General features: G+C 39.6%; 80 protein-coding genes (1 of these 80 only partly in view). 27 read left to right on the top strand and 53 right to left on the bottom strand.

Going from position 1 to position 89245, the window contains the following annotated elements; genetic code table 11:
- Positions 1-78 precede the first annotated feature (78 nt).
- Both ACH30E_RS05135 and rsmA read right to left on the bottom strand, forming a co-directional pair.
- The gene (locus ACH30E_RS05135) at positions 79-1017 is read right to left on the bottom strand and encodes an NAD(P)-dependent oxidoreductase (protein ID WP_490823931.1); all 939 of its coding nucleotides are present in this window, start codon (positions 1015-1017) and stop codon (positions 79-81) included.
- A gap of 79 nt (positions 1018-1096) precedes the next feature.
- Complete coding sequence (gene rsmA / locus ACH30E_RS05130) at positions 1097-1852, bottom strand: 16S rRNA (adenine(1518)-N(6)/adenine(1519)-N(6))-dimethyltransferase RsmA (protein ID WP_490823930.1); 756 nt, start codon at positions 1850-1852, stop codon at positions 1097-1099.
- Between the two features lie 127 nt (positions 1853-1979).
- Between rsmA and pdxA the strand changes: the two genes are divergently transcribed.
- Both pdxA and ACH30E_RS05120 read left to right on the top strand, forming a co-directional pair.
- The gene (pdxA, locus tag ACH30E_RS05125; protein WP_490823929.1) at positions 1980-3131 is read left to right on the top strand and encodes a 4-hydroxythreonine-4-phosphate dehydrogenase PdxA; all 1152 of its coding nucleotides are present in this window, start codon (positions 1980-1982) and stop codon (positions 3129-3131) included.
- Positions 3106-4011: an aldose 1-epimerase family protein gene (locus tag ACH30E_RS05120; protein WP_490838979.1), complete on the top strand. Its 906-nt coding sequence runs from the start codon at positions 3106-3108 to the stop codon at positions 4009-4011. Before pdxA ends, ACH30E_RS05120 begins: the two co-directional genes overlap by 26 nt.
- On the opposite strand, the gene ACH30E_RS05115 is transcribed toward ACH30E_RS05120, so the two are convergent.
- The 10 genes from ACH30E_RS05115 to ACH30E_RS05070 form a co-directional block, all read right to left on the bottom strand.
- Complete coding sequence (locus tag ACH30E_RS05115) at positions 4012-4707, bottom strand: hypothetical protein (RefSeq protein ID WP_294991313.1); 696 nt, start codon at positions 4705-4707, stop codon at positions 4012-4014. It abuts the gene before it with no gap.
- Positions 4708-4717: 10 nt separating this feature from the next.
- On the bottom strand, positions 4718-5593 hold the full coding sequence (locus ACH30E_RS05110; RefSeq protein WP_294991310.1) for an ABC transporter permease: 876 nt from the start codon (positions 5591-5593) through the stop codon (positions 4718-4720).
- On the bottom strand, positions 5577-6503 hold the full coding sequence (locus ACH30E_RS05105; protein WP_490823927.1) for an ABC transporter ATP-binding protein: 927 nt from the start codon (positions 6501-6503) through the stop codon (positions 5577-5579). Before ACH30E_RS05105 ends, ACH30E_RS05110 begins: the two co-directional genes overlap by 17 nt.
- A gap of 185 nt (positions 6504-6688) precedes the next feature.
- Positions 6689-6976: a winged helix-turn-helix domain-containing protein gene (locus ACH30E_RS05100; RefSeq protein WP_133474627.1), complete on the bottom strand. Its 288-nt coding sequence runs from the start codon at positions 6974-6976 to the stop codon at positions 6689-6691.
- A complete protein-coding gene (locus ACH30E_RS05095; RefSeq protein ID WP_294991302.1) occupies positions 6969-7655 on the bottom strand; it encodes a hypothetical protein in 687 nt (228 codons plus the stop codon). Before ACH30E_RS05095 ends, ACH30E_RS05100 begins: the two co-directional genes overlap by 8 nt.
- Positions 7656-7662: 7 nt before the next feature.
- Positions 7663-8271: a hypothetical protein gene (locus ACH30E_RS05090; protein ID WP_294991300.1), complete on the bottom strand. Its 609-nt coding sequence runs from the start codon at positions 8269-8271 to the stop codon at positions 7663-7665.
- Between the two features lie 5 nt (positions 8272-8276).
- Positions 8277-8939 carry a hypothetical protein gene (locus tag ACH30E_RS05085; protein WP_490823926.1) on the bottom strand — a complete coding sequence of 221 codons (663 nt, stop codon included), beginning with the start codon at positions 8937-8939 and terminating at the stop codon, positions 8277-8279.
- 51 nt (positions 8940-8990) lie between these two features.
- Positions 8991-9617, bottom strand: a complete 627-nt coding sequence (locus tag ACH30E_RS05080; protein ID WP_490823925.1) for a hypothetical protein — start codon at positions 9615-9617, stop codon at positions 8991-8993.
- A gap of 76 nt (positions 9618-9693) precedes the next feature.
- Positions 9694-9960, bottom strand: coding sequence for a 2TM domain-containing protein (locus ACH30E_RS05075; RefSeq protein ID WP_490823924.1), 267 nt, complete (start codon positions 9958-9960; stop codon positions 9694-9696).
- A 41-nt stretch (positions 9961-10001) separates the two neighbouring features.
- Positions 10002-12206: a TonB-dependent receptor gene (locus ACH30E_RS05070; protein ID WP_294991289.1), complete on the bottom strand. Its 2205-nt coding sequence runs from the start codon at positions 12204-12206 to the stop codon at positions 10002-10004.
- Positions 12207-12467: 261 nt separating this feature from the next.
- Between ACH30E_RS05070 and ACH30E_RS05065 the strand changes: the two genes are divergently transcribed.
- On the top strand, positions 12468-13130 hold the full coding sequence (locus ACH30E_RS05065; RefSeq protein WP_490823923.1) for an imm11 family protein: 663 nt from the start codon (positions 12468-12470) through the stop codon (positions 13128-13130).
- Between the two features lie 5 nt (positions 13131-13135).
- Positions 13136-13627 carry a hypothetical protein gene (locus ACH30E_RS05060; protein WP_490823922.1) on the top strand — a complete coding sequence of 164 codons (492 nt, stop codon included), beginning with the start codon at positions 13136-13138 and terminating at the stop codon, positions 13625-13627.
- Positions 13628-13685: 58 nt separating this feature from the next.
- Here the strand turns inward: ACH30E_RS05060 and ACH30E_RS05055 are convergent, their stop codons facing one another.
- From ACH30E_RS05055 to ACH30E_RS05045, 3 genes are all read right to left on the bottom strand, one after another.
- The gene (locus ACH30E_RS05055) at positions 13686-14057 is read right to left on the bottom strand and encodes a DoxX family protein (RefSeq protein WP_490823921.1); all 372 of its coding nucleotides are present in this window, start codon (positions 14055-14057) and stop codon (positions 13686-13688) included.
- A 16-nt stretch (positions 14058-14073) separates the two neighbouring features.
- Positions 14074-14421 carry a YciI family protein gene (locus ACH30E_RS05050; RefSeq protein WP_490823920.1) on the bottom strand — a complete coding sequence of 116 codons (348 nt, stop codon included), beginning with the start codon at positions 14419-14421 and terminating at the stop codon, positions 14074-14076.
- A gap of 84 nt (positions 14422-14505) precedes the next feature.
- Positions 14506-15075, bottom strand: coding sequence for a Crp/Fnr family transcriptional regulator (locus ACH30E_RS05045; protein WP_490823919.1), 570 nt, complete (start codon positions 15073-15075; stop codon positions 14506-14508).
- A 298-nt stretch (positions 15076-15373) separates the two neighbouring features.
- On the opposite strand from ACH30E_RS05045, the gene ACH30E_RS05040 reads away from it, so the two are divergent.
- Together ACH30E_RS05040 and ACH30E_RS05035 are read left to right on the top strand one after the other, a co-directional pair.
- A complete protein-coding gene (locus tag ACH30E_RS05040; RefSeq protein WP_490823918.1) occupies positions 15374-17566 on the top strand; it encodes an ATP-binding protein in 2193 nt (730 codons plus the stop codon).
- A gap of 49 nt (positions 17567-17615) precedes the next feature.
- The gene (locus ACH30E_RS05035) at positions 17616-18269 is read left to right on the top strand and encodes a response regulator (protein WP_490823917.1); all 654 of its coding nucleotides are present in this window, start codon (positions 17616-17618) and stop codon (positions 18267-18269) included.
- 109 nt (positions 18270-18378) lie between these two features.
- On the opposite strand, the gene ACH30E_RS05030 is transcribed toward ACH30E_RS05035, so the two are convergent.
- From ACH30E_RS05030 to ACH30E_RS04980, 11 genes are all read right to left on the bottom strand, one after another.
- The gene (locus ACH30E_RS05030) at positions 18379-20028 is read right to left on the bottom strand and encodes a tetratricopeptide repeat protein (RefSeq protein ID WP_490823916.1); all 1650 of its coding nucleotides are present in this window, start codon (positions 20026-20028) and stop codon (positions 18379-18381) included.
- Between the two features lie 6 nt (positions 20029-20034).
- A complete protein-coding gene (locus ACH30E_RS05025) occupies positions 20035-21099 on the bottom strand; it encodes a hypothetical protein (protein ID WP_490823915.1) in 1065 nt (354 codons plus the stop codon).
- A 172-nt stretch (positions 21100-21271) separates the two neighbouring features.
- Positions 21272-22606, bottom strand: a complete 1335-nt coding sequence (locus ACH30E_RS05020; protein ID WP_490823914.1) for a hypothetical protein — start codon at positions 22604-22606, stop codon at positions 21272-21274.
- 196 nt (positions 22607-22802) lie between these two features.
- Complete coding sequence (gene atpA, locus ACH30E_RS05015) at positions 22803-24380, bottom strand: F0F1 ATP synthase subunit alpha (protein ID WP_490823913.1); 1578 nt, start codon at positions 24378-24380, stop codon at positions 22803-22805.
- A 35-nt stretch (positions 24381-24415) separates the two neighbouring features.
- A complete protein-coding gene (gene atpH / locus ACH30E_RS05010) occupies positions 24416-24979 on the bottom strand; it encodes an ATP synthase F1 subunit delta (RefSeq protein WP_490823912.1) in 564 nt (187 codons plus the stop codon).
- Between the two features lie 106 nt (positions 24980-25085).
- Positions 25086-25595: a F0F1 ATP synthase subunit B gene (atpF, locus tag ACH30E_RS05005; protein ID WP_294991280.1), complete on the bottom strand. Its 510-nt coding sequence runs from the start codon at positions 25593-25595 to the stop codon at positions 25086-25088.
- Positions 25596-25687: 92 nt separating this feature from the next.
- Entirely contained in the window at positions 25688-25900 is a 213-nt protein-coding gene (gene atpE, locus ACH30E_RS05000) for an ATP synthase F0 subunit C (RefSeq protein ID WP_026768996.1), read from the bottom strand.
- A gap of 40 nt (positions 25901-25940) precedes the next feature.
- Entirely contained in the window at positions 25941-27047 is a 1107-nt protein-coding gene (gene atpB / locus ACH30E_RS04995; RefSeq protein WP_490847328.1) for a F0F1 ATP synthase subunit A, read from the bottom strand.
- Between the two features lie 263 nt (positions 27048-27310).
- Positions 27311-27634, bottom strand: a complete 324-nt coding sequence (locus ACH30E_RS04990) for a hypothetical protein (RefSeq protein ID WP_490823910.1) — start codon at positions 27632-27634, stop codon at positions 27311-27313.
- A 2-nt stretch (positions 27635-27636) separates the two neighbouring features.
- The gene (locus ACH30E_RS04985) at positions 27637-27864 is read right to left on the bottom strand and encodes a hypothetical protein (protein ID WP_490823909.1); all 228 of its coding nucleotides are present in this window, start codon (positions 27862-27864) and stop codon (positions 27637-27639) included.
- A 3-nt stretch (positions 27865-27867) separates the two neighbouring features.
- The gene (locus tag ACH30E_RS04980) at positions 27868-29691 is read right to left on the bottom strand and encodes an ABC transporter ATP-binding protein (protein ID WP_490823908.1); all 1824 of its coding nucleotides are present in this window, start codon (positions 29689-29691) and stop codon (positions 27868-27870) included.
- A 173-nt stretch (positions 29692-29864) separates the two neighbouring features.
- Here ACH30E_RS04980 and ACH30E_RS04975 point away from each other — a divergent pair, with 173 nt between their 5' ends.
- The 4 genes from ACH30E_RS04975 (at position 29865) to ACH30E_RS04960 (ending at position 35414) form a co-directional block, all read left to right on the top strand.
- Positions 29865-32126, top strand: a complete 2262-nt coding sequence (locus ACH30E_RS04975; protein ID WP_294991265.1) for a RelA/SpoT family protein — start codon at positions 29865-29867, stop codon at positions 32124-32126.
- Positions 32127-32304: 178 nt separating this feature from the next.
- Entirely contained in the window at positions 32305-33567 is a 1263-nt protein-coding gene (locus tag ACH30E_RS04970) for an adenylosuccinate synthase (RefSeq protein ID WP_490823907.1), read from the top strand.
- A gap of 86 nt (positions 33568-33653) precedes the next feature.
- Positions 33654-34109 (top strand): hypothetical protein, encoded by a 456-nt coding sequence (locus ACH30E_RS04965; RefSeq protein WP_490823906.1) that lies wholly within the window; start codon positions 33654-33656, stop codon positions 34107-34109.
- Positions 34110-34178: 69 nt separating this feature from the next.
- Positions 34179-35414, top strand: a complete 1236-nt coding sequence (locus ACH30E_RS04960; RefSeq protein WP_490823905.1) for an anthranilate synthase component I family protein — start codon at positions 34179-34181, stop codon at positions 35412-35414.
- A 50-nt stretch (positions 35415-35464) separates the two neighbouring features.
- On the opposite strand, the gene ACH30E_RS04955 is transcribed toward ACH30E_RS04960, so the two are convergent.
- The 9 genes from ACH30E_RS04955 to pheT all read right to left on the bottom strand — a co-directional run bounded on the left by ACH30E_RS04955 (position 35465) and on the right by pheT (position 44252).
- The gene (locus ACH30E_RS04955; protein ID WP_294991253.1) at positions 35465-36526 is read right to left on the bottom strand and encodes a lytic transglycosylase domain-containing protein; all 1062 of its coding nucleotides are present in this window, start codon (positions 36524-36526) and stop codon (positions 35465-35467) included.
- A gap of 54 nt (positions 36527-36580) precedes the next feature.
- Positions 36581-38014 (bottom strand): Asp-tRNA(Asn)/Glu-tRNA(Gln) amidotransferase subunit GatA, encoded by a 1434-nt coding sequence (gene gatA, locus ACH30E_RS04950; protein ID WP_490823904.1) that lies wholly within the window; start codon positions 38012-38014, stop codon positions 36581-36583.
- Positions 38015-38040: 26 nt separating this feature from the next.
- Positions 38041-38250, bottom strand: coding sequence for a Sec-independent protein translocase subunit TatA/TatB (locus ACH30E_RS04945; RefSeq protein WP_294991247.1), 210 nt, complete (start codon positions 38248-38250; stop codon positions 38041-38043).
- 131 nt (positions 38251-38381) lie between these two features.
- Positions 38382-38732, bottom strand: coding sequence for a 50S ribosomal protein L19 (gene rplS, locus ACH30E_RS04940; RefSeq protein ID WP_294991244.1), 351 nt, complete (start codon positions 38730-38732; stop codon positions 38382-38384).
- A 96-nt stretch (positions 38733-38828) separates the two neighbouring features.
- Positions 38829-39191, bottom strand: coding sequence for a four helix bundle protein (locus ACH30E_RS04935; RefSeq protein WP_490823903.1), 363 nt, complete (start codon positions 39189-39191; stop codon positions 38829-38831).
- 138 nt (positions 39192-39329) lie between these two features.
- Positions 39330-40892, bottom strand: a complete 1563-nt coding sequence (gene rny, locus ACH30E_RS04930) for a ribonuclease Y (RefSeq protein WP_294991238.1) — start codon at positions 40890-40892, stop codon at positions 39330-39332.
- 185 nt (positions 40893-41077) lie between these two features.
- Positions 41078-41380: a cell division protein ZapA gene (locus ACH30E_RS04925; RefSeq protein WP_294991235.1), complete on the bottom strand. Its 303-nt coding sequence runs from the start codon at positions 41378-41380 to the stop codon at positions 41078-41080.
- Between the two features lie 4 nt (positions 41381-41384).
- Positions 41385-41672, bottom strand: a complete 288-nt coding sequence (locus ACH30E_RS04920; protein ID WP_294991233.1) for a hypothetical protein — start codon at positions 41670-41672, stop codon at positions 41385-41387.
- A gap of 162 nt (positions 41673-41834) precedes the next feature.
- Positions 41835-44252: a phenylalanine--tRNA ligase subunit beta gene (gene pheT / locus ACH30E_RS04915; RefSeq protein WP_490823902.1), complete on the bottom strand. Its 2418-nt coding sequence runs from the start codon at positions 44250-44252 to the stop codon at positions 41835-41837.
- Between the two features lie 593 nt (positions 44253-44845).
- Between pheT and dnaB the strand changes: the two genes are divergently transcribed.
- The 6 genes from dnaB (at position 44846) to ACH30E_RS04885 (ending at position 52789) form a co-directional block, all read left to right on the top strand.
- Complete coding sequence (gene dnaB / locus ACH30E_RS04910; RefSeq protein WP_294991227.1) at positions 44846-46423, top strand: replicative DNA helicase; 1578 nt, start codon at positions 44846-44848, stop codon at positions 46421-46423.
- A gap of 72 nt (positions 46424-46495) precedes the next feature.
- Positions 46496-47197 carry an RsmE family RNA methyltransferase gene (locus ACH30E_RS04905; protein ID WP_490823901.1) on the top strand — a complete coding sequence of 234 codons (702 nt, stop codon included), beginning with the start codon at positions 46496-46498 and terminating at the stop codon, positions 47195-47197.
- A gap of 78 nt (positions 47198-47275) precedes the next feature.
- Positions 47276-48868 carry a L,D-transpeptidase family protein gene (locus ACH30E_RS04900; protein ID WP_490823900.1) on the top strand — a complete coding sequence of 531 codons (1593 nt, stop codon included), beginning with the start codon at positions 47276-47278 and terminating at the stop codon, positions 48866-48868.
- 122 nt (positions 48869-48990) lie between these two features.
- A complete protein-coding gene (locus ACH30E_RS04895) occupies positions 48991-50163 on the top strand; it encodes a hypothetical protein (protein WP_294991218.1) in 1173 nt (390 codons plus the stop codon).
- Positions 50164-50446: 283 nt separating this feature from the next.
- Complete coding sequence (locus ACH30E_RS04890) at positions 50447-52234, top strand: DNA polymerase III subunit gamma/tau (RefSeq protein WP_490823899.1); 1788 nt, start codon at positions 50447-50449, stop codon at positions 52232-52234.
- 105 nt (positions 52235-52339) lie between these two features.
- Positions 52340-52789: a (4Fe-4S)-binding protein gene (locus ACH30E_RS04885; protein ID WP_294991212.1), complete on the top strand. Its 450-nt coding sequence runs from the start codon at positions 52340-52342 to the stop codon at positions 52787-52789.
- 203 nt (positions 52790-52992) lie between these two features.
- On the opposite strand, the gene ACH30E_RS04880 is transcribed toward ACH30E_RS04885, so the two are convergent.
- The 4 genes from ACH30E_RS04880 to ACH30E_RS04865 form a co-directional block, all read right to left on the bottom strand.
- Positions 52993-53334: a translation initiation factor gene (locus ACH30E_RS04880; RefSeq protein ID WP_490823898.1), complete on the bottom strand. Its 342-nt coding sequence runs from the start codon at positions 53332-53334 to the stop codon at positions 52993-52995.
- A gap of 1 nt (position 53335) precedes the next feature.
- Complete coding sequence (locus ACH30E_RS04875; RefSeq protein WP_490823897.1) at positions 53336-55219, bottom strand: tetratricopeptide repeat-containing sensor histidine kinase; 1884 nt, start codon at positions 55217-55219, stop codon at positions 53336-53338.
- Between the two features lie 73 nt (positions 55220-55292).
- On the bottom strand, positions 55293-56156 hold the full coding sequence (gene nadC / locus ACH30E_RS04870) for a carboxylating nicotinate-nucleotide diphosphorylase (RefSeq protein ID WP_490823896.1): 864 nt from the start codon (positions 56154-56156) through the stop codon (positions 55293-55295).
- Positions 56157-56272: 116 nt separating this feature from the next.
- Positions 56273-56653, bottom strand: coding sequence for a DUF4783 domain-containing protein (locus tag ACH30E_RS04865; RefSeq protein ID WP_490823895.1), 381 nt, complete (start codon positions 56651-56653; stop codon positions 56273-56275).
- 205 nt (positions 56654-56858) lie between these two features.
- Between ACH30E_RS04865 and gpmI the strand changes: the two genes are divergently transcribed.
- The 5 genes from gpmI (at position 56859) to yihA (ending at position 62647) form a co-directional block, all read left to right on the top strand.
- A complete protein-coding gene (gene gpmI, locus ACH30E_RS04860) occupies positions 56859-58379 on the top strand; it encodes a 2,3-bisphosphoglycerate-independent phosphoglycerate mutase (RefSeq protein WP_490823894.1) in 1521 nt (506 codons plus the stop codon).
- Positions 58380-58401: 22 nt separating this feature from the next.
- Positions 58402-58893, top strand: coding sequence for a heme-binding domain-containing protein (locus tag ACH30E_RS04855; RefSeq protein ID WP_294991196.1), 492 nt, complete (start codon positions 58402-58404; stop codon positions 58891-58893).
- Position 58894: 1 nt separating this feature from the next.
- Positions 58895-59389 carry a hypothetical protein gene (locus tag ACH30E_RS04850; RefSeq protein ID WP_490823893.1) on the top strand — a complete coding sequence of 165 codons (495 nt, stop codon included), beginning with the start codon at positions 58895-58897 and terminating at the stop codon, positions 59387-59389.
- Between the two features lie 45 nt (positions 59390-59434).
- Positions 59435-61660 (top strand): TonB-dependent receptor plug domain-containing protein, encoded by a 2226-nt coding sequence (locus ACH30E_RS04845; protein WP_490823892.1) that lies wholly within the window; start codon positions 59435-59437, stop codon positions 61658-61660.
- 357 nt (positions 61661-62017) lie between these two features.
- Entirely contained in the window at positions 62018-62647 is a 630-nt protein-coding gene (gene yihA, locus ACH30E_RS04840; protein WP_490823891.1) for a ribosome biogenesis GTP-binding protein YihA/YsxC, read from the top strand.
- A 175-nt stretch (positions 62648-62822) separates the two neighbouring features.
- Here yihA and ACH30E_RS04835 read toward each other — a convergent pair whose 3' ends face one another.
- Positions 62823-63383, bottom strand: coding sequence for an ORF6N domain-containing protein (locus tag ACH30E_RS04835; protein WP_294991189.1), 561 nt, complete (start codon positions 63381-63383; stop codon positions 62823-62825).
- Between the two features lie 722 nt (positions 63384-64105).
- Complete coding sequence (locus ACH30E_RS04830) at positions 64106-64579, bottom strand: ribonuclease H-like YkuK family protein (RefSeq protein ID WP_294991187.1); 474 nt, start codon at positions 64577-64579, stop codon at positions 64106-64108.
- Between the two features lie 255 nt (positions 64580-64834).
- Between ACH30E_RS04830 and ACH30E_RS04825 the strand changes: the two genes are divergently transcribed.
- On the top strand, positions 64835-66610 hold the full coding sequence (locus ACH30E_RS04825; protein WP_294991185.1) for an ABC transporter ATP-binding protein: 1776 nt from the start codon (positions 64835-64837) through the stop codon (positions 66608-66610).
- 124 nt (positions 66611-66734) lie between these two features.
- On the opposite strand, the gene ACH30E_RS04820 is transcribed toward ACH30E_RS04825, so the two are convergent.
- From ACH30E_RS04820 to ACH30E_RS04805, 4 genes are all read right to left on the bottom strand, one after another.
- Positions 66735-67178 (bottom strand): DUF2721 domain-containing protein, encoded by a 444-nt coding sequence (locus ACH30E_RS04820; RefSeq protein ID WP_294991184.1) that lies wholly within the window; start codon positions 67176-67178, stop codon positions 66735-66737.
- Between the two features lie 150 nt (positions 67179-67328).
- Complete coding sequence (locus ACH30E_RS04815; protein WP_294991182.1) at positions 67329-69737, bottom strand: TonB-dependent receptor; 2409 nt, start codon at positions 69735-69737, stop codon at positions 67329-67331.
- A gap of 84 nt (positions 69738-69821) precedes the next feature.
- Positions 69822-71393 carry a DUF1501 domain-containing protein gene (locus tag ACH30E_RS04810; protein ID WP_490823890.1) on the bottom strand — a complete coding sequence of 524 codons (1572 nt, stop codon included), beginning with the start codon at positions 71391-71393 and terminating at the stop codon, positions 69822-69824.
- An 11-nt stretch (positions 71394-71404) separates the two neighbouring features.
- Positions 71405-73063, bottom strand: a complete 1659-nt coding sequence (locus tag ACH30E_RS04805; RefSeq protein WP_490823889.1) for a DUF1800 domain-containing protein — start codon at positions 73061-73063, stop codon at positions 71405-71407.
- A gap of 304 nt (positions 73064-73367) precedes the next feature.
- Here ACH30E_RS04805 and ACH30E_RS04800 point away from each other — a divergent pair, with 304 nt between their 5' ends.
- From ACH30E_RS04800 to uvrC, 4 genes are all read left to right on the top strand, one after another.
- On the top strand, positions 73368-73949 hold the full coding sequence (locus ACH30E_RS04800; RefSeq protein ID WP_294991176.1) for an RNA polymerase sigma factor: 582 nt from the start codon (positions 73368-73370) through the stop codon (positions 73947-73949).
- A gap of 12 nt (positions 73950-73961) precedes the next feature.
- Entirely contained in the window at positions 73962-75401 is a 1440-nt protein-coding gene (locus ACH30E_RS04795; RefSeq protein WP_294991174.1) for an outer membrane beta-barrel protein, read from the top strand.
- Between the two features lie 80 nt (positions 75402-75481).
- Complete coding sequence (locus ACH30E_RS04790; RefSeq protein WP_490823888.1) at positions 75482-76057, top strand: hypothetical protein; 576 nt, start codon at positions 75482-75484, stop codon at positions 76055-76057.
- Between the two features lie 10 nt (positions 76058-76067).
- Entirely contained in the window at positions 76068-77888 is a 1821-nt protein-coding gene (uvrC, locus tag ACH30E_RS04785; protein WP_490823887.1) for an excinuclease ABC subunit UvrC, read from the top strand.
- 193 nt (positions 77889-78081) lie between these two features.
- Here uvrC and porN read toward each other — a convergent pair whose 3' ends face one another.
- From porN to ACH30E_RS04750, 7 genes are all read right to left on the bottom strand, one after another.
- Positions 78082-79122, bottom strand: a complete 1041-nt coding sequence (porN, locus tag ACH30E_RS04780; RefSeq protein WP_490823886.1) for a type IX secretion system ring subunit PorN/GldN — start codon at positions 79120-79122, stop codon at positions 78082-78084.
- Positions 79123-79132: 10 nt separating this feature from the next.
- Entirely contained in the window at positions 79133-80710 is a 1578-nt protein-coding gene (porM, locus tag ACH30E_RS04775; protein WP_490823885.1) for a type IX secretion system motor protein PorM/GldM, read from the bottom strand.
- A gap of 55 nt (positions 80711-80765) precedes the next feature.
- Complete coding sequence (gene porL, locus ACH30E_RS04770; RefSeq protein ID WP_294991164.1) at positions 80766-81515, bottom strand: type IX secretion system motor protein PorL/GldL; 750 nt, start codon at positions 81513-81515, stop codon at positions 80766-80768.
- Between the two features lie 56 nt (positions 81516-81571).
- Positions 81572-82855, bottom strand: a complete 1284-nt coding sequence (gene porK, locus ACH30E_RS04765; protein ID WP_294991162.1) for a T9SS ring complex lipoprotein PorK/GldK — start codon at positions 82853-82855, stop codon at positions 81572-81574.
- A gap of 186 nt (positions 82856-83041) precedes the next feature.
- Positions 83042-85096: a thioredoxin domain-containing protein gene (locus ACH30E_RS04760; protein WP_490823884.1), complete on the bottom strand. Its 2055-nt coding sequence runs from the start codon at positions 85094-85096 to the stop codon at positions 83042-83044.
- Positions 85097-85172: 76 nt separating this feature from the next.
- Positions 85173-85970, bottom strand: a complete 798-nt coding sequence (locus tag ACH30E_RS04755; RefSeq protein ID WP_294991157.1) for a uroporphyrinogen-III synthase — start codon at positions 85968-85970, stop codon at positions 85173-85175.
- Positions 85971-85999: 29 nt separating this feature from the next.
- Positions 86000-86977, bottom strand: coding sequence for a DUF4271 domain-containing protein (locus tag ACH30E_RS04750; RefSeq protein WP_490823883.1), 978 nt, complete (start codon positions 86975-86977; stop codon positions 86000-86002).
- Between the two features lie 71 nt (positions 86978-87048).
- Between ACH30E_RS04750 and hemW the strand changes: the two genes are divergently transcribed.
- Positions 87049-88170, top strand: coding sequence for a radical SAM family heme chaperone HemW (gene hemW / locus ACH30E_RS04745; RefSeq protein WP_490823882.1), 1122 nt, complete (start codon positions 87049-87051; stop codon positions 88168-88170).
- Between the two features lie 195 nt (positions 88171-88365).
- On the opposite strand, the gene ACH30E_RS04740 is transcribed toward hemW, so the two are convergent.
- A protein-coding gene (locus ACH30E_RS04740) for an NAD(P)H-dependent glycerol-3-phosphate dehydrogenase (RefSeq protein ID WP_294991149.1) crosses the window boundary here: on the bottom strand, positions 88366-89245 show its 3' portion. Its footprint extends 128 nt past the window's final position; 880 of the gene's 1008 nt are visible here — the last part of the coding sequence; its start codon lies beyond the right edge, outside the window; its stop codon occupies positions 88366-88368.

Raw genomic sequence — 89245 nt, 5'->3', positions numbered from 1 at the left:
CTATTTTCAACTTACGTCAAGATGATTGCTGCAGAAGCATTTCAGAGATAGATGCTTTTTTTTACCGGACAGCAATGATTACAAACCACCAATTCCCAATTTATCCAAAACGATTTTTGCCATCAGATAATACGATTCATTACTGTAACCGGCAATATGTGGTGTAATGATCACATTCGGTTGATCTAGTAGCCAATCAAGTTCTGCTCTTTCAGCTTCTGTATAAGTTTCCAGTTTTTCATTTTCAAGCACATCCAGTGCTGCAGCTTTTATTTTTCCATCTTTAAGGGCTTGTATCAGTGCTTTAGTATGGGTAACTTTCCCACGGCAGGTGCTCAAAAAATAAGGCTGCTTTTCGAGTGCATTAAAAAAGGCATCGTTTGCATAGTGGTAGGTGGTTTCATTCAATGGAAGATGCAGGCTAACTACATCAGCATAACGCTGTATTTGTTCAACGCCGGCTTCTCTCACTAACCCATTTGCAAAATCAGTTTTGTGCGCATCATTGGCAAGTATGGTGACATTAAATGAGCTTAATTTTTGGGCAAATGCCGCACCTGTATTTCCGTAGCCAATAACACCGACTGTTTTTCCCGTAAGTTCATCGCCACGGTTAGCATCTCTGATCCATTTACCTGCTTTCACTTCCTGATAACTACTGTTTATGCGGTTCATCATACTAAGCAACATTCCCAATGCCTGTTCTGCAACGGCATTTCTATTGCCTTCCGGACTGCTCTCACATTGCACCCCCTTTTGTCTTGCATAGTTTACATCTATCTTTTCCATGCCACTGCCTAAGCGGCCGATCCATTTTAGTGTGTTTGCTTTATCTAATAAGGCAGCATCTATTTGAATCCTGGTAGTTACAATTACTCCTGTACAGTCAGCAATCTGTTCAGACAGTGCTTCATAGTCAATTGAGGCATCATATACGCACTGATACCCTGCCTTCTCTAATCTTTCAATCAGATAAGGATGAACTTTCGCTGTAATAATCACCTTACCAACTCCCATACAATTCTCCCTAATTTATTATTCGTTATTTCTTTTATTTCTTATTTCTTATTCCTTATTTCTTATTCCTTATTTCATTTTACTTCATCCTAAAAGTCAGCGCTGCAAAATCCTCCACGCTCAACTGTTCGGCTCTTTTAGTAAACAATTCTTCTTGCAAAACAGTTGCATCAAACATCCCTTTTAACGGGTTTCTTAACATTTTTCTCCTCTGATTAAATGCTGCTTTCACCAATACAAAAAATGCCCTTTCACTTTTCATGTCACAAACAGTTGCCTTTCTTGTAAGTTTGATAACCCCACTCATAACTTTAGGGGGTGGATTGAAGGCATTTTGTGGAACATCAAATAAATATTCCACTTCATAAAATGCCTGAACAAGCACACTCAGTATTCCGTATTCTTTATTTCCGGATTTAGAAGCAACTCTCTCTGCCACTTCTTTCTGAAACATCCCTATCATAACAGGCACTTGTTGCTTCCATTCTAAAATGCGAAACAATATTTGGGATGAAATATTATAGGGGAAATTACCTACCACCGTAAACTGGTCCGCGAATGGTACCGCTACATCAAGTATACTTTCATGTATAATTTTTCCTTTGATAGCAGGATAAGTATGTTCGAGATAGGCTACTTTCTCATCATCCAGTTCCACCGCTTTAAAATCAATTCCCGGCAATTGTAACAGGTATTTTGTGAGTGCACCACCTCCCGGGCCAACTTCTACCAACCGGGCAAATGTATCCTGCTGCAATGCATCTACTATTTGTTTGCAGATTTGTTCATCTTTCAAAAAATGCTGGCCAAGTGATTTTTTAAGGGTGTATTCCATTAGCACAAAAGTACGGGTATATGGCAGATGGCAGAGGATGATTTCTGATCGCTGATCGCTGATGTCGGATTTGAGAGAACAGCGCTTATAATGAGGAATATACTATGGACCATGGACTATGGACCATATGCAATACGTCATTAGCTACCTGCTCGAATTATCCGTATTTTTACCTCCTAAAGCTTTCCCGATGAATGAAATGCAAAAACCTGTAATTGGTTTCTCCTGTGGCGACCTGAATGGCATTGGATTGGAATTGATCCTGAAAACCCTGGGCGACCATCGTCTACTGGATATCTGCACCCCCGTGGTATTTGCTAGCAATAAAAGCATCAACTTTTACAAGAAAAGTCTGCCAGATATCAATTTCAACTATACAAGCGGAAAAGACTTCAATAGACTTAATCCCAAACAAGTGAATATTTATCCTTGCTGGGAGGAGGAAATTGCTATTACACCCGGGCAACTCAACGAAACCGGAGGGAAATACGCATTGATTTCTTTGAAAGAAGCGGCACAGGCCCTGAAGGCGGGCCAGATTCATGGTTTGGTAACAGCACCCATCCATAAAAAAAATATACAGTCTGCTGAATTTAATTACAGCGGCCATACCCCTTACCTGAAAGATCTTTTCGGCGTAAGTGATGTATTGATGTTTATGGTTGCAGAAAATATTCGGGTTGGCCTGGTTACCGAACATGTAACCGTTTCAGATGTGGCGAAACATATTACGAAGGATGGCATTCTCAGCAAACTGAAAATTATGCATAATAGTTTGCAGAAAGATTTTGGCATTGATAAACCAAAAATTGCTGTACTAGGACTAAACCCCCATGCAGGTGATGAAGGATTGATAGGAAGTGAAGAAGAAACCATCATTAAGCCAGCCATCAAGGAAGCCAAACACACTATGCTTGTTTTTGGACCTTATAGCGCCGATGCATTTTTTGCCCGTGGACAACATGAAAAATTTGATGGGGTACTCGCGATGTACCACGATCAGGGGTTGATTCCTTTTAAATCCCTCGCTATAGGTGAAGGAGTTAATTATACAGCAGGGTTAAATGCGGTTCGTACGAGTCCCGACCATGGAACAGCTTTCGATATTGCCGGAAAAGGAAAGGCAGACCATGCTTCATTCCTTGCAGCAACATTTGAATGTATTGAGATCATCCGTATGAGACTTGGTTATGCTGAGATGCGCCAAAATCCGCTTCGCAAAATGAGTGCAAGAATGCTTGCCAATGCGGTGGATGAAAAAATTGAAGAAACAGAATAAGCGCATGGAACTGTACCATTTTTCCAATGATATATTATCGGTAAGCGTCAGCAATTTGGGAGCTGAACTTCAAAGTATTCAGCATAAGGGAACAGGATTGGAATATATGTGGTCAGGTAATCCCGATTACTGGGGTAAAAAGAGTCCGGTATTATTTCCAATTGTAGGAGGTTTAAAAAACAACACTTATCACTATAAGGAAAGTGCGTATAAACTAAACCGACATGGCTTTGCCCGGGAACGCACATTTAAACTAACACACCAAACTGCAGATACGTTACAATTTAATTTGCAGGATGATCCGGCAACATTATCGGTATACCCTTTTCGGTTTTCCTTCACCATAACTTATCGGCTGGAAGGAAATAAAATCCATGTTATTTATGAGGTGATTAATATTGGTGATGAAACAATGTATTTTTCTGTTGGGGCTCATCCGGCATTTGCAGTTCCCCTTGTATCAGGAACGAGTTTCGAAGATTATTACTTACAGTTTAATCAGAAAGAAGATACTGGCATTTGGCCATTAACCAAAGATGGTTTGATACAGGAAGCCGCTAATCCCTTTTTTAATGACAATGATCAAATCGCATTACATAAACCTTTGTTTCATGGGGATGCTTTGGTATTTAAGTCGTTAAAAAGTACCGCTATTGCTATTCTTTCTGACAAGCATTCACACGGATTATCACTCGAATACCACGGATTTCCTTATATGGGAATCTGGAGTGCGAAAGATGCTGATTTTGTTTGTATAGAACCTTGGTGTGGTATTGCAGACCATGTAAATGCTTCTGGGAACATTGAGACAAAGGAAGGCATTAATAAATTAAACCCCGGTGGACTTTTTCAACGTAGCTGGTCTGTTTCCCTGTTTTAATTATTTGAAAACCGCATCTGCAATACCTTTATTTATTGCATATCCGGTATAGGTTATTTCCACCCTACCTTTTCTGTTTTTCAATTTTTGCTCTTCTGAAACAGGCTTTTCATTGTCTTCGAATTCAAGGGTTAATCCTTTGGGAAGTTTGTAATTCTTTGTGTTAAAGCTAAATATTACCTTATCCGGCAAGCCATAAGTAGCAAATTTGCCATAGTTCATTTCTACCTCATAAGTGCCGTTTTCTTTAGTAGTGGTAATTGCTTTTTTAATCAGCAGATTGGCTTCATCAATATACATGGTTGTAAGCACTATTTCACTGTTGTCGTTTGTTGGCAGCATTTTTACAATGGTTGTTTTAACACCGCCCACAACTGCTTCCCCTGCTGGCAATGCAACAAACTCGTCGGTTGTAACCAATGAATTCATATTAACAGAAACGCCACCTTTTGGCAATAAGGATATACCACCATCTTTTTTCAGTTTGAATTTATTCGGCTTCTTATAAAATATTTTTACTTTGCCAATAGGGGCCTTAATAAAAGCCACATTAGTTTTCATTTTACCATCAGCTTCATAATCGTTCACAAGGTCTAACTTGGCTTTCACTTTCATAATCAATGCAGTTGCATCCTGAGCATTCGCGGTGAATAGTGAATAGTGAATGGTGAATAATACTGTAATGAATTTTAGCATGATCCTTGTTTTAACTTAATACATCTTTTCTTCTAAATATTAGTATTGCTGCTGCTACAAAACCGATGATATGTAAAATCAGCACAATTGCAGAGTTAATGATGCGGTCTTTATTTTGTATACTTCCTAAAATAGCTTCATTAGACTCGTTTACCTGAATATCGAAAAATTCTTTCCAACTAATCATGTGTGTGGTAAACAGGTAGGGTTTAACTGCATTAAACAATGGTATATTGAGGGTACTCAATATGGTCAGAAAAACGATAACACTCATGGTGGCTACTATTGGACCGATTGAGTTCTCTGCAAATACAGAAAGAAAAAAACCAAGCGCGGCTACGGTAGTCATGGCAAGTGCCGCAAAAAGAAAAGCTCCGATATATCGCCAGAACACATCGTTTTCTTTCAGTAAAACCACATAACTGCTTTTCATTAAAAACATATCATCTGTTCCAAATACCCACATACTTACAAACAATGCAAGGAATGCCAGCCAGATAAGCAGCAATAAAGTATAAATGGTTGAAGCAATAAATTTTGCCAACATGAATGATGTGCGACTATAAGGTTTTGAAAGCAGTACCCTAAGCGTACCCATATTGGCTTCACCTGAAATCATATCTGCAGCTATCAGTGCTATCAGCAATGGCACATGCACCAAAAGTAATTGCAGCATGATATAGCAAATCAGGTAACCATTTAAAACATTGCCATCTATTTCAAGTGTCGAACCAATATCATTCAACATAAAATCTACATAGCTCTGGCCATCAACCTTAAGGCCAAATTGAATCATTACAATCAATGCAGTAATAGCAGCAAAAGCAATATAGGTTCTTGGTCGCTTGAATATCTTATAGAGTTCTATATTAATTAGTGTGCGCATGTTTTCCTGATGTTACCTGTAAAAAATAATCTTCCAATGAGTGTCTGGGTTGCAGAGAGAGTACTGGAATATTCATTGCTACCAAATCTCTGTGCAGATCTGGTATCTGGTTCCGGTGTAGTTTTATCAGTAAAACCCCTGATCTTCTGGGTTGAAGTTGGTCGGCCCACCTGGATTGTTGAAGGTTTGCGAGGGCCGCGTCATTATCCAATGTTTCCAGTTCAACAATTGTTTGTGAAGGATCGAATAAGTCTGCAGCCGTTCCTTCCACCAGTTTTCGACCTTTATCAATAATCAATACCCTTGTAGCTACTTGTTCAATTTCATTGAGCAGATGTGATGATACAAGAATGGTTTTATTTAAATCGCGGCTAAGATGCCTGATAAGGTTTCGGATATCTGCTATTCCCTGGGGGTCAAGTCCATTGGTAGGCTCATCGAGTATAATCAATCTTGGATTATGGATTAATGCAACTGCAATGCCTAGTCTTTGTTTCATCCCCTGGGAGAAGGTTTTTACGGTGTCTTTTGCCCTTCCTGCTAAACCTACCATTTCAAGTTGTTGCATCAATTGCTGTTCAGTAGGTTTCATCCCACTTAACCTGGCGAAAAGGCGCAGGTTTTCTATAGCACTGAGGTATTTATAGACATCGGGTTTTTCTATAACTGCTCCTATCTCCCGCAATATTTCCTTCCGGTGGGTGGAGAGCGGTTGTCCGAAAATGGAAATAGACCCGGCCGTGGGAGCAATTAAAGTAAGCAACATGCGAATGGTCGTGCTTTTACCCGCTCCGTTTTGCCCCAGGAAACCATACACATCTCCTTCCTGAACCGTAAATGATAAATCGTTTACGGCAGTGAGGTTTTTAAATTGTTTGGTTAATCCGTTTACCTGTATAATTGATTGCATGTGTATGTATAACACCAAAAGTACAGCGGAAGTTTGGGAGAAAGACAGAATAAAAGGTGAAAAGTCCATAGTCCATGGACTATAGACGATGGCTATTTCATTATACCTATTACCAAACGCAAAATCCCCATCTCCCAAAATCAAATATTCCAAGATCAAAGATCAGAGATCAGACATCTGTCTTCCTATCCGACTTTAAGGTATTGCTGTAACGCCTGTACATAGGCTTCGAATGCTTCTATGCCCTTTGGGGTAATTTTACAGGTAGTTTGGGGGTAGTTGTCTTTGAATTGCTTGGTTACTTCAATATATCCTGCATCCTTTAATTTTTGTACCTGCACACTCAGGTTTCCTGCTGTGGCATTGGTTTTTTCACGGATAAAAGTAAATTCCGCTTCTTTAACGCCAATAAGCAGGCTTACGACAGCTAGTCGTAGTTGTGAGTGTAATATGGGATCCAGTTCTTTAAACATGCTTTTTCTGTTGCGCCAGGTACTTTCTTCTTAAAATAATGCCAGGAATAAACCAACAAACAATTGCTGCTACACCGCCCAATAGCCAGTCGTATTCAGAACGTGTATACAAGGATGTTATAAATAGACCATAAGTTATAATTGCCCCAAATAACATAGGTTTAAACTTCTTAACAACACCCGTTACAAGGGTTGGAAATGCATATAGCATGATAAGTAGTGAATAGAAACTCGGAGGAAAAGGTCGAAGAATTTCATCCGGTTTACTGCCATCAATATAATGTTTGGTCATATTCCAGCCGTCTTCCTGAATAAACCGGGCAGTAACTTCGGGAACAATAATCTGGTAAATATTTAGTGCAAAAATGGATAAGCCAAATACCAGCCATACACTATTAAGCGCATCATCTTCATACTTTTTAACCTGGTTTGCTTTCTTTTCGCGGATGGAAAAAATTATTTGCGGTACGATAGCGGCTAAAACAATCAGCCAGATATCAAATCCAATGCTAAAATCATAGGTACGTTCAAAGTAAGATACAAAAGAGGCTATAGACACTACAGTTCCCCATAATAAGGATCCGATACCTGTATCATGGTAGCTGCTTTTCGCTTTTTGTATCATGTTTGTAATGAGGTCCAGACTTTCCTGTTCCGTCATTTTTTTTTCATCTGCCATGATGGTATTACTTTTTGGTATTATGTCTGATTCTTAACAAGTGACCGGGAATAATATAACTGATAAGTAAAGCCAAAGCACCGATCAAAAGCTGGTTGGCAAAATTAAACTTAATAGATACTGCAGCAAGAATAAAATTGATTAATCCACCGATTACCAGCGGTTTAAAGCGAATTAACCTGCCACTAACAAATGTTCCCAAAGCATACATTAGAATATAATAGGTAAATGCGGTTTTCCAGGCATCAGAAATTACGTTTATAAAAACCATGACAAAAAATGCCATCCCGATAGCGATCCACAAATAGCTTAATGCTTCTTCAATATAAGTCATCGACTTTTTATGTCTGGCCTGCCTGGCGCTGTATATGCCTGAAATTACGCCCCCGAATGGCATGGTCCACCAAACAAAACTATGATGCGGGTATTGGAACCAAACCATCAGCACATATTCTACCACACAACAGGTAAATACAAGCCAGCCCCAGAACAGAAAATAGAAACTGTCGACAGCAACAGAATCTTTTGTTTTGGTAATCATAGACTGGATCAGGCGAAGACTTTCTTCTGGTGAAAAGTCTTTTCCTAGTTCATTGTCCTGGTTTTGTTCTTGCATAAGTTTTAGTTTTTTGAAGCCCCTACATATTTGCGAATAAAAATAGCGATTAAACTACTGCCAATAACTGTAGGAAGCATCCATAATATCCACTGCTGTTGGATTTGAACATTTACCACTAAAAAAGCGGTATAGGATGCGATCATTGCTCCCATCATTCGAACTATATGACTATACATCCATGTTTGCTTGATAGTTGTACGTCCAACAATGAGTTTGATATCCAGCATTACATAACTTAAACATATCAGCCCAAAAACCCCAGGCACAATACTGAACATATTCCCGTGTATAATTCCTTTTACCGATTGGATGATCAAAAAAATAGCAAATACAAAACCAAATAAAGTAATCAGGTAATCGGCGGTTGGAATTTTGACCGGGGTCGATTTAAACATTCTTTTAAGCAATACCACCCTGTAACCAGATAATACCATGTATAATGTAAAGCCTCCTACAGCAAAGAGGAATAAGTTTTCATGTCCTTGAAGGTTACTAAGAACTAAAGCACTTAAAGAAGCCACCAGCATTCCCCAGAAGAAAATGATACCGGATAGTTTGTGTGTTTTTGAACCTTTCTTTACAGAAGCGGCAATGGTGCCGGTAATTAAACCTGCACCACCACCTGAAATATGTAATACCAATAAAACGGTAAACAGATTGTTCATTACTTAAAGTTATCGGAACTGTAGCTTAATTGGTTTTCTTGACAGATTAAGTTACTGACAGGCAGCTAACAATTGTGTAGCCTGATCTTTTCCCCATGTAGGATGGAAAGCAGATGCTGGCTGATAAGTACCATATAATTCCAACGATTTCTCAACCAGTTTTTTGGCAACTGCTTTACCTCCGCCAAATGCTGCTGGAACATTGATCATGTATTGAGCTTCAACCAGGTAAATTCTTGGATTGTTCGCATCTGCTTTTTTTGCATCTTCAATTGCCTGTGCTGCAATAGCACCATAGGTTTGATAACGCGACATACCATCAACCGTTAATTGTTGTATAGCAATCATCTGGCGAAGGCAATAGGTATCTGCATTTTTTTCCAGTGCTTCTGCTTTACCCAAGAGATCTTTACTTTTTTCTGCCACTTTATCTTTATCTGCTTTAGGATTCATCCAGCCCGTTAAATGATTAGCGTAGGCGGCATAATAATAAGGCAGCCATTTATCCTTTTCGGCATCTGCTATTCTTTCAAAAAAAGCTGAAGCTGCAGTAAAATCTTCTGCAGATTTTGCAGCTACTAATTGTTCCAGTCCTTTTTGCATACCTGACTCATATTTTGATTGAGCCAGTAATTGACCGGCAAAAAACATAGATATTATTACGATGATCTGTTTCATAAAATTGATTTTTGAATTTTGATTTTTGAATTTTGATTTTTTGCTCTTTGATTTCGTGGTCGTTGAAGTTTTAATTTTATTGTTTGTTCTTCAATTTTTCGTATTCATTTGCCGCGCTAATAAATTTGTTACCATGGTAAGCCTGGAAATAATGGAACGCTAATCCAACACCCCAGCCCAATAGCGGCCATATTGGCCAGAAATAGGTGTTTTTATCGCGGTTTAAAAACCAGATGGCTACAAGAAATGCATTCACAATTATGTAGCTGAATACGCCCCATTTAAACCCGGCTCTGGCTTTTGCCATTTGCCAAAGTTGTTCGTCACGTTGTTCGTTGTTCATATAGAAAATTTTGATTTTTGAATTTTGATTTCTTCCAAAAACTATAAGTTATTATTAATAGCATCCTGTCTCCTATCCACACCCCAGCTCAGGAACACACCTATGAAAAAGAATTGTGGGGCGGGTGGTGTTACTGCTTCTTTTCTGGCACCATTATAAGAATAGTTATAGCCAAATACTTGTTTACTGTTTAATACATTTGTTACAGACCCAACAATTACTGCATACGCTTTTCCTAAAGAAGTGAGGTAATTAAAACTGAATCCAAGGTTATGGTAATCGATGGTTTTACCTTGATCAGCAATTACATACTGGGTACCATTTTGCTGAAGATTGTAATAAGGGCGGCCTGTAGCATACGAGTAGGTAAAATTGAATCCGGTATTTATTTTACTGATAAAACGTTTCATTACAAAGGAAGCAGTGTGATTTGCGGCGAAAGTTGGTTGTAATTCTTTCGGGTAATTCAGGAAATCTCTTTTAGTATCCAGGTATGAGTAGCTAACCCAGTAATCCAATCCCTTGAAAGTTTTTTTATCTCTCCAGAATAATTCAATTCCTTTTGCATCTCCTGCTCCTGCGTTGTTAAATGATGGATAGGTTTTAACAAGGCCATCATATTTTTTATAAAATGCTTCTATGCGGAAAGTCTGTAAAGTGGTGTTCTTAATATAGTTCGCTATAAAATGGGTAGCTTTTGAATAACCGAAATTGGTCGTATTATAGAGATAGGTGTTTTCTGGTTTTTGGTAAAACTCACCATAAGCTATACTCATTTGTGCACCTTTTCCTGTTTTGTATGCCAGCGATAGACGTGGAGCAATATTTGCTTTATTGATCAGCGAAGAATGTTCGAAACGTGCACCGACTTTTGCGGCAAGGTCATTGGTGATATATAGGTCTGCTTCGGAAAACAAAGCTTTGAAATGATCGGGTAACAAGGCTTTATTATTATTGTAGGTACTTCTGTTGTAGAAATACATATACTCACCACCCATACGAATTACACTGATACCGCTCAATCTTTTATCAAATACAGCTTTGAATTGAGTGAGGTCTGAACGTGTATTGATATTGAAATTGCTATTATCGATCCATGACTGTCCAGTAGTTACGTGCTGGTTCTGTTGGTTTTGTATTTGCTGATCAATTTTGTTTACATCAATACTATAACCCAATCCCAAATTCATTTTCCAGCCATTACCCAGGTTATCTCTCCAGCTCAGGTTATGGTACCAGTTAGTATTATTTAATCCAAAAGCATTTTTTAATGCTGGATCATCAATATTAGATCTACGTAAACCCAGGTCACTTGCACCAAATGTGCTGTAGTATTTAATCATACCACCAGTTTTTGTTTTAGCCCTGAAATTGAGATCAGCGGTATGAAACTGGGGCATGCGAAAATATTCTGGCTTTTGATTTACGATGCCGAAATATGCGCTAAGGTTGGTATAACCATAGTTACCACCCCATGATGATTTTTTATCTTTAGCTACTTTTTGCAGACCTGCTCCCCAAAACAGTGCAGATATAGATGCACTTACCTCAGAACGATCAGGTATATCAATACTCTCCATAATCAAAGCAGAAGAAAGTGCTTGTCCATACAAAGCAGAATAACCCCCTGTGCTGAAAATGGTTCCTTTAAATAAAGCTGGTGCAAAACGGCCACGAGAAGCGATATCAGGAACACTGGCCATAAAAGGATTGTTTACCAATGTTCCGTCGATAAACTGTTTGGCTTCATAACCTGCACCACCACGCACAAATAAGCCTTCCTGCTCACCTACCTGTTGTGCCCCTGGTAATGTTTTTACTACCGCAGTAATATCTGCATTGGCGCCACCGGTTGTATATACATCTAATGAACTTAATACGGTTGCCGCTTTTTTCTTATCGCCTGCTTCAAAACTTCCGGCAGTAACGGTTACTGCTTTTAATTCACTGATTTCTTCTTTCAGGATAAAATCGATACTGATGGTTGCAGTATCAATCGTTACTTCCTGTTCACCTGTTTTGTTGCCCATATTAGTAGCTACGATAACCTGTTTTCCTTTCTCATAAGTTTTGAAAGAAAAATGGCCTGTAGAATCCGACAGGCCACCGTCATAAGATCCTTTTACCACAATATTGGCTCCTGCCAGGATACGCCCTTTTTGGTCTTTAACTGAACCGGTAATTTTTACCTGCGCCTGTACGAGAAAGGGTAAGATACTCAGTAAGGCTACCATCCATTTTTTCATTGCTCGTTGTTTTGATAGAGCAAACATAGAATAGTTTATTTTATAAACCAAATTATAATTGAAACTTTTTTACAGAATTTATAAATAACATAAAAGATTGATTTTCATTAGATTAATAAATATATTGAACTCTGATCTGTTTTTTAGAAGCCCAATCATATTATAAAATTTAAAATAAATCATAAATTATTTTTTGCCAGAAATCACCAAAAGTTGAGATTGATTAATTCGATTGTACTATTGCTTTTCATTTATACGCATATGTATTTCAGAATTTCTAAATCACTAGATAGGAAAATAATAGGCAGTGCTTCAGATCAGGCAATTCATGCCAAAATAGACATCCACATTGATCACCCAAATTACTTTACGCATCATCTATTAAAAAAGGTCGAAAACGTTGAAGACATTGTATGCCCAAAACCCATTTTGGAAAAGAATGCTAAGCTGACTGATTTAATTACATACCCCGGTATTGGTGGAAGTATATTAGTAAGTAACAAATTAAAAAAAATATTGTATGCCTGTAATCACTCAGGAATACAATATTTTCCTACCTCACTGATTGCAGACAATACTGAAATGCCAGATTATTGGATAGTCAATCCCTATCAATTTGATTATGATTGTATTGACTTAACCAAAACAAGGCTCACAATAAAAAATTTTGAAAATCATTCGTCAGAAATAAAAAAACTATCAGATATAAATGAATTACTTGCATTAATCGAAGATTCCCGATTCCCGATTTTGGTGACTTTAGATCCTATTTATCTAAAAGAGGACAGCAAAAAAGACTTAATAATCATGCGAAATGTATACTCAGCAATCGGTTTTTATGTTTCAGAAAAACTAAAAAAGGAAATTGAAGATGCTGGCTGTACAGGAATTGTTTTCATTAAACCGGAAGAAAAATACCCTTAAAAATTATGGAGACATTATATCAACTATTTGAAACTATTGAATTATCTGACAGCCAAAAAATATGGTTAACTAAACCAGTTAATAAGTCTGACGCATTGTTCATCGCATCGCTATGGCAGGAGAACAATGAATACGATGAGGAAATAGCTACTTTAGTTGTAAATATTATTACATCGGCAGCATCGCATCGATTTACCGAAACCTGGGATGAATCTGTTATTAATACAGTATTGTCAGATTATCTCCCCAAAGAAGATCATCCGTATATAGACATATTAAAAGAGCATATCCAATTACAAATGATACTTGAACGAAATGAAAATCCTGAACTTTCATTATCAAAACAGTTTTATACAGCTGTATTTAGTTTTTTTACAGAAGGTTGGGAATTAAATATGCTTGAACCGATTGACGGTAAGGTGGTTCATGATGTTGGTGATGGTCAAAATCAAATATTTAAAAAAGGTTGGTCAGATTGCAAATTGGTGGCTATCTGAAAAATGCAAATATTTAAAATACCATCCCAAAATTGCGGGATGGTATTTTGATGTTTACTTAATAATTTAAAAAACGATCCCTGGAAAAGCCCTTTGCATACATCAGAAGCGCCCCAATAACCATGATATTTCGGAAAATATTCAGCATATCATTTGTACTGGAGGATGCCCGTGGGATATGAATCAGGAAAATCATCAGCAAGACATAAAGAGCCATCAACAGTGAAGCCAGTTGGTCGTACTTGCCGATCACACAACTTATAATGAAAGCCGTAACCAGCACACCAGTGGCGTAATTAAGGAACAACCTTGCTGGAAAAAATGAAGGAATCATATCAGCACCAGCCTGTGGCAATCCAAAATGCAGACCTGTGTACAAGAGGAACGATAGTATAAACAGCCATCGCCCCCATCCCATAATTGTATTCATATCATTGGTTTTTAGTTTATACTTCGAATGGCATTATTGGTCGTATTTCTACTGTACCATGCTCATATTTTAAAATGGGACAAGTCTGGCACCATTCTTCTACCTCCGAAATATCTTCAGCTTTACATAGCATGTAGCCGGTAAGTAAAATTTGGTTTTGAATAAAAGGACCAGCATTCTTTCCATTTTTGCCAACAAGGGTACCGTCATACTCAATAGGCTTACTGGATACAAGCTTACCCTGCATGGCTATATTACCTATCCATTGCTGCCACCTGGGCATATCTTCCAGCATATCATCGGGTGTGGTAATATAGTTACCATTGCCAGTTTGGTTGTAGAATAATAAGAGAAACTCTTTCATAGTGTAGTGTTTTATTGATTGAATGATTTGACACTACAAATATGACAGACGGGCAGCAGGTTAATCTTGACAAATGTCAAGACTTTACAATTTCCCTTTCAAGCGGGTATATGTTTCGGGTGAGATGCCAAGATAAGAGGCAATCATTTTACTGGATAACCTCGTAAAGAGTTTCGGCTGGTTATCCATCATCCATCTTAATCTTTCCAATGCATCCATGGCTACAAATGTATTGATGCGATAAACTGAATTGGAATAAGACAGTTCAAGTATCTGGCGATACATTTTTTCAAATTGAGGAAAGCGGGCGGATAATTCCATAAAATGATCTCGACTAATTGCCAATAGCTGAGTAGGTTCAATTGCTTTAAAAAATTCTCTGGCTGGTACCTGTTGTAAAAAAATATTGATTTCCATCAGCCATTGTTCTTCCAGGATAAAATCGCGGGTTGTATCATTACCAACAGCATCTATCGTAAATACCTGAATAGCGCCTTCTACAATAAAATAACAGTTTCGGCAAAATTCTCCTTCCTTCAATAGATAATCATTACGTTTTAATACCATTGGCTTGAAATAACTGATTACTTCATCTAGCCCGGCGGTATCATTGCCAAGTTTAGAACGAATATGTTGTTCAAGTTTTTTGTGCATATTTCAACTTACAACAATTTCATCATTCGCTTTCATTCTGTTTTGGTTGATTGGCATAATTTAATATTCGCAAGAAACAAACTTGAATTTTGTAAAATAACGATTACTTATTTATTCAACACTTTCATTTATGAGACGTTATTGGCGCATAATATTTCAGTATGTTAACTATACGGGCTTGATCCTTTAGTGTAAAAAAATTATTAAGCAACCAAGAGACTGTTTAAACTACTTTTTATTAAAAATCAGTTACCTCATATTTTATTAATCCAAATATTTGTTTTATTTTCCCTATCAGATGAAAAGCAGTAAAAAATGCAGGCATATATTGCTTTTAAGCCTTGCCGCCATAATTCATATTAGTGTTTTTGCACAGTATACGGATGGTCTTCAACAAAAGGCTACTACATTTTATACAAAACGACAGTACGATTCCGCACTGATCGTTTATCAGCAACTTTATCAATCAATCGCCCCGCAAAAAGCCTCTGTCGAAAAAGCGAATATTCTGTTTTTTTATGCACGATGTCTGGAATTGACCGGAAAGTATAAAGAGGCATTAGGTGTGTTCAGGCAAGCTGAACATACCTACACGACCATGCAAATGGTTGACAAAAAGTGGGTTACTACCCAACAAATTGCCAGTTTACTCGATGATATTGGTGACTATAATGCTTCTGTTGAAACAGGTAAACTTGTACTGGCACATTATGCCCAATTAAAAGATAGTTTACAGATGGCTTTTGTATTACATAATATGGCATTTGGTTACTATCATGCAGGTAAAGTAAAAGAGGCATTAGATTGCCATACCAAAGAAATTTTAATTCTTGGAGATAAGGATAAATCCCTTTTAGCCAGGGCATATAACCAGTTAGGTAATATTTGGGCTGTTGATCTAAAAAATCTACAACAAGCACTTGACTATTATGAAAAAAGTCTTACCATCAAATTACCACTAAATGATCCCGGCTCTATTTCTGCATCTTATAATAATATTGGCATTACATACAAAGACCTGAATCAGCCGGAAAAAGCATTACAAAATTATGAGATGGCTCTGGACTATGGTAAAAAAAGCGGAGTTGCCATTCAGCAATATAACCCACTGATTAATATTGCCAACCTGCATAAAAGATACAATCGTTATCAACAAGCATTGGATGCGTATGGAAAAGCACTCCAACTAACTGGTAAAATAACTTCGCGTCAAAGAACTTCTTTTTATTTTAATTTAGGTGAGGTTTACCATGAATTAGGGAAATATGATTCAGCACTGCACTATCTCCACCAATCTCTTGGTCTAATTGAGCGATCTGGTGATTATACCAATTTGGCTTTTACAGAATTGTCAATTTCTAAAGTATATGCAAACAAAAAAGATTACGAGAATGCATATATTCATTTTACAAAATACAAACAACATACCGACAGCCTCTATGAAGGTGACCGCAAAAAGGTACTGGCTGAAATGATGATTAAATATGAAGCAGCCAAAAAAGACAAGGATTTATTAGAAGCCAATCGCGAAATTGAAAAAAAAGAACAGCAACAGAAACTATTGATTGCAGAAAAAGAATTACAACAAAAAGAAAGCGAAGCTGCATTACAGCAAAGCAGGCTGAATGAAGAATTAGCAAATAATCAGCGTAATGCTTTAGCCTTAAAAGCACAGCAGGAGCAATTGATAGCTGCCCAGAAAATCAATGAAAAACAACAAAAGTTAATTCAGCATGAAGCCCGTTTGAGAACGCAAACCTTCGGTCTTACGGTTACTACATCCTTATTGCTTTTACTGGGATTACTTTTTTTCTATCAGCGAAAACAAAAGAAAGCTGCCCTCAAACAGGGTGCTTTAGAACTCGAACTGGCCAAAACAGCAGCTACTAATAAAATGCAGGAAGAAAGGTTGCGCATTTCAAGGGAACTGCATGATAATATTGGCTCCCATCTCACTTTAATCAATGCCACTGTAGAATCAATGCCCGCTGAGAATATAAAAGATATTTCGTCTCAGATAGGTGTAATGAAAAACAGCTTAGTGATGAGTATGCGAGAGCTACGCAGAACCGTATGGCTGATGAACAGGTCTGCTGTATCACTTGATGAACTAGCACTCAGGTTGAGGGATTATTTAAGACCAGCAGTTAATCAGCAACTACAGGTTAAGGTAGCAGTATCAGGCAATACTGACCTAATGTTGAGTGAAGCTGCCACCACTCACTTGTTTAGAATTATACAGGAGGCTGTAAATAATGCCATTAAATATGCACATTGTTTATCTATACAGGTTAGCTTATCAGCCGACGAGTCAGACAGAATTCACTTCTCAATTAAAGATGATGGTATTGGATTTGATGTGGGTGCCATGCAAAATGGCAATGGTCTAACAAATATGCGGTACAGGATTGGAGAATTAAAAGGTGAACTTAATATACAAAGTAAAGCAGGCGAAACCCTGATAAAGGGCAGTTTCCCTAACCTCAGTTGAAATACGTACAATTGCGTATAGACAATAGAAAATTCAAAATATACTTTTGATGACCAAAATGCCCATTCATATTGCAATAGCAGAAGATAATTCATTTGTGCGGCAAGCCATTACTGAAAGGCTGCAGCCGCATAAAGAAATTATTGTGAATTATATTGCAAATAATGGAGAAGAATTATTAAAATTTCTTGATAAAAATAGAAGCATCGATCTGGTGCTCATGGATCTTCAGATGCCTGTTCTAAATGGTATTGATACCACACGACTATTAAAGCAACGCTTTCCTCAAATCAAGGTATTGATTCTGACGATGTTTGATGATGATGAGAACTTATTCAATGCTATTATGGCAGGTGCCCAAGGCTATTTGCTAAAGGAAGATAATTCACAGCAATTATTTCGCTCAATAATGGATACCATGACAGGTGGTGCTGCCATGAGTCCGGGCATTGCATTGAAAACATTAAACCTGATTCGACAACCCCTGAATACTTCGCAGCCTGTTGTTGATTTTGGGCTTACCAAAAGGGAAGTCGAATTACTCACACACTTAAAAAACGGACTGACCTATGAACAGATAGCTGCCAACCTTTTTATCAGTTACCACACAGTACGTAAACATATTGAAAACATTTACAGGAAACTCTATGTAACCAATAAAGTAGAAGCGGTACAAAAAGCTACTGAAAACCGAATATTATAAGCATTTTTAACGCTCTAAATAATAACGCTTTCACATATCGTAAGGTAATTTCATATGAAAAAAACAGCATTGCACTCATGGTTCCCAATGCACAAAACATCCACTAAAACTATCTTTTACTATATATCTTTTTTGTCCCGTAACATTGCCTACAAGTTTCAGAACCCTGATAAGTAGATGGAGTTGTGATTGTGGTTGTTTTGATATAATCTCCAGATACTTTTGACCCCGTGTATAAAGTACTGGTTGAATAACTTATCTGGTAACTTGACTTTACCGTTACACTTATCCTACCTGTACCTGAACACGCAAAACATTTCACCTTATAAGTATCAGCACTTTCATTCAATATTTTATAGTTGGTAGCAAGTGAAGGCAGCACATCGCCATTACTCAATAAAAATCCCTCCTGTGTTCTGCGTACAATAGCAGCTTTAACACCCTTGTATTCTATGACTTGATCAGATCTAAGATTAGATCGTGCAAGATTTAATCCATTTTCAAGTTCATCGATATCACTTTGGGTAATTGCAGGATATAAGCCACCTGATAATCGTGACAAAGCTTTTGCTTTGTCCAGGTAAGTAATTGATAATTTCGAGTCTCCCTGCGTTTTATAAATTTTCGCTATCCCTAAATAGGCTTTTGATTTGGAATAATTCCCAACAGTATCATTGTTTATTATTTTCTCATAATACCTTTTTGCTGTAACAAAGTCACTACTAAAAAAGTACAAACGGCCGATGTCATTATAAAAGGTCGGATTGGTTTGAGCCAGTATTATATATATACTAAGCGAGGTAATAGATGTATCTAAAAAAGGGAAAGCTACACCATTATATGTAGTTGGAAACATTGCAAGCCTTTGTCCAATATATTGACTTTTTTCTTGTTTCCATGCTTGCAAAAACCAACGATATGCTTCTGCCAGGTTTATTAAACTATCTGGTATACCAGAATAAGAATAATAAGTATTACCCAGATCAATCATATCGCTTGGAGTAAGCTTGTTTTCGTTTGCTAGTAAAAATTCACGTGCTTTAATTTCTCGATTTCTACTACTTGCAAAAAGCCAACGACTTGAGAGGCCATAACATATAGTATTGTCGGCATAAACAGAATAAGTAGTATAGTGATGACCTGAACTATCTTTATATCTATTAGTAACAGTAAAAACGGGCTTGTTAATTTCAGATGAATAGTGATTATCAAATTTAATCTCAGAATACTGCGGAGCTATCAGTATAGTCCCCTTATCATTCATGACTCCCCATTGTGTTCCTTCTTTGATAAACAGAAATCCGGGACGCTCCATATCTACTTTTATTTCATCAAAAAAAACATCAGCTATTGGTTTAAAATCAAAATCATATACACCATATTTATCGTCTTTAATCAATATCCAGTATTGCCCTTTAAAAGGTTCTTTTTGCTTGTTTTGAATATATGAATATGCTGTCGAGTACATATAAGCCGGAAGAGCAAACTGAAATTCCTTTTTCTTTTCAATTATTTTTCCTGTCTTATTATCTAAAATTTCAATACCCTTGTTTTGAGTGACTGCTAAGAAAGCATTTTTATGTGGGAGAGATAGGATGATTATATAATTCGGTTTTACAGCAAATTTACCATCACTTTTTACTAAACCATAGTAATCCTTACTTATACTCTCTTTTTCAACCCTCAGTATTTGAGCAGAAGCTGATATTATAAATAAGAAAAGAATACTAGTTAGTAATATAAGAAATTTAGGTTTCATCTAAATTTATCCAAATGGGTTATACAATTTCGGTAATGGTTTATTGCTTTTGTACAAGCCATTATCGGTGCCTATCCATATGTATTGATTGTTATCAATAGCTGTACAATTCATTGTACCACTGATACCTTTCGGAACTATTTCAATATATTTTTCGGTGAGTAGTTTACTGTCAATAAAAAACCGGTTTGCATCTCCAATGATAACAGCATAATTGCCTGCTATATCTTCTGCAATATGTTTTGACAATCCCGGTTTCCAATAATTGGTGATATTCAACCAGTTATTTCCTGCCCCTTTGTTTCCATCTCTTGACGTATAAGCAGTCATCAAGCCAAGATTACCAGAAGGTATATATTCGGATGCTGACAGTGTAAGTGTTTTATTAGCGTCACTGATTGAAAAGCCCTGGCAATGTGTAGGAAATTTTGTAGGTGATTCGTTCAGTACCCATGAAAAGGAAGGAGTTCTGCGTGTAAATATTTTTCTCCCGTCAGGAGTAATATTTCCGAAAAAGCCGTCCCTGTAAGTAGAACGGCCAAAGCTGGCATATACAGATCCGTCTCCATTCCAACTGGTACGCATAAAATCGGAATTGATAGGATCATCTGTGTTGGCCATCTTGGCTTCGCCAGTGTAATCAAGGCTTACTACACCATTATCAGGTACATGGTACACCCAGAATTTAGCACCAAAAGTATAATTGGCCAGACTAATTCCTCCTACAAATAATTTTTTACCATCAGGTTGTAAAGCAATGCATTGAAATGTATTACCTGATAAGCTAAGTCGTGGATCCCAATTGGTACCATTATCGTAAGAAAAAGAAACAACATTTCTGGTATCCAATACAGCAGCATTACCCTTATTGAACACTATGTCTTTACAACCAGCACTCGCAGATGTTACATTGACCTTTTGAAAAGATACATCAGTCAGCCACTTGTTAAGTGTTGCATTATTATCCGGCTTGGATTCATCTGAAGAACCTCCGGTTTTTTCGCAGGATGTAGCAAACAGCAATATGCATATCGCAATGCTTGTATAATATGTCAAAAGTTTTTTATTCATACATTCTATGTTTATACTGTATCCTAAAATTCCTCTTATTTAAATGGATGAACAATACGACAAACTGCGTATTCTTTGCTGCTAAAAATTGTTTATGCTGACTCAAAGACTAAAACCTATATTTCAGTAGAATGGCATTTTCTGATCCATTCAACTATATCCGTTTATATACTCAGTTACACTTATTTACAGTTTGTGTATAGTTTATATTTTCAACAGTATAAGCCATATTTTCTGTCCCTATATATTTCATCTGTGTTACAAATGGGGGCACATTGGTTGTTACAACAGGGCTTTTAAATGAAAGGCTTTGAAGTTTAATATTGGATGGCATATTAACAGTCTTACATCCGGGGTTTTTAATATCGACCCACTCAATAGTTGTTTTGCCATTCACAGAATGTATAAGCGCAGTAGTATTTACATTAAATGAAATAGCTGAGCTTGTAATGCTGGGCATTAAGCTCACTTTATTTGTCAGTTCCAGGTTTTTATTAAAAACGAGTACATCTTTGGTTTTCAGTTCGGGACTTAGTTGAAGATGGGTATTATACGCTACTGTATAGTTGCCATCCTTGTCGCGATGCATTCGGGTAACTTCAAAAAGACTGAGTTGGTCTTCCATAACAGCACTGTTAAGGATTTTTCCATCAGCATCAAATTCAATAATAACTCCTCTTGGAAATAAGGAGGATTGTTGACGGTAATGTGTTACCGCAAAAAAACGGTTATCAGATACATCCAGAATAGTATTGGTTGGATACCCTGAAGTAGGATTGAAAGTAAAAGCTGTTTTCACTGATTTTACGATTGACAAGTCTGTCGTTTTGAGAACATAAAAATATAATTGCCCACCCCCCATCTGCACCATAATATTTTGACCTGCCCTGATAATATCTTCCCCGGGTGCCCAGCGATTACTTGTATTACCAATACCTGTTGTTGCTAGTACATTGCCATTAGCTGGGTCGATTTTAAGCAGAAAAAAACTGGACAAGGCCCACAGATACCCATTTATAAGTTTAATAGCTCTTGGCTGCATATCTTCAAATGAAACAAAAGGGCTTATTTGCATTTTGTATTTTTTCTTCCAGAGCACATTCCCATCAGCATCTAATTTCATAACACCCACATCACCATTCGTTACATCGCATTGTGCATACATATAAATATTTCCCTGTGCATCTATAGAATGCGCTTTTACCTGAAACCGATCTGTAGTACCAAACTTCCTGATCATATTCACTTTTCTGTCTGTAGCATTGTAACGCAACAACTCTCCTCCATGACTCATAACAGGCACTGCATAGAATTGGTTATTATATTCTCCAATCCAATCAGCAACATTTGCTTGAATGTTCAGACTGGTACTGCCATTGTTACTTGCAGTGGTTGTTGGCTGGTTGCCAGGACCAGCAGGGTCTGTGTTGCTGCTACCCGGCGAAACGCTTTTCTTACAAGCTGTAATTATCAACAAGAAAATAATCAGTAGCTGCTTTGTTTTCATATTCCTTGACTTTTTTGTCATTCAACGATAACTGATTCAGGAAAATTTATAATTTCTGTCAGTTAAAAGTAGATGCAATCTCAAGGTCAGGCAATACGATACTCTGCGTATTTTGATGAATCAACCCCTGTTATCATGTAGCTAAAAAAGCCCCGGATAATATCCAGGGCTTCATATGATTTGTACAAAAAACTGCTTACTTATACTGAGGCATCAAACTCTTCGCCAGTTCAGTCATCTTATTGATGCCATCTTCCGGAAGATTACCTTTTTTGAATTCAGCCAGTACATCAGGAAGTTTGTTCTCCATTTCCATCAGGAAATGTGCTTCAAACTCTTTTACTTTCTTCACGGCTACTTCACGTAACAGACCTTGTGTACCGAGGTAAATGATTGCTACCTGTTTTTCTACGCTGAACGGAGTGTACTGCGCTTGTTTCAGGATTTCTACGTTACGGGCACCTTTATCAAGTACCATTTTAGTAGCAGCATCAAGGTCACCACCAAATTTTGAGAAGGCTTCCATCTCACGATATAGTGCCTGGTCAAGTTTCAGTGTACCAGATACTTTTTTCATCGATTTAATCTGCGCATTACCTCCCACACGGCTTACAGAGATACCCACGTTAATCGCAGGACGAATACCCGCGTTAAACAGGTTACCCTCCAGGAATATCTGTCCGTCGGTAATAGAAATTACGTTTGTTGGGATATAAGCTGATACGTCACCCGCCTGTGTTTCAATGATTGGTAAGGCTGTCAGAGAACCACCACCTTTAACCAGGTGTTTGATAGAGTCTGGCAAGTCGTTCATGTTCTTAGCAACATCATCATTGGCAATAACTTTTGCAGCACGCTCTAACAAACGGCTATGCAGGTAGAATACGTCACCAGGATATGCTTCACGTCCAGGAGGTCTTCTCAACAACAGTGATACCTCACGGTATGCCACGGCTTGTTTTGACAGATCATCATAGATAATCAAAGCAGGACGACCGGTATCGCGGAAGAACTCACCGATAGCAGCGCCGGCAAATGGAGCATAGAACTGCTGTGGAGCAGGATCAGATGCAGATGCCGATACGATGGTAGTATAAGCCATTGCACCGTTATCAGCTAAAGTCTTCATTACACCTGCAACGGTAGAAGCTTTTTGTCCGATGGCAACATATATACAGTATACAGGCTTTCCTGCATCGTAAAATTCTTTCTGGTTGATGATGGTATCGATACAGATAGCTGTTTTACCAGTCTGACGGTCACCGATTACCAACTCACGCTGACCACGACCAACCGGGATCATTGCATCGATTGCTTTGATACCTGTTTGTAATGGTTCTTTTACCGGCTCGCGATAAATAACACCAGGTGCTTTACGCTCCAGTGGCATTTCGTAGAGGTCGCCAGTTATTGGGCCTTTACCATCGATGGGTTCTCCCAAAGTATTGATTACGCGGCCAACAACGCCTTCACCCACTTTGATAGAGGCAATTTTACCGGTTCTTTTTACTTTGGCACCTTCTTTAATATCGCCGCTTTCGCCCATGAGTACCACACCCACATTATCTTCTTCCAGGTTAAGGGCAATTGCTTTTACGCCACTTTCAAACTCTACCAGTTCACCACTGCGTACGCCATTCAGGCCATATACACGGGCGATACCGTCACCTACCTGTAATACGGTACCCACTTCTTCCAAATCGGCCGATACATTGAAATTGCTGAGTTGCTGTCTCAGTATCGCTGATATTTCATCGGGTTTAATGTCCACCATGATGTATTCTGTTTATTGATGATTTGTGATTGTTATTATCGTAACTGCTGAACGTATAAATTCTGCAGGAACTGCTTTTTAATATCTTTCAGGTCGCGCAAGATACTTGCATCAACCAGGTTATTATTGAATTCAAGTACAAAACCACCGATAAGACTTTCGTCGGTTCTGGTTTCAAGTTCAATATTGGCAAAGTTTTTCTCTGACTTTACTTTCTGTTCAATTGAACGCTTCAGGTCTTCACTTACTGGCACTGCTGTTGTAAGCAATACTCTATGAATACCTTTTATTGCATTGTATTGATCGATAAAAGCTTCAGCAATTTCAGGAAGGTCACTTTCACGGCCTTTTTTAACCAGCAGGTTATTAAATGCCGCAGTAAGTTCTCCGACTTTACCGTTGGTAACCGCAGTAATGATGCTGTTTTTCTGATCAGCTTTTATTACCGGGCTTTTCAACAGGTTTACAAAATCTCTGCTGCTTTTACAAACAGCCTGCAGGTATTTCATGTCAGCATATACTGCTTCCAACTGACCTTTCTCAGTAGCCAGGTCAACCAGACTCTTCGCGTACCTTCCTGCTAAACGTGGATTCTGCATTTATTATAATTTGAAAATTTGGAAATTTGGAAATTTGAAAATGAATGTGAAGCCCGGAAAGATGGATATTTTCATTTCCAAATTTCCAAATTCACTCATCTCCAAATTAATTCAGCTTCACTCCTTCTGCCAGTTGCTTAATATAGTTTTCTTGTTCTGCTTTATTAGCCAACTCTTTGCGTAATACTTTCTCAGCAACTTCTACTACCAGTGAACCTACCTGGTTTTTAACATCGGTAAGTGCTGCATTCTTTTGCTGGTTGATAGCAACTTGTGCGTCTGCCACAATCCTGTCGTATTCGTTCTTGGCTTTGTCTTTAGCATCAGCAACCATTTTATCAGCGGTTTCTTTTGCTTCTTTAATCATCTGAGCTCTTTCTTCACGGGCTTTTGCCAGTAATGCTTCATTTTCACTTTGCATGGCAGCAATATCTGCCTTCATTTTATCGGCTTTGCTCAGTGCATCTTCAATACCCTGCTCACGATCGTGAATCGCTTTCAGCATTGGCTTCCAGGCAAATTTGCCCAGGATGAACAGTAATACAAGAAATGCAACGGTATTCCAGAACAGGAGTCCGATATCAGGTAATACCAGTGGGTTTATTTCTAATAACATAACGATGTTTATATCTGCGTTTGAAATTTCTTCTGAAAATTATACGGACCCTTCCGCCCTTTGCCTGGGGTCCGTATAAAAAGTTGAACGGATTATCCGTTACCCAACAGGGCAACAACCACCGCAAACAGGGCAACCGCCTCTACGAAAGCCGCAGCAACGATCATGTTTGCACGGATGTCGTTAGCAGCTTCCGGCTGACGGGCAATACCTTCTACTGCACCTTTACCAATCTGACCGATACCGATACCGGCACCGATAGCAGCTAAACCAGCGCCGATTGCGGCAACACTTCCTACTACCATTGTTTTAGTTTTTATTTGTTATTAAAAAAAATTATCCTGTTTAATCCACATTATAATGTGGCTCATGATCTCCATGATGATGGTGCTCTTCTGTAGCCATTCCAATATACATAGCACTCAACATGGTAAAAATGTATGCCTGCAGGAATGCCACAAGCAATTCAATCAACCCGATGAACACCGCAAAAGGTACAGCAATAGCAGATGCAACAACAGTTTTAAATATAAAGATCAAACAGATTAAGCTTAATACAAGAATGTGACCCGCAGTGATGTTCGCAAATAATCGGATCATCAATGAAATGGGCTTGGTAAATACACCAATTAATTCAATAGGCGCAAGGAAGGCTTTCATGCTCCAGTGCATGCCAGGCATCCAGAAAATATGCTCCCAATAACTTTTGTTACCATTTATATTAACCACAATAAACACAAACACCGCCAATGTCATGGTGAATGCGATATTACCACTCACGTTAGCCCCACCCGGGAAAAACGGCACAAGACCCAAAAAGTTATTGATAAGAATCAGGAAGAAAATGGTCAGCAGAAACGGCATGTACTTAGCGTACTTATGACCAATATTTGGTTTTGCCACTTCATCACGAACAAAAAGCACCACAGGTTCCATAAAAGATTGCAATCCTTTCGGTGCAGATTTCACGCCTCTTTTACGGTAAGCACCACCAACAGTCAGGAATACCTGTAAAAGAATTGTAATAGAAACAAATAAAGCCGCTACGTTTTTGGTGATAGAGAAATCCCAAACTTTTGCAGAAAGTGTTTCATCAACCGTACCATCGGCATTTACCACTTTAATCTTCCCTTCGATGGTTTTATAAGTATAGTTTCCTTGATAAACAGCAGGCTCATGGTGTTCATCCATCAGTTTTGCAGAAGAGAAAACCTCCAGTCCTTTATCAGAATAGAGAATTACTGGCAGCGGAAGGGTTGTATGCCCCCATAAATGCCAGCTATGGTCATCTTTTATGTGTTCGAGGATGGTTTTAGTAACATCAAAATCCTTTTCACCATGACCTTCCACAGCCTCGGTTCCGTGCTGTGGTGTATCATTGGCATAGGATACAGTAGAAAACAGCACTGTAAAAAGGCTGAAAGTCGCTACCAGTAAAGATTTTACACTCATGCGGGCCATACCTGTCTCGAAATTTGCGGCAAAGATAGGGGTAAAGGGGGTGAAAATGGTGAGGAAAGTACGGAAAACACAGAAAAAAATCAGTCCTGCTTATCAGGCCTGTTTTCTACTAAATTTTTGATTTTTTCAAGGTAAATCAGATCAACCTGGTCCTTCGGTCTGTTAGCTGCTCTTTTAGATTCAATAAGGTGATTTATATGCAAAAAAGGGATTTTTACGCCATTAATTTCAGCAATAGAGGCCATTTTAAGACATTATTCATCAAACCCAAAACCTTCCAACCCTTTAACATCAATCATTAAATCCAGCCGAAACCCATTATTAAGGCTAAAGTTGGTCCATCCAGGAATAATCTGAAGGGTTTCAAGCATGAAATAATCTATTTGACTGTACTTTTTTAAAGATTTCCTCAGATTTACCCGATTTTCATGTGTGTCTTTTATCCAAACATCAATATCGTCTGTTGTACGCTGGTATCTATGAAAGTTTGTGGCAACCCCACCAATCATAATATAAAGGACGCCGGCCTCGTTTAAAGCCGACCAAAAATTCAACAAATCATCATCAAAAACATCCATTGTTATTCAGATTGTCCCGGTTCTTCGGATTGTTGGTGTGTAATTTTTGCTTTTCGGAACATCATATTCATTTTCATCAGCTTGGTCATTACCAGAAAACGTTCGGTATATGTTCGTCTAAGCGCATGAGACAACTGCTCTTCTTCGGAAGGGCCATATGAAAAATGAGGTTCCTGAAATTTTAATGAACCGTTTTCTTCCTTGCTATTATCAGAAAATTTTGCAGGCATTTGCTAAGCTAACACAGCTTTCTTTTTTTCAAACTGCATCTCATGCAATTTAGCATAAAATCCACCCATTAACAAGAGTTCATCATGACTACCCATCTCTTTTATTTCACCCTTATCTAACACAATAATCTTATCCGCCTTGCGTATGGTAGAAAGTCTATGCGCAATAACAATAGACGTTCGGCCTGAGATGAGTTGATCTATTGCTTTTTCAATCAGCATTTCGCTTTCCGTATCTATGGATGAAGTTGCTTCATCTAAAATGAGGATAGAGGGATTATAAAGCAAGGCTCTGATAAAAGATAACAACTGGCGCTGACCCAAACTCAATGTACTTCCCCGCTCCATTACATTATAATCATACCCACCGGGCAACTGCATAATAAAATCATGCACCCCAATCATTTTCGCTGCTTCCTCTACCTGTTCTTTTGAAATAGCCGGGTTACGAAGCGTAATATTATCTAATACTGAGCCGGAAAACAGGAACACATCTTGTAACACAACACCAATACTTTTTCTCAGGCGTTCAATATCATATCTGTTAATATCAACACCGTCGATCCGTATTTCCCCCTTTTGCACCTGGTATAACCTGTTCAATAAACTGATGATCGATGTTTTACCACTTCCGGTATGTCCTACCAATGCCACAGTTTCTCCTGCTTTTACCTGAAAGTTGATGTTTTTTAAAACATATTGTTCCTCAGTGTAGGCGAAAGAAACATGATCGAGTTCAATATCTCCCTTAATATTCTCCGGCGAATGAGTTCCATAATCAGCAGCAGTAATTTCATCTTTATTATCCATCACCTTAAACACCCTTTCTGCAGCAACCATTCCCATTTGTAACACATTGAACTTATCTGCTATTACCCTTAGTGGGCGAAATATCTGGTTCAAATAGAGGATGAATGCCATTAATAATCCCGGACTGGTTGCATCCGGTTTTCCGGCGATCCACCAAACCAGTAATCCTATACTTAATGCCAGCACCACTTCCACTACCGGGAAAAAAACAGAATAGGCAAAAATGGCTTTGATATTCGCATTACGGTGTTCGGCGTTGATTTTTTTGAACTTGTTCATCTCCCTATCTTCCGCCGCAAATGCCTGTACCACCTGCATTCCCGTAATATGCTCCTGTACAAAGGCATTTAAACTTGCCACTGCATTACGAACGCTGATAAAACTCTTATTTACGCTTTCCTTAAAATAATAAGTAGCAATAATCATGATAGGAAATGGTGCAAGACAAATAAGTGTCAACTGCCAGTTTTCCCAGAACATTACCCCCAGTGTAACCACGATAACCAAAATATCCGCAATGATGGGAATGAGTCCGTCAGAAAAAATATCATTGATCCTTTCAATATCATCAATGGTTCTGGTAGTAAGTGTGCCAATTGGTGTCTGGTCAAATTGGCGGAGGTTTAGTCCAAGTATCTTTTTGTAAGTAGCATTACGCATGTCTTTTACCACATGTTGCCCCATAGAAGCTGTGATAAAACTGAATACAAACCGCACCGAAGTTTCAACAAAAAGAAACACAATCTGGAAAATGGTTACTGCGATAATAAACCTGCTGGCATCAGAAATATCTGTATTAAATAGCAGACTTTCCAGCCAACCAGGTGCTTCAACCGGTTTTCCGGTAGCCTTGTTCACCGTTAATTGAATCAGGTAGGGTCTAACAGGTGCAAATACCGCCATTACTACCGCAAGCATAATACTCAGGTAGAAGCTGCGACGGTAAGGTTTCACAAAATGAAACACCCGCGACAATAAGGAAAAATCGAAGACTTTCTTTTTACTCGTTTCAGTCATGACAGGCGCCAAAGTTAAGCACAAAGCCCGGGTGGTAATTACCGATGCTGTAAATTTTAGTTAAGAAGGTGAATGGTCAATTGTCAATGGTGAATATTACCCACCCATATTGCCCATTCACAATTGACAATTGACCATTGACGATTGACGATTTCGTATATTCGTATCCTGATATGGAGCAAGCGCAAGAAATACCCGTGGAGGCGGCATTACCCAAGTATAACCTAAACCCGGAACAGGAAAAAAATGAGATCATCAGGCATTACCGTGCACTGTTAAGGAGCCTGAAATCAAAGCTGAAAAAGGGAGATAAGGAACTGGTGCGTCATGCCTTTCAAATGGCAGCCGATGCACATAAAACCATGCGCCGCAAAAGTGGTGAACCCTATATACTTCACCCCATTGCGGTAGCTATGATTTGTGTGGAAGAAATCGGACTCGGGGTTCGAAGTACCATCTGCGCCCTTTTACATGATACGGTGGAAGACACCGATATTAGCCTGGAAGACGTGGAAAGGGAATTTGGAACGGAGATCGCCCGTATTGTAGACGGTCTTACCAAGATTTCTACAGTCATGGATACCAACACTTCCCAACAGGCTGAGAACTTTAAAAAAATTCTGCTGACCCTAACAGATGACCCAAGGGTAATTCTGATAAAACTGGCCGATCGCTTACACAATATGCGTACGCTCGACCACATGAAAAGGGAAAAACAGCTTAAAATAGCTTCCGAAACAGTTTGGGTTTATGCACCACTGGCCCATAGAATGGGTTTGTATAGCATAAAAACCGAACTGGAAGACCTTTCCATGAAATACATGGAACCTGAAGCCTATCGCGATATTGCTAAAAAACTGGCAGAAACAAAACGCGAAAGAACCAGGTATATCAATGAATTCATCCGACCACTAAAAGAAAAAATGCAGGCCGCCAATTTCAATTTTGAAATCTATGGCCGTCCCAAAAGCATCCATTCTATCTGGAATAAAATAAAGAAGAAAGGGGTGGCATTTGAAGAAGTTTACGACCTCTTCGCCATTCGTGTGATATTGGACTCTCCTCCCGAAAAAGAAAAAGAAGATTGCTGGAAAGTGTATTCCATGATTACTGATGAATACATTCCTTCTCCTGAACGTTTACGCGACTGGCTCAGCAACCCAAAAAGCAATGGATATGAAGCATTGCACACTACGGTAATGGGCCCCCAGGGTAAATGGGTAGAAGTACAGATACGTACCAAACGTATGAATGAAATTGCAGAGAAAGGTCTTGCGGCACATTACAAATACAAAGAAGGAAGTAATGATGAGGACCGCTTCGATAAATGGTTTGGACAGATCCGTGAGGTCTTGAGTACGCAGGATACAGAAGGCGTAGACTTCTTACAAGATTTTAAAACCTCTTTCCTCGCAGAAGAAATTTATGTGTACACACCAAAAGGCGAAGTGAAAATGTTGCCTACAGGAAGTACAGCATTGGATTTTGCATTTTCCATTCACTCCGCCATCGGCACAAAATGTATCGGTGCAAAAGTGCACCATAAGCTGGTGCCCATCAGCCATAAACTACGTAGTGGTGATCAGATAGAAATTATTACAAGCAATAAGCAGAAACCTTCAGAAGACTGGCTAGGCTTTGTTGTTACAGCCAAAGCAAGGAATAAAATTAAAGATGCACTAAGGGAAGAGAAAAGAAAAGTAGCGGAAGACGGCAAATATGTTTTACAGAGAAAACTGGAAAGCATGGGAGCCGCTTACAGTCAGTATAATATTGAAGAACTGGTTCAGTTTTATAAGTTACCTTCTTCGCTTGACCTGCACTATAAAATCGCTACAAAACTGATTGACCTGAAAGAATTAAAGGACTTCCAGGTATTGGGCGATAAAATTGAAATACCTAAACCAAAACCCATTATTCAGGATCCCGGAACAGAGACCACACAAAAATCTTACGGTAAAAAAGATTCTGAACTCATCATATTTGGAGAAAGCAGTGATAAAATCATGTATTCGCTTGCCAAATGCTGCAACCCGATTCCGGGTGATGATGTATTTGGTTTTGTGAGCACGGGTAAAGGTTTGATCATTCACCGTACCGGTTGCCCGAATGCAGCACAATTGTTGGCAAACTATGGACATAGGGTGGTTAAGACCAAATGGGCCAAAAACAAAGAAATTTCATTCCTAACCGGTTTGAAAATTGTAGGATTGGATGATGTTGGTGTTATCAATAAAATAACCAATGTGATCAGTGGCGACCTGAAAATCAATATTGCCGGACTCACCATCGAATCGAGAGAAGGTTTGTTTGAGGGCACCATAAAAGTATTCGTTCACGATAAAGAAGAATTGGAAGAACTTGTCTTGCGTTTGAAATCACTGAACGGAATACAAACAGTTGATCGTTTTGATGCTGAAACCGAAGGGAAATAAGTAAGGTCAAAAGTCAAAATTCAAAAGTCAAAATTCAAAAGTTAGAAAGTGTTGTTTTGAATTTTGACTTTTGAATTTTGATTTTTGAATTTGTCCCCCCCCTCTGCAAAAATATTCTTCCCCAAACACTACAAAGCCCAAACTATCTCCTATTTTTGCCGCGATTCAAAGCAATATTATGGTTGACGTTATACTTGGATTACAGTGGGGTGATGAAGGAAAAGGAAAGATTGTAGATTACTTCGCACCAGAATACGATATCATCGCCCGCTTCCAGGGTGGTCCAAATGCCGGACATACTTTATATGTAGATGGAAAAAAAATGGTACTTCACCAGATTCCGTCAGGTATTTTTCACCAGCAAACCATCAATATCATCGGAAATGGTGTTGTGCTTGATCCGGTAACGCTAAAAAGAGAATGTGAAGCAGTGGCTGCTTATGGCGTTGATGTTCGCAAGAATCTATTCATTTCTCAGCGTACCAATATTATCGTTCCTACTCACCGCGCATTGGATAAAGCATCCGAAATGCAAAAAGGAGAATCAAAAATTGGCTCTACCTTAAAAGGCATCGGACCGGCATATATGGATAAAACAGGCAGAAATGCACTGCGTGTAGGTGACCTGTTACATCCTAATTTCATCAAGCAATACAATGACCTGCGCAGTAAACACCAGGTTTTATTGAATAATTTCAACTTTACAGAAGATATTTCTGCTTCTGAACAGGAGTTTTTCGAAGCACTGGAATTCCTGAAAACACTGAATGTGATCAATTGTGAATATTTTATCAATGATCAGATCAGTAAAGGCAAGAAAGTTTTGGCCGAAGGCGCTCAGGGAAGTATGCTGGATATTGATTTCGGTACATTCCCATTTGTAACTTCATCCAATACAACTTCTGCAGGTGTTTGTACCGGACTAGGCGTATCACCCAGACAAATCAATGAAGTTTTGGGTGTTACCAAAGCATATTGTACCCGTGTTGGTGGTGGACCATTCCCAACCGAGTTACATGATGCTACCGGAGAAGAATTACGTCGCATTGGAAGTGAATTTGGTGCTACAACCGGTCGCCCGCGCCGTTGTGGATGGATCGATCTGGTTGCGCTTAAATTTGCTTGTATGATCAATGGTGTGTCTAAAATCATCATGACAAAAGCCGATGTACTGGATAGTTTTGCTGAATTGAATGTTTGTACCGCCTATAATCTCGATGGTGCAACAACCAATGAAGTGCCATTCCAGATGTCTGGCCTCGATATAACTCCTGTGTGGAAAAGTTTTGCAGGTTGGAATACCGATACAAGCGGTATTAAAGAAGCAGCAGCTTTACCGGGAACAATGTCTGAGTATATTGATTTTATTAATAATTATGTAGGTGCCCCGGTTAAATTTGTATCGAACGGCCCAGGTCGCGAACAAATTGTTAGATTGTAGTTTGTGGCATTGCATTTGTAACAGAAAAATTTTTTTGGTTAATAAGAATTTGCGTTGAAATTTTACGCAGTTAATCTTATTGGAATATGGCAGCAAGATCTGATAAGGATAAAAAATCCTCGACCCCAAAGAAATCAGCACCAAAACAGGCTGATGAGAAACCGTCTCCAAAAAGTAAAAAACAATTGGAAGACGATGATGATGATTTAGATGATGATGATGATGAAATGGATGTAAAACCATCATCAAAAAAATCAGCTACTAAATCTGCGTCTAAAAAATCGAAAGATGATGACGACGATGATGATGATGGCGACGAAGAAGCTGATGATGATTGGGATAAGGCAGAAGAAGACGATGACTGGGATCCAGACTTCGACGAATTTGATATTCCCAAAAGCAAAGGCAAAAAAGCCGGAGGTGGTAAAAAGAAAGGTGAAGACGATGATGACGACTTCAAATTAGATGAAGACTTCAAAGAATTCGACTTGTTCAACGACAAGAATAGTGGATTCGATGATGATGATGACGATGATTTCTAGATCATCCTAAACCAACTGCATATCACTCATTCTTTCCCTATAACAGATTTCAAAGAATGTAAAGCGCAAATGTTGAACTGGGCCAACCGGTTCAACATTTGTGCTTTTCTGGATAATCACCAGTACCAATCTAACCATACAAACGTTGAATGTATTGCTGGCTGTGGGGCAATAGCAATGGTATCCGCCAATGCTGCGCTCAGCGATCTGGATGTTTTTCTACAGCAACACAGGGGGTACTGGATTTTCGGTCATATCGGATATGATACAAAGAACCAGGTTGAAACCATGTTGCCCTCGGCTAAACAGGACGGTATTGAATTCCCAGATCTATACTTTTTTGTTCCCTCTGTTGTATTACAACTGAAACAGGACCAACTGGAAATCATCTGTTATGGACAGGAAGATCCGGTATCAATTTTCGAGTCAATCAACAACGTATTACCTGAACCTTCAGTAGTGTTACCTCCATTGCAGATTCAACCGAGGTTGGATAAAACAGCCTATATTCAGGTTATTCAACAACTCAGGCAACATATTCTTAGAGGCGATTGTTACGAGATCAATTATTGTCAGGAATTTTATGCAACAGATGCGGAAATAAATCCACCAGCCCTTTACCAGCAACTTACAAATCTCTCCCCTAATCCATTTGCCTGTTATTATAAAATTGACCATAGTTACCTGCTCTGTGCGAGTCCTGAAAGATTTTTACAGAAAAAAGGCAACAAACTTATTTCTCAGCCCATCAAAGGTACCATTAGCAGAAATCTAAATAACGATGCGCTTGATCTTCAATTAAAAGAAGCGCTGAAACTAAGTGAAAAGGACAAAAGTGAAAATGTAATGGTTGTAGACCTGGTGAGGAACGACTTAAGTAAGGTTTGTACGGAGGGGACCGTGCTGGTAAAAGAGTTATTTGGCATCTACAGCTTCCCGCAGGTGCACCAGATGATATCTACCATCGAAGGAGAATTAAGTCGCTCTACGCCCTTCTCAAGCATATTAAAAGCATGTTTTCCCATGGGTAGCATGACCGGTGCCCCCAAAAAAAGGGTCATGGAGCTAATTGATCAATATGAGCCCACAAAAAGAGGCCTATATTCTGGCGCCGTAGGATATATTGACCCTCAGGGCGATTTTGATTTCAATGTGGTGATCCGAAGTATACTCTATAATGAAAAAAACAAGTACCTGGGATACCAGGTTGGTGGAGGTATTACTTTTTACAGTGATCCGGAGAAAGAATATGAAGAATGTTTGTTGAAAGCGGCTGCTATACGGAAAGTGCTTGAACCTTCTTAGCTTGAAGTCCATAGTCTATGGACTATGGACCAAGAATATTCGAATGTTGGCTATTTACTTACCACTGTGTTTTCCAATAAGGCTTTCACCGATTCCATTAACAACTGCTGTTTCTTTGCATGAAATACAGCTTCCTTATCTTTTAGAATACGCATGGTATATTTCTTACCTTCTGCCAATGTTTTATCAAACCCAGGGTTCCAGCGGTTAAACTGGTTTAGATCCATCAGTAATGCATTCGTAACTACCAATGAATTGTAACGGCCCGTTATTTCCACTACAGTTGAATTATTCAGCTCTTCCGGACTCAGCACCACTTCTGCACTGGTTAACAATGCTGCCTTTTTCATTTCGGTTTCAGAGGCAGTCATGGTAGTCCAACCACCACTTCCCTCAAAAGCATAATGCGTACCGATGAATTTCTTAACATGGTTCCTGGTTTCCTCAGGCAGGTGATATTGCAATTCCCAGAAGTCTCTACTACCCGATTTGCGGATAGCCTGCTTTACCCGTCCAGCTCCTGCATTGTAAGCAGCCACTACCAATAGCCAGTCGTTGAATTCGGTATACAGCTCGCGCATGAGTTTGGCGGCAGCGTGAGTACTTTTATAATAATCGGTACGATCGTCTACATTTCCTACCCTTAAACCAAATCGTTTTGCTTCATAAGGCATCAACTGCCAGGGACCTGCGGCACCGGCCCAGGAAACAATATTAGCACCCAGGTGACTTTCAATTACGCTTAGATATTTCATTTCTCTGGGTAAGCCGTATACGGTAAGGATATTGTCGTAAAGATCAAAATAGGGTTTGCCCCAGGTTTTCATTTTTTCGAGCGATTCACCATTCTTCCGAACATATTCCTGTACAAAGGCAACCGCACGGGGATTTAGCTGGCTGGCATAAGGCTTCGATGCATCGAAACGATTGTTATTGAAAAGACTTTTAAAAGCCGTTTTATCGCTGAGAGAATCGGACATTTTTTTGGTTCCATATCCGGGGTCTGGTTTAAATGACATTACGCCCAGACTACCTGCCACAAATGCAAAGCAGATCAGCAAGGCTTTGCTTGTGCTTATATGACTTTGTATGCTGATGCCAAACCACTTCATGCTTAAGAATCAATTTAATACGTTAATGGGTGCAGTTTGGCTCGAAATTCCTACCTACTGCATGTCCATAAACCGTTTAGAAAGACGCAGCAAAGATACCTCATCAAAGGCAGAAGTCATAATCTGGAGGCCGAAAGGCATGCCATTGGGGTGTTTGAACAGAGGAATGGAAATAGCGGGTATTCCTACAAGGTTAGCGAATACTGTATAGATATCTGCCAGGAACATAGCTACCTGGTCATCCTGCATCTCCCCGATTTTAAATGCGGGTGCGGGAACGGTAGGTAGAATAATTGCATCGTATTTCCCGAAAATAGCGGTTGTTTTTTCCTGCAACATTGCCCTAACCTGTTGGGCTTTAGTGAAATATGCATCAAAATATCCGGCACTTAATACAAAACTGCCGAGCATAATCCTACGCTTAACTTCTTTACCAAAACCTTCCGAGCGGGAAGATTTATAGAGGGCGTTAAGGTCTTCAAAATGCTGGCTGGATCTGTGGCCAAAACGAACCCCATCGAAGCGTGAAAGGTTGCTTGAAGCCTCTGCGGTGGTTAGTATATAATAGGTCGGAACAATATATTCAAGTAGTTCAAAATCAACCGGTTCTATAGTATAGCCCTGTTCTGTTAATTTTTTGATAAAGGCTTCTATTTCAGCTTTAATCGCCGGGTCGAGGCCCGGATGATCAAGCGCTTCCTTAAAATAGGCAATGCGCTTAGATTCAACGGGTTCGTCCAATAATGTAGCATAAGATGGAACAGGCAAATCAGCAACTGTACTGTCGTACTCATCTGCTCCGGATATAGTTTGTAAAGTCAGGGCCACGTCTGCTACATTGGTACCAAAAATACCAATCTGGTCGAATGATGATGCGTAAGCAATAAGTCCATACCTGGATATTCTTCCGTACGAGGGTTTAAGACCGATAATACCGCAGAAGTCTGCCGGCTGGCGAACAGAGCCTCCGGTATCTGAACCCAAACTAATCATACAGTGTCCGGCCTGAACGGCTACAGCAGAGCCTCCGGAAGAGCCACCCGGCACCCTTGTTTCGTCTTTGGCATTTTTTACCACTCCATATGCAGAATATTCGTTGGTGCTTCCCATGGCGAATTCATCGCAGTTTTGACGACCAATGATGATTGCACCAGCATCTTTTAAACGCGCGGTTGCGGTTGCATCGTAAATAGCAGTAAAATCTTTCAGTATAAGGGAAGCAGCAGAAAGTGGGTGATCTTTATAAGAAATCACATCCTTTAATCCAACAATAACACCATGTAAGGGAGACATAGGTTCACCTGACAAACGTGCGGCATCTAAAGCGGCGGCCTGGGAAAGCGCTTCCGCTTCATAAACAGTAAGCCATGCATTTAAGTGTGCATCACGCTGAATAGCATCTATATAAAAACGAACGGCCTCCACACAGGTGGTTTGGCCGTTCTGTAATGCAATATGGTAGTCTTTGATTGTGCTAAAACGAAACAAAGGCTAAATTCCTTTTAAATGAATGTTTATTGTGCAGTCTGGTCTTTCTCTTTTATACCTTCCTCGATCTCTTTCTTCACGTTATTTTTGGCATCGTTAAACTCACGGATACCTTTACCCAGACCACGCATAAACTCAGGAATTTTTCTGCCACCGAACAGAATCAATACTGCTAATACAATAATGATCCATTCGCTTCCACCGGGCATACCAAAAAGTAATGTAGACGACAACATTTGTTATGATTTTTGTAGACTTCAAAAGTAAAACAATTTTACTTCCAAACTAAAAAACAATTGCTAAGGGAAATAAAAAAGCGGAAACAGGTAAACCTATTTCCGCTTTTCTTATAGTAAAGCTTAATTGCTTAGAAACGTTTTTCTTTAATACGTGCACTTTTACCGCTACGCTCACGCAGGTAGTAAAGTTTAGCACGACGTACTTTACCGCTCTTATTCAGTACGATAGAGTCGATATTAGGTGAAAGGAAAGGAAACAAACGCTCCACACCTACACCATCAGAAATTTTACGAACGGTGAAAGAAGCAGTAGCACCATTGCCCTGCAATTTGATCACATCGCCACGAAAGCTCTGGATACGCTCTTTACCACCCTCAACAATTTTATAATTCACAGTGATATTATCACCTGCTTTGAATTTAGGATACTCCTTCTTTACGGTTAATTGCTCGTGTACAAACTGAACTGCTGCGTTCATAACTTTTAATTTTTGCGGACGGCAAAGGTAAGAAGGTAGCAGGGATTCTCCAAAAGAAAAATACTTCTTTTTCCGCTACAGGCCACAAGCTGCAAGCTACAAGTTTACTTTATCGAGAATCCGAATAAAAGCAATCAGCATTTTTTGGACCTCCTTAACATTATAAATCATTGATTGTCTATCACTTACGATTCCAAAATTTAATGAGTCCGCGATAAGCAAGTGCGTTTCCAGTTCATATGCCGAACCTAAAGCAATTTCCAAAAATCGCTTGTATTCTTTTTCGCTTCTACGGCTGCTCCCCTCAGCAATGTTTGATGGAATAGAAATAACTGCGCTATTTATCTGACTAGCAAGATTATAGCGCTCTGCTACGGGAAACGAGGATGTAAACCCGTAACAGGCAATCGACAAATCAAAGCTTTTTTGCCAAACCCTCAACTCTTTGAAATTCTTCATAGACTGATAATTAAATGTATACAGTCGCAAAATAAAACATGCTACTTCGGTACATCCGTAGTAGCATGTTTTGAGAATAATCTGTGTATTATTTTTCCGGCTTGCAGCCTGTAGCTTGCAGCTTGCAGCTTGCAGCTCTTACCTAGCTACATTCACCGCTCTCTTCTCCCTTATTACGGTTACTTTAATCTGACCGGGATAAGTCATTTCGGTTTGTATTTTCTGGGCTATTTCGAAACTTAATTTATCGCTGTCGCCATCGGATACTTTTTCGGCTTCTACAATTACACGTAATTCGCGGCCAGCCTGAATAGCATACGCTTTTTCTACACCCTGGTACGCTAATGCAAGGTTTTCCAGGTCTTTGATACGTTGAAGATACTGCTGCATGATTTCGCGACGCGCACCCGGACGTGCGCCGCTGATGGCATCACAGGCCTGTACAATCGGAGAAATCACATATTGCATTTCCATTTCATCGTGGTGGGCACCGATGGCATTTACTACCGCAGGATTTTCTCCATATTTTTCAGCCAGTTTAGCTCCCAACAATGCGTGGCTCAATTCAGTTTCTTCATCGGGCACCTTCCCTATATCGTGCAGTAAACCGGCACGTTTAGCCAATTTAGGGTTCATGCCCAGTTCTGCAGCCATAATACCACAAAGGTTGGCAGTTTCACGGCTGTGCATCAACAGGTTCTGACCATAAGAAGAACGGAAACGCATCTTACCAACAATACGAATCAGTTCTTTATGCAGTCCATGGATACCCATTTCTATTACTGTACGCTCTCCTATTTCCATTACCTGCTCTTCCAATTGGCGGCGGGTTTTCTCAACTACTTCCTCAATACGGGCAGGGTGAATACGTCCGTCTGCTACCAGTCTTTGTAAACTCAAGCGTGCAATTTCCCTTCTCAACGGATCGAATGAAGAAAGGATAATGGCTTCTGGCGTATCATCCACAATCAGATCAACACCGGTTGCTGCTTCAATGGCACGGATATTTCTACCCTCACGACCAATGATCTGACCTTTGATTTCATCGGTTTCCAAGTTGAATACCGTAACCGTATTTTCGATGGTTTGCTCAGCGGCAGTGCGCTGTATTGACTGAATAACAATTTTACGGGCTTCTTTATTCGCCTTTTGTTTTGCGTCTTCAATAATTTCCTGTTGCATCGAGAGAGCCCTGGTTTGTGCTTCCTGGCGAAGGCTTTCTATAAGCTGTGCTCTTGCTTCATCTGCACTCAATCCGGCAATTTTTTCCAGTCGGCGGATATGTTCTTCCTGGTGTTTCTCCAGCTCGGTGCGTTTCTGGTTAACTACTTCTATCTGGCGGTTCAGGTTTTCCTTAATAGCTTCATTTTCTTTGATTTGCTTATCCAGCGCCGCTTCTTTCTGGTTTATGGAAATTTCTTTCTGTTTGGCGCGATTCTCAGATTCGCTGATTTTGCGATTGCGTTCATTAACCTCGCGTTCATGCTCTGCTTTAAGCTGTACAAAACGCTCTTTGGCTTCGAGCTGTTTTTCCTTTTTAATGGTTTCTGCCCTTAGCTCAGCTTCTTTTAAGATATTCTGGGCCTGTAAATTCGCTTCATCAACCTGTTTTTGTGTGTTTTTGGCAAAAATTAATTTACCTGCTATCAAACCCACGATCAATGCTGCAGCGCCTGTTATTATCAAGACAATCGTCTCCATGTTGTTGGTCAATTTTTAAATAATTCAGAATCATTCGTATACAATAACACATCGCGATTTACTATAATGAGTAAACGGATAAAAGCGAAGATAATTAAATACGTAGAAGAAAAGTGCATTGAGGAGAGGAAAGTCGAAGAAGTCGATAGTCCATAGTCCATGGACCATGGACTATGGACTATCGACTATGAACTCTGGACTTCCTCCAACGCTTTATCGAGCTGACGCTCGAGACTGCTCAGCTTATTTGAGGCTTCCTGCCATTTAACTAATTCAATCCCGCTTTGGTTTTGCTCGGTTGCAAACCAAAGTAATACCATGGCTACATAGTCTTGCATGTCTTTTCCAGCCAGACTATTTCGGAATTCGGCAATTTTATCATTGATCAGACCGGCAGTTTTACGAACCATTTCTTCATCGGCCGCTTCAATACGCAGACGATAACTCCGGTCGGCTATAACGATATTAACGGGAATCAGTTCAGCCATAAATTCAGGTATTTAATAATGCCAGGCATTTATCAATCTCTTTAAGATAACCATTGATGCGCTTTTCCAACATTGCTTTTTCTTCTGGTGTTTGAGTGGCGGTACCTAGTTTTTGAGCATCCAATTGTTGTTGTAGCGTCGCAATCTGATCATCCTGCTTTTGCAACAGGTGCTGGCTCTTTTCCAGCTCCTTTTGCAGTCTTTGATGCTCCCTAACCAATACCTGATTTTGCTTCAGTAATAACTGAAGCTTATCCTGTATGGCTTTTATCTGGATGTCAAGATCTAGCATCTCTCTAAGTTAAACGCATTTTTTATTTTGTATCCTGTTTTAGTGCACCAATTATGCACGGGAGTGAATTGTCAATGGTGAATTGTGAGATGGTGATTATTATCAAAAAACATCCTGTAAAAAAGATCATTTGACCATTCATCATTGACCATTCACAAATTCCTACTTCCTGATCTCCGCACCCAACTCTTTTTCCAGCCCCTGTATCAATTTAGCCATCATGCTATCTGCTTCTTTGTCGGTGAGGGTTTTTTCTTCATCTACAAAGGTAAAACTGATGGCCATCGACTTTTTGCCAGCTCCAAGCTTCTCGCTTTCGAAAACATCAAATAATCGCATATCCTGTAAGCGTGAAATCTTCAACTTTTCTACCACTGTTTCAATCGCACTATAGTTGGTGGTATTACTTACAACCATGGCAAGATCACGTTGCATGGCTGGGAACTTATTTACTTCCTTATAAACAATCTGTTGTTTTTGTACAGCTTTCACCAACATACCATAATCAATATCAATATAAACCACCGTTTGTTTGATATCAAAAGCGTTAGCCGTTTTACGGTCTACTTCCATTACACTTCCTACCTGTTGTTTGCCGGCATACACTCCTAAAACACCTGGTACTTCCTGTAAGGGATTAACCTGAACCGAGCTAATACCTGCCAGTGAAAGAATTGCGTTGGCAATACCCTTACCATGATAAATATCAAAACTATTCGGCTTTTCTCTCCATCCCGCGTCATGTGCCTGGCCAGTTAGGTAGATACACAAATGTTCCGTTTCCTTATAATCTCCAACAGCTTTTGTAGCATAAGTCTTGCCAAACTCAAACAACTGCAGGTGTTGGTTTTTTCTATTCAGGTTATAAGCAATGGTTTCTAAGCCAGTTTCAAGCATAGATGGCCTCAGAACATCCAGTTCTGTGCTGAGGTTATTGATCATTTTTACCGTTTCGCCCAATACTGTTTCAGAAAAATATTTGCTGTTAGTTATTGAGTTGGTCAGTATTTCTACAAATCCTAATCCTACAAGATACCCGGCAATCTTATCTTTCAATGCCTCTTTCATACCCAACTGCTCTATTGCCGGACTAATAGTTATAGTCGTTGGAATAGTAATATTATCCAAACCATCAATACGAATTATTTCCTCCACAATATCAGCGGGAATACTGATATCAGGCTTGCTATAGGGCACTTTAACCGTTAACTCATCAATATCTTCTTTGCCAATTTCAAAACCAAGCGCGATTAATATTCTTTTGATGTTTTCAGGGTGATAGTTTTTCCCACTAAGTTTTTTGATATAGTGGTATTTAACCGACACTTCTTTTTTAGGTGTTGGCTGCGGATATATATCCACAACATCACTTGAAATAGTTCCTCCGGCCACAGATTTAATCATTAAAGCAGCGCGCTGCAATACTTGCACGCAATTAGATATATCTACCCCTTTTTCAAACCTGGTAGCTGCTTCTGTTCTTAACCCATGACGCAATGATGTTTTTCTGATTGTTACAGGATGAAACCATGCGCTTTCCAGGAAGATATTTTTAGTTGCATCGTTAACGCCGCTTTTCATTCCCCCAAAAACACCAGCTATACACATTCCTTCAGACTTATTACAAATCATCAGGTCTTCAGCAGAAAGTTTCCGTTCTTTTTCATCCAGCGTAACAAAACTGCTACCCTCGCCCATGTTCTTAACAACTACTGTAGCACCTGAGATTGCATTGGCATCAAATGCATGCAGAGGCTGCCCTGTTTCATGCAATATATAATTGGTGATGTCTACTATATTGTTAATAGGTCTTTGTCCAATAGCTATTAAACGGTTCTTTAACCAATCTGGCGATTCCTGCACGGTTACCCCACTGATACTTACTCCTGCATATCGCTGACAAGCCTGGGTGTTCTCAACCTCAACAGTTATGGGCAATTGTTTATTGTCGATGGTAAATGCGGCACCAAATGGACTAACCACTTTAGTTTCCTGCTCATGATGGGTAAGGTATGCACAAACATCGCGGGCAACCCCGAGATGACTCATCGCATCCATCCTGTTGGGAGTAAGTCCGATTTCGTAAATCCAGTCTGTATAAGGTTTAAACAGCTCAGCCGCGGGGGTACCTGGTACTTTGTCTGAGGATAAAACCATGATACCATCATGACTTGTTCCCAAACCAATTTCATCTTCTGCGCAAATCATTCCAAAACTTTCTGTTCCGCGAATTTTTGCCACTTTCATGGTAAGTTGATCGCCACTGGTTGGGTATATTGTAGTACCTACCGTTGCTACAATTACTTTTTGTCCGGCAGCAACATTAGCCGCGCCACATACTACCTGAATAGGTTCAGCACCACCAATATTTACGGTGGTTACTTTCAGTTTATCTGCATTGGGGTGTTGCTCACAGGTGAGTACTTCTCCTACAACAAGGCCCTTTAGGCCTCCTTTAATACTTTCATAGGCTTCCAGACTCTCCACTTCGAGTCCAATAGAAGTCAAAATCTTCGATAAAGCTTCTGGTTCGATCGTACGGGGTAAATATTCACTCAGCCAATTGTAACTTATGGTCATATTCGGTTGCTCTTTTCGGGGTGTAAAAGTAAGGATAATAAGCGGCAAAGCCGCTGGCTTAGAGTCAACGCTCTTCGGTGAAATAGGCTGCGAGCTTCTAGCCTCTAGCTACTAGCCTTTATTGGCAGTCATTGTAGACTTTCTGCTATTCATTGGAAAAATGAACAGGAACCCGAATTAGCTATACCATTAATAGACGATACTCTAAATGTAGCACCATTTATTGCTAGCAGCTAGAGGCTAGAAGCTAACAGCTCTTCTCCCCACAGTTACGTTTTTTATCCTTCCCAACCCCCGTTTTCCGGAAAATTCTTTCTGCACACTGGTATGTGCATTTCAGGGGTAAAAGGGCGGAAAACTTTTGATTTTAGTGGATAAGCTTTGTAATTTGTGTGAATAGAGCAGTGAATAACCTGCGTGGAACTGTGAATTGATGTGGATGAAAAATGGCAAAGAAAAATTTTTAGATGAAGAAATTCTACGCCATATTCGCTCCCCCTAACTGCCGAGGTAACAATTCCGTAACATGGAACCGCAACTGAGGACCCAGATAGGATGTTTTCATACAACCAACAAAAAGACCCCGAAAGAAGATGGACCTTACCAGCCTGAATAAAGACCGAAAAAGAAGAAAACCAGCGATAGACCTCAGTACCATGGTATATGGCAAGGTTCCGCCACAGGCAAAAGAATTGGAAGAAGCAGTATTGGGAGCCATTATGCTTGAAAAAAGCGCTTTCGATACCGTTACGGAAATTGTAAAGCCAGAATGTTTCTACGTAGAAGCGCACCAATATATTTTCAGGGCTATGCAGGGACTGCAACAAAAAAGCATGCCCATAGATATCCTTACTGTAGTGGAAGAACTGAAAATGCGGGAACAACTTGACCTCGTAGGTGGTCCTTACTATGTTACCAAACTCACCAACTCGGTTGTATCTACTGCGAATATTGATGCACATGCGCGTATCGTTTTACAGAAGTTTATCCAGCGTGAACTGATTCGTATCAGTGGAGAAATTATTGGTGATGCTTATGAAGATAGCACCGATGTATTCGACCTGCTCGATGATAGTGAAACAAAAATGTTTAACATCACCAACAATTATTTAAAGAAGAATTTCGAAGATATTGGAAACGTACTCGCCAAAACGATCAACAGAATTGATGAGCTACGTACCAAAACAGAAGATATTTCTGGTGTACCAAGTGGATTTGCAACACTTGACCGTATAACCTATGGCTGGCAGCCAACGGATCTTATCATCCTTGCTGCACGTCCATCAGTCGGTAAAACGGCATTCGCACTTAACCTCGCCAGAAATGCTGCTCTTCACCCAACCAAACCTATTCCTGTAGGCTTTTTCTCACTCGAGATGAGTGCCGCCCAGTTGGTACAACGTATACTGAGTGCAGAGAGTGAGATTAAAATGGAAAAGATCAGTCGTGGTAAACTGGAAGACTACGAATACCAACAATTACACAGTAAGGGTATAAAAAAACTCGAAACTGCACCCATTTATATCGATGATACAGCCGCGCTGAATATTTTTGAATTCCGGGCCAAAGCTCGCCGTCTGGTTAATAAACATAATGTAGGTATCATCATCATCGACTACTTGCAGTTGATGAGTGGTAGTGGCGACCGTAATAATAACCGCGAACAGGAGATCAGTAATATTTCCCGAAACCTTAAAGCACTCGCCAAAGAACTCGGCATTCCAATTATTGCACTGAGCCAGTTAAGTCGTGCAGTGGAAACCCGTAAAGAAAGCAAAATGCCGCAACTGAGTGACCTTCGTGAATCAGGTGCCATTGAACAGGATGCCGACATGGTAATGTTTATTTATCGTCCGGAATATTATGAAGTAATGAACAATGAAATGGGTGAAAGCACACATGGCGAAACCCATATACGTATAGCCAAACACAGGAATGGTTCCCTTGAAACGGTTAAACTCCGCGCAAAACTCGAAATCCAGAAATTTGAAGAATGGGAAAGTGATGGCGGCGGATTCGGTGGCGGAAGCTGGAAGCCTGTTGCACCTGGCACTTTACCAACAGGAGGAGGTGCAGCAACTGATGATGGCAGCAAATTATTCATCCAGAAAGGCAGTAAAATGAATGGTGGAGATTTTGATGAAGGATTTGATAATGACGTACCCTTTTAATTAAGGAACTTGAAATAATCTGCCCAAAGCCTGCCAAAAATTAACCAGTAATTTGAAAGTAGATCTCGTAATATGTCCTTACCATATTTCTTTGAACCCGCTGTCTCCTTGATCTCCACTCATTTTCAACTTAGTGAGGAAACAAGTAAACACTGTATTCAGGTACTAAGGATGAAATCGGGCGAACAACTTCAACTCACCAACGGGAAAGGAGGATTATATACAGCAAGTATCGCACAGGAAGATAAAAGACATTGCACGGTTATTATTGAAAAGGAATACATCACCGAAGCTCCTGTGCAAAATATCACCCTTGCAATTTCATTATTAAAAAATACAAGTCGCTTTGAATGGTTCCTTGAAAAGGCAACAGAAATAGGCGTTACTGAAATTATTCCATTGATTTGTGATCGTACAGAACATACCCGTTTTCGCACGGAAAGAATGCAGCAAATAGTTGTAGCAGCTATGTTACAAAGCCAGCAATCCTGGTTACCTATTTTGCATGAGCCAGAAAAAATCAGTCATATTATTCAAACCAGCCGCCACTCACAAAAATTAATCGCACATTGCGAGGAAAATCAAAAGACTTCAATAAGTGAAATAAAAAAAGATAATCAAGTTATCTTATTGATCGGACCCGAAGGCGATTTCACGCCACTGGAAATAACAAATGCCCTGGAAAATGGTTTCGAGCCTGTTTCATTGGGTAATACAAGATTGAGAACTGAAACTGCAGGTATTGTTAGTGCAACCATGCTCGCTCTTGGATAATATCATCCAAACATTTTAAAGTAATTGCTTTATCGAACCCAATTTTATCAGGTGATGGGGCTTTCGTATATTCATTGTATGAGCAAGAAGTTGTTATATTTTAGTTTAGCAGTGTTGTTATTTTGTTACTCCTGTAAAAATGGCAAAAGCAGGAAAGCCGTTAGCCGTGATACCAGTATAACATCCCTCAACTCATTTAACAATCGTTTCTTCGACAGTACCAAACTTTCTGCATTTCTGGATAAAAGTCCTTTTTTTAAAGGTTTCTCCGAACAATTCAATGATTTTTATAAGGATCGGAATTATGGATTTGCATGGTTTGATTCAAATGGCTTAGCAGAACAGGCGCATAATTTTTACAACCTCCAAAAAAATTATATCTCAGGGTTTTCAGACAGCAGTATTTATAACCCAACCCTTGACTCCCTCTATGCTATCGTTCAAAAAAATTCAAATAAACAACCTATACCAGATGAGACTATTCTTAAAACGGAACTATTATTAACGGGACAGTTTTTCAGGTATGCGTCTAAAGTTTACAATGGTAGTGATATTGACGCTGCAGAACTTGGCTGGTTTATCCCGAGAAAAAAGATAGACCTTCATGCACTCCTCGATTCCACCATTTTATATAAATCGGCTGATTTATATGCACCTCAAAATAGTCAGTATAAAAAATTGCAGCAATTTATTGATCGATACTCTTTGCTTAGTAAGAATGTGGGTTTTGACTCAATCCCTATCCTCAAAAAATCATTAAGATTGGGCGATAGTTCGACAGTAATCAGCAGTATCAAAAAACATTTATTGTTGCTGGGTGATTTTACTCAAGACGACTCATCACAACTGTTCAACGAATCTCTTGCAACAGCCGTTAAGCAATATCAACGAAGGATGGGGCTTACAGAAGACGGGGTTATTGGGAATAAAATGATTGCAGAGTTGAATGTCCCGATGAAACAACGCCTTCGTCAGATATTAATTAACCTGGAAAGGCTCCGCTGGATGCCCCCGGAAAAGGATACCAATTATATTCTCGTAAACATTCCGGAATTTATGATGCATGTTTACGATAGTGGCAGACTTCAATTTAATATCAATGTTATTGTTGGTACATCTGCCAATAACACGGTTATTTTCAACGATCGCCTGCAATACATCGTATTCAGTCCATATTGGAACATACCTGAAAGTATTGTACAGGGTGAAATACTTCCCGGTATAAAAAAAGACCCTAATTATCTGGCCAGACATAATATGGAAATAGTTAAAGAAGGAAAAATTCCGGTAATCAGGCAGAAACCCGGAGGAGGGAACTCATTAGGATTGGTAAAGTTTCTATTCCCGAATAATTACAATATTTATTTTCATGACACCCCAAACAGGAACCTTTTTTCACAAAGCAGCAGAAGTTTTAGTCATGGTTGTATTCGTGTTGGAGAACCCAAAAAACTGGCGCAATATTTATTGCGCAACGATAGTAGCTGGACATCCACCCGCATTGACAGTGCCATGCATCTACAAAAAGAAAAATGGGTGCCTTTGCAAAAAAGTCTTCCGGTATTCATTGTTTATTTCACCGCCTGGGTTGACAAAGAAGGATTAATAAATTTCAGAAAAGATATTTATCATCATGACAGGAAGATGGCGGTGAAGTTGTTTGATAATTAGATAGGAATCCGAAGGAAGGGTGGAATTATTCAGTTTACTTCTCTTTTTCCGACCCTCTTTCTACCGGACTTTCGGGCTCCCGGACTCCCGGACTTCCTTACATTTGCACAAACCATCAAAAAATGCATTTAATCGAAGTAACTGATAGCGCAACAGCTAAGGCCTTCTTGGAGGTAAGTGCCCGACTAAATAGTCATAACCCTGCTTATATACGTCCTTTAGATAATGAAGTAAATGATGTTTTTAATCCAGCAAAGAATAAGCAATTCAAATACGGTACTGCCAAACGATGGATTGTGACAACTGATGATGGTGAAACTGTTGGTAGGATTGCTGCATTTACCAGTAATAAATACATCAACAAAGGCACAGAATTTCCAACCGGAGGAATTGGTTTTTTTGATTGTATTAATGACCAGGCTACTGCAAACCTGCTTTTCGATACTGCAAAACAATGGTTGACCGAGCAGGGAATGGAAGCCATGGATGGCCCGATTAACTACGGCGACAGAGATAAATGGTGGGGACTGATGGTAGAAGGTTTTGATAAAGAACCCATGTATGGCATGTCTTTCAACCCGGCATATTATGAGCAATTATTCACCAACTATGGCTTTGAAAACTACTATAACCAGTTTTATTATTCCATGCAGGTAGACGATCCTCTACCTCCAAGGTTTCCTGAGCGACATGCAAAATTTAAGTCGAAGCCAGGTTATGAGGCAAAACATGCTAAACTATCGGAACTGGAAAAATATGCAGGTGATTTTGCTACTGTTTACAATGCAGCATGGGCACAGCATGGAGAAAATAAGGAAATCACAAAAGAACAGGTGATCAAATTATTCAAAACCATGAAACCAATCATGGATGAACGTGTTGTTTGGTTTGCCTATTATAAAGAAGAACCGATCGCAATGTTTATCAATATTCCTGATATCAATCAATATTTCAAACATTTCAACGGCAAATTCGGTCTGTGGCAAAAACTTCATTTGTTATGGATGAAAAAAACCGGAGCCTGTAAACGATTAACTGGATTGGCATTCGGGGTAGTTCCAAAATACCAGGCACTGGGTATAGATAGCTTTATGATTTATGAAAGCGCTTTACTCATCCAGAACAAAGGATGGTATAAGGAATATGAAATGGGATGGGCAGGCGACTGGAATCCCAAAATGTTGAATATCTACAAAAGCCTTGGTGGCATTCCCAGCCGACGAATGATTACTTTCCGGTATCTGTTCGATAGAAGCAAATCATTTGAAAGACATCCGGAGATGGAGTATAAATAGCCACAAGATGCAAGCTGCAAGCTACAAGCTTTGATGGTTGCCGTAAATGAACTATATGATATTAATAGAACACGGATCTTTATGATTTTCAAGAACTATCATGATAAATCCTGAAAATCATGAACATCCGTGTTCCATCATACGCGACACCTACAGCTCGTGGTTAAATTTCCCTGGACAACAATGGCTGTTAGCTACAAAACATATTTTTTTACACATTCTGCCTGCAGCTTGGAGCTTGTAGCTTGTAGCTTATCTCTTATCCTTATATTGCACCACTGATATGGATAATAAATTTATTGTTTCGGCGCGTAAATACAGACCACAGAATTTTAATACGGTGGTGGGGCAGTCGCATATCACTACCACATTAAAAAATGCCATCAAATACAATCAGTTGGCACATGCTTTCTTGTTTTGTGGCCCCAGGGGCGTAGGTAAAACTACCTGTGCCCGTATTCTTGCGAAAACAATTAATTGCACCAATCCAACTGCAGAGGGGGAAGCCTGCAATACCTGTAACAGTTGTGTATCATTTGAGAATGGTTCATCTCTTAATATCCATGAATTGGATGCCGCCAGCAATAACTCAGTAGAAGATATCCGGTCACTGGTTGAACAGGTTCGTTTTGCTCCTCAGGCGGGAAAATACAAGGTATATATAGTGGATGAGGTACACATGCTCAGTACCAGCGCCTTCAATGCATTTTTAAAAACGCTGGAAGAGCCCCCCTCCTACGCAATATTTATTTTAGCCACTACCGAAAAACATAAGATTCTACCCACTATTTTGAGTCGTTGTCAGATATTCGATTTCAAACGAATTACCAACAACGATACCGTGGAACATTTACAGGAAATCGTTGAAAAAGAATCTATTAAGGCAGAAAAAGCTGCACTGCAGGTTATTGCCCAGAAAAGTGAAGGTTGCATGCGCGACTCACTGAGTATCCTGGATAAAATCGTAAGCTTTACCAACGGAACGGTTACTTATCAAAATACACTTGAGCACCTCAATATTCTTGATGAAGATTATTATTTCAAATTACTTCTTTCCCTACAGGAACAAGATTTGGCAGGAGCAATGCTCTTATATGATGAAATAAACAGAAAAGGTTTTGAAGGAGACCTTGTACTGAATGGTTTTGCAGAATTTATAAGAAACCTGCTGGTATGTAAAGACCCTAAATCTGCCGCACTACTAGATGTGGTTGAAGGCTTACAGGAGAAATATGCACAAACAGCCGCCGCTATGAGCATGTCGTACCTGGTTAGTGCACTCAATATTTTGAACGAAGGAGAAATTCAGTTCAAACTGGCCCGTAACAAACGATTACATGTTGAACTTACGATCATAAAACTCAATTTTCTACAACAGGCTTTAGAACTTTCCACTGAAAATGGACAGGTAATTAAAAAAAAACGACTTGATGGTCCGGTAGCATTCCGAACCAGAAGTATTCCTTCCTTACAGACAAAGCCAGTAGTTACCGAGAACAAAGCATCTAAATTATATATTGAAGAAAAGCCTGCTCCAGCAAAAACTATTGTTCAACCCGCCGTTAAACCAACTGCACCTGCGCCCCGGCCATTGCCAACCACAAATAACAATGGCCCTAAAAAAAGCCTTTTAGAGGCCCTGCGTGAAAAAGTGGGTGATCAATATGCCATCGAAGAAGTAAAAGAAGCAGAAGTATTGAACATGGAAAAGCTTACCCAGTGCTGGAACGAATATGCTGCTAAACTGGAACAGCAGCAAAAACATTCTTCGGCCGGAACTTTCAAAATGGCGATTCTTGACATTGAAGATGATATTCATTTTACGGTAACTGTACCAGCACTTACCGCTCAAAAATTTGTTGAGCAAGAAAGAATGATGCTGATAGATTTTATACAAACCGCTTTCAATAACCGCGCAATTGTATTCAACATATTGGTTGAAGCAACCGAAAGAGAAGAAGTACCTGTACATATGCGCCTGAACAGTAAACAGAAATTTGAACGCATTGCAGAACAATACCCGCTGGTAAAAGAACTGAGAGACAGGTTGAAATTAGAGATAGACTATTAAAAAATCAAAATTCAAAAGTCAAAAGTCAAAAATGAAGTTTTGACTTTTGAATTTTGACTTTTGAATTTTAACTTATTCGTATCTTACTTTATAAACTCCCACCCAATGCCAAAGTCAACTTTTAAATACACCAATAATGAAGTAACTGTTGTTTGGAAACCAGACACCTGTATTCATAGCCGTATTTGCTGGACACAATTAAGATCCGTATTTGATCCGGCAAAAAAGCCTTGGGTAAACATGGAAGCATCCGACACAGCAACTATTATAGAACAAGTGAGAAAATGTCCAAGCGGAGCATTGAGTTATTATATGAACGCAGAGGGAGAACCCGCCGCAGAAACTGCTGTAGTTTCAGAAGCTGCCAGCATCATGAATATTGAGATAAAAAAAGATGGTCCAATATTAATCACCTCAGACTGTATCATCACTCACGGCGATGGAACCCAGGAAGTGAAGCAAGGAAAAACAGCCCTTTGCCGCTGCGGCCAATCATCCAACAAACCCTATTGCGATGGCACACATAGGAAAGTGGGGTTTGAAACAGAGAAATAAGAAATAAGAAATAAGGAATAAGAAATAAGGAATGAGAAAGTGATGTTAAGTGAATACTCACTTTCTCATTCCTCGGTTCCTCTGTTCCTTATTCCTCTGTTTAATCAGCATTTGTAACACTTCATCGCGCCGGATTAAGGAATGAGTAAGTGATATCAAGGAATACTCACTTTCTCATTCCTCTGTTCCTTATTCCTCTGTTCTCAAAGCCTGCTTTTCCCATACCCTTGTTTAATCAGCCATTGTAACACTTTATCGCGCTGGTCGCCTTGTATCATGACTTCGCCGTCTTTTACGGAGCCGCCAGTACCGCAGAAGTTCTTTAATTGTTTGCCTAGTTTTTCCAGGTCCTCTTCAGTTCCCACGAATCCGGTTACAAGTGTTACCACTTTACCTGCGCGTTGTTTTTTGTCTAACAGAATCTTCAAATGCTGGCTTGCCGGGGCCAGGGTTTCTTGCGGCACCTGCTCCTCCTGCTCAAACCGGAAATTGGGATCTGTACTAAAGACAAAACCATTTTTATCAGATATATTTTTCTTACCCATCTTATTTTTTTGGCAAAGTAACGGAAAACACAGAACCATTACCCGGTTCACTGTTTACTAAAAGTGTACCATGATTTGCTTCCACAAATTCCTTACAGAGTAATAAACCCAATCCGGCACCTTTTTCGTTCCTGGTTCCTGCGGTGGTAAAATGCGTATTGATTTTAAACAGCTTACCCAACTGTTCGGCGGTCATTCCAACACCTGTATCACTAACCGATATAGTAGCTGTATCACTTGTTTCGGTAAATGAAACCGCAATATTACCACCAGCATTGGTAAACTTAAGCGCGTTCAGTAATAGATTTCGGATAACAATATCAAAGTGATGTACATCTGCAAATAAACTGGCATTTGCGGGCACATCATTATTTATGGCGATTTTCTTTTGATTAGCCGTGGCCATTAATAAATGCCGGTTATTTTCCACTATTTCAAATACAGCAATAGCAGCAGGTCTAACATCTGTAACACCACCCATTTGGTTTCTTGACCATAACAAGAGGTTATCTAGTGTTGTATTCAATGAACCAATCTGTTTACCCAAGGCAGCTTTTATTTTTACAAATGCTTCTTCGGATAAGTTTTGTTGCTCAAATAAATTTAATACACTAGTTAAAGAACTAATAGGTGTTCTTAAATCATGAGAAAGAATAGAAAATATTTTATCCTTTGTATGTGAGGCTTCTTCCAATGCTTCCTTTTGTTGACGAAGCTGTTTGTTCACTAGTTGCTTGAATTTATTTCTTCTCCACGATACCAACCAAAGTGCCAGTACCAAGCCGGTTACAACCAGTAAAAGGATTGTAAACAAACGTTGTTCTTTTATTTTGGCATTTTTAATTTCATCTTCTTTCTTTAACAGATTAATTTCTGTTTGCTTCTTTTCTGTTTCGAATGCCACCTGCATCTGAGCAAATCTCGCACGACTCCTTTCTTCAAATAATGTATCATTCAGTGTAATGTGTGCAGATTGTGCTTCATAAGCTTTTTTATAATCACCAATAGCGGTATAAGATTGAGATAGTAACTTATAAATAGTTGCCTGTTCTCCTTTTGCGCCTAGCTGACTGGCCACTTTTACAGCCTCATTAAAATAAAGAATCGATTGTTGCCATTGCTTTTTAGACTGATATGCCTTCCCCAATCGATATAAGGATGTTTCGATAATAAAGTTACTGTTTGCCTGTCTGGCAGCAGTTACTGAGCGGGTTAAATAATTGATGGCTTTATCTGTTTCGCCTTCTTCCATATAAATATCTCCAAGTGTACGAAGGCAGAATGCAATGAGGTATTTATCACCTAATTTATAGTTATGTTCAAGTGCTTTCTGACCTATTATCAAAGCTGAATCCCTGTATTTTCCGCGATGGGCGGAAAAAGCGATATTATTCAGACTACGCCCAACACCATACGGGTTATTCAATTGTTGGTGAATGCGCATTTCTTTTCTGAAATAGTCCATCGACTCCCTGTATTTTGCCTGGGAATTATAGATTGCACCAATATTCCGGTACGAAATAGCGAGTTGTGGTAAGTTGGTAATAGAGTCGTTTAAATGTAATGCTTGTAAAGCATAATCAAAGCCTTTTGAATAATCACCTTTGCGGTAATATGCCCAACTAATATTATTCAGTGAGTTACCTTCTCCTTTTATGAATTTTAATTGTTTAGATAAGGTAAGCCCCTGTAATGCAAATTCGAGCGATTTATCTGCTTCCTTGTCAGATAGTTCTTCAGAGATAAGATTAAGAAAACGCACATACTGTGTGTCTCTGTTCATCGTAGAGAGTGATCGAATCAGAGAATCAGCTTTTACAGTTTGGGCAACTGTATATGTTAAGAATAAAAACTGTAAACAGCCCGTAAAAATATACTTTATCATTTCTGCTCAGCGTTTGTACTAAACCTACATAAGCAAGATAAAGTAAAGGTCCAAGAAATCCAATAAAACAAAGTTATGCTGTTATAACAGCTTTCAGGCTTAAATCAAGGCTTTGGGCCTGGTGAATAAGTCCACCTACACTGACAAAATCAACCCCGGTTGCTGCATAAGATGTAATGGTAGTTAAATTGATACCTCCGCTCGCTTCGGTTTCATATTGACTGTCGATAATATTAAGTGCTTCCTTTATTTGATCAGGTGAAAAATTATCCAGCATAATGCGGAATACTTTTCCTTTACCGATGCTACAAACCGTTTTTACATCATCCAATGTTCTTGTTTCAACTTCTATTTTTAGTGAAAGCTTGTTATCCTGAATATAATTATATGCTTTTTCAACTGCGGGAACAATCCCCCCAGCATAGTCAATATGATTGTCTTTCAGCATAATCATATCATATAACCCAAATCGATGATTTATACCTCCCCCAATACGCACAGCTTCTTTTTCGAGCAGTCTGAAATTGGGTGTTGTTTTTCGCGTATCAAGCAATTTGGTATGATATCCTTTCAGCAGGTCCGTGTATTGTTTAGTAAGCGTTGCTATGCCGCTCATGCGCTGCATACAATTTAACACCAATCGTTCGCAGGAAAGAATGGTATGGATTGAAGTGCTTACATCAAAAGCAACTTCACCTGCTTTCATCGAATCGCCATCCTGCTTGTATGTGGTAAATATTGCCTGGGGATCTTGCATAAGGAATATCTTTTCCGCTACAGTAACCCCAGCTAAAATGCCAGATTGCTTTATCTTAAGTACCGCTTTCCCCTGTTTGTTTGCCGGAATACAACTAAGTGTGGAATGATCGCCACTGCCAATATCTTCTACCAGTGCTGCTTTAACTAGTATCTCCAACTGTTCATCGAATCGATTCATTTAACAAAACTAATTGAAGCATACAAGAAAAACAGGCCTGTTTAAAAGTTCTGCCCTAATGGGAGGCATAAACCATGGACCATGGACTATGGTCTCTATCAACAAAACTATCCGGATTAATTTATCCGCACCGTAAGTATCTGGTAATGCCCTTCTTTCTGTTTCAGCATTACGGTTATATTATATCCCTTATCATTATTAAGTAGCTTTCCCGTCATATACATGGTGTTACCAATCTCACGTTCAGATACTTTCTCAAATCCCTTGATACCCTTATCGCTGAAGAAACTCTTGAGCGCAATAGTTGCCTGGGGTTTGCTCATATTTTTTACCTCATCTTTTTCAAGCAGCTTCATATCAATATAATCTTCAAAATGAGATGCCACCTGTTCTGCACTAGCAGATTTCAGTGAGCGCACTATCGCATCAGTTGGTCCCTGAACGGTAAAAGAAACCAGTGCGAAAGCCAGTCCGAAGGTTAAAAAAAACGTTTTCATGTCTTAATTTTTATAGATTTAGCCACCTTAATTTGCCAATAAACATTTCTATGTTCTATTAACCAACCAAATAAGGCCAATTTCAGTCATTTTATTTTGTATTCTCCCTTACTATTTGCCAAAAACATGCCAACTTTGGGAGAATCTGGTATATCGCTAAAGTTAGTACCAAATCAGCAATTAACGCAAAAGATCATTTTATTATATGAGCAAGAAAGTAATTTTAGTTATTATGGATGGTTGGGGACTTGGAAAAACAGCTTCCGCTGATGCCATCCAACAGGCAAATGTGCCATTTGTTAGTTCATTATACAAAAACTATCCAAATACAACGCTTGTAACCTGTGGAGAAGAGGTTGGTTTACCGGAGGGACAAATGGGAAACAGTGAAGTGGGGCATCTTAACCTTGGCGCAGGACGAATTGTATACCAGGAATTACAGCGTATTAATGTTGCTATTAAATCTGGTGAATTAGCACGCAATACTGCATTTCAGGATTCGCTGAGTTATGCAAAAAATCAGGATAAGGCATTACACCTCATAGGTTTAGTGAGCGATGGTGGGGTTCACTCTCATATTAACCACCTGAAAGCCATCTGCGATTTATGCAAGCAAAAAGGACTCACAAAAGTATTCATACATGTGTTTACTGATGGACGGGATACAGATCCTAAAAGCGGTCTTGGTTTTGTGACTGAACTTCAAAATCACCTCGCCAATTCTGCAGGAACTATTGCAACCGTTAGTGGACGTTATTACGCCATGGATAGAGATAAACGCTGGGAAAGGGTAAAAATGGCTTATGACTGCCTTGTTAAATCTGCAGGTCCAACAGCACCAAATGCCATTAGTGCTATTGAAAAAGCATATGAAGCCGGTATTACGGATGAATTTATCCTACCTACCGTTATTACCAATGATCAGGGTCAACCAATTGCTGCTATACAGGAAGGCGATGCAGTTATTTGCTTCAATTTTAGAACTGATCGCTGTCGCGAAATTACGGAAGTACTTACCCAGCAATCATTTCCAGAGTTTGATATGGAGCCGCTTAACCTCCATTATACCACCATGACATTGTATGATCATAAGTTTAAAAATGTGCATGTCATTTTCGAGAACGATAATTTAACCAACACCTTGGGAGAAGTACTCGAAGCAAATGGTAAAACACAGATACGTATTGCAGAAACAGAAAAATACCCCCATGTTACTTTTTTCTTTAGTGGTGGAAGGGAAGAACCCTATAAAGGTGAAAAAAGAATCATGGTGCCTTCACCAAAAGTAGCCACTTACGATCTCCAACCTGAAATGAGTGCCGTTGAAATTACCGATAAACTCATCCCGGAAATTGAAGCTGGTTCCGCTGACTTCATTTGCCTGAATTATGCCAACACAGATATGGTTGGACATACAGGTGTATTCTCTGCAGCCATCAAAGCAGCAGAAACTGTAGATGCCTGTGTAAACAGGGTTGTTACTGCCGGACTCGCAAACGGCTACACCATATTCCTCACTGCAGACCATGGCAATGCCGACTTTATGATCAATGAAGATGGAAGTCCAAATACAGCACATACACTAAATCCTGTTCCGTTTTTTATCATCGATAGAACATGGAACGCTCCGATAAAACAAGGTAAACTGGGCGATCTTGCTCCTACCATATTAACAGTTATGGGTTTACCCATTCCAAAGGAGATGACAGGAAATGTGTTAATTTAATACCCTCAACAACCCTTTTAACATGAAAATCTTTAAAAAAATCCTGGTTATTTTATTGATCGCATTTATAGCGATACAGTTTTTCCGTCCGGAAAAAAATGTATCTGCTGATAAAAGCAAAAATATCAATACGATGTATGCCGTTTCAGCAGATGTAAATACCATACTTACAAAAGCCTGTAACGACTGCCATACCAATAACACCATTTATCCCTGGTATGCTGCTGTACAACCGGTTACATGGTGGTTAGATGACCATATTAAAGAAGGAAAAAAGCATTTGAATTTCGATGAATACAGTACCTATAGCTTAAGAAAACAATACCATAAAATGGAAGAGGTAGTGGAGCAGGTGAAAGAAAAAGAAATGCCTCTCGATTCTTATACCTGGATTCACCGTAATGCTAAATTAAGTGATGAAGAAAGGGTAACTCTTACCTCCTGGGCACAGGCCGTTATGGATACCATGAAAGCTCATTACCCCATAGACAGCCTCATTAGAAAACGCAATTGATTTGCCGGAACTAAAAAAAATAATTGCATTTATTTTACTCCTGTTAGTGGCATTCCCGCTAACAGGTTTTGTTTTATTTTATATTCAGGAAAAATCTATCCACGCTGAAATGAAACGTGCTTTTAAATCGAAAGAATTAAACACAGTTCATTTAACAAGTTTGAAGTGGTATGAAGAAGATGAAGAACTCATCATTAACGATGTACTTTTCGACGTAAGCAGCATTGAAAAATTACCCGATGGAAGCTATCTGGTAAAAGGACTTTACGACCATCAGGAAAAAGCATTGTACCAACTATTGGATGATACTACGGAAGACAATCAAAAATCTCCTCTATTGCTTGAATATGCTTCCTACTTTGTAAGCATACATGAGGGGACTCAACTATTTACCAAAAATCTTCTGCATTTATTTAAGCGCCAACATGGTGCTTATTATGAGCTTTTAAAGCCTCAATTCCAGCCAGGTATTCTTTTACCGCCACCAAAGCAATGACTGTTTTTAAGCTGATTATTTATCTAACTTTTTAAACAGTAATATATGCGATTTAACATAGCATGGGCATGTTGTGCAGCAACATGTCTGCTATTCAGTAATACGATACAGGCACAACAAGTTAAAGACAGTATTATATCAGGCAAAGCACTCGATGAAGTGGTTGTTTCCTACAACAAGTGGGAACAAAAAATAAATGAAATACCCAACCGGATTACAAAGATTAACTTAAAACAAACCAGGCTAAAAAATCCTCAAACCATGGCCGATCTTTTAGGCACTACCGGTGAGGTTTTTATACAGAAAAGTCAGCAAGGAGGTGGAAGTCCGATGATCAGAGGGTTTGCAACCAACAGGGTATTAATTGTGGTTGATGGTGTAAGAATGAATAATGCCATTTACAGAAGTGGTAATATTCAGAATGTAATTTCTCTCGATCCCCTTGCCCTGGAAGATGCTGAAGTGATATTTGGTCCGGGTTCAATTTTATATGGAAGTGATGCAATTGGTGGAGTAATGGATTTTCATACACTTAATCCAAAATTCAGTACCGGTAAGAAAACACTGGTTACAGGAAATGCTGCTACCCGTTATTCAACTGCCAATCAGGAAAAAACATTGCATGCTGATTTCAATATTGCAGGTAATAAACTTTCCTTCCTCTCCAGTTTCAGCTACAGTGATTTTGGTGACCTGAAAATGGGAAAAAATGGCGGGCAGTCTGGCTACCTGCGCCCACAGTATGTCCAAAGGGTTGGTAATGCCGATGTTATATTTACCAACCCGGATTCTCGTGTACAACGTTTTACAGGATACCAACAGCGCAATTTCATAAACAAACTACGGTATAAGCCCACTGAAAACTGGGACCTGCAATATGGTTTTCATTACTCAACTACTTCGAATATACCCCGCTACGACAGGCTGATTGAATATGCCAGTGGGGCATTACGGTTTGCTGAGTGGAACTATGGGCCGCAAGACTGGCTAATGCATCATTTGCAGGTGCAGCATAAACAGAAAGCAGGTATTTATGATCAGGCCAGGCTAACCATATCTGTTCAGGATTATGAAGAAAGTCGTATAGACAGAAGAAGAGGCAACAATAACCGACGCACACAAACAGAAACCGTTTTGGCAACGGCTGTAAATCTCGACTTACAAAAACAACTGAACAGCAAACAGGAATTATTTTACGGTGCTGAGTTTGTCTATAACAAAGTTGGGTCTGAGGGTATCAGTCAAAACATATCCAACGGCAGCATTACAAAAGTTGCATCAAGGTATCCGGATGGAGCTACCTGGAATTCCATCGCTATTTACCTGAGTTATAAAAACAAGTTGAAGGAAAACCTAACACTATCAGCCGGTTTGCGTTACAATCATAATAATGTAAAAGCAAACTTCGATACTACATTCTTTAAGTTTCCCTTTACCAATGCTTCTCTCAATGCGGGAAATATTACCATGAGTACGGGCCTTGTTTACAAGATGTCGGAAGAATGGCAGATGAGTGGTGTTGTTTCATCAGGATTCCGGATGCCAAATATTGATGATATAGGAAAAGTATTTGAAAGCGCCCCCGGAGTTGTTGTTGTGCCCAATGTAAACCTTAAACCGGAGTATGCATGGAATGCTGAATGGGGTTTGCAATACAACCGCTCAAAAAAATTCAATGCCTATGTAAACCTGTTTTATTCCTGGCTCAACAATGCTCTTACGCGCAGGCCATTTCAGTTTAATGGACAAAGCACCATTATGTACGACGGAACCATGAGTAATGTAGAAGCCATACAAAATGTTGCCAGTGCAAAAGTGTGGGGAATACAAACGGGATGGCAATGGTATTTTACCCCAAACCTAAACTGGCAAACAAAGCTTAACTGGATTAAAGGAGAAGAAACAGATGATACCAAAAATGAACAGGTACCGTTAAGGCATGCACCTCCATTTTTTGGTAGTACACAGTTTAATTTCGAAAGAAATAACCTAACGATTCAGGTATCGATGGATTATAACAGTGAAATAGCCAATAAAGACCTTGCTCCAAGTGAACAAACGAAAACAGCTATTTATGCTGTGGATCAAAATGGCAAACCTTATGCGCCTTCCTGGTACACAATAAACTGCAAGGCAGCTTACCGTATCACAGGTAATGTAAGTGCACAGTTAGGCTGGGAGAATATAACGAATCAACTATATCGCCCTTATTCCTCTGGTGTAGTAGCAGCCGGCAGCAATCTTATTGCAAGTGTAAGGGTGTCATTTTAACCAGTTATAGATAGAGCAATTAGCTATAAGCCACAGGCTGCAAGCTGCAAGCCTGGACTTGTGTTTGTTATAAGCTTTGTGCTTTGAATGGAATAAAAGAGTTGGGATAATTTAAAATGAGCTGGTTAAAGAAATAATAGATTGCTGTTGATTCACTATCTGGTATTAATAGAACACAGATTATCATGATTTTCAAGATCTATCATGATAAATCCTGAAAATCATGATAATCTGTGTTCCATCATACACGCGACTTTCAACTCGCAGCTAAATTTCACCGGAAAGCAATGCCTATAAGTTTTCCCAACTAAAAAGCCGGCTAACAGCAGTCAGCCGGCTTTTTAGTAGTTTTACAGGATGGAAATAAAGAAAGCCACCTACCTGATCTCAAGTCCAAGCTTCGATAAATGTCCAAAACCGGATTATCCTGAATATGCATTTATCGGCAGAAGTAATGTGGGAAAATCTTCACTGATTAATATGCTGACAGGTCAGCGTAGTTTGGCTAAGACATCTGCAACACCAGGTAAAACACAATTGATCAACCATTTTGTAATAGAAAGCAGTACAGGCAACAAAGGACCAAATTCAAAATGGTATCTGGTAGACTTACCGGGATATGGTTATGCCAAACGTTCGCAGAGTGACAGACGAAGATGGGAGCAAATGATTGAAGGCTATTTCCGCAAGCGTGAAAATCTTACACAGGTATTTGTATTAATCGACAGCAGACATGGCCCACAAAAAAATGATCTTGAATTCATTAGTCAATTAGATAAATGGGGTGTGGTTTTTTCATTGGTGTTTACGAAAACAGATAAAGAAAAACCTGCGGTAGTGGAAAGGAATATCAAAGCTTTTTTCGATACACTAAAAACCACCTGGCAGTTTTTGCCCAGGCATTTTGTGACTAGTGCGGAGAAGAAATTGGGTAGAGAGGAGATGCTGGTGTTTATTGAATCGTGCAATAATGAAATAACAAAATAATTGAAAGAAATTAAAGAGAAAACTGTTCCAGATTTAAGCGTTAAGTTGTATAAAACCTAATTCCTTTTTCAGAAGTGTTTCCCTTTTTATTTGTTTCCACATAATCTGAGACAAACTATTTTTTTTTTGAACACCCTTCCGAGAAAGAAGAATTGATCTTAGAGATATATTCCTGCTATTTTTTTATTGGTTGTGGCTTAAAGCCAATCGGATTACGTACTGGTGGTTGCTCATTCTCCTTCCGCAACTCATCTATCAATTCGAACAACACACCTATCTCTTCATTATGCTGCCTGAGCGTATGACCCTGCCCCTGTAGATGTTTATCTATTTTCTCCAGCTTTAGTAATAAGGTCTGGTTAGTTCGCAATACCTCCCGCATGGCATTGAATAGTTTTACGATTCTAACATTCACTTCTATCGCTCTTACACTGTTCAACACACTGGCCAGCATCACCGCCCCATGCTCCGTAAACACATACGGTAAATTCGGTGAATATTTTATGGTGCTGAGGTGGTCGCATTTTGCGACCACCTCAGCTTTCTCGTCTTCCGTTAGCTGGAACATAAAATCCGCCGGGAACCTTTTTATATTGCGTTTCACCTGTTCATTCAACCGCTTGGTCGGCACTCCATACAGTTCCGCCATATCCCGGTCAATCATTACTTTATGTCCCCGTATGTCCAGTATCTTTGATAGTAAGAGGTCATCGGTTATCTTTATCGCTTTACCCATGTTTTTTCCTTTAGTTTATTAATCACCAACTCTTTAAAGCTCATAAATAGATACAGCAACCCTCATTTTTTCAGTTAGTGTTTGCATACTGACGTCTGCCAAAGATATACTAAGACACTGCGGTGCTTGCGTAGTGGGACAGATACTTATACTTATTCGGGATAAGCATCTCTTGTTTTATGCGAACACAGAGTAGTAAGCTTCAAAATAATTAACAGACCTTACCTGTATAACACTCAGATTCTTTTACAAACTTCTCTTAATAGGTTAGAATTCGGAGACATGACTGTCCAGAGAAAATTGGCTTCAAGCTGCAAGCCGCAAGCTACAAGCCTTGATGGGTGCTTATTTTAGATTTTTTGCTTTTTATGGAATTAGAGGGGGAGAAAATTTAAAGTCAGTTGCTCAAAGAAATATTTGCTTGCCGTAAATGCATTATCTGCTATTAATAGAACACGGATCTTCATGATTTTCAAGATCTATCATGATAAATCCTTAAAATCATGAAAATATGTGTTTCATCATACGCGACACCTACAGCTTGCGGTTAAATTTCCTCGGACAGCAATCGCTAGAGGCTAGAAGCTTACAGATTATTTTCCCCCGACAGTTATGATTCTGAGAAAGTAATTAATGTAGGTACAAACTTGTAAACATTAACCAGAAGAGACAAAAATGCAGTAACAGCAACCTTACTGTTACAAACCAACGTAAATGCAATATTAATTCACCACCTTATCCGCACAACAGCTACTTGCAAAAGCTTCGGGTTTGGCTTTAAACGCAAAGCCCATTCCGAGAATATAACCCATGGCTTCTCTTAATGCATCATTGCTTTTAAACTGCGGATTGGTATTGATATCGGCATGTACTTCCATCTCAACCTGGTGTTCAATAAACAGGTCGCATAGTTCGTACGCAATCTCAATACTTTTGGCTACTTCAACCAACATCCTTTCCTTGATGTGGTATTTCTGTTTTGTTTTCTCATTATGTATGTACATAAAGCCTCCGCTATGCTCACGCAAAAAAACGATCACTGTAGCAAATTCAGTGTCTTCGCCTTTTACCTGGCTGTCGGTACCAATACATACTTTGAGCTTAATTCCCTTTGCCGTTTCGCGCCTGATGGCCTCGGCCACCGCTTCTTTAATTGGCAACTGGATCTGTTCACCATTAAATTTTCTCCAACGCATATTTGGAAGGTTTTTGTAAGTTACCGATTAATCACATGCAATTGAACAGGGTAAGAATATCTTATTATTAACAAGTGTGAATTGTGAATGGTCAATGGTCAATGGTGAATAGCGAGTAGTGAGTAAGAAGAGGGGGCTAGACAAGCCCTACTCACTATTCACCATTGACCATTCACAATTCACCCCTCCCCGGCATTTTGTCACTTTCTCGAAATTTGTACGGAAATTGACTAAAATTAGCTTCAACTACATTTCATGAAAATACTCTTACACTATCTTAAGCCCTATAAATGGCTGGTGGCACTGGCTTTACTGCTTGCCGGCATCAACCAGACCTTCTCCCTTTTCGATCCGATGATCTTTGGAAAGCTGATCGATCAGTTTGCCAATCACCCAAAAACTACCATAGATGGCAGTTTTCGTACAGAAAGTCAGTTCATCAATGGCATTATGACCATGCTCCTCCTTCTGGTAGGAACAGCCATGGTTAGTCGTATTGCCAAAGCTTTTCAGGACTATACCGTGAATGTGATTATTCAGAAATTCGGGGCCAAAATCTTTACCGATGGACTTAAACACTCCATGCAACTGCCCTATCAGGAATTTGAAGACCAGCGCAGCGGCGAAACCCTGTCTATCTTAACCAAGGTTAGATCAGACACAGAGAAATTCATCGGATATGTTATCAATGTTCTGTTCGGAATTATTGTAAGCGTGATTTTCGTTTCCATTTATGCAACTAAACTGCACTGGTCTATCATCCCTATCTTCTTAGGCGGCGCTGTGTTAATTGCTTTCGTAACTAACCTGCTTAGTAAGAAAATAAAAATCATCCAGAAAACAATCGTAAAAGAAACAACTTCCCTGGCTGGCTCTACCACAGAAAGCTTACGCAATATTGAACTAGTAAAAAGCCTTGGACTTACAGACCAGGAAGTTAAACGATTAAATACCAACACTTATAAAATACTTGGACTGGAACTGAAAAAAGTGAAGAGCATCCGCTCACTTAGTTTCATACAGGGTACCATGGTAAACTTTTTAAGACAGGTAATTACGTTCACCCTCATGTGGCTTATCTATCGTGATGTATTAACCGTTGGACAACTTATCTCCCTTCAGTTTTATAGCTTCTTTATTTTTGGACCACTTCAGGAAATAGGCAGCATCATTATGAGTTATCGCGAAGCCGAAGCTTCACTCAATAATTTCCATAACCTGATGGAGAAAAAAGTTGAACCAAGACCCACACATCCAAAACAGGTTGGTTTGATTGAAGAACTGGAATTCAATAAAGTGGCATTTAAACATCAAACAGCTCAATACCGCGCATTAGATGGTATATCATTCGATGTAAAAAAAGGCGAAACCATTGCATTCGTCGGCCCTTCAGGATCTGGGAAAAGTACATTGGTAAAACTATTAGTTGGCTTATACAGACCACAGGAAGGACATATTTATTACAACACAATCAATGGCTCCGATATGAATTTTGATGAACTCAGGAATCAGATCGGTTTTGTTACACAAGACACCCAACTATTTGCCGGTACTATCCGCGAAAACCTCAGCTTCGTTCATCCTGAAGCTACAGATGCCGACCTGCTGGAAGCCTTACATAAAGCCAGTTGCGATAACCTCCTTTCCCGCGCAGAAAAAGGGTTAGATACGATGATCGGCGAAGGTGGTCTAAAACTAAGTGGAGGTGAAAAACAACGTCTTTCAATTGCGCGCGCTTTATTACGCCATCCTCACCTGCTGATTTTCGACGAAGCCACTTCTGCCCTCGATAGTATTACAGAAGAAGAAATCACCAATACCATCCGCCAGATTTCTCGTGAAAAAGAACAGATTACGGTTATGATTGCACACCGATTAAGCACCATCATGCATGCCGACAGAATCTATGTACTGGAAAAAGGACAGGTAGTAGAAACCGGCGACCATCAAAGCCTGCTCAACGAAAAAGGTCTCTATTATGCAATGTGGAGACAGCAGATTGGGGAAAGGAAAACGTTAGCAGTGGGATAATAACAGAGAAATAAGGAATAAGAAATAAGGAATAAGAAATAAGGAATAAGAAATAAGGAACAGAGAAAGTATTTTTCTTTCCCTTTCTTATTTCTTATTCCTTATTTCATATTCCTCTGTTCCCTCAGTCCCTCCCAAATTTTTTGCGGAAATATTCAATCACCGAAGGGTCTTCCAGTCCTTCCATATCACTTAGTTCCAGTTCAAGCGCTTTGGTGCTTAGCTGAATTTCGATAAGTGAGAGAAATAATGATGCTGCAAAACAAATTAGGCTGATAGCAAAGACCACATTGGCTGCTATCATAAACTGGGTATAAATAAGGTACATGCAAATAATGCATCCCAAAAATGTTACAACACCAAGCGCCTGCATATTTTTAATCAGTTTCAACCGATAGCGCAGATTTTTTATTTGTCCATGAATAATATGCTTTTGTTCATGGCTCTGGTACTTTTCATGAAGATTGCGTATCCGGTTAGACAAAGAAAGAAATCGGTTGGTATATGCCAGCATGATCAAACTGATTGCCGGAAACAACAGTGCAGGGGTGTTTAGGTTGATCTCCATACCTAAAAATAAGAAACCAGAGGGAAGATGCAAGCAATAAGTTCAGAGGAGGTTTAGCTTTTAATTATTGCCACTGAGGGCACAGAAATACACTGAAACGATTCTGTGCTTCTCTGTGCCCTCAGTGGCAATCCTTATGATCATAAAACCTTAAAGTCTAAACCCAATCGGCACATTAAGTTTGAGGCTGAAATTTCTTCCCATATTAAATACCCCGGTTCTGCCGGTAGCATTGTTGGTATCAGTATACTTCAAACGACTCAGGTGATTCTGATACGCTATATCGGAGATATTATTTAACCCGATATGCAGGCTGAATAATGTTTTACCCTTGTGTAACACATCTGTACCTGCACCAACATTAAATAAAGTGTAACCATTTGTTACAGTTTCTGTGTTGTACCCGGTAAAGATGCGGTTCTGCGTACTTACATTATCCATTTCTAGTTTGAAATATAAATTGCCCAACCCCTTACCTGCTTTTTTGAAATCGGCCCTTAACTCACTTTGCAAGCGGGGAGAAGGAATAAATGGAAGACGATTACTTCCGTCGATGGCATTATTAAACTGTGCCATCACCAATGAAAAACTATTTTCAAAATGTAACCAGTCTAATGGATGCGGATGCAGGTCAACATTCATTTCAAAACCTGCCAGACTTGCGCCTGATTGTCTGAATTGAAATGCGGTAATGTCTGTACCATCTACATTTACTAGCGAATCACCACCGCCTACTGCAGTTAGCTTACTGTAAAAAATATAATCCTTGATTTTATTGTAGAAGCCGTTGAAGTTAACAGTAATATGTTCTGTATTAATTTCTACACCTGCATCAAACTGAAGCGAGGTTTCTGTTTTCAATTGTGTATCACCATGTTCATAACGGTTCGTTCCTTCGTGCGCACCATTACTAGCCAGCTCTGAAACGGTTGGGGCACGATAACCTCTGGCTACGTTAAACTTAAGTGTTACATCGTTATTTACATTGTAACTCAACCCAACACTACCACTAATATTTCCGAAATGTCTGGTAAAATCTGTGAACTTAACTTCTGTTCCGTCTGAAAATCCTTTACTCTTTACTGTTCTGATATCGCCCCTTAAACCACCACTAAGGGTCAGATTCTGTTGAAATGTTTTCCTGGTATATACAAAAACACCCGCATCAAACTGATTGTATTCAGGAATCAATACTTCCTCTGCCAGGTTTTTATTTTGCTGGAACATACCATTTACTCCAAAAGCTGTTCTCCATCCATTTTTTTCTGCGGCATGGTATTGAATATTATAATTCACCGTTTTCAGGTCGAAATATAATTCGGGAACGGTAGGAGCATCGGGGTCTCCCAATTCCTTGCGCTGGTTGCGTTGAAAACCCAGGTTTAGTGCTAACCTTCCGGTACCAACTGCAATATTGTTGTCTGAAGCAATTTTAAAGTGGTTAATGTTTTGTCCGGGAGTATAGAAATCGCGACTATTTAATTCATCTTTAGTTGCTATGCGTTCAGCAGGAGATTCCGGAAATATAAGAAATGCACCGGTAGCCGCATCTCTTGCCCCTTCCACCATTCCAAGCTTTTGGTTAAAGCTGCTGATGAGAATATGACTATAACCCCAGGTTTTATTGATACCGAAATATCCGCCGAAATTATTCTCTTTGAAACGACTGTTAAATACCCGACCATCATATTTATTGCGGTAATCGGCTGCAGATTTGCTGGTACCATATATATTCCAGTTAAAGCCCGATTTATCATGTGCTGCAAGATTACCACTAATGGCACGCAACCCATTATTGTCGTTGAATGCACTCATCAGGTTTCCTCTTGCGGTACCCTGTTCAACCGGCACATTGGTAATCAGGTTTAATACACCAGCCATCGCATCACTACCATATAAAAGTGAAGCAGGACCTTTCAGTACTTCGGCTCTTTGTAAACTATATTCATCAATTTCAATTCCATGTTCATCACCCCATTGCTGGCCTTCCTGTCTAATACCATCGTGAATTGTTACCACCCTGTTGTACCCCAACCCACGAATAACAGGCTTTGAAATTGCCGGTCCGGTAGATAGTCCGGATACCCCAGGTACCAACTTACCAAGTGCATCAATAATATTGGTACCAGATGAGCGAAGCATGTCTGCTTTCTTTACAATAGAAACAGGCTGCGCCGATTGCTTCACTTTGGTTGCCGATGCTACCCCTGTTACTGTAACAGCATCATGTTCGGCATAGGTTTCTTTTAAAGTAAAATTGCGGCTCAGGTTCTCTGTGATGTTTATGATTTCCAACACACTTGCAAATCCCTGGTAGGAAACTTCAACCAGGTATTTACCTGCAGGAACTTCAGGCGTAGAAAAATGTCCGTCTGCACCAGCCACGGTTCCCGTTCTGGCCTCATGAAGATAAATGGCTGCTCCTGCCAGTGGCTGACCTTTGGTATCAGTTACTACTCCGGAAAGTTTAGCCTTGGGTGGTGTTTCGGGCAGTGCCAATGCACCGGCAGAGATTAACACCAAAACCAATAACAACATGCTTTTGAATAAGTGCTTCATACTATCATTTTTTGCTACTATGTTGCAAATATATAGTACTCATTCAAAAATTACATCATTGTTGCAAAAAATTCACCGATTTTTTTAGCGCACTTTCACCATCGTTCTTACCTGCTGGGTACTCATATTCTGAAAACGGGCATAATAAATACCCGGAGGAAGCCTCGATCCATCAAAAACCACATTATAATTACCTGCTTCATATTCCCTATCCGTTAAACTCGCAATCACCCTTCCCATAGTGTCCATTACCTGGATGAGTGTATGTCCGCCGGCAGTTTTGAAACTGATATTAGTACTATTGGTAAAAGGATTTGGATAGTTTGTAATAAAATTTTCACCTGAGAGGTTTACTGATTTATTACAAGCCAGTGAATTAATAAGTGGTAGTGTTTGGAAATTTTTTAGCATGATTTGATCGAGATCCTTTGCATCTACACACAGCCATTTATTTAAAAGGGTTGCATAAACACTTCTGAAATCGTATTGAAAAGGAAGGTTATCATTAAAGTTTGCAGTAACAGGAATATTGGGTGTGTCGCCAATTACACTTGCATCTACATTTTTTCCAAACACAAACATTGGGGCCGCTGATCCATGATCGGTGCCGATACTTCCATTACTCTTGATACGTCTGCCAAATTCAGAGAACGTCATACCAATCACCCTTTCTTCTACCTGTTGTAATTTGAGATCATCCTGAAATGCCTTGATCGAATCACTTACATTTTTCAGCAGGTTTGCATGTGTTCCTGTAGTTGTATCTGTAGCGTTTACCTGCGCCGAATGTGTATCAAACCCACCATAGCTAACCATATATATCCTGGTCTTTAAGCCGCCTGCAATTAATCTGGCTACAATTTTCAACTGAGAAGCCAATGAGTTATTAGGATATTGCCCTTGCTGTGTAACTTTTGCAGATGCTGCTTTGATACTTTCTGCATAGGCAGTTGTTTGCTGGGCCACTGTTCTGATATAGGTAAGTTCTTTTCCGGCTGGCGTATTAGGTGCCGGATCCTGTACCCCACTAATAAGGTTATAAAAATTGTTAGGGTTTGAAATACTCATTCCCATACTCACAGATGGACCCTGTAATGCAAGAGAGGTTGTAGAGCCAATCTGAATGGCCAATGGATCTGGCATTGTACTATTCGGATAACCATTGGGGAAATTCGGGTATTCATAACTAAGATACCTTCCTGTCCAGCCACTATTCACCACTTCCTTACTATCGCTTGCACTCATCCAGATATCAGTTGCCCTGAAATGGGAGAAATTAGGTTGAGGATATCCCACAGAATGAATCACACTCATTTTACCATCATTAAACAATGACTGCATACCCGTCATAGATGGGTGTAATCCTACTTTATCTGTTCCTGAAAGGTTCAGCACTTTTTGTTGCGGGATATACATATTGGAACGTGCGCGGATATAGTTGGGAAAATACTCAAGAGGTATAACGGTATTCAATCCATCGTTTCCACCATTCAATTGTACAATTACCAGTACATGATCTGTTTCGGTTGTAGGTGGGAACAAGCCCTGCATCAATAAAGATTCAGCACCAAATGCTTTCACGGTTACCCCATTAAGTAGTGAGGGTAACACAACTCCTGCCGGTACTGTATTTCTTAAAAAATCCCTTCTTCTCATGGTTTATTATTTTAAGCGAGTTGGTACTCAGCAAGGTTCATTAAATATTTTATCAGGTCGCGGATATAGTTACGAACTGTAGTTGTATTGGCCATGTCACCAGGATTGTTAATGAATTGATCCCATGCATTGGTCCAATAATAATCCTGTGCCTGTCCTCCCAATAAAATGTCTTTTTTAATCTGTGCCTTTGAAGTATCAGAAAGATCAATCCGGTACATCAATTTGGTGAAATCATTGATCAGTTGGTTTGGATCGCCAGGATTGCTGAATGTTTTAGCGAGTTCTGCACCATCGATGATCATTTTTACCCCTGAAAATGTAAAGCCATTTGTTACGATGGTATCAGTAAACTGGTTTCGTTTTGGAAGTGTGTCGCTGTTGATCCACATTTCATAAAACTGTGGTTTTTGGTAATAGGCTTTCCATCCGCTCACATCTGGTGGGTCACCAATATTTTGTTGCAGATTACTGCATTGATTTACCAGATAATTCCAATGCCCATAATTGGTAATATAGTCTGAATCGGGCTGGAATGGAATTTCAAATTCACGGCATAATGCAACTACCATATCAACCGGACTTTTAATCTGACAGCCGCGAGAGAGTATATCAAAAAAATGTTCGCTCATTAATAAGGTTCTCAAAACAGGAGCCACTTCATAATTTGAATTGCGGAACAGTACTGCAAGTGGTTTGATGATATTGTTTTCGACGCTTTCGTCAATATCATAATACACAAACCAACGATAAAAGCGCCTGCACATATATTCGGCCACTTCATTGGTAGCAAAAATCATATCAAGCATGGCATCTAGTTCCTCCTCTCCTGCTGTTGGACCGTTTTTCCCAGTGATCACGGTATTGTTGTAAAAAGCAGAAAAGAGTTTGTCTTTTTTATCGTGCCTGTTATTATCAAAAAAAGAACTTAGGGTATTGGCATTGTTTCTCCAACCAGTTAGTACCCTTGCAGATGCCTGTACATCTTCTTCAGTGTATTGAGATCCGGGGCCCTTTCCGCAACAAAATAATTCCTGTAACTCACGGCCGTAATTTTCATCCGGTGCAACAGCCTGGTTTAGTTGACCATTCAAATACACCAGCATAGCAGGATCAAGTGTAACCGCTTTTACCAATGATTTAAAATTACCAAGGGCATAACTCCTTAACAAAGCATGGTGTTTATAAACAAACTGTGCATTTATATCTGTGCTTTCTGTTGCAAAATGATTATGCCAGAAAAGGGTCATTTTCTCACGCAGGTTTGTTTCCTGCTTTACCATCAACCCCATCCACCATTTTTTAAAAGAAGCACGTCTGAGGCTGGCTACTGTTCCATCAGTATTGGTATCATTAACCCATGTTTCACCCTGAAGTATATTACTGTCTGGGGTGGTTGCGTTCGTTGGGGTTGTATATTCCTTAACCGGAGGTAAAGGAGCATCAGGGGGTATTGTCAGTAATGTATCTACAGCCTGTGCGCAGGTAAGTGTTTGGAAATAAGCTATTTCTGCCCTCTTTGCACCAAAAAGGGTACGTTTTAAAAGATGTATTACTTCTGCTTCTGTCCAGGGTCCGGCATAAGGCGCAAGACCTGTAGACGGCGGAAGTGGCTCGTCTGTGACTTTTATTGATGGACCAGATACAGTCAGCGTAGCATTATCTTCCATAGATAGGTTTTAAATAGGACTTTGAAAATCAACGATTTAAGTGGAAAATATTCATTTTTGAACAATTTTCATCTGTTCAACTCCAGAATTCATCCTTTCTTAATTATGCGACCCGGATTTGAGGATAGACGGTGGCCCACGCACCATGGTCCATGGACTATGGACTATGGTCTATCAGACTATACCCAAGTATCCCACTAAGCCCTTAGTCACATAATTCAGCTATTCAGATACAAATCGCTGTTACAATGCAGCATCGGTAGGTAAAATATGTCTATATTTAGGGTAAACTATTTTACCCTTCATGACGGAACAGGCTATTATCGCAGGCTGTTTACAAAACGATGCTGCTGCTCAGCGCGAATTGTATAACCGCTTCAGCCCTAAAATGCTGAGTGTGTGTTACCGTTTTGCACAAAACCGCGAAGACGCGGAAGACATGTTGCAGGAAGGATTTATTAAAGTATTTACCCAAATACATACGTTCCAGAATAAGGGCGCATTTGAAGGATGGATCAGGAGGATTATTGTGCATACCTGTATCAACTTTCTGAAGAAACACAAAAAGTTCAATGAAAGTCTGGATATAAGTTATGCGAATTCGGTACATGTGAAAGAAGAAACGGTACCATCCATTATGCAGGCCCGGCAGATCATTGAATGCATTCGTTTATTACCCGTAGGTTACCGAACGGTCTTAAACTTATATGCATTGGAAGGCTATAGTCATAAAGAAATAGGCATTATGCTAGACATAGAGGAAAGTACCAGCCGAAGCCAGTACACCCGTGCCAAAGCAATGCTTGAAAATATTTTGGTCCGTAAAAAGATCATCGAGGCACCGAAACAGGATTTTCAGTGGCTTGCTGCGTTTAACAAATCGTAGCAGTTGTTTGTTATGGAGAATAAGAAGTACCAGGACGAGTTTGAGCAGTTTTTACAAGATGAAGTAAAACAGCACCGTATGTATCCATCCGATAGGGTATGGAGTAACATACGCACTGAACTTCATGGATACAGGTCATGGCCCGCACTTACTTTTATCGCTGTTTTTATTGTTACTGCATTAACACTCACTACGGTACTGAATACACATAATCAAAGTACACACCTACAGCCACTCTCTGTGCCAAATGTTGTAGCTATTCAGCAGGAAGCAATTGCTGCCAATAATGCTGCACATGAAAAAAGCAAGCGGTACTTTAATACACTGGCACCTTCCGCAATTAATACCCAAACCATTGAACGATTAAACAATGTAGATGGTAATAATTATGTAGGTCCTGATAATATCACACCAGGTGCAACCATCGCAGCTATTTCACTTCCTAAACCTGCAATTACAGTTAGCAGAAACAACAACAGGGTTCATCCGGTATTAACTTCACCTATCAGTAATAGTAAAATTGAAACAGAAGTATTAGGCAGTGAACCAATAACCATTGCTACAGCCAATACTGAACCAACTGTAAATAAAGAGGAAGCAAATAACAAACAGGCGATAGACGAAAAATTAATACTTGAAGCTGCGCCAACGGGTAGTCCTTATGTTAGCGAAGCCGTTGTAGTTAAAAAGCTTTCTTCCAGAAAATTATCCAAATTCGGGTTCCAGTTTTATATCACACCATCTACCAGTTATCGCAGATTGTCAGATGAAAAAGTAAAAGACCTGGTTCAACCTGCTGTTTCTGCTGCTTTACCGGTAAATGCTCCGCTTAATCAGCCTGCCGATGTAAACCAGGTAGTTCGTCATCGCCCGGCAATTGGTATGGAATTTGGGTTTGCAGTATTATACAATATTACCAACCGCTTAAAATTAAAAACAGGCGTACAGCTTAATATTCGTCATTACCAGATTGAAACCTTCCAGTCTAGTACTTATGACAGAGCTACCATATCACTGATCAATTTCAATGGTATTGAAAATATTACCAGGTATTCACCTTATAATAATAATGTTGGCTACAAACAAACAGAACTGGCTAACAAAGTTTACCAGGTTTCTTTACCTGTAGGCATTCAATGGGATGTTATTAAAGGCAAGCATGTATCCTTAAATGCAGAAGCTTCTGTTCAGCCTACCCTGAACCTGAATAAAAACGTGTACCTGCTATCTACCGATTACAGGCATTATGCCGATGGTAACGATCTGGTACGTAAATGGAACATCAATACCAATGTAGGCGTAAACCTTAGTTTTACTTCGGGTAAAACTAGCTGGCAAATCGGCCCTCAGGTACGCTACCAGCACCTGCCAACTTTCTCTAACAAGTATCCGATTAAAGAATACCTGTTAGATTACGGATTGCGTATTGGCCTTACAAAGGCTTTACAATAAAACCTAAACTAGCTTCTTATTAAAAGCCATCCCTCCTTAGACGGGTGGCTTTTTTATGTACGATTGAATACTTTTACAACATGAAACTTATTTGCGTCGCTTTTCTCATGTGCCTGATTTTTATCTCCTGTGGGGAAAGAAATACCCCCGAAACCCAGTTACAGGCATCTCCTGACAGTACCGCCTTTTTTTCCATAGGCCGCTTTTTTAAGGATCAGGTTAGTCAGGTTATCTTGTTCCGGAAAAAACTGCTATTGTTTACAACCGTTAACAATAGCCAGGATTCAATACTGATAGATAGTACCCAATTTATGGCGCTGGCAAATGAATTTATAAAAAAAGATATCAGCAACCCTGTCGATAAAAAGCATTACCGGGAAACTGTATTTCAGGATGCAGGAACTAAAAGCTATACATTAAACTATACAGCCGTAGACCGCAAGGTGCCTGTTCAGGGGATTGATGTTTTATTAGATGAACAAACCAATCAGGTAAAACGTATTTTCATCCGATCGTTCTCCCAACATGGTGATACCAGTGTTCAGGAACAATATAACTGGCATGCATTTAAAGGGTTTCAGATTAATCGTAGTTTTTCTACCAGCAATGGTTATCAGAAACAGGAGTTTAAGCAAGTAATGTGGGATCGGGAATGAAAACATCAATATGACACAACAGGAATTTCAGCAACGCGCGCATACCATACCACACCAGCCCGGCATTTATAAATACTATGATGCAGAAGATGTTTTATTGTATGTAGGAAAGGCCAAGGACCTGCGAAAAAGAGTTAGTTCTTATTTTTCTAAAACCTTTACCACCTATAAAACCCATGAACTGGTTCAACGGATTCGGAGAATTGAATTTACCATAGTAGATTCTGAACAGGATGCTTTTCTGTTGGAAAATTCACTCATCAAAGAATACCAACCACGTTTTAATATTAACCTGAAAGACGATAAAACTTATCCATACATCGTCATTAAAAAAGAACCTTTCCCAAGAATCTTCCTAACCAGAAAGAAAATAAACGATGGCTCAGAATACCTTGGTCCATTTACCTCAGCAGGAAGAGTACGCGAGCTTATTGCATTTGTTAGACAATATATTCCACTACGTACCTGTAAATTAAACCTAACTGATCAGAACATTAAGCGGGGGAAGTTCAAAGTATGCCTGGAGTATCATCTGGGAAATTGCAAAGGCCCTTGCGAAGGCCTGCAGGATGCAGCGGCTTATGACGACGGATTACAACAGGTAAGAAATATATTGAAAGGAAACCTTGGCTCTGTAATTACACATTTCAAAGCTGAGATGCAATCCTTTGCCACTAAGCTTGAATTTGAGAAAGCAGAATTAATACGAAAAAAAATTGAGCACCTGGAGAGTTACCAGGCGAAATCTGTGATTGTAAGTAAGCACCTGAACAGTGTAGATGTATTTGCTATATTGAAAGATGATGAATTAGCTTATGTAAGTTACCTGATGGTTTCTAATGGTACTATTGTACAAACGCATACCGTTCCGCTAGAAACCAAATTAGAAGAAACGGATGAAGAAGTATTGAGTTTTGCCGTTAACCGCATCAGAAATGATTTCAACAGTTTAGCCGGTGAAATAATTGTTCCCTTTGAAATAGAATTTCCCGATCCGCAAATTGTTATCACAATTCCTAAAGCGGGTGATAAAAAGAAACTGCTGGACCTGGCATTGAAAAATGTAAATTATTACAAAGAGGAATTAAGGAGAAAGAAAGTACTTCATCTTGAGGGTAGTTCAGATGTTGAGAAAAAGAAAGTATTATATGAATTACAGGCATACCTCCATTTACAGGAAGTACCGGTTCATATCGAGTGTTTTGATAACTCAAATTTTCAGGGAGCTTATCCGGTTTCAGCAATGGTTTGCTTTCGTGATGGATTACCCAGTAAAAAAGATTACCGGCACTATAATGTAAAAACGGTGGAGGGCATCAACGATTTTGCTACCATGAAAGAAGTGGTTTACAGGCGTTATAAGCGCCTGCAATCAGAATCATCGCCGCTTCCGCAACTGGTGATCATAGATGGTGGTAAGGGGCAATTGAGCGCAGCTATGGAAAGCATTCATGAGCTTGGTTTAACCGGACAACTAACATTGGTAGGTTTGGCAAAAAATGAGGAAGAAATATTTTTTGCAGGCGATACGGCATCGATCAAATTACCATGGGATAGCAACAGTTTAAAATTGGTGCGACGCATACGGGATGAAGTGCATCGGTTCGGCATTACATTTCATCGCAATCAACGATCTAAGGGAACATTTAAAAATGAGTTGGAAAATATTGAAGGTATTGGTAAACAGACTGCTGCGATGTTATTAAAAACGTTCAAGTCGGTTAAAAATATCAGGAATGCGAATAAGACAAGTCTTATAGAAGTGATTGGCAATAAGAAAACGGAATCTTTACTAAGTTATTTTGCGAAACAATCGGAAGGTGAGGTATAAAATAAAAAAAGGGGTCAGGATAGAAATCCAACCCCGTTTTTAAAATCCAATATCCTATGAAAAACCGAGGTAAAGTTAAGCAATCCCCTGAATTAACCAATAATCCTTGTTCAAAAAATATAATATAAGCTATTTTTAATGAAAAAAGGAGCTAAACAGCTCCTTTTTTCACTTGTATAATGATTTTTTTCTATTAATACTGCCATACATCCTGTTCAAAATTAAACAGGCGTTCTTTTATATTGTCTCCTTCCAGCAAGCGGAACAATGGATCTTTGATCAATGCTGCCAGGAATTTATCGCTTGGGTTATTGGCACTTGTTTTAACAATGTAACTGGAGAAAAAGCGGCTTTCAAATAGCTCTTCCCAGGTCATACGGCCAGCATAGTTTTTCGGATTGTACACATTGTATTTGGTAAGTGTTTTACGCATTTCAGGATAATAGATCCAGAAAAGGGTTCTTGGGGTAGACTTACCATTAATTACCAGTTTTGCAACCGGGGCTATGCCCAGGATTCTAACAAATAAGCGGCTTGCCTCTTTGTCGAAAATCCATTGTTCTTTAATACGGAATGTATAAATAGAATCTGGATTAGGCGCGAATTTGTTATCATAGATAACAGCGGTATCCATTACATTCGGATTATCGGCATTTTGAACATACTGGGTATCCAGACGACCTTTCAGCATTTTCATGATATCGTCGTAAGCGAGTGGTTTGGTAAACCTGTCGTCTCCACCTTCTGCAGAGAAGGCCATAACACTATCATTCTTTATAGCACTAAGCATAATAGAGAAAAAGCGTTGATCACCCATATCATCTTTACCAGGGTACATGAAAGCCTGGTTTACTTTTTCACGGGCATCAATTTCTCTCCAAATAAACTCACTGAAAAGCTGATCATCTTCTCTAAGATGTTCATATTCCAACGGACGTTTTTCGCGTGTCTGGCTGCGGTCTGCTGCTGTTTCATTACGAAGGCTTCTTGGAATTACTTCTCCAAAACCACCAACCGTGGTAGTATCGATTGTTTTGCTGGGTTTAACCGAAGCAGGATCTACAGCAGGTTTTGCTGCAGGCTTAATGGTATCCTTACCAGTAGTAGCTGCTGGTTTGTTCCCAGTTGAATCAGCTGGCTTACGGTTATTCCGCAGGTTACCAAAACCCTGTGCCATGGCAGTTGTACCCGCCAGCAATGAAACCGTTACACACAATAAAAATGTCTTTTTCATAATCACTGCTTTATTGCAAGATGAATGATATGTTCTGATCAAGTTTTCTGGTTCCGCCACCTGGTTGTTTGAGTTTAATTTCTCCAATGGTAACAGTAGTGCCCGGCTGACAGCGTTTAATCAGGTTTAAGGCATCACCGCTAAAGGATGGACCATTTACTTCAGCAAACTCTGGCTCATCAAATCCTTTACCAGTGCAGATCAGCATATAACTCAAAACCTCAAATTTTACACCTTCGAATACAAAGTCTCTTAAGTCAGCAATAACACCTCTCTGTACACGAAACACATTAGCGTTCATGGTACCGCCAGCACTACCACCAACAATCGCGATAGGATCCGGTACTCTTTTAACTGGTATTGCAATACGCTGGCTATTTTTCCCATCCGTAGCAACAACCGTTAATGAGCCGAGCTGTGTACAGGTTACTATATATTGACCAGGTCCGGATTTTGTAATACTTCCTCCGGCTCCTTCAATACTTACTTTCACTTTTTCATCTCCACCACCACCTGTTACACTAAGTGGATTATCCAATCCCTGGTAGAATACACGTGTTCTGTCGGTAGAAACAACCAGTCCGGATGCAACACCAACAGTATACCGAACTTCTTTCTCTACCACAGCAGATGTACCATCTGGTTTCAGGTAAGAAATCCTTACTTTTTTTACAGCCGGACCAGAATTTCCTACCCTTGTTTTGTATTCAGCAGTACCTTCTGCATTAAGTGGAACAGCAGCACCATCTACTGTGATAGTTGGACGTGCATCTTTACTAAATGCTCCGATACCAGCAGTAATTACTAATTCTTCACCTGGCATCAGGTATTGAGAGTTTGTACCGGCAAATGCCTGGAACTCATTATAAATCAGTTTTACCTGACCTACCTGCTTATGACAAAATTCTACTGCCTGTGATTCACTGTTTTTTACATCATTCTGAAACTTGCTCAGAATGGTGATAGCTGCTACAGTTGGGGTCATGTGGAAATAACCATAAGCCCACTCTTTCCATTTATCGCCTGCAGGAATTTTTTCTGCAGCTTTTGGGTCTACATTAAATGCAGTCAGATCGAGCGGTAATGACTTACCGATTTCTTTGGTCATTTCGGGATCTATCGCCAACAATTGCTTCTTGTATTCTTCCAGTCTTGTGTATAATTCTTTTCCCTTTCCTTTTCCATTTGGTGGTTCAGAGATGAACATCCTGGTTGCAGCATCAAGGTTATCTTCTTTGAAAGATTCCAACCCGTCTTCCCCAACAGTTAATCCTGATTCAACTTTAAGTTCCTTTTTCAAAGCTTCCAGATACGCATATAAATCATCAGACAACTTCTTCGACTGCTGGGCTTTTGGAAGCCACTCCATTGCTTTTTCTCTGGTTTTAGGATCATCTACTTTTTCCTGAAAAGACCTGAATACTTCTTCATTCTTCTTCTCTACAATTCCACTAGCTGTAATCAAGCTTCTGTCAACCGTTTTAAATGCGTTCAGAATTTCAGATGATACATTCAGTGCCAGTAGTGCAGTAAGCACCAGGTACATCATGTTAATCATCTTCTGCCGCGGTTCCTTTGGTAATGACATTTATATAATATTTTCAATACTGTTTCACAATAGGTTTTGGTTGTTGTCGGGCTAATTAAGCGCGACCTTGCATAGCGGTTAACATGTTGCCGTAAACCTGATTCAGTTTACCAAGGTTATTCGCCAATACTGCAATTTGTTCTTTCGCCTTCATAGCATCATCAGCGCTGGTTGACATAGCAGCAGATGCCTGTGCCAGTTTACCATAGAATTGATTCAATGCTTTCAGGTGATTGTTACTTTCCTGCAATTCCAATTCGTAAATAGTATTTAAAGAAGAAAGATTTTTGGTCAGTACCTGAACCTGATCATGGAACTGTTTGGTTCCCTCAGATGCAGCATTAAAACCTGATAATGATTGTGCCGCCTGATTCACCGCGCCAGATATAGAAGATAATGCCGCAGTAGCTTCCTGTGTTTTAGCTGAAAAATCACCGGTTGATTTAACCACATTGCTTATTTCGCCCATATTCTCTACAGTAGTACCTAATTTCTGAAAATTAGCACTCAGCTTTGAAAGGTTTGCAGGAGTAATATCCGCTTGTTGCAGCATATCATCCAGGCTTTTCAATGCAGGATTACCGCTTGTTGCAACAGCAGGCGCCGGAGCTCCCATATCGGGCGGCGGAAGAATAGCATATACAACGAAGATTAAAGCCTCAGTTGTTAAACCAATTTTCAATGCCCAGTCTGCCCAAGACAGGTGAAGGATTTTTGCCATTGCACCAAAAATTACCACAGAGGCACCTAGACAAACAATGATGTTTACAATTCGGTTCGTAGCGGGGGAAACACCTGAAGCCATAATGTTAAGTTTAGTTTTTGATAGTTAATATTGGTCTCGCCTAAGGCGAGATGATTTTATCTTTTTGATTTAGGAGCTAAGTCTATTACTGTACGGAAACCGATATATGATTTTGCGGTATCCTGGTATTCATAGTTACGTGTACTTACCTGCAAGTAGTAAGAAATGTCTTTCCAGCTTCCGCCACGTACCACTTTACGTTTCATACGAGGAAGATCTGAATCAGCCGCTTCGATACGTACATCAGGACTAAGGTCTGACATGAAGTTGTATGAACCTTCGTAGAAATAGGAACCAGTCCACTCAGCTACATTACCAGACATATTATATAAGCCATAATCGTTGGCCCAGTAAGCATCCGCTTTAACTGTGTAGAAACCACCATCTTCCGGATAATTACCACGGCCAGGTTTAAAGTTAGCCAGCAGACAACCTTTCTTGTTTCTCAGGTAATAGTTACCCCATGGGAACATTGAATTGGTTCTACCACCACGCGCTGCATATTCCCATTCAGCTTCACTTGGCAAACGGTAATCACCATCAACCGCATATTTCTTTTTTTCCAACCATGCATTCTGGTAATGTGTGCGCCAATGACAAAAAGCTACTGCTTGTTTCCAGGTTACACCTACTACTGGATAATTTCCATAAGATGGGTGTGCAAAATACCTTTTGGTCATAGGTTCATTGTATGAGTAAGAGAAGTCTCTGATCCATACAAGTGTATCAGGATATACTTTCTCATCATACTTAACAATGAAATCTTTTCTTGGTCTGTCTGCATTTTCGCGTTTCGCCGCTTCAGGCAGATTGAAATATTCAACTTTGTATTTCAGTTTTCCCGGATCAATTTCATTTCTTCCAAATAAACGGTTATCGGGTGCCAGGTTCAATTCATTCAACTTTTCAATAGTTGCTTTATCATATTTAATGGTAGCAACTTTTTTCCAGTCAACTGCAGAAGTATCGTCTTCCTTATTGATACCACCTCCAAACAATATTTTAAAGGATAATGAGTCGCGCACCCAGTTTACAAACTGGCGGTATTGGTTATTGGTGATCTCAGTTGCATCCATCCAAAAACCGGGTATAGACATAGACCTATTCCGGTTGGTATAGTTGAAACTAATGTCCTCATCACTCGGCCCCATATGGAAGGTTCCGGGTGGCACGTACACCATATTCTTTGGCGTAACCATACTTGGCCTGGCTGTTGGCGCAACTCCATGTAACTGACCGTCGTCAGGCAAGCCCTTCGACTTTTTGCCTTTATTCAGGAAACATGAACTCATGCTTAGCGTGAATACGGCCAGGGTAATAGTTGTTAAATAACCTTTCATCTGATCAAACTGATTTATGACAGTGACAAATATAAGTTTTGAACTGCAGTTACCGGCAGTTTAACATTCGAAAAACCAATAATTTCACAAGGCGGGTAAAGATGATCTCAGTAATGTAAGATTTTGTTTTCACTATCTGATATAGGCGCGAAGCCACTGTCAGCCAGCAAATTACCGTAATTCTTGTTACACATTTGCTAAAAAATCAATTATTTTCTCAGTAGTGTAATCACTACAAGTGAAATTTTGGCAGACATAAAACATTACCCCCTCGTTTTTCGGCATTTTTCCAGCTAATAACGGGAAATCCGCCTCTTTAGTTTCTTCTGTCTGCAGTATTTTATTGGGCGAATACAGCTCCAACACCTGCGGCAGATAAGTTTTTGCCCCCTTACCTACCAATGCTACTTCCTTCCAACCCATTTGCTCTGCCTGTACAACCATACTCCATAACCCAAAGGAAGTGGGGTATTTCACCACAGCCTGTTGTAAACCTCCCAGCATTTTTCGCATCCTTTCCAGCCAATCGGGTCTGTCAAACACCCTTCCCAGATACTGTAAATTAGCCGCCATCAGGGCATTGCCGCTGGGTGTGGCCCCATCATACACTTCCTTTTTACGTACAATTATATCTGTCTGCCCCTCCATAGTGTAGAAATAAAAGCCGGTTTCATTTTCACTAAACAGGCGGTTTACCAGTTCCAATACCTCTTTTGCCTTTAATAAATATTGACCCTCACCCGTAATTTCCTGAAGCTGAATATACGCCTGAATTAAACAGGCATAATCATCCAGAAAAGCCGGAATATGTGCTTTTCCATGCTTACAGGTATGTAACCAGGTACCATCCGGCCCATTTTTCAGGTTATCTTCGAGAAAATGGATGTTTTGTACGGCAATTTCTCTGTATTTCTCAATCCCTAAAACAGCATAAGCCTGTCCATAGGCAATATTCATCATCGCATTCCAACCCAGTAAGTGTTTGTCGTCTAATAAAGGACGCACCCTCGCAGCTCTATGCTGCATGAGCTTTCCCTTATTTATAGATAATTGGTCAAGCCAGGTTTTTTCGGTTAATCCATGCATGGCCGCAAAATCAGCAGGCTGGGTTTTTACCCTTAAAATATTGGTATGCTCCCAGTTGCCACCCTCTGAAATATCATAATAGGCACAAAACAATTCGGCATTTGCACCCAATATAGCTTCAATCTCCCCTTTCGACCATGTATAGAATTTACCCTCCACGCCTTCACTATCTGCATCCAATGCACTGTAAAATCCTCCATCGGAATGCATCAGCTCTGTTTCTACAAAAAAAAGTGTTTCATTGATAGCTCTTGCATATTTATCAAGCTTAGTAAGTGCATATGCTTCACACATGGCAGAAACAATCAGCGCATTATCGTATAACATCTTTTCAAAATGTGGTGCGAGCCATTCGGTATCGGTACTATAGCGGGCAAAACCTCCGCCTAGCTGATCATAGATCCCGCCATCAATCATTTTATCCAAACTCAGCAAAGCCTGTTTTCTGGCTGCTTCATTTTGATGAAAGTGAAACTGCCTTAATAAAAACCGTATCGCCATGGTTTGCGGAAACTTAGGGGCATTACCAAACCCACCCCATTCAGTATCGGCCTGCTTCAACATATTAATTGTAATATCTCCCACCATCTCTAGTGAAATTTCTTCCTTACCTACTCCTTGCTTTAAGCCAAAGGCATTGGATGCTTTGATGTGTTCTGTTAGTTTAGTTGCCTGCTGGTCTATTTCATCCCTTTTCTCCTTGAAAGCATTGGCTATTCCTGATAATACTTCTTTCCACGATGATCTGTTATGCGCCCTTACCGGCGGAAAATAAGTTCCCCCATAAAATGGTTTGGTATCCGGCGTAAGAAAAACATTTAAAGGCCATCCGCCACTGCCGGTCATAGCCTGCACGGCATCCATATAAATATGATCCAGATCGGGTCGCTCCTCACGATCTATCTTAATATTGATGAACAACTCATTCATCATTGCCGCCGTTGATTCGTCCTCGAAACTTTCTCTTTCCATTACATGGCACCAGTGACAGGCAGCATAACCTATACTTACCAATATTGGTTTCTGTTCTTTTTGCGCCAACATCAGTGCTTCTTCACCCCATGGATACCAGTTTACAGGGTTATGTGCGTGTTGCAACAAATAAGGACTTGTTTCATTGATCAGTTTGTTGGTATGTTGATGAGTGGTTGACATTTACTGAAATTAATACTAAAATAAAACCCCTGCAAAAGCAAGGGTTTATGATAAGTAAGGTGAATATTAAAATTGGTTATTTTTTTGATTGCGCAGATGCCAGAAAATGATCGAGTGCAGCTACCATACTTGGTCTTTGTGGAGCAGGCACTTTAATTTCCAGTTTCAAACCTGCATCTTCTACTGCTTTAGATGTATTGTTTCCAAATGCACCAATTACAGTTCCATTTTGCTGGAAAGAAGGGAGGTTGTCGAAAAGGCTTTTTACACCACTTGGCGTAAAGAAGCAAATCACATCAAACTCCTGTTCTTCAATAATTTCTTTGATGTCATTACTAATCGTGCGATACATGAAGCCCAGTTGGAACTCGCAGTTATTAGACTTCAGCCAGTTTACAATTTCATTATCCTGCTGGTTCTCACTGCATACATAAAGAAATTTTTCGTTCTCTTTATGTTTGTTGATTACATCAAACATGCTTTTATTGGTACCATCAGCACCATAGAAAACCTTTCTTTTCCTATACAGGATGAATTTCTGGAGATATAACGCAACCGCTTCGGTGATACAGAAATATTTAGTATCCTGACCGATAGTTACTTTCATTTCTTCGCAGGTTCGAAAAAAATGATCGATGGCATTTCTGCTGGTAAAGATTACCGCAGAATAATACGAGATATCAATCTTTTGTTTGCGAAATTCTTTGGCAGGGATACCTTCCAGTTTAATAAATGGCTGGAAGACCAGTTCTACCTTATATTTCCTTTCCAGATCAAAATAAGGCGACTTATCGCTTTCAGGTCTGGGCTGGGAGATCAGGATCTTTTTTAAGGTCTTAGGGGTACCCGCTTGTTTGGCTCCTTTCTTTACCATGCTTGCTTGCTGTCTGAGATTTTGCAAAATTAAAACCTTCCACCGATATAATCCGTCATCAGCTTATAAATAAGCATCAACGGAACTATTTCAACGGCGCAAAGATAAAGAAAAAAATGCAAAGCATTCACCTTCAATGTGTTCCTGATTGTTGCGAATGAAACAATATACCGATACAGGAGTAGAATAATCATACACCCAATTGAAATGGTAAATGCAATTTCTCTTAACCCGGGTTTGGCAAAAGCCATCAGGAAAAGAAAAGGTACCAGTATGATACCCAACACTTTATTAACCAGGAATACCGTGAAAGTATAACTAACTGCTGCATCTCTGGAATTGAAAATCCATCCTGAAAACTGTAAAAAGATAAATTTTCCGAAGTACACTACAGTAAGCAATGCGGCCCCAAAAAATACAATATGCCAGAAAGGAAAATCCAGCCAGTCATTATTCCTGATAACCAATGCCCCGTAAATACTGGTAGTAACAATAAAAAGGAAATTAACGAATAATGAGCCCAGGTTATCCTGCAGCAATTGGTCCTTTGTTTGTTTCTGGCGAAGCGAGGTTTGCAAAAACAAGACAAAAAGGTTCTTGATATATCGGGGAAATACGGCACGTACAAAAGCAAGTAATAATACCACTCCCATTAACAGATAGAACATATCATCCAGTGTTCTTCTTTCCCGGAAATCTGAAATCATAAATAGCGGAGTCCCGGAAAGCGGTAAGAATGGATGCGTATAATACTTTCGGTAAGTAGTGGTATCAATTAAAGGAAGAGACGGTGGTGCCTGAGCAGTTAAACCTGCTTGATTACTGTCTGCCAATGATAAAGTATCGCCAGATTTAGTAGCCGAATCAATTTTTGAAAATTGTTTGACGATACTGTCTTTTTGCTGAATAACCCTACCAGATACGCCTGGTGTATCGGTTTGACTAATTCCGCATAAAAAGGAAATCATTCCTGTAAACAACAAGAAAAAACGCATCAGCAAATTCATTGCAACAAAAATAAGCTTTTCGGTTATCTGTAATACAAGAGTCCCGACAGCTTCGTTGTATCTTTGTAATTATGGCAGGCATTTATATTCATATTCCCTTTTGCAAGAAGGCCTGTCATTATTGTAATTTTCATTTCTCTACAACGCAAGCCACAAAGCCTGCAATGGTTGCTGCCATTGCAAAAGAAACAGCACTCAGGAAAAATTATTTAACCGATACTGTTACAACCATTTATTTTGGCGGTGGCACCCCTTCCCTTTTGACTTTCGAAGAACTTCAAGCCATTCTCCATAATATTCGCCATTATTTCAACATTACCATAGACGCTGAAATAACGCTGGAAGCCAACCCAGACGATATTTCCAGAGATAAACTACTGGAATGGAAACAGGCCGGCATCAACAGGCTCAGCATAGGTATACAATCATTTTTTGAAGAAGACCTGGTTTGGATGAATCGTGTACATACTGCTTTACAGGGTAAAGAATGTATTCGGCTGGCAAGGGAAAATGGATTCAGTAACCTTACAATCGATCTTATTTATGGCACACCCGGACTAACGAATGACCGCTGGTTGAGTAATATCGACACCGCTATTACATTAGGCGTTCCTCATATTTCGGCATACGCTTTAACGGTTGAACCTAAAACAGCATTGGATCAACTGATTCAAAAGGGTAAGAAAGAAGATATTGATCCTGACCTTCAGGCAGGTCATTTTGAAATACTGACTGAGAAATTAGCCGAGGCTGGATTTGAACATTACGAAATTTCAAACTTTGCCAAACCCGGTTTTAGAAGCAAACACAACAGCAGCTACTGGCAAGGTCAGCCCTATCTCGGTCTGGGTCCTTCGGCTCACTCCTTTAATGGAACTACGCGGCAATGGAATATTTCGAATAATGCACTTTACCTGCAATTCCTTGAAAAAGACACAATACCTGCTGAATCTGAAAATCTCACACCCATTCAACAGCTTAATGAATACATTATGACCAGTCTTCGGACCATGGAAGGCTGTTCACTTTCTCTGATAGAAGAAAAATGGGGGATGGAAGTGAAATCAGCTATTAAAAGTGCTTCCGGAAAATACCTGTCAGAAGGATATTTAATATCACAGAATGATACTTTGGTTTTAAGTCCAAAGGGTAAATTTCTGGCCGATGGTATTGCAGCAAACCTATTTCAATAGCCTGATTCGACTTGACTAAGCAAATGCTGTAACTACTCCTGAAAATAAATACGATTAATGCTTCCCGGGATGATTAGAGTGATGCAACAGTTTCCTGAGGAGGTTTATGATAACCACCCCTCCAAGCAGTACTAAAAGTACTATAGGATTTAATAAGGTAAATGAAACTGGCATATTATAAAGTTACCTCTTTTTTTACACCAAAAAACCTTCTATTTTCTTAAATCCATCAGCGGCAGGACAATGGTTCCAGAGAATTTCATAAATCGTTGATGCTATGGGGGTTAGGGCATTTACTGATTGGTTTGTACGGTAAATACACTTTGCGGCGTAATAGCCTTCTGCCACCATATTAAGTTCCAGTTGAGCGGCCTTAACAGAATAACCCTTTCCGATCATGTTTCCGAACGTACGGTTTCGGCTATACAGTGAATAGCAGGTTACCAGCAAATCACCCAGGTAAACAGATGCTGCATAGTTAGGTTCCATAATTGCTGGTTGAGATTCCTGTTCGCTTAACTTTCGAAGGAAAGTAACCATCTCATTTGCACTGTTCGCTATATAAACACTCAAAAAATTATCTCCATATTCCAAACCATGGGCAATACCCGCACCTAATGCATAAATATTTTTTAGAACAGCGGCATACTGAACACCCACAACATCGTCGTTCACTACCGTATTGATGTATTCAGTAGTAAAATCTTTTGCAATCTTTTCTGCGCACGCATGGTCTTTTCCGGAAAAAGTGAGGTAGGAAAGTTTTTCAGAAGCTACTTCCTCTGCATGACAAGGACCCAGCAAAGCAAAGTATTGATCGAGTGGCACATTATAATGCGAATGCAGGTATTCATGCAATAATCTGTTATCAGTAGGCATGATGCCCTTTATCGCAGAAATAATTTTCTTGCCTTTTAAATCTTCTTCTTTCAGTTGTGCAAAAACCTGTTCCGTATAAGCAGAGGGAACTGCAACCACCAGGGCATCTGAGGCAGCTACCACTTCCTCCAGATTACTACTGAGTTTCAGTTGTTGTGGATTAAAATATGCGGCGCTGAGGTAATGTGGGTTATGC

This window comes from Sediminibacterium sp. FW305-C-61 (assembly GCF_058231065.1).
Note: the sequence above shows the minus strand (reverse complement) of the source record. Positions and strands in the feature narration are given on the sequence as shown.

Excerpts from the sequence above, each read along its gene's own strand:
- ACH30E_RS05135 (WP_490823931.1), bottom strand. The coding sequence starts at position 1,017 with ATGGGAGTTGGTAAGGTGATTATTACAGCGAAAGTTCATCCTTATCTG.
- rsmA (WP_490823930.1), bottom strand. The coding sequence starts at position 1,852 with ATGGAATACACCCTTAAAAAATCACTTGGCCAGCATTTTTTGAAAGAT.
- pdxA (WP_490823929.1), top strand. The coding sequence starts at position 1,980 with ATGCAATACGTCATTAGCTACCTGCTCGAATTATCCGTATTTTTACCT.
- ACH30E_RS05120 (WP_490838979.1), top strand. The coding sequence starts at position 3,106 with ATGAAAAAATTGAAGAAACAGAATAAGCGCATGGAACTGTACCATTTT.
- ACH30E_RS05115 (WP_294991313.1), bottom strand. The coding sequence starts at position 4,707 with ATGCTAAAATTCATTACAGTATTATTCACCATTCACTATTCACTATTC.
- ACH30E_RS05110 (WP_294991310.1), bottom strand. The coding sequence starts at position 5,593 with ATGCGCACACTAATTAATATAGAACTCTATAAGATATTCAAGCGACCA.
- ACH30E_RS05105 (WP_490823927.1), bottom strand. The coding sequence starts at position 6,503 with ATGCAATCAATTATACAGGTAAACGGATTAACCAAACAATTTAAAAAC.
- ACH30E_RS05100 (WP_133474627.1), bottom strand. The coding sequence starts at position 6,976 with ATGTTTAAAGAACTGGATCCCATATTACACTCACAACTACGACTAGCT.
- ACH30E_RS05095 (WP_294991302.1), bottom strand. The coding sequence starts at position 7,655 with ATGGCAGATGAAAAAAAAATGACGGAACAGGAAAGTCTGGACCTCATT.
- ACH30E_RS05090 (WP_294991300.1), bottom strand. The coding sequence starts at position 8,271 with ATGCAAGAACAAAACCAGGACAATGAACTAGGAAAAGACTTTTCACCA.
- ACH30E_RS05085 (WP_490823926.1), bottom strand. The coding sequence starts at position 8,939 with ATGAACAATCTGTTTACCGTTTTATTGGTATTACATATTTCAGGTGGT.
- ACH30E_RS05080 (WP_490823925.1), bottom strand. The coding sequence starts at position 9,617 with ATGAAACAGATCATCGTAATAATATCTATGTTTTTTGCCGGTCAATTA.
- ACH30E_RS05075 (WP_490823924.1), bottom strand. The coding sequence starts at position 9,960 with ATGAACAACGAACAACGTGACGAACAACTTTGGCAAATGGCAAAAGCC.
- ACH30E_RS05070 (WP_294991289.1), bottom strand. The coding sequence starts at position 12,206 with ATGAAAAAATGGATGGTAGCCTTACTGAGTATCTTACCCTTTCTCGTA.
- ACH30E_RS05065 (WP_490823923.1), top strand. The coding sequence starts at position 12,468 with ATGTATTTCAGAATTTCTAAATCACTAGATAGGAAAATAATAGGCAGT.
- ACH30E_RS05060 (WP_490823922.1), top strand. The coding sequence starts at position 13,136 with ATGGAGACATTATATCAACTATTTGAAACTATTGAATTATCTGACAGC.
- ACH30E_RS05055 (WP_490823921.1), bottom strand. The coding sequence starts at position 14,057 with ATGAATACAATTATGGGATGGGGGCGATGGCTGTTTATACTATCGTTC.
- ACH30E_RS05050 (WP_490823920.1), bottom strand. The coding sequence starts at position 14,421 with ATGAAAGAGTTTCTCTTATTATTCTACAACCAAACTGGCAATGGTAAC.
- ACH30E_RS05045 (WP_490823919.1), bottom strand. The coding sequence starts at position 15,075 with ATGCACAAAAAACTTGAACAACATATTCGTTCTAAACTTGGCAATGAT.
- ACH30E_RS05040 (WP_490823918.1), top strand. The coding sequence starts at position 15,374 with ATGAAAAGCAGTAAAAAATGCAGGCATATATTGCTTTTAAGCCTTGCC.
- ACH30E_RS05035 (WP_490823917.1), top strand. The coding sequence starts at position 17,616 with ATGACCAAAATGCCCATTCATATTGCAATAGCAGAAGATAATTCATTT.
- ACH30E_RS05030 (WP_490823916.1), bottom strand. The coding sequence starts at position 20,028 with ATGAAACCTAAATTTCTTATATTACTAACTAGTATTCTTTTCTTATTT.
- ACH30E_RS05025 (WP_490823915.1), bottom strand. The coding sequence starts at position 21,099 with ATGAATAAAAAACTTTTGACATATTATACAAGCATTGCGATATGCATA.
- ACH30E_RS05020 (WP_490823914.1), bottom strand. The coding sequence starts at position 22,606 with ATGAAAACAAAGCAGCTACTGATTATTTTCTTGTTGATAATTACAGCT.
- atpA (WP_490823913.1), bottom strand. The coding sequence starts at position 24,380 with ATGGTGGACATTAAACCCGATGAAATATCAGCGATACTGAGACAGCAA.
- atpH (WP_490823912.1), bottom strand. The coding sequence starts at position 24,979 with ATGCAGAATCCACGTTTAGCAGGAAGGTACGCGAAGAGTCTGGTTGAC.
- atpF (WP_294991280.1), bottom strand. The coding sequence starts at position 25,595 with ATGTTATTAGAAATAAACCCACTGGTATTACCTGATATCGGACTCCTG.
- atpE (WP_026768996.1), bottom strand. The coding sequence starts at position 25,900 with ATGGTAGTAGGAAGTGTTGCCGCAATCGGCGCTGGTTTAGCTGCTATC.
- atpB (WP_490847328.1), bottom strand. The coding sequence starts at position 27,047 with ATGAGTGTAAAATCTTTACTGGTAGCGACTTTCAGCCTTTTTACAGTG.
- ACH30E_RS04990 (WP_490823910.1), bottom strand. The coding sequence starts at position 27,634 with ATGGATGTTTTTGATGATGATTTGTTGAATTTTTGGTCGGCTTTAAAC.
- ACH30E_RS04985 (WP_490823909.1), bottom strand. The coding sequence starts at position 27,864 with ATGCCTGCAAAATTTTCTGATAATAGCAAGGAAGAAAACGGTTCATTA.
- ACH30E_RS04980 (WP_490823908.1), bottom strand. The coding sequence starts at position 29,691 with ATGACTGAAACGAGTAAAAAGAAAGTCTTCGATTTTTCCTTATTGTCG.
- ACH30E_RS04975 (WP_294991265.1), top strand. The coding sequence starts at position 29,865 with ATGGAGCAAGCGCAAGAAATACCCGTGGAGGCGGCATTACCCAAGTAT.
- ACH30E_RS04970 (WP_490823907.1), top strand. The coding sequence starts at position 32,305 with ATGGTTGACGTTATACTTGGATTACAGTGGGGTGATGAAGGAAAAGGA.
- ACH30E_RS04965 (WP_490823906.1), top strand. The coding sequence starts at position 33,654 with ATGGCAGCAAGATCTGATAAGGATAAAAAATCCTCGACCCCAAAGAAA.
- ACH30E_RS04960 (WP_490823905.1), top strand. The coding sequence starts at position 34,179 with ATGTTGAACTGGGCCAACCGGTTCAACATTTGTGCTTTTCTGGATAAT.
- ACH30E_RS04955 (WP_294991253.1), bottom strand. The coding sequence starts at position 36,526 with ATGAAGTGGTTTGGCATCAGCATACAAAGTCATATAAGCACAAGCAAA.
- ACH30E_RS04945 (WP_294991247.1), bottom strand. The coding sequence starts at position 38,250 with ATGTTGTCGTCTACATTACTTTTTGGTATGCCCGGTGGAAGCGAATGG.
- rplS (WP_294991244.1), bottom strand. The coding sequence starts at position 38,732 with ATGAACGCAGCAGTTCAGTTTGTACACGAGCAATTAACCGTAAAGAAG.
- ACH30E_RS04935 (WP_490823903.1), bottom strand. The coding sequence starts at position 39,191 with ATGAAGAATTTCAAAGAGTTGAGGGTTTGGCAAAAAAGCTTTGATTTG.
- rny (WP_294991238.1), bottom strand. The coding sequence starts at position 40,892 with ATGGAGACGATTGTCTTGATAATAACAGGCGCTGCAGCATTGATCGTG.
- ACH30E_RS04925 (WP_294991235.1), bottom strand. The coding sequence starts at position 41,380 with ATGGCTGAACTGATTCCCGTTAATATCGTTATAGCCGACCGGAGTTAT.
- ACH30E_RS04920 (WP_294991233.1), bottom strand. The coding sequence starts at position 41,672 with ATGCTAGATCTTGACATCCAGATAAAAGCCATACAGGATAAGCTTCAG.
- pheT (WP_490823902.1), bottom strand. The coding sequence starts at position 44,252 with ATGACCATAAGTTACAATTGGCTGAGTGAATATTTACCCCGTACGATC.
- dnaB (WP_294991227.1), top strand. The coding sequence starts at position 44,846 with ATGGACCTTACCAGCCTGAATAAAGACCGAAAAAGAAGAAAACCAGCG.
- ACH30E_RS04905 (WP_490823901.1), top strand. The coding sequence starts at position 46,496 with ATGTCCTTACCATATTTCTTTGAACCCGCTGTCTCCTTGATCTCCACT.
- ACH30E_RS04900 (WP_490823900.1), top strand. The coding sequence starts at position 47,276 with ATGAGCAAGAAGTTGTTATATTTTAGTTTAGCAGTGTTGTTATTTTGT.
- ACH30E_RS04895 (WP_294991218.1), top strand. The coding sequence starts at position 48,991 with ATGCATTTAATCGAAGTAACTGATAGCGCAACAGCTAAGGCCTTCTTG.
- ACH30E_RS04890 (WP_490823899.1), top strand. The coding sequence starts at position 50,447 with ATGGATAATAAATTTATTGTTTCGGCGCGTAAATACAGACCACAGAAT.
- ACH30E_RS04885 (WP_294991212.1), top strand. The coding sequence starts at position 52,340 with ATGCCAAAGTCAACTTTTAAATACACCAATAATGAAGTAACTGTTGTT.
- ACH30E_RS04880 (WP_490823898.1), bottom strand. The coding sequence starts at position 53,334 with ATGGGTAAGAAAAATATATCTGATAAAAATGGTTTTGTCTTTAGTACA.
- ACH30E_RS04875 (WP_490823897.1), bottom strand. The coding sequence starts at position 55,219 with ATGATAAAGTATATTTTTACGGGCTGTTTACAGTTTTTATTCTTAACA.
- nadC (WP_490823896.1), bottom strand. The coding sequence starts at position 56,156 with ATGAATCGATTCGATGAACAGTTGGAGATACTAGTTAAAGCAGCACTG.
- ACH30E_RS04865 (WP_490823895.1), bottom strand. The coding sequence starts at position 56,653 with ATGAAAACGTTTTTTTTAACCTTCGGACTGGCTTTCGCACTGGTTTCT.
- gpmI (WP_490823894.1), top strand. The coding sequence starts at position 56,859 with ATGAGCAAGAAAGTAATTTTAGTTATTATGGATGGTTGGGGACTTGGA.
- ACH30E_RS04855 (WP_294991196.1), top strand. The coding sequence starts at position 58,402 with ATGAAAATCTTTAAAAAAATCCTGGTTATTTTATTGATCGCATTTATA.
- ACH30E_RS04845 (WP_490823892.1), top strand. The coding sequence starts at position 59,435 with ATGCGATTTAACATAGCATGGGCATGTTGTGCAGCAACATGTCTGCTA.
- yihA (WP_490823891.1), top strand. The coding sequence starts at position 62,018 with ATGGAAATAAAGAAAGCCACCTACCTGATCTCAAGTCCAAGCTTCGAT.
- ACH30E_RS04835 (WP_294991189.1), bottom strand. The coding sequence starts at position 63,383 with ATGGGTAAAGCGATAAAGATAACCGATGACCTCTTACTATCAAAGATA.
- ACH30E_RS04830 (WP_294991187.1), bottom strand. The coding sequence starts at position 64,579 with ATGCGTTGGAGAAAATTTAATGGTGAACAGATCCAGTTGCCAATTAAA.
- ACH30E_RS04825 (WP_294991185.1), top strand. The coding sequence starts at position 64,835 with ATGAAAATACTCTTACACTATCTTAAGCCCTATAAATGGCTGGTGGCA.
- ACH30E_RS04820 (WP_294991184.1), bottom strand. The coding sequence starts at position 67,178 with ATGGAGATCAACCTAAACACCCCTGCACTGTTGTTTCCGGCAATCAGT.
- ACH30E_RS04815 (WP_294991182.1), bottom strand. The coding sequence starts at position 69,737 with ATGAAGCACTTATTCAAAAGCATGTTGTTATTGGTTTTGGTGTTAATC.
- ACH30E_RS04810 (WP_490823890.1), bottom strand. The coding sequence starts at position 71,393 with ATGAGAAGAAGGGATTTTTTAAGAAATACAGTACCGGCAGGAGTTGTG.
- ACH30E_RS04805 (WP_490823889.1), bottom strand. The coding sequence starts at position 73,063 with ATGGAAGATAATGCTACGCTGACTGTATCTGGTCCATCAATAAAAGTC.
- ACH30E_RS04800 (WP_294991176.1), top strand. The coding sequence starts at position 73,368 with ATGACGGAACAGGCTATTATCGCAGGCTGTTTACAAAACGATGCTGCT.
- ACH30E_RS04795 (WP_294991174.1), top strand. The coding sequence starts at position 73,962 with ATGGAGAATAAGAAGTACCAGGACGAGTTTGAGCAGTTTTTACAAGAT.
- ACH30E_RS04790 (WP_490823888.1), top strand. The coding sequence starts at position 75,482 with ATGAAACTTATTTGCGTCGCTTTTCTCATGTGCCTGATTTTTATCTCC.
- uvrC (WP_490823887.1), top strand. The coding sequence starts at position 76,068 with ATGACACAACAGGAATTTCAGCAACGCGCGCATACCATACCACACCAG.
- porN (WP_490823886.1), bottom strand. The coding sequence starts at position 79,122 with ATGAAAAAGACATTTTTATTGTGTGTAACGGTTTCATTGCTGGCGGGT.
- porM (WP_490823885.1), bottom strand. The coding sequence starts at position 80,710 with ATGTCATTACCAAAGGAACCGCGGCAGAAGATGATTAACATGATGTAC.
- porL (WP_294991164.1), bottom strand. The coding sequence starts at position 81,515 with ATGGCTTCAGGTGTTTCCCCCGCTACGAACCGAATTGTAAACATCATT.
- porK (WP_294991162.1), bottom strand. The coding sequence starts at position 82,855 with ATGAAAGGTTATTTAACAACTATTACCCTGGCCGTATTCACGCTAAGC.
- ACH30E_RS04760 (WP_490823884.1), bottom strand. The coding sequence starts at position 85,096 with ATGTCAACCACTCATCAACATACCAACAAACTGATCAATGAAACAAGT.
- ACH30E_RS04755 (WP_294991157.1), bottom strand. The coding sequence starts at position 85,970 with ATGGTAAAGAAAGGAGCCAAACAAGCGGGTACCCCTAAGACCTTAAAA.
- ACH30E_RS04750 (WP_490823883.1), bottom strand. The coding sequence starts at position 86,977 with ATGAATTTGCTGATGCGTTTTTTCTTGTTGTTTACAGGAATGATTTCC.
- hemW (WP_490823882.1), top strand. The coding sequence starts at position 87,049 with ATGGCAGGCATTTATATTCATATTCCCTTTTGCAAGAAGGCCTGTCAT.